This is a genomic window from Achromobacter sp. (assembly GCF_032102605.1).
GTDB lineage: Bacteria > Pseudomonadota > Gammaproteobacteria > Burkholderiales > Burkholderiaceae_B > Achromobacter.
Map to the genome: position 1 here is coordinate 453806 of NZ_DAMDGT010000003.1, position 100983 is coordinate 554788.

The following is a 100983-nucleotide window of genomic DNA, read 5'->3' on the forward strand; positions in this document are numbered from 1 at the left end:
TTCCCGCCACCGAACTTGCCAGCGCCAACCGCTGGCTGGAACTGGCGCGCAGCGCAGCGTTTTCCGCCGGTCCGGCGGCGGGCGGCGCGCTGGTGGGCTGGATGGGCGCTCCCGCTGCCTATGTGCTGGCCACCACGCTGTCGTTGCTGGCGGCAGTCCTGCTGTCCGGCCTGCCGCAAGATGCGCCCAGGCCGGCGCAGCGCCGCCATCCGCTTGCCGAGCTGCGCGAAGGCGCGGCCTTCGTCGCCACGCACCCCTTGCTGCGGCCGGTGCTCGTGACCGCCCTGTTCTTCAACACCGCATGGTTCGTGCTGCTGGCGATCTACGTCGCCTACGCCGTCGAACGGCTGGGCCTGTCGGCAGCGGGCGTCGGCATCACGCTTGGCGTGTATGGCGCCGGCATGCTGGCGGGCGCGCTCGCCGCGCCGTGGCTGGCCCGCCGCCTGTCCTTCGGCGCAATGATCGGGGCTGGACCGCTTTCCGCCCTGATGGCCAGCGTCATCCTACTGTCCACGCTGGTCTTCCCCTCCGGCGCATGGGCCGCGGTGGGCTTCTTCCTGTTCGGCGCGGGCCCCATCTTGTGGACCATCACCACCACCACGCTGCGCCAGTCGGTGACGCCCAATGCGCTGCTTGGCCGCGTGTCGTCCGTCATCGTGACGGCAAACTTCGGCGCCCGTCCCATCGGCGCGCTGATCGGCGCCGCGCTCGCGGCCCGGTTCGGCGTGGCGGCCTGTCTGTGGGTGTCGACCATCGGCTTCTTCATCCAATTCGCCGTCCTCTTTACATCGCCGGTGCTGCGATTGCGAAGCCAGCCGGAGGCGGTGGCGTCCTGAACCGGCCTTTCAATGCGAACGGGCAGATCCCCGTAAAGGAAATCTACCCGTAACCCCGTGCAGGCGGTGGACGATACCTGCCGTTATCGCTTGAGAATGCCGTCGGCAAGCAGATCCGTATTCCGGCCATTCACGGTCGCGATCGCGTATTTGATCTTGAAGTCCGGCCGAAACTCGCAGAATTCCTTGGTGGTCATCGGCACCAGGGTGCTGGAGCTGAACGAGTCGCCCTCCCGGCCGTCCAGGTCCTCGTTCATCGTGTTCAAGCCAAATGGGCTGAAGGCCAGCGGGCGCCGCGTCGTCGCCCCTTTGTCGTTCGTCAGTTCCACCACGACGCGCAAATTGGCGATTTCGCCCAGTTTGTCGGTGGTGACGACGAAATGGGGTTCGCACGCCAGCGCCCCGCCATTGCCGCCATGAAACGTGGATTTGTGTTGCAGGCGCAGGGACGGAATCTGCGCATCAGCATGCACGCGGTTTTTCTGATCGCGCATGCATTGCGCCAGGAACCTGGAATCGCCCGCCTCATCCGGCCGCTGGCTGCGCTGCGTCTGACGATATTCCAGCGCCCTGTCGCAGTTGGTTTCGACCGCCTGACCGTTGTAGTACATCCAGCTCAGGAATCGCGCTGCCCTGGACGAGTCTTTCCCGGCTGCCTGCTGGAACAGGGAAAGCGCCCGGTCGTAGTCGGCAGGCACGATCTCGCCAAGATAGAAAATCTCGCCCAGGTTGACGAGGGCGTCCTTGTCGGCCTGTTTGGCCGCGCGTTCAAACCAGGACACGGCGAGTTTGGGATCGACCGCCATCCCGCCCCTCCCTTGCGCGTACGCAAGGCCAAGCAGGTTCTGCGACTGCGGCTCGCCGGCTTCCGCCGCGCGAGCCCACCACTTGTACGCCTCGGCATTTTTATTCTCGATGTGCGAATAGCCGAAGTTGTAGAAGCTTCCGACTTGAAAAAGCATCGTCGGGTCATTGTCCCGTTCCGCCCACACCCGAGCCAGCCGCAGCGTGTCCACCTTGCTGAACCCGATGCGCTCCATCAGCGCCCTGTCATCGGAAGACGCCGAGCCCACGCGTCGTTCCAGATATTCGATCACCGGCAGCCGCATTTCAATGTCGGTTTCGGCTTCGGCCTTGCCCTTGTAGACAATACGGCGCTGGCGTTCGATTTCAGCCTGGTCAACGCCTTCTTTGTTCAGCAGCCCGACATAGTGTTCAGCCTTGTTGCGGTCTTGGGCGACGCCGATGCCGTATTCATAGAAGTAGGCCGCGTTGGCGCAACCATACTGGCCCCCGAGTGCGCACGCCTGGCCGTAATGTTGGATGGCCTGATTGACGTCGCGCGGCACGGTTACGCCGTGCTCATAAATGAAGCCCAGGCTGACAAGCGCTTGAGGATCGCCCGTTTTTGCCAATTTCGCCAAGGCGTCCAAAGCCCCGGCGTCCTGCTGGACGACGCGGTCATAGAGTTGTTCGGCTTGGGGGGATTCCTGCGCGGATGCAAGAAAGGAGGAACTCACTGCCACCGCGAAAGCGGCGAATTTCACGTATTTGGACATCTACTTAATACAGTTATGGCGCAGCTTGATACTGGAATTCAACAGCAACGCGGCATGAATGGAAACGCCAAATAACGATCGTCGCATTGCTGAAATCGACCCGGGCTATTGTAACCAAGCACTTCAGGCTAAAGTCGCTTGTTCATGCGAATCGACTAAGGATCAAGTATGGCCGACGAAAGCACGCTTCTTCATGACAGCGCGGTTTACAGAACGCTGCTGGAATCCACCAAGGCAATCCCTTGGAAGATCGACTGGGCCACGATGAAGTTCGCCTATATCGGCCCGCAGATCGAAGCATTGCTGGGCTGGAGCGTCGACAGCTGGGTCAGCGTCGAAGATTGGGCCATGCGCATGCATCCCGAAGACCGCGAATATGTCGTGAATTTCTGCGTCACCCAGTCCCAGGCCGGCGTCGACCACGAAGCGGACTATCGGGCGCTGACCAAGGACAACGGCTACGTGTGGATTCGCGACGTCGTGCACGTGGTGCGTAATGAAAAGGGCGAAGCCGAAGCGCTGATCGGATTCATGTTCGACATTACCGAACGCAAGAAAACCGAGGAACAGTTGCTGCGTCTGCAGAAAGAGCTGGAAGTGCTGTCCTTCAAGGATGGCTTGACGAATATCGCCAACCGGCGCCGCTTCGATACGTGTTTTGAACTGGAGTGGGATCGGGCGCGCAACGAAGCCCGGCCGCTGTCGATATTGTTGTTCGACGTGGATTTTTTCAAGCAATACAACGACTTGTATGGCCACACCCAGGGCGACAAATGCCTGGTGGATATTGCCCAGACGCTCAGCCTGGCGCTGGATGGCCCTCGCGATCTGGTGGCGCGCTACGGCGGTGAGGAGTTTGTCGTGCTGCTTCCGGATGCGGACGCCGAGGTGGCCCGGAAAGTCGCCGAGCGCTGCCAGCGACTCCTCGAGAAGAAATCCATCGTGCATGCCCTGTCGCCACATGGCCGGCGCGTCACAGCCAGCATCGGCGCGGGCACGGTGATTCCCGATGGTGACCGGGCCGGCTTCATCAAAGCCGTGGACGAACAGCTTTACGTCGCCAAGAACAACGGGCGCAACCGCATCGAACATGTGCAATTGCGGGCGTAAGCCGGGCCGGCATTCCGTTTGCACGCCTGGATCGCCACATCCCCGGAACGGGCGCAAGGCACTTTCCCGCGCGCCTGTCCCGCATATGGGAACGGCATGCCATGCAAAGGGACCAACCCGGCTTTTTGCCCCCCAGTTCTCCTTATTGCAGCGCAACATTATGTGATGTAGTGCACGGGTAGCGGGCGCATTCCGCGCCCCCGTCGCGTGCCCATCATGTTCAAACTCAGAAATCTCTCTCTCCGGAGCAGCCTGACCGCGCTGGTGCTCTTCTTCATCGCGATGCTGGTGGCGGTTGGCGCCATCGCGATGCAACAGCTCTGGAGCATCAGCCAGAAACAGCGCGCCATGTACACCGAAACCGTCATGCCGCTGCGCGTCGTCGTGGACGCCGCCCGGCAAGGCGCCACGCACTTTCGGCGCATGTACGTCTATATCTGGAATACCGATCCTCAAGGCCGGCAGAACGAACTGCGCCTGAATGAAGAATCCGAAAAGTCAGTCCTGCAAGCCCGAGACCGCCTGCAGCAGGAGCAGGATCCCGATCTGCGCGCCCTGGGCGGCAAGCTGGCCGATACCTGGACCCGTTACAAGGCGGCCGTGAACGACGTGAAGGGTCTGGCGGATCGGAATGACCCCACCGCGATGACCGTGCTGCACAAGGACTCGGCCGAGCTGCACGTCGCCGCGCGCAACATTCTGCTGGAAGCCGCGAAGCGCCAGGAAGAACTGGCCCGCCTGGACACCGAAGACGCCGCCGCGGCGGTCGAACGCACGTTCTGGACGCTGACCGCGCTGATCGTGCTGTGCGCGCTGATCGGCGCCGTCCTCGGGCTGACCCTCGTTCGGTCCGTCATGCGCCGGCTGGGCGGCGAGCCCGCCTACGCCGCGCAGGTCGCCCAGGAAGTCGCGAAGGGCAACCTGGCCGTGCGCGTGCAGCGGCGCGATGGCGACGAAACCAGCGTGCTGGCCAACATGGACGCCATGCGCGCCAACCTGGCGCGACTGGTCAGCCAGGTGCGCCAGTCCAGCGAATCCATCGCCACGGGCGCCACCCAGATTTCCTCCGGCAACACCGATCTCAGCCAGCGCACCGAGGAACAGGCCGCCAACGTTGAAGAAACCGCGGCCTCGATGGAAGAGATGAACTCGGCGGTGAAACAGAACCTGGAGTCCGTGCAGATGGCGGCCAGCCTGGCCGGATCCGCCCGCGACGCCGCCGCGCGTGGCGGCGAAGTCGTGGGCAATGTCGTCAACACGATGGAGGCGATCTCCGCCAGCTCGCGCAAGATCGTCGACATCATCGCCGTCATCGATTCCATCGCATTCCAGACCAACATCCTTGCCCTGAATGCGGCCGTGGAAGCGGCACGCGCGGGCGAACAGGGCCGAGGCTTTGCGGTCGTGGCCAGCGAAGTGCGCGCGCTGGCGCAGCGCAGCGCCGGCGCCGCCAAGGAAATCAAGCAACTGATCAGCGACAGCGTCGGCAACGTCGAAGCCGGCTCCAGCCTGGTCATCGATGCCGGCAGCACGATGAACGACATCGTGACGCAGGTGCGTCGCGTCGCCGACCTGATTGCCGAAATCGGCGCCGCCGCGCACGAGCAGGGACAAGGCATCTCGCAAGTCGGCGACGCCATCAACCAGCTTGACCAGACCACGCAGCAGAACGCCGCGCTGGTGGAAGAGTCCGCGGCCGCCGCCCACAGTCTCAACGCGCAGGCCGCGACGCTGGTGCAGCTGGTCAGCGTGTTCCGCCTGGCCGAAGACGGCGCGTCCCGCCCCGTGGCGCAGGCGCAGATCGCGCCGGCGCGCGCCGCCATCCCGTCCGCGAATGCGCAGCGGGTTGTGGCCCGGCCGGCGCCGTCGCGCTCGGCCGCCGTCGACAAGACCGCCAAAGCTCACCGCGCCGACGCCAGGCCCGCTAGGCCGGCACCGACCGCGCTGCGCGTCCCGGGCGACCACAAGCCCGCGCAATCGAACGACGACTGGGAGAGCTTCTGATCGACGCACCCGGGCGTCTCGCAACCGTGCGGCGCCCGCGACGCGCCAGTTCCACCTCGACGTCGGGCCTGCCACCTTACGGGTGGCAGGCCCGGATCACTTCAGGAACTGCAAATTCAAGCCCATGAATATCTGCCAGTCCGGCTGACCCGGACCCTTGCTTGCCACGGAGAACTGCGGTTCGATGAAAAAGTTGTAGACCGTCTTTTCACGCTTGATCACCTGCCCAATGCCTATGCCCAACGGCACGCTGTACCCGTTATTCTTCAGGTTGTATTCCCAGATAGGCGCCGCGCGCAGATACGTACCCTTGCCAAGCTGATGCATCCCGAACGGCTGGAAGGCGACGACGTTGTCATCCTCGCGATGGCCTGACCCCGCGAAACTGCTTTGCCAGGACAGCAGGTAGCCATACTGAAACCGTCGCGAGCTGGCGTCGAAAAGCACATTGACCAGGCCGGCTGACCACTTCTCGCTGCCTACGTCCTTGTTTGTCGCAGTCGGCGCCGTGAGCTGCGGACCGAAGCCGAAGCTCACGGCAGGATTGCCGACATCGATCAAATAGGCGGTGAAAATGTTCAGGTCGCCCATGCCCGTTTCGTGGTGGTTCCCCACCGGAAACGTATTGACCGGCAGCGACGCCCGCAGCAGCCAATTGGTGCGTGAAATTGAAAAGGGTTGCGCGTAACGCAGCCAGAACTCGTTTGCGTCCTGGCTCGTCCCTGTCTGCCTGCCGATGTAGTAGTTCTGCATGTTGAAGGCGGTCATGTTCGCCAGGGGATTGTTGGCTTGTGCAGCCGCATCATCAGCGTCGTCTGCCGACCGTGCGTTTGAGATTATCGTCATCGCGGCCATGACCGACACTGCGAGCTTCGAGACTGTCTTCATGCCGTTCACTCCAAACGATTCGGCCGATGGCCGAGATGACTGGAATACACGCCAGCGCCTGCGTTGCAGCCCTGCCCGACAAGCTTTTCCCTAAATCAAGGCTGCCCCCCTGCAACGATGACAATCTCCACGCGCCGATTCTTGGACCTGCCCTCCGGCGTCGCGTTGCTGGCCACCGGTCGCGCTTCGCCAAACCCCTGCGCCGAGATCGTGTTGGACGACACTCCCTTGGACACCAGGTAGCGCGCCACCTCGTCGGCGCGGGCCGAAGACAGTTCCAGATTCGAGGGAAAGCGCGACCGCAGTTCCGGGCCGATGGGCAAGTTGTCCGTGAATCCTTGGACGACAACCTGTTGAGCCTTCAGGTTGGAAAGCGTGGGCGCAATCTTGGTCAGCGTCTGATGGCCCTTTGCACTGAGCTGCCAGCCGCCTTCGGGGAACAGGATCTCGTTCACCATCGTGACTTTCAGTTCATTTTGCAGCTTCGTGATCTGCACCTGATCGGCGCTCAACTCCGCCGATAGCCTCTGGTTCAGGGCCTGGTATTCGGCGGCCAACTGCGCTTCCTTGTCGTAGGTGTTCTTCGTCACGCAACCCGAGACCACCAGCATTGCGCACAGCACCAAAGTCAATTTGTGTAGCGTCATGTCGATTCTCCGCCAGGTTGTAAACCGGCAGGACGAGGCCGTGCCTCGCCCTGCCCGTGTCGTTCTCGGGAAACGCCTTAATCAATTGCCTGATGGCAACGACAGCTTGAAGCCATCCTTGGCCAGGCTTTCGCGGATGTATTGGAACTTCTCGTATGCGGACAAGGTCATCGGACCGTCATAGCCTTCACTTTGCATCTTCCGCGGCGGATAGTCGATGTACGTTTTCATGAGCGGCGCAATGGCATCGTTGAACATGACCATGGTCCACGTTCTTTCCGTCACGTTGCTCATGAAGATGTCGTAGCGCTCTTGTGGATCCGCCCACAGATCGAACACCTGCGGAACGGTTGCGACGTATGACTCCGCGCCCTTCCAGCCCAGGTTCGTGTCCACCGCAAGCCCGCCGGTCTTCGCGCCATCGTCGCCGCGCAGGTTGAACACCGCCTTGTAGTTGGCCACGCGGACGGCCCCCGGCGACAGCTCGTTCTCGGTGAAATAGAACCACGCCTTGCGGTCGCAATTCCCGGTGCCGAACAGGACGGGCGACATGTCATAGCTGTCGAAAACGATCGGCTTGTTTTCGCGATCATTCACCGGCAGCTTCACGCCCGCCACCGCGGCAAACGTGGCCATCAGGTCCAGGCCGCCCATCAGGCTGTGGTCCTTGGCGCCCGCCGCGATCTTGCCGGGCATCCAGGCGATGGCTGGCACGCGATTGCCGCCTTCGCGCACCGTGCCCTTGGTTCCGCGCAACGGGGTATAACCCGCATCGGGATAGACGTCCTGCCAGGCGCCGTTGTCCGTCGTGTAGAACACCAGGGTGTTCTTGTCGAGGCCCAGTTCCCGGATCTTGTCCATGATGCGTCCGATGCGCGCATCCAGCTCCACGACCGAATCCGCATACTTGCTCTTGGACATGGACTTGTGGATGTAATCCGGATCCGGCATGTTGGGCTGGTGCACCTTCATGAAATTGATGCTCATGAAGAACGGTTGCTCTGACTTGGCGTTGCGATCCAGATAGTCCAGCGATGCCTTTTCCACGTAGCGGTCAAAGAACGGAATCCCCACGACGCCTTCACGGCCGTTCACCATCGGCGTGTCGACATACTGGCCATTGATCTTGAATTCCTCGCGCGGCTTTTCCCCGGCGTTGCCGGACAGCGCGCCCTTCGTGACCCGTTGGAACATCTCCCGGACACTGGCAGGCATATCCGGGAACCACGTGGGGTCCCCGTACGTGTAGGCGTTCAGGTGATACAGCCCGGCGTACTTCATCTCGTCGTAGCCCTGGGCATTGGGCAAGGCATAATCCGCCTCGCCCAAATGCCATTTCCCTGTGAAGAACGTCTTGTAGCCGGCCGTCTTCAGGACCGACCCCAGGGTCCATTCCGCGGCGGGCAAGCCACCGCCCTGGCCCTGGAAGGCCACGGTGGTCATGCCGCTGCGGTTAGGAATGCGGCCGGTCTGCATCGCGGCACGGCCTGGAGTGCAACTGGGCTGCGCATAAAACGAGAAGAAGGTCATGCCTTCCTTCGCCAGCCTGTCGATGCTGGGCGTCGGCATGCCGCGTCCCATGCCTCCGCCATACGGGCCGAGGTCGCCCAGACCGGTGTCGTCCGAAACGAGAAGGATGATGTTGGGTTTGCGTTGGTCCTGGGCAGCCGCGGGTGCGCATGTTGCCGCTCCCAGGATCAGCGCCGCGATACCGCAAGAGAGAATTCGTGTGGTCGCCATCTTCAACACTCCACTGTGAGAGAGTTAAATCAACCGCACGAAGCTGCAAACCGTGCGGTTCACATTGGCCTGCGTACTGGGAAGTCCAAGCCCGGAAGGCATGGCGCCCGAGGACTCGAACGGCATTAATTTTCATCTTCCTTTCGATCGTGTCAACGGAATTTTCCGGAACGTACGGCTTATTTCCCGCCCCTGGTTCGCAAGGACCAGCGCATCTGCACCAGGCGCCAAATCAGGCGTTCGCGGCATCACAGGTGTTGCGTTTCAGCGCCGCCTGGTGCGGCTGCACTAGCGCAATTGCGCTTTGCTCGCGTTCCGCAACCATGCTTATATTTTCGGACCCGCCGCGGCGTGACGCATGGCGAGGCGCTCTTCCAGCGCTGCGCAAAAACATCATGTGGCGCATTCCACTGCAAGGCACCCGCGACGGCGCCAGCGCTGTACCCGCTTCCTTGTCGAGACACTGCGGCTCGAATACCGCGACGGAGAATGCTCGTGAAACGACAGGCAAAAATCGCATTGGCGTTGATGGGAGTGTTGGGTGCGACAGGCGCGATAGGCGCCTATGTCGCGGTGTCGACGGCGCCAAAGGGCGCGCCAGTCATTACGCTCGGAGACGGCAAACAAGGTCCGGCGAACATGGCCTGGATACCGGGCGACGAATTCCTGATGGGCAACGACCACCAGATGTCGCAGCCCAACGAGCGACCCGCACACAAGGTACGCGTCAGCGGATTCTGGATGGACGTGAACGACGTCACGAACGCGCAGTTCCGCCGCTTCGTCGAGGCCACCGGGTATGTCACCACCGCGGAACAGAAGCCAACCTGGGAAGACCTGCAGGTCCAGTTGCCGCCCGGCACGCCGCGTCCGCACGACAGCGTCTTGCAGGCGGGAGCCATGGTGTTCGTCGGCACGGAAACCGAGGTCTCGCTGCGCGACTATTCGCGCTGGTGGCGCTTCGTGCCCGGCGCCAACTGGCGGCATCCCCAGGGCCCGGACAGCAATATCGACGGCAAGGACGATCACCCTGTCGTGCAGGTCTCGTATGCGGATGCGCAGGCCTACGCCAAATGGGCGGGCAAGCGGTTGCCCACCGAGGCAGAATGGGAATTTGCCGCGCGCGGCGGGCTGGAACAGGCCACCTATAGCTGGGGCAACGAACTGCTGCCGCAGGGCAAGCCCATGGCGAACATCTGGGACACCCGACAGGCGCAGCCCTTCCCGGTCGTCAAGGACGAAAAGGTGCAGGTTGGCACAACCCCGGTGCGCAGCTTCTCGCCCAACGGGTATGGCCTGTACGACATGGCCGGGAACGTCTGGCAGTGGACGGCCGACTGGTACCGCGCGGACGCCTTCAAGGTCCAGGCGCAGTACCGGCAGCCGCCCCGGGACCCCGCCGGCCCGGCCGACAGCTTCGACCCGGATGACGGAGGCACGCCCGTGTCGGCTCCCAAGCGCGTGACCCGGGGCGGGTCCTTTCTGTGCAGCGACACCTATTGCATCAGCTACCGCGCCAGCGCAAGACGCGGCACCGATCCTCTCAATCCAATGTCGCACATCGGGTTCAGAACCGTCATGACGCCGCAGCAATGGAAGGCAGCGCAGGCCGCGCAGGAAAGCGTCGTCAGCCGCTGAGTGTTCGCAACACTTGCACGGGGCGGAAAGTTGCTGCTGGACTGATATGAATGTCGCGCCATCGGCGCATCCGGGAGAACGTCTTGCAGCCTTCCATCGACAATCAACTTTTGCCGCGGCTGGCATGGATATGGCTGTTCCTTCTGTTCCTCTTGGCCGGATGCGCCGGGCCGGACCACCAGAAGCAGGCCGAACTGGCGTCCTGGACCGACGGACCGTCCCGCACCGCCATCGTCGCCTTCGTGAAAGCAGTCACCGAGCCCGGCAGCCCGGACTTCGTGCCGGTCCACGACCGAATCGCCGTGTTCGACAACGACGGCACGCTGTGGAGCGAGCAGCCCATGTACTTCCAGGTCATGTTCTCACTGGACGAAGTGCATGCGCTGGCGCAATCCCATCCGGATTGGTACACCCGGCAGCCGTTCATGGCTGTTTTGCAGGGCGACCACGCCGCCATCGCCAAGTCCGGCGAACGCGGACTGATGGAAATCGTGCTTGCCACCAACACCGGTACGTCCATCGAACAGTACCAACAGCGCGTTGACCAGTGGCTGCAGACCGCGCGCCACCCCCGCACCAAATTGCCCTACACCAGCATGACGTATGCGCCAATGCGGGAATTGCTTGATTACCTGCGCGCGTATGACTTCAAGACCTACATCGTGTCGGGCGGCGAGACCGAATTCATGCGGCCTTGGACGCAAAAGGCCTATGGCATCCCGCGGGACCAGGTGATAGGCAGCGGTTTCGAGACCCAGTTCCAGGCCGACGGCAGCGGCTTCGAACTCATGCGCCTGCCCAAGCTGTCGTTCAACGACGACGGTCCCGGCAAACCCGTCGCCATCCAGCGCTATATCGGACAACGCCCGATCCTGGCCTTCGGCAACTCCGACGGCGACCTGCAGATGCTGCAATGGACCACCGCTGGCCCGGGCAAGCGTTTTGCCGGCATAGTCCACCACACCGACGCCAAGCGCGAGTGGGCGTACGACAGGGACTCCCACGTCGGCCGACTGGACAAGGCCCTGGACGAGGCCCGCGCCAAGGGCTGGACCGTGGTGGACATGGAAAAGGAATGGAAGCGCATCTATGCAGAGCAATGGCAATGACCGTTGCGGCAGGCCAGCGCCCGCGTGCGGCAGTCCGGACATGAATCCCAGGATGCCTCGCCGGGGTCACTCGTCAAGCGACATGGGCTTCTGCCCACCCGGCGGCAGGCCGAAAAGGCGTCTGACCGCGTTGAGGAACGCGCCATACGGCCGCCCCAGAAACAGCATCATCGCGGCAGCGCCCAACACGCCGCGCAACAAACCGCTGCCGGAGGCGCCGCTGAACGCGATGATGGCCGCGTAAATCGGCACCTGGAAGCTCATCAGCGCCAGGCTGTCCCACAGCAGCCTGGACAAGCGCGTTGGCGCCGCATGACGCATCACCCAGTCGCGCCACATCCCGTAGGGCCTGCCGACCGGAATCATCAACGCACCGCCGATCAGGCGCGCATGAAGCACCTGTTCCCAGGTCATTCCGGCTATCCAGCGCTCGTTGATGACGCCGGTGGTAGTAAAGAACAGGATCAAGGCCAACGTGTCGGCGAGGTAGGAACGCGTGGACACTGGCAATCGCGTGCTGGCTTTCACAAGGAATTTTCCTGGAATCTGTTCCGCACCCGCACCCTCCGATCTGTATCTGGCGGCCAGTTCACGGGCTGGCTAGACTGCTGCAATCCTGACCTGAAGGCCCGGCCGGCCGTGAACATCATGTTGAAAATATTGGGAAAAGCCTCGTCCATCAACGTGCGCAAGGTGTTGTGGACCTGCGCCGAACTGAGCCTGCCCTTTGACCGCGAGGATTGGGGCGGCGGCTTCCAGCCGACCAGTGATCCGGCCTTTCTGGCGCTCAATCCCAACGCGATGGTTCCGGTGCTGGTGGACGGCGACTTCGTTCTGTGGGAGTCGAACAGCATCATCCGTTACCTGGCGAACCAACGCGGCGGCGAGTGCGGCGGCCAGCATCTTTACCCGGCCGAACCGAAACTGCGTGCCCGCGTGGATCAATGGATGGACTGGCAGGCGACGGACCTGAACCGGTCGTGGAGCTACGCGTTCATGGCGCTGGCCCGCCAGTCGCCCGCGCACCGCGACGCATCCGCCATAAAAGCATCGTGCGAGGACTGGGCGCGGTTCATGGGCATCCTGGATCAGCGCCTGGCGTCCACCGGCGCCTACGTTGCAGGCAATGCTTTCACGCTTGCCGACATTCCCATCGGCCTGTCGGTGAACCGATGGTTCGAAACGCCTTTCGACAAACCGGCGCTGCCTGCCGTGGCCGCCTATTACGACAGGCTGGCCGCCCGCGACGGCTATCGGACGTATGGCCGCAACGGCACGGCTTGACCGGTCTGCGCCAGCGGCACGTTAGTCTGGCAAGGAACCCCGCGTTGCGCGGGGCGCTGCGCCGGCCAGTCCGGCGCACGCGCCTGCGTCTGCGCTACTTCACCACGCCGCAGACCAGTCGTCCGCCCCCGCCGCCAAGCGGTTCGGGTTTGTCGCTGTAGTTGTCGCCACCCGCGTGGATCATCAGGGCGCGGCCCTTGACGTCGGCCAGTTTCAGGTGCGGCGCAACGACCGCCTTGGTGGCGGAGCCGTCGGCGCCTACAGTGATGAACGGCAGATCGCCCTGGTGGCCGTCCGTGGCCTTCGGCCCCTTGTGCGCCTTGGTGCCCTTGGGATCCAGGTGCTCGCCCGCGCCGCCGCCCGGCGCCGTCTTGCCGTTCACCATGCCGGGCTCGCAGGAGCCCTTTTCGTGGACATGAAAGCCACGCTCGCCCGGAGGCAGCCCCTTCAGGTGGGGGGTAAGCTGCAGTCCTTCTTTGGTGTCTTTCAGGGTGATGGTGCCGGCGCTCTTGCCGACGCCTTCGGGTGTCAGGAACGACATCGAGACGTCCTCGGCCATCGCGGCGCCGGACGCGCCTGCCAATGCCATAGCCGTGACAAGCATCGAGATTTTCTTCATGGATTGCCTCCTGGAAAGATGCCCGCGGGCTGCGGGCGGCCGGCGGCGCAAGGCCCGCCCTGCTCCGCCGACGGCGCAAATGACAATAGCACCCACGCGGGACGCCCCGCCAGCAAACTTCGTTCCTGATACAAGATCGCGGGCCCTTACCCGTTCACCATCAGCACGACCGCGTGCAGCAGCACGCCGATCAGCCCGCCGACCAGCGTACCGTTGAAGCGGATGTATTGCAGGTCGCGGCCAACACTGAGTTCCAGTTCATCGACCAAATGACGCTCGTCCCAATTCTTGACGGTGCGCGAGATATGTTCGGTCACGCCCACGCGCAGGCGGCCGGTCAGTCGCCGCGCGGCGCCCAGCACGTGGCTGTTGATCGCCTCGCGCAGGCCCGGGTCATCGCCCAGCTTGCGAGCCAGCGCCAGCAGCGCGCTTTCCAGGTGCGCGGCCAGCGCGGAATGCTCGTCGGAAAGGTCGCGCCGCAACGCGGCGTGGATGTCGTCCCACAGCCCCTGCACGTACTCCTGCACCTTGGGATGGTCGATGGCGCGCTGCTTCAGCGATTCGACCTGGGCGGCAAGCGCGGGATCGCTCTTGAGCCGGTCGATGTAGTCCATCACCCAGGCCTCGTAATCGCGGCGCACGGGATGTTCTGGCTGGGACAGCACGTCGCGCAGCTCTTCCACCAATGCCCGCGCCAACCGGTCGGCCAGGTTGTCGGCGATGTTGTCCACCGACTTGACCACATCCACCGCCGCGATGATGCGCGGCCATTCCTTGCGGGCGAACTTCACCAGCAACGTTGACGCGCGTTCTTTCACGTCTTCTTCGGCCAGGTAGCCGCCCAGGCGCTCCATGGCGGCATCCAGCAGTTCCTGGTGGCGGCCGTCGCGGGTCAGGAGGCCCAGCACCTCGCCGGCGGTGCCCGCCGCATCCCAGCGCCGCAGGTTGCTCACGACGAATTCCTGGATCACGCCGCGCACCGCGCGGTCATCCAGCAGGTCCAGCGTCTGCAGCGCCACCCTGCGCGCGCCGTCGCTCAGCGCATGCGCCTGCGCGGGGCGCGAAAGCCAGCGGCTCAATCGGGCAGCCGGATCGAAGACGCGCAGTTTCTCCATCAAGGTATCCGGATCCAGAAAGTGATCGCGCACGAACACCGCAAGGCTGTCGCCGATGCGATCCTTGTTGCTGGGGATGATGGCGGTATGCGGGATGGGCAGCCCCATCGGGCGCCGAAACAGCGCAACGACGGCAAACCAGTCTGCCAGCGCGCCCACCGTGGCGGCCTCGCAAAAGGCGCGCACCCAGGCCCATGCGCCCTGCCCGCCCATGACGTGGCTGGTGATGAAGCCGCTGACCATGGCGACCAGCAAGGCCAGCGCCGCGATCTTCATCCGGCGCAATTGGGCGCGGCGCGCGTCGGAAGCCAGCGCGGAGCTCGTGGCGGCGAAACGGGCGGAACGGGACGTATCGGTCATGAAGAATCCGGTGTATGGATGCGCCAGCATACCAAGCGCACGCAGCGTCTTTGTTGCGCCGCGGCACGTGGATCACGGGCGTTCGCGCTGGCTGCGGTAATACCGCTTGAGCACCGGCGACGCCGTGACGCCATGCGCCAGCACCGAGCCCACGATGGCGGCAAGGAGCAGCGGCGCCAAACCTTTGGCCACGCTCCAGGGCGCCTGCTCCACCGCCAGCATCAGGTAGTAGAAGGTGCCGACGCCGCGGATGCCCAGCCAGCCTGCCATCCAGCGCTGGCGGTTGTCCAGCGAGGATCCGGCCAACGCCAGCATCACGCTGGCTGGCCGCACCGCCAGAAAAAGCCCAGCCACCGCCAATACGGGAGTCCACGCCACCATGTCGCGCCAGTACGCAGACACCACGCAGCCGATGACCAGCATCAATCCCAGCTCGACGAAACGCTCCAGGCCGACCGATATCGCCATCATGGATTCCGCCAGATGGGCATGCGCCAGCTTCGGATTCTGCGCGCTCTTTTCTTCCTGGGCGGGCGTCACGTCCGCCAGGGCCTTGCGCGGACTGCGGCCGCGGCCCGTGGCGCGCAGTTCCTGCTGGCGCAGCGCCACGCCCGCACAGAACACCGCCAGGAAACCGTAGCCGTGGGCCAGCAGCGTTGCGCCGTAGCACAGCGCGATGAGGCCAAGCGCCAGGAATTCGTCCAGCCCCAGCGCATTGCCGTAGCGGATACGCAGCATGGCGATCAGGCGCTCGCAGACCGTGCCCATCAGCCAACCGATGGCGACGGCGACCACGACACCCCAGGTCATCGCCGCCGCCAGCATCCAGGGATGCTCCAATCCTCCAGGCCCCGCGTTGCACAAGGCGATCCCCAGCACCACGAACGGGAACGCCGCCCCGTCGTTGGCCCCGCCCTCGCCGGACAGCGCAAAGCGCAGCGGCTCGTCGTCGCCGGCTTCCAGCGGGCGCAGCTCGTTGGCCAGCACCGGATCGGTGGGCGACAGCGCCGCGCCCAGCAACAGTGCGGGCCCCCACGCCAGCTCCAGCCCGACGTGCCCCAGCAACGTCATCAGGCCAATCGTCAGCAACATGGCCGGCGCCGCCAGCCGCAACGGCAATCGCCACAATCGATCGCCACAGGGCGCCCGCAGGTGCATGCCGATGGCGAACAGCGATACCGGCAAGGCCGCTTCGGTGATCAGCCGCAGGACATGGCGGTCACCGTGCAGGTCCAGCACCAAGAGGCCAAGGCCCGCCGGCCCGATCGCGAATCCCACCGCCAGGTACACCATGGCGCCGGTCATGGGCAGGACGTCGATGAAGCGCTTGGCCAGGGCCATCAGGACCAGCAGCGCCCCGATCAGCAGGAACCAGACCGCCACGATGTTCACGATCACGCTCCATCCACAGCGCGGGCGCTATTCGCCCAGGAACTCCGACACGGCTTCCAGGCCTTCGATGTGATCTGCCACCACCTTCACGATGAAGGCGATGGGCACGGACAGCAGCGTGCCCCACACGCCCCACAGCCAGGTGAACAGAAGCAGCAGGATGAACACGGCGACGGCGTTCATCCGCGCGATCCGGCCGGACATCCAGGTGGTGACGACCACGCCCATCAGCAACGCGATCGCGACCGAGCTCATGGACACCGCCAGCGCCGGGCCCAATTCGCCGAACTGCACCAGCCCCGCCACGCCGGTGCCCATCGCCGTCATCAAGGGGCCGAAGTACGGGATGATGTGCAGCGCACCGGCGACGATGGCCCATGTGGCCGCGTTTTCAAGTCCCAGCATGCGGAAGGCCACCCACGACAGCAGCGCCAGCACCACGTTGGTGACCAGCATCATCGCCATGTACATGTGGATCGAGCTGTTGATCTGGTCCAGCATGTGCACGCTGATCTTCTTCTGGGACAGCGTCTTGCCGGCCATCTTCACGAACTTGCGCTTGAACGCGTTGCCCGACGACAGCAGGAAAAAGACCAGGAACACGCACATGGTGGCCTGACCGACGAAGGCGGCGACGTTTTTAGACCCCCACAGCAGGATCTCATTGAAGCCCGCGTCGGGCTTGGCCACGACGACGCCGCGAGCCGGCTTGGCGGCGCCGGACTCCTGCAGGATGCTGGCGGCGCCGCGCAGCTTTTCCAGGAACGACCCGTCTCCGCTCAGCAGCCCGCCCAGCGTGCGGGACAGTTTGCTGGAAATCTCGGGCAACGCATTGACGATGTCGGCGACCTGGTCCTGCGTGGCGTAGACCACGCCCACGATCGCCACCGCGATCGCAGACATCACCACGATGGTGCCCAAGACCCGAGGCATCCGGGCGCGTGCCAGCAGGGTTACGGCCGGATCCAGCGTATAGGCCACCACAATCGCCATCACGACAGGGACGATGAACTCCTGGCCCGCCTTCAGGCCGAAAAGCACGGCCAGCACCGTGAGCGTGACCAGGCAGAAACCGCTGACCCGCACGAGCGGCGTCGGCGCGGGCGGCTCGATCAAGCCGGCGTCCTGCGCCGTGACTTTTTCTTCGGCAGGCTCGGCCGCCGGCGTTCCCGGGCCTTCCCTCTGCGGCGAAGTGTCCACTGGTGTCACGCTGTCCATCATTCCCCTCGCATCCGCTTTTCGGATGCCCCAGCAAGTGGCGTGCCCGGCGGGCTCAGCCGGCCCCCACGCCCAGCAGTCCGGGTTGGCCGTCGTGCCCCTGCTGCGCCCGCTCCAGGATGAATTCGATCATCATCGCAAGCGCCCTGGGATGGTGGCGGTTGGGCATGTAGAGCATGTACATGCCGCGCCCGAAGATGCTCAGCCGCCATTCCGTCAACGCCGGCAACAGGTCGCCGCGCGCGATGTCGTCGTGCACCACGTAGTCGGGCACGACGCCGACGCCCAGGCCTGCGCGGATCGCATCGCGCAGGAATGCGTAGTTGCGGGAAATGACGGTGGGCTCCAGCACCACGTGCTGGCGGGGCTGGCCGCCGTAGTAGGCCGACAGCCGCAACGGGCGGCCTATCACCGCGGCGCTGATGACCGGCGTCACCGCCAGGTCTTCGGGCCGCTGCGGCAGACCCCGGCTCTGGGCGTAGTCCTTGGACGCGCAGGCCACGTAGCGCACCTGCCCCAGTTCGCGCGCGACCAGATGCTGCGGCGGTTCGGACATGATGCGCACGGCGATGTCGACCTCGTCGCGCAGCAGGTCTTCGACGCTGTTCTCGAACAGCACGTCCAACACGATGTCGGGATAGGCCTGCTTGAATTCCAGCAGCCAGGGCGTCATCACGAATTGCCCGTAGCCGCTGGGAACGCTGAGGCGCACCTTGCCCTGCGGCGTCTTGCCCAGGGTCTCGACCGATTCGCGCGCGGCCGCCAGTTCGTCCTGGATGCTGCGCCCGTGTTTGTAGAGCTTCAGGCCGATCTCGGTGGGCTCCACGCGCCGCGTCGTGCGCCGAACGAGCTGCATGCCCACCGAACGCTCCAGCTGGTTCAGGTGGTAGCTGACATTGGCGCGGGTCATTTTCAATCGGCGCGCGGCCTCGCTCAGGTTGCCCGCGTCCAGGATTTCAACCAGCAGCGTCAGGGATTTGGTGTCCATGTCGGATCTCCTCGCCCAGATTGTCAAATTTTATTATCTGGAGTGTCAATTATGGATGCCATTGTCAAGACATCTTTACTGGGAAAGAATAAAGCCAGACAAGACGGGCCGACTTGGCCCGCCCGGCTCCGCATACGCAGCCGCCTGGAAAATCCGGCCAACCGGTCCAGCGAGCGCCGCGCATTCAGGAAGCCTCCTAGGAGACACTGTCCATGACAGACAGCGCAAGCCCCGGCGCGGCCCAGACGCGCCGCTACGAAGACATACTGGTCATCGTCATCGACCATCCCCCCGTGAATGCCCTGAGCGTCGCCGTGCGCCGCGACCTGTCGGACGCGATCTCGCAGGCACAAAGCGACACGCGGGTGCGCGCCATCCTGATTCTGGGCGCCGGCAAGAACTTTATCGCGGGCGCGGACATACGCGAATTCGGCAAGCCTGCGCAGCCGCCCCTGCTGCCCGACCTTTGCAACCAGATCGAAGCCAGCGCCAAACCCGTGATTGCCGCGCTGCACGGCGCGGCGCTGGGCGGCGGGCTGGAGATCGCCCTGGCCGCGCACTACCGCGTCGCCCTCTCCACTGCAAAGCTCGGTCTGCCGGAGGTGAACCTTGGCCTGTTGCCAGGTGCGGGCGGCACGCAACGCGCGCCCCGCCTGATGGGCGCGCAGGCCGCGCTGGAATTGATGCTGTCGGGCAAACACCTGTCCGCCGACGCCGCCCTGGCCTGCGGACTGGTCGATACATTGGCCGCGGACGAGGACCCGCTGGACGCGGGACTGGCCTACACCCGCCAGCTGCTGGCGCTGAACGCCGGGCCGCGCCGCACGCGTGACGCGGCCGATGCCCTGGCCGACCGTGAAGCTCAATTGGCCGCCGTGGACGCCGCCGCCCAGCGCGTGGCGGCCTCCGCGCATGGCCTGTTCTCGCCGGCCCGGATCGTGCAGGCCGTGCGCGCCGCCATCGAACAGCCATTTGACGAAGGCCTGCGCACCGAGCGGGCGCTGTTCCTGGAATGCCTGGACAGCCCGCAGCGCGCGGCGCTGGTGCACGCATTCTTCGCGGAACGCGAAACGACCACGATCCCCGAATTGAAGGAAGCGCGGTCCCGCCGGCTGGAGCGCGTGGGCGTCGCCGGCGGCGGCACCATGGGCGCGGGCATTGCCGTGGCCGTGCTCGACGCGGGACTGCCTGTCGTGATGGTGGAACAGGACGACGCCGCGCTGGCCCGCGGCCGCGCCCGCGTCGAACAGGTGTACGACCTGCTCGTCAAGAAAGGCAGGATCAGCGCCGAGGAACGCGCGGCGCGGCTGGCGCGCTTTACCGGCGCCACCGACTACGACGCGCTGGGCGAGGCCGATCTCATCATCGAAGCCGTGTTCGAGGACATGGCCGTCAAGCAGGCCGTCTTCGCACATCTGGACCGCGTCGCCAAGCCGGGCGCCGTGCTGGCCACCAATACGTCGTACCTGGACGTGGACCAGATCGCCGAAGCGACGCGCGGTCCGGCCGACGTGCTTGGCCTGCACTTCTTTTCGCCCGCCAACATCATGAAGCTGCTGGAAGTCGTGGTGGGCCGGCACACCGCGGCCGACACCGTGGCCACCGGCTTCGAACTGGCGCGCCGCCTGCGCAAGACGCCGGTGCGCGCGGGCGTGTGCGACGGGTTCATTGGCAACCGCATCCTGGCCGTGCATCGCCAGGCCGCCGACATGATGATGGAAGACGGCGCATCGCCCTACGACATCGACGCCGCCGTGCGCGCCTTCGGCTATCCCATGGGCCCTTACCAGATGGCCGACCTGGCGGGCGGCGACATCGGCTGGGCCACGCGCAAGCGCCGCGCGGCCACCCGCGACCCCGCGCTGCGCTACGTGCAGATTCCGGACCGCCTGTGCGAACGCGGCTGGTTCGGCCAGAAGACGGGACGCGGCTTTTATCTGTACCCCGATGGCGCGCGCCAGGGCACCCCCGACCCCGAAGTGCTCGCCATCATCGACGAAGAGCGCCGCCGCGCCGGCGTCACACCCCGCGCCTTCACGCAGGACGACATCCTGCGGCGCTACCTGGCCGCGATGGTTAACGAAGCGGCCAACGTGCTGCGCCAGGGTATCGCGCTGCGCCCGTCGGACATCGACGTCGTTTTCCTGTCCGGCTACGGTTTTCCGCGTCACCGCGGCGGACCGATGCACTACGCCGACAGCGTAGGCTTGCCGCGCATCCTGGCCGACATCCGCAGCTACGCGGCCGAAGACCCGGCCTTCTGGAAGCCTTCGCCGCTGCTGGTCGAACTGGCCGAGTCAGGCCGCGGCTTCGGCAGCCTTAACGCGGCGTGATCCCGCGCCTGATCCCAATATTCCAAGGAAGCACAATGCGCGAAGCCGTCATCGTCTCAACCGCCCGCACCCCCATCACGAAGGCGGGACGCGGAGAATTCAACCTGATCGCCGGCCCCACGCTGGCCGCGCACGCGGTGCGCGCCGCCGTCGAACGCGCGGGCATCGCCCCGGACCTGATCGAAGACGCCTTCATCGGCTGCGGCTATCCGGAAGGCGCCACCGGCCGCAACATCGGCCGCCAGGCGGTGATCCGCGCCGGCCTGCCCGTGAGCGTCGGCGGAGCGACCATCAACCGGTATTGCGCTTCCGGCCTGCAGGCCATCGCCTCTGCTGCCAGCCGCATCGTGATGGACGGCGCTCCCGCCGTGATCGCGGGCGGCGTCGAACTGGTATCGCAGATCCGCACGCGCGACGACGGCGTCAGCGGCATGGATCCGTGGATCGTGGCCAACAAGCCCGAACTCTACCTGCCGATGATCGAAACCGCCGACATTGTGGCCGCCCGCTACGGCATCAGCCGTGAAGCCCAGGACCGCTTTGCCGCGCAAAGCCAGGCGCGCACCGAGGCCGCGCAGGCCGAGGGCCGCCTGCGCGAAGAAATCGTGCCCGTCACCACCACCATGTCCGTCACGGACCGCGCCACGGGCGCCGTCACCGAACGCGAAGTGACGGTCGACAAAGACTCGTGCAACCGCCCCGGCACCACCTATGAAGCCCTGGCCGGACTGGCGCCCGTGCGCGGCGAAGGCCAGTTCGTGACGGCCGGCAACGCGTCGCAGCTTTCCGACGGCGCGGCCGCCCTCGTGCTGATGGAAGCGTCCGAGGCCCAGCGCGCCGGCATCCGCCCGCTGGGCGCGTTCCGCGGCCTGGCCATCGCCGGCTGCGAACCGGACGAAATGGGCATCGGCCCGGTCTACGCCGTGCCCAAGCTGCTGGCGCGCCATGGCCTGAAGGTCGACGACATCGATCTTTGGGAATTGAACGAGGCGTTTGCCTCGCAGGCGCTGTACTGCCAGGAAAAGCTGGGCATCCCGATGGACCGGCTGAACGTGGACGGCGGATCCATTGCGCTGGGCCATCCGTTTGGCGTCACCGGAGCGCGGCTTGCCGGCCACGTGCTGATCGAAGGCCGCCGCCGTGGCGCCCGCTATGCCGTCGTCACGATGTGCATTGGCGGCGGCATGGGCGCGGCCGGCTTGTTTGAAATCTATTGAGGATCCCCATGGACCTGGAATTCACCCCCGAGGAACTTGCCTTCCGCGACGACGTCCGCGCCTTCCTGGCCGCCAGGCTGCCACAGCGCCTGGCCGACAAGGTCAGCGACGGCAAACTGCTTACGCGTGCCGACATGGTCGAATGGCACGCCATCCTGAACCAGCAGGGTTGGCTGGCCAGCCACTGGCCCGTGGAATACGGCGGCACCGGCTGGACCACGACGCAGAAATACATTTTCGACAACGAATGCGCGTTGGCCAGCGCGCCGCGCATCGTGCCGTTCGGCCTGAGCATGCTGGGGCCCGTGCTGATCAAGTACGGCACCGAGGCGCAACGGCGCCATTGGCTGCCGCGCATCCTGGACGGCTCCGACTGGTGGTGCCAGGGCTATTCCGAACCCGGCGCGGGTTCGGACCTGGCGTCCGTCAAGACCACGGCCGTGCGCGACGGCGACAGCTACATCGTCAACGGCCAGAAGACCTGGACCACGCTGGGCCAGTACGCCAACATGATCTTCTGCCTGGTGCGCACGTCGCAGGAAGGCCGGCGCCAGGAAGGCATCAGCTTTTTGCTGATCGATATGAACAGCCCCGGCGTCGAAGTGCGCCCCATCATCACGCTGGACGGCGAACACGAAGTCAATGAAGTGTTTTTCTCGGACGTGCGCGTGCCGGCGGAAAACCTGGTGGGCGAAGAGAACCGCGGGTGGACCTGCGCCAAGTACCTGCTGACCTACGAACGCACCAACATCGCGGGCGTGGGCCAGTCCACGGCCGCGCTGGAACGCCTGAAGACGGTGGCCGCGCGCCAGCGCAAGCATGGCCGGCCGCTGGCCCAGGACCCCGACTTCGCCGCCCGGCTGGCGCGCGTGGAGATCGAACTGGCCAACATGCGCACCACCAACCTGCGCGTGGTGGCGGCGGTGGCGGGCGGCGGCGCTCCCGGCGCCGAAAGCTCCATGTTGAAGATCCGCGGCACGCAGATCCGCCAGGAAATCAGCGCGCTGAACCGCCGCGCCATGGGGCCCTATGCCCGCCCCTTCGTGCCCGAGGCCCTGCACGACGGCCATGGCGCGCCGCCCATCGGCCCCGAGGGCGCCGCCAGCGCCGCCGCGCAGTACTTCAACAACCGCAAGCTGTCGATCTTCGGCGGCTCCAATGAAATCCAGAAGAACATCATCACGAAGATGATCCTTGGACTGTAAGGGCTGGCCATGAATTTCGAACACACCGAAGACCGGCGCATGCTTTCCGACATGCTGCGCCGCTTTGTCGCCGAGCAATACGACTTCGCCACGCGCATGCGGCACGCCGAATCCCCGCAAGGCTACAGTCCTGAATTCTGGCGCCGCTACGCCGAACTGGGCGCCATCGGCGCGCTCTTCGCGGAGGCCGACGGCGGCCTGGGCGGCGCGGGCTTCGATATCTCCGTGGTCTTCGAAGCGCTGGGGCGCGGCCTGGTGGTCGAACCCTTCCTGGACGCCGTCATGGTCGGCAGCGCGATCGCAGCGGCCGGAACGCCGGCCCAACGCGAGGCGCTGGAAGGCCTGATTGCGGGCGGCATCACCGCCGCCCTCGCCCATGCCGAACCGGAATCCGGCTACGACCTGAACCAGATGGCCACGCGCGCGCAGCGCACCGCGGACGGCTGGGTGCTGGACGGGGCCAAGGCCGTCGTCAACGCGGGTGAACATGCGGACATTTTCCTGGTGTCCGCGCGCACGTCGGGCGCGCAGGACGACGAGACGGGCATCAGCCTGTTCCTAGTCAGCGCCGGCACGCCTGGCCTGGGCACGCAAGGCTACGGCCTGATCGACGGCGGACGCGCGGCGGAACTGACTTTGGACAAGGTGCAGCTCTCCGCCGACGCGCTGCTGGGCGAGGAAGGCGCCGGCCACGCGCTGCTGGAACGCGCCACCGGCCGCGGCATCCTGGCGCTGTGCGCCGAAGCCGTGGGCGCGATGGACTGCGCGCGCGACGCGACCCTGGAGTATCTGCGCACGCGTCGCCAGTTCGGCACGCCCATCGGCAGCTTCCAGGCCTTGCAGCACCGCATGGCCGACGTGCTGCTGGAAATCGAGCAGGCCCGGTCGGCCGTCATCAACGCGGCAGCCGCCGTGGACCACCCCGACCGCACTACGCGCGAACGCGCGCTGTCCGCGGCCAAATACACCATCGGCCGCATCGGCACTCTCGTGGCCGAGGAATGCATCCAGCTGCATGGCGGCATCGGCATGACGTGGGAGCTGCCGCTGGCGCACTATGCCAAGCGGCTGGTCATGATCGACCACCAACTCGGCGACGAAGACCACCACCTGCGCCGCTACATCGCGCTGGGACAGGCATGAGCACGGAAGCACGCCGATGAGCCCGTCCCGCACCATCCAGATCTCCCGCCCCTTCGCGGCGCCCTTTCCCGTGCGCACCGCGCAGGACGTCCAGCGGCTGCAAGCACGGCCGCTGGAAGACACCCTGACGGTGCAGAGCACCTACGAGATCTTCTGCAATTCCGCCGCCGCCTTCGGCGATAGAACCGCCCTGACGTTCCTGCGCAGCGCGGACCCGGCCGACGAGGCCATCAGCTGGACCTACCGCGAACTGCTGGCTGGCATCCACCAGACCGCCAACCTGCTGCACAGCCTGGGCATCCGCGAAGGCGACGCCGTGGGTGTGCTCCTGCCCGGCTGCCTGGAATACCATCTGGCGCTATGGGGCGGCGAGGCGGCGGGCATCGTCCAGCCGCTCAATCCCCTCCTGACCGACGACAAGCTCGCTTCGCTGATGACGACGGCGCGCGCCAAGGCGCTGATCGTCTATGGATCGGACGTGGAGTGCGGGTCCTGGTCGAAGGCGCTGCGCCTGCTGGATCGCGTGCCGACCCTGCAGACCCTGCTGCGCGTGGCGCCGTGGAACGAACCGCTGTCCGACCGCCCGTCATTGCCCGACCGCGCGCTGGACTTCAACGCCATGCGCGCCGCCCAGCCATCCGACCGGCTGGTCAGCGAACGGGTCATCCAGGCAAGTGACGTGGCCGCGTACTTCCATACCGGCGGCACCACCGGCGCCCCGAAGCTGGCCATCCACACGCACGCCAACCAGGTCTTTTCCGCCTGGGCCGCCGTACAGCTTCAAAATGCCGGCCCGGGCGACGTGGTCATCAACGGCTATCCGCTATTCCACGTGGCCGGCGTGCTGCCGGCCTCGCTGGCCGCGCTGTCCGCAGGCGTGGAAACCGTCATCCCCACCACCCTGCTGCTGCGCAACCGAGACGTGCTGCGCAACTACTGGCGCCTGGTGGAAAAGCACCGCGCCACGTCGCTGCAAGGCGTGCCCACCATTCTTGCCGCATTGGCCGACGTGCCGCTGGCGGGCGCCGACATCTCGTCGCTGCGCTACTGCCGCACCGGCGCCGCGCCGCTGCCGGCGGAACTGGCCGCGCGCTTCAAGCGCCTGTTCGGTCTGCACGTCAGCGAAAGCCTGGGCATGACCGAAATGGCAGGCATCACGTCGATCTCGCCGCCCGGCTGCGAGTTTCCGGTGAATTGCGTGGGTTTTCCGCTGCCGTACGTGCAGGTGCGCATCGTCGGCCTGGACATGCCGGCCGGTCAGCCCGCGCGCGACCTGCCTGCCGGCACGCCGGGCATGGTGCTGATCAAGGCGCCCAACGTCATCCCGGGTTTCCTGGATCCCGAGGACACCGCGCGCGCCTTCACGGAAGACGGGTGGCTCATCAGCGGCGACGTCGGCTTCATGGACGGCGAGGGGCGCCTGCACCTGCAAGGCCGCGCCAAGGACCTGATCATCCGGGGCGGCCACAACATCGATCCCAAGACCATCGAGGACGCGCTGGCCACCCACCCCGCGGTGCAGCTGTGCGCCGCCGTCGGCGCCCCGGACGCCTACGCCGGCGAGCTGCCGATCGCCTTCGTCACGCTGGCCGAAGGCAGCGGGACGTCCGAAGCGGAACTCATCGCCTACGCCGCCGAGCACGTGGACGAAGGCCCGGCGCGCCCCAAGCGCGTCATCGTGCTGGACAGCATGCCCATGACCAATGTGGGCAAGATCTACAAACCGGATTTGCGCCGCCTGGCCACCGCCGTATCGGTGGAGGCCGTGGTGGCGCGCACCCTGCAAGAGGCTGGCATGGCGCAAGACGATCCCGTCTTTCGCGTGCTGGCCGATGCGCAACCGGATGTCGCCGTAGAAGCCGGCGCCGGTGCGCCCGCGCCGCTGAAGGAACGGCTGCGCGAGGCGCTGTCCCGGCTGCCCGTCAAAGTCGACGTGCGCGACTGACCCGCAGCCCATAACAACACCCACCAGGAGACAAACCCCATGCCCCAACTGCCCCTGCGACGCGCTTGCCTGAGCGTCCTCATGCTGACGCTGGCAACTGCCGCCTTGCCCATTTCCGCCCATGCCCAGGGCGATTTCCCCACTAAACCCATCACCTTGATCGTGCCCTTCCCGGCCGGCGGCTCCACCGACCGCCACCTGCGGATCGTGGCGCAGGACGCATCCAAATACCTGGGCCAGCCCGTCATCGTGGAAAACCGTCCCGGGGCCGGCGGCACATTGGGCACGGCCACCATGGCCAAGACCGCCAAGCCCGACGGCTACACGATCAGCCTGTACACGCTGGCGATGCTGCGCATGCCCTACATGCAGAAGAGCAGCTGGGACCCCATCAACGACTTCACCTTCATCCTGGGCCTGTCGGGCTACACGTTCGGCTTCACCGTGCGCTCGGATTCGCCGTACAAGACCTTCAACGAATACATCGAGGCGGCGCGGCAGGCGCCCGGCAAGATCGACTACGGCTCGACCGGCATCGGCTCGTCGCCGCACCTGCTGATCGAGGAAATCGCCATCAACGCCAAGGTCAAGCTGAACCACGTGCCCTTCAAGGGCAACGCCGACATGCAGCAGGCGCTGCTGGGCGGCCACGTGATGGCGCAAAGCGACGCCACCGGCTGGGACCAGTTCGTGGACTCGGGCAAGATGCGGCTGCTGGTCACCTTCGGGGAAAAGCGCACGACCCGCTGGCCGGACGTGCCCACCGCGAAGGAGCTCGGCTACAAGGTCGTGTCCACATCGCCGTATGGTTTGGCCGGCCCCAAGGGCATGGACCCGGCGGTGGTGAAGATCCTGCACGACGCCTTCAAGAAGGCGCTGTTCGACCAGGCCAGCATGGACGTGATGAAACAGCTGAACCAGGAACCCGCCTACCGCAATAGCGAAGACTACAAGGCGTGGGCGCAGGCCACCTACGTCAAGGAAAAGGATCTGATCGAATACCTGGGGCTGATGGCCAAGTAACAACTTGGCGACCGGCGCCCGGGTGTGCCCGCGGCGCCGTCCCCAGACAAAACCTGTATGCAAAAAATGTCCGCCGGCCCGCGGCCATTTGTTAGACTGGCTGCCCGATGCATCGCCCCCGGCGCCCCGCGCCGCGTCCCATGAGCCAGGAAGTCCAGCCCGATCCCAGCGCCGACCATATCGCCAAAGAGGTGGCCGGCGCCATCGTGGCGCACAAGCTTCCGCCGGGCACCCGGCTGCGCGAAGAAGCCCTGGCAAGAGTCTACAAGGTCAGCCGCACCAAGATCCGCGCCGCCCTGCTGATGCTGTCCAAGGACAAGCTCATCAATATCATTCCGGACAAAGGCGCGTTCGTCAGCAAGCCGGACGCAAACGAGGCGCGCGAGGTCTACGCGGTGCGCCGGATCCTGGAGGCCGCGCTGGCCCGTGAGTTCGTGGCGCGCGCCACGGCGGCCGACTACCGGCGCATCGACGACCACCTTGCCGAAGAACGCCGCGCCGTCGAAAGCGGCGACGTGCAGGCGCGCAACCATCTGCTAAGCCACTTCCACATCCTGCTTGCCGAAATCGTGGGCAATACCGTGCTGACGGGCATGCTGCGCGAGTTGTCCGCGCGCAGCGCCGTGATCACCGTGCTGTTCCAGAGCTCTCACGACGCCAGTTGCTCGTCGCGCGAACATCACGCCTTCGTCGAAGCCGCGCGTGCCGGGGATGCCGAGCGCGCGTGCGCCCTGATGGACGAGCACCTGGAGCACGTCCTGGCCGCGCTGGACTTCGACGGCAACCGCCAGGACGGCAGCGACCTGGTTGCCGCGTTGCTGAGCTGATACAACACCCTGCCGCGCGCGATGGCGGCCCCTTTCCTCTACCCTGCCTGCAGCAGCTGTTCCATGCGCCGTTGAAGCCATAGCTCCGTCTCGCCCAGCACGGCGCCCTGCAGCCATAGGGTGCGCACCGACAGCATCGGCAAGGCCAGCCCGGCGCAGGGCACCGGCGTGAGCGTCGTGCGAAAGCTCTCGTACTCGGCGATGTTCAGGGGCAGGATCGCCCACCCCAACCCGTCCGCCACCATGCCGGCGATGCTGTAGAAGCTGTCGGTGCGCCACACCGTGGGGCTCAGCACCATGTCTTCCACCCCTTCCATCTGCATGACAAGCTGCCGGTGCCGCGCCAGATCCGTGCGCGTCACCTCGGGCAAGGCGGCAAGCGGGTGCCCGGACGCCACGAAAACCCCTTGCGCCACATTGCCCAGGTAGCGGTGGGCAAAGTCGCTGCCCGGATCGCCGCGGTCGAAGTGGAACGCGATGCTGGCCCGGCCCTGCCGCACATAGTCGGCCACTTCCGTCGCGGTGCCGTTCAGTTGCGTCAGCTCCAGCGCGGGAAACCGGTCGGCCAGTTCGACCACCAGCGCGCCCAGCACCAGATACGGCAGGGCTTCGTCCAGCGCGATGGACAGCCGGGCCTCCTGCCCGTTTGCAAACGACAGCGCGCGCTGCGCCAGACCGCCAGCCTGCCGCAGCAGCTCTTTGGCTTCCAGCAGCATCACTTCGCCAGCCGGCGTCAGCACGGCGTTGCGACGAGACCGGTCGAACAGTTCCACCCCGAGGTCCGCCTCCAGCAGGCCCACCGACGTGCTGACCGCCGACTGCGCGCGGCCGATGCGTCGGGCGGCGGCCGAAAAAGATCCCGCGTCTGCCGCCGCCACGAATTGGCGCAATTGATCCAGCGTCCATTGCATCGCTCACTCCCGTAATCCATCCATTTTATAGATGGATTCCAACTTTTTATTCAAATTATCCAGATGGATAATCCCGAACCCGGATCCGACGCAGGCTTTACCGCGCCACCTCCGGGAAGTCACAGGAGTAGAACCATGCAGCGGATTCCTTCGAACGCTGTCGCCGCGCCCGCCCCGGGCCGCTGGCTGGTGCTGGCCATCGTGTCCAGCGCCTTGCTGTTGATCGTCGTCGACATGACGGTGCTGTACACCGCCTTGCCCCGCCTCACGCATGAACTCGGCGTCACCGCGTCCGCCAAGCTCTGGATCGTGAACGTCTACGCGTTGGTCGTGTCCGGCCTGCTGCTGGGCATGGGCACACTGGGCGACCGGCTGGGACACAAGCGCCTGTTCATGATGGGGCTGGCCGTGTTCGGCGCGGCTTCGCTTGCCGCCGCCTTTTCGCCCGGCCCCATCGTCCTGATCGCGGCGCGCGCGCTGCTGGGCGTTGGCGCGGCCATGATGATGCCCGCCACCTTGTCCATCCTGCGTCTGGCCTTCACGGACGAGCGCGAGCGGGCCGTGGCCATCGGCGTCTGGGCGTCGGTCGCCTCGGGCGGCGCCGCGTTGGGGCCCGTGGTGGGCGGCGTGCTGTTGGAGCATTTCTGGTGGGGCTCGGTCTTCCTCATCAACGTCCCCATCGTCCTGCTGGCGTTGCCGCTGGCGTGGCGCTACATCCCCGCCGGCCGGCCCGACGCGTCGCGCCCGTGGGACCTGGTGGGGTCCCTGCAGGTGATGGCCGGCATGATCCTGTGCGCCTATGCGCTCAAGGAACTGGGCCGGGCGGCCCCCTCCTGGCTGCACGCCGCGCTGGCCTGCGCGGCCGGCGCCGCCATGCTCGCCATCTTCGTGCGGCGCCAGCGGCGGCGGCCCTACCCGCTGATCGACTTCGCCATCTTCCGCAACGCCTCGTTCAGCTCGGCCGTGGCCGCGGCATTGTTCGCCGCCGCTGCCCTGTTGGGCATGGAACTGGTGTTCAGCCAGCGTTTGCAGCTAGTGCTGGGCATGTCGCCGATCCAATCGGCCCTGTTCATCCTTCCGCTGCCCCTGGCCGCATTCGTGGCCGGCCCCCTGGCCGGCCTGCTGCTGGGCCGCGTGGGCAGCCGGCGCCTGCTCTTTTTCGCGCTCTTGGTCTCGGGCGCGGGCATGGGCGGCTACCTGCTGACCTACGACGCCGCGGTCATGCCGCAGCTGATCAGCCTCTGCGTACTGGGCCTGGGCATCGGCGCCACCATGACGGCCGCGTCCAGCACCATCATGCAAAGCGCCACGCCGGAGCGCGCGGGCATGGCCGCGTCCATCGAGGAAGTGTCCTACGAACTGGGCGGCGCATTGGGCGTCACCCTGATGGGGTCGATCCTGTCGGGCGTCTATGCGCAATCGCTGTCGGTGCCCGACGGCGTGGCCGCGACGGGCGCCGCGCGAGACAGCCTGGACGAGGCGCTGGCCGTCGCCGAAACCCTGCCGGCGGATTTGGCCGCCACGCTGACGCAACTGGCCCGATCGGCATTCGAAACCGGCTACGCAGCGGTCATCGCCACCGCGACGGCGATGCTGCTGGCCACGGCCTTCTTCGTGCTGCTGAACCGCGCGCGCCGGCCGGCGCAGTCGGCCTGACCTCTCGCGACGGGACCTTGCGCCCCGTGCCGCAGAGCCGGGCCGCGGGCGGCGCCCCCAGCCGCCCGGCCGCCGCGTTCAGCCGTTTCGAAACGCGTGGTCCAAGTCGGCGATCAGGTCTTCCTCGTGTTCCAGCCCGATGGACACACGGATCAGCCCTTCGGACACCCCCGCCGCATCGCGCTCGGCCGCCGGCACGCCGGAATGGGTGGTCGACGCCGGATGGCACACCAGCGTTTCAGTGCCCCCCAGGCTGACCGCCGACCGGAACAGATGCAGCGCGTTGATGAACCGGAATGCGCGTTCGCGGCCGCCGTCCAGCACGAAGGCAAACGTCGAGCCCGGGCCGGTGCACTGGCGCTTGTACACCTCCTGGTAGGTCCGGTCCGTGATCAGCTCCGGATGGAAGATCCGCACCTTCTCGTGCGGGTTGCCTGCCAGCCACTGCGCCACCTTGGTCGCCGTGCGCGCCGCCTGCTTCATGCGCAGCACCACCGTTTCCATCGAGCGCGTAATCATCCAGCAGGAATGCGGATCCAGCTGCGAACCGAACGCGCTGCGGATGGCCCGCACTTTCTTGATCAGGTCCTTGCTGCCGGTGACCGCCCCGGCCACCAGATCGCTATGACCGCCCACGTACTTCGTCAGCGAGTACACCGACAGGTCCACGCCGTGCTCCGCCGGCTTCTGGAAAATTGGCCCCAGCAGCGTGTTGTCGCACACGGAGATCGGCCGATAGCCGTGGCGCGTCTCGAACGCGTCCAGCTCGTTCTTCATGGCCTCGAAATCGAACAGCGCATTGGTGGGATTCGCGGGCGTCTCGACATAGAACAGCTTGACCGGCCCTTTGGCCGCCGCCTCTTCCAGCGCGGCGCGCATGTTCTTGGGCGACAGCCCGTCCGCCACCACGTGCGAGCCAATGCCCCATTCCGGGAAGATCTTGCCGATCAGCGTCTCGGTGCCGCCATACAGCGGCACCGATTGCACCAGCTGGTCGCCCGGCCGCAAAAAGGCCATCAGCACCGCGCTGATGGCCGACATGCCGCTGGAGGTCACCGCCGAATCCTGCGATCCATCCAGCAGCGACAGCCGGTCCTCCACGATCTCCAGGTTCGGATGATTGAAGCGGCTGTACACCAGCCCCGCCGTCTCGCCCTGCGGCAGGGGTTTGCGGCCCGACACCAGATCAAAGAACGCCGCGCCGTCCTCGGCGGTGCGGAACGCGAATGTGGACGTCAGAAACACCGGCGGCTTGACCGCCCCTTCCGAAAGATAAGGGTCGTAGCCATAGGACATCATCTGCGTCTCGGCATGCAGGGGACGGCCGAAGATGTCCTTCTTGTGATAGCTCGAGTAAGTCATGGTGTCACTCCTTCTCTGGTGTTCCTGCCAGCCCGGCGGGCTCGTCCTGCTTCCGACAGACGATAGCGCCGAGCCGGCCACGATGCATTGCGGTATGTGACCCACGGCTGCCGCCCCCGGGCGTGAACGACGAAAGTCGCTGTGACTATCGCCATAACATCGCGCCTATTGTTTTTTTTATGTACCCGAATAGACTAAATCTACGGGTAAACACCACCTTTTCGCCGACATATCCGCGATCTATAAACACGTATTGTTTTTTTTATGTGTTTTTAAAATGAAAATCGCATTGATTGGTTGCGGCGAGGTCGGGCACTGCTACGCCCGAGCATGGACCGCCGCCGGACACACCCTCGTCGGCATCTGCGAACTGCGCGCGGACGCCGAAATGGACGCCCGCGCGCAAGCTGCGGGCGCGGCGCTGCATACCGAACCGGGCGCCTGGATGGCCGAAGCGGACGTCGTCGTCTCGGCCGTCTACGGCTACAACGCGGCCGAAGTCGCCCAGCAGGCATTCCCGCACATGCGCGACGGCGCGGTCTACGCGGACTTCACCACCGCCAGCGCGGCGAACATGCAGGCCGCGGCAAGCGCCGCGAAGCAGTGGCCCGTCGCATTCATGGACGTGGCGATCATGGGCGCCATCGCCCTGCTGGCCGAGAAGACGCCGCTCCTGTGCGCAGGCGACGGCGCTCAGGTCGTGACCACGCTGGGAGAAAGCGCCGGTGCGCCCGTGCGAATCATCGACGGCAAGCCGGGTGACGCCGTGCGCCTGAAGCTGCTGCGCAGCGTGATGACCAAGGGCATGGAAAGCCTGGCCGTCGAGTGCATGGTGGCCGCCGAGCGCATGAGCCTGCGCGCCTCCCTGTACGAAGTCCTGGCCGATATCGATCGCACGCCGCTTACGGCGTTCATGGATTCCTTCGTGCGCTCGCACGTGCTGCACGCCCCGCGCCGTCTGGCCGAAGTGCGCGAGGCCCGCGACCAGCTCCATGAAGCCGGATTGGAGCCGCTGGTGCTGAACGGGGTCGAACAGCTGTTCGACCGGACGACCCGAGGCATCCAGGCCGCGCGAGCCAACGGCCAGGCCGACATTCCCGATTCCGTCGAAGCCCGACTGGCCTGGCTGACCACGCTGGCGGGCCAACCCTGATCACCTCCACCGCGCCAAAGAGCGCGGTCTGGACCCTGAAAAAAACCTTGTGAGGACGACAATGAAAGTATTCAAGAAACTGCTGGCCGCGACGCTGGTGCTGGGCTGCGCCGCCGCGCATGCCGCCGACCTGGGCAAGGGCCCAATCACCCTGATTTCGCCTTTTCCCCCGGGCGGCGGCACCGATACCCTGACGCGCATGATCGGCTCCGCGATCAGCCAGGACGCCGGCTGGAACATCGTAGTGGAAAACAAGCCGGGCGCGGGCGGCAACCTGGCGCTGGACGCCACGGCGCGCGCCAATCCCGACGGCCACACGCTCGTCATGGCGCAGACCGACAACATCGTCCTGAACCCGTGGCTGTACAGCAAACTCAGCTACGACACGTTCAAGGACTTCAAGCCGGTCGGCCCGGTGGCGTCTTCGCCCAGCGTCTTCGTCGTGCTGCCCGATTCCCCCTTCAAGACCGTGAACGACGTGGTGAAGGCCGCCCAGGCGCGCCCCAACCAGGTTTCGCTGGGGATTCCCGGCATCGGCGGCACCGGCGACCTGACCGGCTATCTGTGGCGCAAGGCGGCCAACATGGAACTGATGCACGTGCCCTACCGCGGCTGGAGCCAGGCGTTCCCCGACCTGGCCAGCGGCCGGATCGACATGTACGTCGGATCCGTCGCGTCGCTGCTGCCGCAGATCCGCGGCGGCAAGGTGCGCGCGCTGGCGGTGGTCGCCGACGAGCGGTCCCCGGCCCTGCCCGACGTGCCCACCTTCCCCGAAAGCGGCTTCAAGACCATCAACCAGTCCATCTGGTGGGGGCTGATGGCGCCGGGCAAGACGCCTGACGACGTGATCGCCACGTTGAACAGCGAACTGCAGAAGGTGCAGTCGAATCCGGAACTGATCAAGAAACTCGAAGACGCCGGCTACAGCGTCATGAAGGGCTCGCCGCAGGATCTGGCCCGCCAGCATCGCGCCGACCACGACGCTTTCGGCAAGGTCGTGCAGGAAGCCGGCATTCCCAAACAGTAAGCAGAAACGCACATCCCAGCGATCAGGAGCAATGATGATTGGCTTTGAAATTCACGCCCGCCAGCGCGCGGTCAGCAAGGAAATCGTGGAAAAGTTCCGCAAGGTCCCGGTTGCGAACGTCAGCGACTGCATGTCGCGCATGACGGCCGGCGGCGCCCGGCTGCGCCCCATGCACGACGGCCATCCGCTGGCCGGTCCCGCCTTGACCGTGCGCACCCGCCCCGGCGACAACCTGCTGGTGCACAAGGCCCTGAGCCTGGCGCAGCCCGGCGACGTCATCGTGGTGGACGCGGGCGGCGACCTGACCAACGCCATCATCGGCGAGATCATGACGACCTACGCCGAGTCGCGCGGCATCGCCGGCATCATCATCAATGGCGCCATCCGCGACTGCGGCACGATCCGCCGCAGCGCCTTCCCCGTCTACGCGGCCGGCGTCACCCACCGCGGCCCGTACAAGGATGGGCCGGGCGAGATCAACTGCGTCGTCGCGCTGGACGGCATGACCATTGCGCCGGGCGACCTGATCCTGGGCGACGACGACGGGCTGCTCGCCGTTCCGTACGACCAGGCCGAAGCCATCTACCAGGCGGCGGCGGCCAAGCACGACGTGGAAACCAAGATGCTGGCGGACATCGCTGCCGGAACCCTGGATACCTCGTGGGTCGACGCCCGGCTCAAGGCCCTGGGCTGCTCGGGCGTGCAGGCATGAACGCCCCGACGGCCCTCGCGCAACGGTTGCGCGTCGCGCGCCTGGATCTGTGGATCGATCCGGCGTTCGACGACGCGATCGGGCAGGATGCGTCGCTGGATCTCCAGGTGCTTCCCGCCAACGGCGACGCCGTGACGGCGGCCGGCTTGGCGGGCGCGCATGCCTATCACGTCAGCGCGGCCAAGGACGAGGTCCCTGCCCGCTGGCAGGTATCGGCTGACCTGCTGGCGCAGTGCCCGCAGCTGCTGTGCGTGTCGTCGGGCGGCGCCGGGTACGACACGGTCGATGTCGCGGCCTGCACCCGGGCCGGCGTGGCGGTCGTGAACCAGGCGGGCGCGAACGCCGCCTCGGTCGCGGAAATGACGTTCGCCCTGCTGCTGTCGCTGGTCAAGCGGCTGGGCGAGTCGGACGCTGCGCTTCGGGCCGGCACGGCCGTCAGCCGCGAGGCCCTGATGGGACACGAAATCGAAGGCCGCGTGTTCGGTATCGTCGGCATCGGCGAGATCGGACGCCGGGCGGCCCGCATCGCAGCGGGGTTCGGCCTTCGCGTCATCGCCTACGACCCGCTGGTCCCGCCGGCGCAGATCGTGGAGCGCGGCGCGGAACCCGTGTCGTTCGACACCCTGCTCGAACAGGCCGACATCGTCAGCCTGCACTGCCCGCTGGACGCCGTCACCCGGGGCATGTTCGATGCGTCCGCCTTCCAGCGCATGAAGCGCGGCGCGCTGTTCATTTCCACGGCGCGCGGCGGCATCCATGACGAGGACGCGCTGCTTGCCGCGCTGGAAAGCGGCCATCTGGCCGGCGCGGGACTGGATGTCTGGAAGGTGGAACCGCCGCCCCCGCGCAGCGGCCTGCTGCAGCGTCCCGACGTGATCGCCGCCTACCATACGGGCGGCGTCACGCACGAAGGCCGGCGCAAGGTGGCGCGGGGTTCGGCCACGCAGATCATGGACATGCTGGCCGGCCGCCAGCCGGCCCGCCTTCTCAATCCCGAAGTCTGGCCTCGCTTTCTGCAACGCCTGGCCGAATGCGGCGTCAACCCGCAGCAAGGGTAGGCGTCCGCCGTTGGTATAGTCCTGTGTTTGAAATCCGGAATGGCAAGCCCTCATGTCGAGCGCCACTGATTACGTATACGGAGAATTGCGACGCCGCCTGATGGCAGGATCTTTCCTGCCGGGCGAGCCCCTGCGCGAAGAGCACATCGCCACCCAGCTCTCCGTCAGCCGCACGCCGGTCCGCAACGCGATCGAACGCCTGATCGCCGACGGCCTGGTCACCCGTGAAGGCAGGCGCGGCGCCGTCGTGCTGGGCTGGCAGGACCGCGACATCGACGAAGCCTTCGAGCTGCGCATGCTGCTCGAACCCTATTCCGCCAAGGCGGCGGCCGAACGCGCGACCCCGGAACAGATAGAAGAACTCGAGCGCATCAACCAATGCATGCTCGACGCCGTGAATTCCAACGCTGCCGACCACGTCTCCCAGGTCCAGCACTACAACAACCTGTTTCACCACACGCTGCTCGAGGCCGCGCAATCGGCGCGGGTGCGTTCCCTGGTCGAAAACCTGCTGGACATGCCCATCATCATCGGGTCGTTCTACTTCTACGGCCGCGAAGACATGCTGCGCAGCGTGGAACACCATCGCCAAATCATCGCCGCGCTGCGCGCCCGCGATGCCGAATGCGCGCAGATCGCCATGCGCTTCCACCTGGCCGCCACGCATCTGCTCTTCCGTACGCATCGGAAGGACAAGAAGACCGGCGGGTAATCCCTATCCCGTCCTGCTGCTTCTGATCCAGAAGCCCGGCACGCGGCGCCTGCATGTCGCGGATCGCTATCACAGAATTCGTGATTCCGTATTGGACGCGCGCAAAGCGCGGCCCCAGACTTTGCGCATGGCACGTAGCGGCAAGCGCCGGCACTCGACCGACCGCCCCCGCACAACAATCCCCATGCCAAACGGAGACCGCGCACATGCAGCGTTATGGCTTGTTCATCAATGGGCAAAGCGTTCCGCCCGTCCAGGGGCGCATGCTCGCCTCGCACAACCCCTACACGGGCGAAGCGTGGGCTGAAATCCCCGACGGCTGCGAAGAGGATGTCGACCGCGCCGTCAAGGCGGCCGAACGGGCCTTCGAGCAGACGTGGCGCCACACCCCCGGCATCAAGCGCGCCCAGTGCATGCTGCGCCTGGCCGAACTCGTCGAGCAGAACGCCGACCGGATGGCGCGCATCGAATCCACCGACAACGGCAAGATCATCCGCGAGACGCGCCCGCAGATGGTGTGGGTCGGCCGGCAGCTGCGCTATTACGCCGGCTACGCCGACAAACTCTATGGCCAGCAGATCCCGCTGGACCAGCCCGATACGCTGGATTACCTCAGCATGGAGCCCTATGGCGTCGCGGCGCTGATCACAGCCTGGAACTCTCCGCTGGCGCTGCTGGCGAACAAACTGGCCCCGGCGTTGGCCGCAGGCAACTGCGTGGTGGTCAAGCCCAGCGAGCACGCCTCGGCGTCGACCCTGGAATTCGCCAGCCTGGTCCAGGCGGCGGGGTTTCCGGATGGCGTGTTCAACGTGGTCACGGGCGGCGCCGATACCGGACGTGCGCTGGTCGAACATCCCGGCGTGGCGCTGATCAGCTTTACCGGCAGTCCCGGCGTGGGCGCGGAGATCGCGGCCATGGCCGGAAGGCGCCTGACCCCGGTGAAGCTGGAGCTGGGCGGCAAATCCCCCAACATCATTTTCGAGGACGCGGATCTGGACAAGGCCATCGTGGGCGCGCTGGCCGGGATCTTCGGCGCGACGGGCCAGACGTGCGTGGCCGGCTCGCGGCTGCTGGTGCAGCGCAGCGTCATGGATCGCGTGCTGGCGCCATTGGCCGAGCGGGCGCGCCAGATCCGCATGGGCAATCCGCTGGACACCGCCACCGAGATGGGCACGGTCGCCAACAAGCCGCAGTTCGACCGCATCCTGTCCACGATCGACCGGGCGCAAACCGCCGGCGCCAAGCTCGTATGCGGGGGACGGCGTGCCGAAGGTGGGGGTCTGGAACGCGGATACTTCATCGAGCCGACCATCTTCGCCGACGTCGACAACTACAGCGACCTGGCGCAGGAAGAGACATTCGGCCCGGTGCTGGCCGTGATTCCGTTCGACACCGAGGAAGACGCCGTCCGCATGGCCAACGGCACCCGATACGGCCTGGCCGCCGGCCTCTGGACCCGGGACCTGAACCGAGCCATGCGCGTGTCGCGGGCAATGCGGGCGGGCTCCGTCTGGGTCAACACCTATCGCGCCATCGCCGCGCAGGCGCCTTTCGGCGGCTTCAAGCAGTCGGGCATCGGGCGGGAACGCGGCGAAGCCGGCCTGCGCGAATACCTGACGACGCGCAACGTGATGATCGATTTTTCCGAAGGGGTCCGCGACCCCTTCGCCATCCGGACCTGAGCCGATCGAGCCAGGCCAAACTGCCAAAGGAAGAGACATGAACGCACGAAAGAAGGAGGCCGGTCCGGCAAGGACGGGCCGGCGCCACGTCCTGCGCGCCGGCCTTGCGGCGGTGGCGCTGACCGCCGCCCTGCCACTCTGGACGGCGGCGCACGCCGCCACGACCTGGCCCACGCAGCCCATCCGCATGGTGGTGCCCTTCCCGCCCGGCGGCTCGGTGGACACGGTCGCGCGCACGCTGGGCCAGGCGCTGCAGGAAGCGCTGGGCCAACCCGTCATCATCGAGAACAAGCCGGGCGCCAGCAGCGTCCTTGGCGCGCGTTACGTCAAACAGGCGGAGCCCGACGGCTACACCCTGCTGCTCAACGCGTCGCTACAGGTCGCCAACCCCCTGTTGCTGGACACGGTGACCTACGACGCGCTCAAGGACTTCGCGCCTATCACCGAGATCGGCGCGCAGCCGCAGCTGGTGCTGGTGCGCAAGGACAGCCCGTACCAGACCCTGAAGGACCTGGTGGCGGGCGCGAAGGCCAAGCCGGGCGAACTGACCTGGGCCATCGCCGCTTATGGCGCGGCCGGGCACCTGGCGTGCGAACTGGTCAACGAGCAGGCCGGCGTGAAGATGGAGGTCATCCCCTATCGCGGCGGCGGCCCGGCGCTGGTCGACCTGATGGGCGGCCAAGTCACGGCGATGACCGAGCCCATGGCGTCCGCCTATCCGCACGTCAAGGACGGCAAGCTGCGGGCGCTGGCCGTCACCAGCAGCCAGCGCGTGTCGGCGATCCCCGACGTGCCCACGGTGGCCGAGGCCGGCTACGCAGGCTTCGACATGCCAAGCTGGTATGGCATATGGGCCCCGGCCGGCACGCCGCAGCCGGTCATCGACAAGGTTTACGCGGCCACGCGGGAGGCGCTGAAGAATCCGGCCGTCAAGGCGAAGTTCGAAGCCCTGTCCTTCATCCCGGTCGGCTCCAGCCCCCAGGAATTCGCCGCCTTCCAGGCCAATGAATACCAGACCTACGAGAAGGTCATCAAGGTCATCAAGTCGCGTGGCGCGAACGCCGCGCCGCGCACCTGAACATCAAGGAGACATCGCATGAAGCAGAACGAAGAGGTGCTGGGATTCATCGGCCTGGGCGTCATGGGTGGCCCGATGTGCGCCAACCTGCTGAAGAAGTCGGGCCGCCAGGTCGTGGCTTATGACTCGGTGCAAGCCGCCGCGGACGAAGCCGCGACCCACGGCGCCGAACTGGCCGCCAGCGTGGCGCAGGTGGCCGGCAAGGCGGACATCGTGTTCCTGTCGCTGCCGTCGATCGACCAGGTCGAATCGGTATGCCAGGCCATCCTGGAGTCGCCCCGCCGTCCTTCCCTGATCGTCGACATGAGCACCAGCAACGTGTCGCGCACGCGGGCGCTGGCCGAGCGCCTGGCGGCTGAAGGCATCGATTTCGTCGACGCTCCCGTGGCCCGCACCAAGCAGGCCGCCGTCGACGGCAAGCTGTTCATCAGCGTGGGCGGATCGGCGCGGGATTTCGAACGGGTGTCGCCCTACCTGAACTGCATGGGCAGCGACGTGTTGCACTGCGGCGACGTCGGCAGCGGCCAGATCGTCAAGATCCTCAACAACTACGTGGTGTTCATGACGGTCAGCGCGTTGGCCGAGGCCATCACCATCGGCCGCCAGGCGGGCATGGAGGCCGAAAAGCTGTTGACCCTGCTGTCGCAGGGATCGGCCGACAGTTTCGTGCTGCGCAACCACGGGCTCAAGTCGCTGGCGAAGGATGACTTCCCGGAAAAGACCTTTCCCATGACCTACGCCATCAAGGACTGCGCGCTGGCGCTGGACCTGGCCAAAGAGGGAGGCTTTCGCCCGCGCATCGGCGCCTATGCCCACGACATGATGTGCAAGGCGCGCGACGCCGGCTATGCGCAGAACTACCACCCGGCGGTCATCAAGCTGATCGACGGACGGGTCAAGACCGACCTGCCCGAACGCGTCTAAAGCAGGCCCCATGCATCCCGCCCAGCCAGCCCTGCCCGCGGGCGCGACGCGGACGCTGGCCGCCTTTGCCAGCGGCCTGCGCTACGCGTCGATTCCCGATGCCGTCATCGGCAAGATGAAAACCAGCCTGATCGACAGCATCGGCTGCTGCCTGTATGGCATCTCGCACCCTGGACGCGGCACGTGCTGGCCATGGCGTGCGAGGACGGCTGCCAGCCAAAGGCTGCCGTCTTCGGCGCCGGTGTAGCCACCAGCCCGGGCAATGCGGCGCTGGTCAACGCCACGGCGGGACATGCCTTCGAGCTGGACGACATCCACAAGGAATCCATCGTCCACCCGGGCTCGCTGGCGTTGCCGGCCATTGCCGCGCTGACGAGCCAGGCCGGTACTCGGTCCGGCCGTGACTGGCTGGCGGCGCTGGCTGCGGGGTATGAAATCGGAACACGCGTCGGCAACGCCGCGACCATGCAGTTGTTCTTTCGCGGCTTTCATCCCCAGGGCACATCGGGCTGTTTCGTAGCGGCTGCGGCCGCCGCCCGCATGCTGGGACTGAACGAAAACCAGACTCTCCATACTTACGGCATCGCTGGCTCGCAGGCCGCCGGCCTGATGGCCGCGCAGGAAGGCGCGATGGTCAAACGCCTGCACGCCGGCCGCGCAGCCCAGAGCGGCGTAATGTCCGCGCTGCTGTCCCGCCGCGGCTTCACCGGCATCACCAATGTGCTGGAGGCGGACTACGGCGGGTTTCTAAGTACGTATTCAGGCGCCCCCGACGCCGCGCGCCTGACGGACGGCCTGGGCCAGGATTGGGAAGCCGGCAAGATCGGCTACAAGCCGTATGCCTCCGTCACCAGCATCCACGCCGCCCAGGATGCGCTGCGGGCGATCTGCCGCGAAGCCGCGCTGTCGGCCGACGACATCGCGCATATCCGGGTTGGCGTCAGCACCATGACGCACGTGCACTGCGCGTGGCCCTACCTTGCGCAGGGCGTCACGGCGGCGCAGATGAATCTGTTCTACGGACTGGCGGCCATCGCCGTGGACGGGGAAGCCTTCGTGGCGCAGTATCGCGAAGACCGCCTGAGCGATCCCCGCCTGCTGTCGCTGATCGGGCGCATCCAGGCCTGTCCCGATCCGGACATCGACGCCATGGGCCCCGCCTTTCGCCACGCAGCCCGCGTGGAAGTGCGCACACGGGCGGGCGCCGTCTTGCATCGCGAGATCCTGCACCGGCGGGGCAGCCCCGAGAATCCCCTGTCGCATCGTGACGTGACGGACAAGTTCCGAGCGATCGCGGAAGCCGTCATCCCCGCCGCTCGGGCGCGCGCCATCGTCGACATGGTCGAGGACCTGGACGGACTGCGCGACGCCGCGCCGCTTCTGGCGCTGCTGGCCGAACCGATACGCGTGGACTGACCGCCGCGTCCTCAGGCGTCCAGCGCCATGCGCTTTGCCAGGTGCCCCACGACGCGCCGGGTCAGGTCGCTGGCGTGCTTGTCGCTCCAGATCATTTCCATGCAGACCTGGCCCGCGCTTTGCGGCAGCTCGCGGAACACGACGCCCGCGAAGCCGGTGGTCGCATAGGACGCCGGGGCGATCGACACGCCCAGGCCCAAGCGCACCATCTGGAAAATCGTCAACGGACTGCGCGCCATGTGCCGGATGTCCGGGCTGAAACCGGCCTCGTGGCAGCAGGCGACGATGGCGTCGTAGATCGCCGGTCCGTGCTCGCGATGCAGCGCCACCATCGGCTCTTCCGACAGCATCGATAGCTGGAAGCCTTCTTTCTGGGCCAGCGGATGCCGGCTGGGCAGCACCGCCACCAGCGGTTCGCGGTGGATGAGCTGGCGGCGCACCTCGGTGCGCTCCGGCCGCGCATGGACGATGCCCACGTCCAGCAGGCCCAGCGACACCGCCTTCACCTGCTCGGCCGACACCATGTCTACCAGCGACAGTGCGACCCCGGGGAATTCCGCGGCCACCAGCCGTTGGATATGGGACACCAGATGGAACAGCGCGGACGTCGCGACCCCGACGCGCAACACGCCCGTGTCGTCATTGCCGGCGCGCACCGCCGCGTTGACCGCGGTGCGCATCTGGTCCAGCAGGATGCGTGTTTCGCGCAGAAAGGCCTGGCCGGCCGGGGTGAGCTTGACTTCGCGGCGGGTGCGCTGGAAAAGCTGCACCCCCATTTCCTCTTCCAGCGACTTGACGTGCTGCGACAGGGGCGGCTGCGAGATATTCAGCCTTTCGGCGGCCCGCCGGAAACTGAGTTCATCGGCAACCGTCACAAAGTAGCGCAATTGGCGCATGTCCATGGCATGACATCTTCTTGTTGGGCCAGCGTGGCAAGCCGCCCGGCGGCGGACGGCTGGCTAGCATACTCCCGGCCGCCGCCCTTGCCCATCCTGCCGATGGTCCCCGCAAGAGGCTCAACCCAGCAGCTTCGTCAGGTCGCGCACCGGCGTGGACGGCTCCGCCGACAGGAAGGCGTCCAGGATCAACGCCGTGCGCACCGGCGGCATGGTCAAACCGGCGTTGGCCTTGAACTTCTCGACGATATCGCCCTGCCCCAACGCGCGTTCGCCGCTGCCCAGATTGATGGGGATGTCCTCGCGAATCTCGGTGCCGTCGTGCAGCGTCACCGTCACCGCGCCCGAAAAATACCGGGGGAATTCCGTGACTTCCTGGGCGCGGCACGTGGTTCGACCGGCCAGCGACAGCAGCGCGGGATCCGCCAGCCTGCCAGGCGCCAATTCCTGCAGCGTGAAGCACCCCAGCGCCAGGCAGGCCGCCACGACGAATTGCACGCTGAACTTGGCGTCGTAGTCGCTGCGCGGACGGGTCTTGATGTGCGCCGGTTCGGCCACGATGGGCAGCGTCGCGGCGGGCAGCTCGCAATCCACCGAGCGGATGCGTCCGGCGTCCTGGATGCGCGCCTGGATGCGCAGCGCCGCTTCGGCGCAGCCGTGGATGAAGTGGCACACCGGATAGGGCTTGATGGAGGTCTCCATCAGCGACCATTCGTGGCCCAGCGCATTGATGACCGAATCGGCGTCCACCTGGTCGGCCCGCGCCTGCATGTGGGTCTCGTACAGGCCGAACTGCCCTTCATAGGGACGCCGCGGCCCGAAGAACCCGGCCTGGGCCATCTGCGCGGCGGTGATGCCGGCAAAGGCGCCCCAGCCGGGATGCAGCCGCTTGGTCCAGGCCCCGTCTTCCAGGAATACCTGCACGCCCGAGGCCGTGCTGGCCGCGATGCCCTGCGCGGCCACCAGCTGCTCTTCGGTCAAGCCCAACAGCTTGCCGGCGACCAGCGCCGAGCTGAAGTGCGACACCACGCCCGTGGCATGGTAGCCGCCCTGGTGAAAACCGCCCTTGACGGACCGGCCCAGGCGGATGGCCGTCTCCATGCCGATCGCGTAGGCGGTCAGCAGTTCCCCCCAGCGCAGGTCCCGGGTCTCGCCCAGCGCCAGCGCCGCGGGCAGGCACGCTACCGACGGATGCACGATGGCGCCGGGGTGCGTGTCGTCGAAGTCCAGGCCGTGCATCAGGTAGCCGTTGGCCATGGCCGCATCGCGCGCCTGCAGCGCCGGCCCGCCGCCGATGACCGTGGCGTCGCCCGGCGCGCCCGCGGCGCGGATGCCGGCCAGGCCCGGCCCGGAAAAGTCGAACTGGTGCGCGGCGATGCCCAGCCCGATGGCGTCGATGATGTGGAGCAGCGATTTCTCGCGCACTGCCGCCGGCATCGATTCCAGCGTCAGGCCGCGCGCAAAGCGCGCCAGGCCCAGCGCAAGACTGGAAGACGGAGCGCGCAGATTGGAAGTTGCATGCATGGTGACCAGGGTTCCAAAGTAGGAGTCGCCGCGCCCGGCGGGCGCGTCGTATGAAATGTCAGACCTCGGGGCTTTCGTGAAGCATGGCGACGGCAACCGGCAGATCCCCCGGCAGCCTGGGATAGCGCTTCAGCACCTGGGGATCGTGTCCGGGCACAAAATGGCTGACCGATCCGGCCAGCTTGAGCAGGCGCTTGTGCCCGGCCAGCATCTGTTCCACGTCCACCACCACCGGAAACGGAATCTTCAGCGTCGCGTTGTCGTAATAGTGCGCCGCATCGGACGCCAGCACCACCCAGCCGCGCGCGGTATGCACCCGCACGGCCTGCAACCCTTTGGTATGGCCCCCGATCCGCAGTAGTTCGATGCCGGGCTGCAGCACGGCGTCGCCGTCATGGAATTCCACGCGATCCTCGTACAGCCGATGCACGAACTCGCACACGTCCTCCACTGCGAACGCCCTGCGCAGCACGGGCTGGCACATGCACGGGCCGGTCGCGAACGCCGCTTCGGTCTCCTGCAGGTGGAACCGGGCATTGGGCAGCTTGTCCAGGTTGCCGGCATGGTCCCAATGCAGGTGCGTGAGGATGACGTCGCGTATGTGTTCGGGCCGCACGCCCAGGTGGCGCAAGGCCTCGATCGGGCAGCACTCCAGCGGACGCCCGCGTTGCGACGCGCCGCGCTCGCCAAAGCCCGTATCCACCAGGATGGCGGTATCGCCCAGCTTGATCAGCCACACGTAGAAGTCCATGTCCACGGTGCCGTCGTGCGCATCGTGCAGGATGAAATTGTGCGAGGCCGGGCGCGTCATGCGCGCGTAGCGCAGCGCGTAGACCTCATAGCAGGGTAAGTTGTCGGTCATGGCCGGGCGCCTCCTACGCCCCTATACGCCAAGATAGGCTTGCCTTACGAAATCGTCTTCCAGCAGTTCCTGGCCCGTGCCGGTGCGCACGACTTCGCCTCGCTCGAGCACATAGGCCCGATGCGACAGCCGCATGGCCAGCCGGGCGTTCTGCTCCACCAGCACGATGGAAAGCCCGGTATCGCGATTCAGCCGCTCGACGGCCTGCGCGATCTCCGCAATGATCTTGGGCGCCAGGCCCAGCGAAGGCTCGTCCAGCAACAGCAGCCGGGGCTGGGCCATCAGGGCACGGCCGATCGCCACCATCTGCTGCTCGCCGCCCGACAGCGAGCCCGCCATCTGCGCGCGTCGCTCGTGCACACGCGGAAACAGGCCGTAGACCAGCTCCAGCGTGCGCCGGCGCGTGGCCGCGCTGCGCGACGTGTAGGCGCCCAGTTCCAGGTTGTCCATGACTGTCATGCGCGGAAACAGCCGCCTGCCCTCGGGCGACAAGGCGATGCCGCGCGCCACGCGCCCGGCCGCCGACATGGCGGCGATCGACTGGCCGTCCCAGCGCAGATCGCCCCGCGCCAACGTTTTCAGGCCCATCATCGCCTTCAGGGTCGTGGACTTGCCGGCGCCGTTCGATCCCACCAGCGCCACGATCTCGCCCTCGTCGACCCGCAGCGTCACATCGTGCACCGCCTCCAGCTGGCCATAGCAGACCGCGATGGACTGCGCTTCAAGCGTGGGCATAGTCAGGCGCTCCCAGATAGGCTTCGATGACGGCGGGGTTGGACTGGATCTGCTGCGGCGTGCCCTCGGCGATCTTGCGGCCCTGGACCAGCACGTAGATGCGATGGCACAGTTCCATGACCACGGCCATGTGATGCTCCACGAACAGCACCGAGATGCCGCGATGCGCGCGCAGCCGCTGAAGCAGCCGGCCGAGTTCGGCGCATTCCTCGCCGTTCAGCCCCGCCGCGGGCTCGTCGAGCAGCAGGATCTTCGGCCGGGTCGCAAAGCCGATGGCCACGCCCAGCAGCTTCTGGTGTCCATAAGCCAGGCCGCCAGCCGCCACGTGGCGGTACGCGCCCAGGCCCGACAGTTCCAGGATCTCGTCCACTTCCCTGGCCACGCGCACCAGCGCCGCCCGGCGGTCCCGCGTGGTCACGGTATGCGTCCAGACGGAACCCGGAAGAGTCGAGAGCGCGCCGCGTAACAGGTTCTGTTCGACCGTGGCGCTTTGGTAGACCGAGGTCGACTGGAACGTGCGAGCCAGCCCCCGCCGGACCACGGCGCTGGGCGCCTTGCCCGTGATGTCTTCGCCTTCCAGGACTACACGTCCGGCGGTGGGCATCAGCGTGCCGCTGATCAGATTGAAGGCGGTGCTCTTGCCCGCGCCATTCGGGCCGATCAGGCCCACCACTTCGTCGCGCGCCACGTGCAGGTCCAGCTCGCTGACCGCCTGCAGGCCGCCGAAGCGCTTGGACAGGCCGCGCACCTCTAGCAGCGGCCGGGATGTCGTTGGGTTCGTCATGGCGATTTCCTTTGCTTGCCCGGCAGCCGCATGCCGGCCAGTCCTTGCGGCAGGAAGCGCAGCATGAGGATCAGCGCCACCCCGTACAGAATGTCCTGCGATTCGACCGCGCCCCGGAACAGTTCCGGCAGCGGCGTCATGACCAGCGCGCCGACCAGCCCGCCCAGCAGATACCTGCGCCCGCCCACCACCATCATGATGATCAGCGCCACCGACAGGTGCATGTTGAAGGACTCGGGCGAGATGTAGCCCACGTAGTGCGCCAGCAGCGCTCCGCCCAGGCCGGCAAACACGCTGGCCAGCGTAAAGGCGAACAGCTGGGTGCGCCGCACGCCGATGCCGCTGGATTCCGCGAGCGCCGGGTTCTCGCCCACCGCGTCCACGGCCTCGCCGGCCGGCGAGGCATAGAACCACCGGAAGAAGGCCAGCACCCCGATGACCACGACTGCCGCCAGCGCGTAAAAGGCCGCCTTGTCGGTGAACACGTAGCCTGCGATGGCGGCGGCCGGGATATTGGTGATTCCATTCGCGCCACCGGTCACGTCGCCAAACTCCAGCAGCACCAGCCGCAGCAGTTCGCCGAACGCGAAGGTCACCAGCACGAAGTACACGCCCTGCAACCGCAGCACGATGCGGCCCAGCAGATAGGCCACGCACCCGGCCGCAACCATGGCCGCGGCGACCCCCACGACGAACGGCAGTCCCAGCCCCTTGACGCAGAACACCGATGCATACGCCCCGACGCCGGCCAGCGCGCCATGGCATAGCGACACCTGACCCGCCCGCGCCAGCACCGACAGCGAGGTCACGACGACGGTATTGACGCAGATGAAAATGGCCAGGTGATAGGTGAAGGCCTCGTTCAGGAAGAACGGCACGCAGGCCAGAAGTCCCAGGCCCAGCACGCTGGGCAGGCCGAGCGGTTGCGGCGCGGCGGCGCCGCGGATCAGCGCCCGTTCCGGAACCGCAGTCATTGAAGGCAACACGGCTTTGCTCATATCCATCTCATGCCTCCGCCTTGCCCAGCAACCCCGAAGGCCGCAACACCAGGATGCCCATGACCAGCGCGAAGATCAGGATCTCGGCCAGGCTGTTGCTCATGAAGGAACTCGCCAGGCTTTCGGCCACGCCCAGCAGCAGGCTGGCCGCCGCGGCGCCCGGCACGCTGCCCAAGCCGCCCAGGATGACCACGATGAACGCCTTGAGCAGCGGCGTGCTGCCGATGAATGGCGACACCGAGAACAGCGGCGCCATCAGCGCCCCCGCGATGGCCGCCAGCCCCACGCCGATGCTGAATCCCAACGGATACATGAGCTTGGCCCGCACGCCCTGCGCCGTGGCGATCTCCATGTCCTGCACCGACGCGCGCAGCGCCTTGCCCTGCCGCGTATGGATCAGGAACACGTATAGGACCGCCAGCACGATGACCGAGCACACGGCCACGTAAAGGCGCGACGCCGGGATGATCACCGTGCCCAGCTGGAACACGCCCTCGGCCACCTGGGGCATGATCTGCGAATCGGGGCCGAAAACCACCAGCGCCACCGATTGCAGGATCATGGCCACGCCGATGGTCGCGATCATGCCGTTCAGCTCGTCGTGGCGAAAGGGCTTGAGCACCACCCATTCCACCAGCCAGCCCAGCGCCGCCGTCACGACGAAAGCGCCCAGAAGCGCCACCAGGAATGGCGCTTCCCAGTGGCTCATCAGCACGTAGGTGGCGAACGCCCCCACCATGTAGAACTGGCCGTGCGCGAAGTTGACGACGCGCATCACGCCGAACACCAGCGTGAACCCCACCGCCATCAGCAGGTAGAGCAGCCCGATGATGACGCCGTTCACCAGCGCCTGGGATAACAAGTTGGACATGGGAATCCCTCCGCCGGCTTATTTCTGGATATCGACGCACTTGTCGATATCGCAGCGCGCCACCGTGACTTCCTGGCCGTTGCGGACCTCGGAAATGAAGAACGGCGACGCCACCTGGTGGTCGATGCCGTAGCGCGCCTTGCCGCTCCAGTTCACGACGCCCTGGATGCCCTTGTAATCCTTCAGCTTCGCCAGTTCGTCGCGCACCTTGGTGCTGTCGGCCACCGTGCCCGCGTTCTGGATCGCCTTGAACAACATGTGCGTGCCGTCGTAGAAGGCGGGGCTGAACCCGTTCATCTTCTTGTTGTACTTGTCCTGGTAGCGCTGGGCGTATTGCGCCACTTCCTTGTTGTCCGGGTCCTGCAGCGACGTGACCATCATCCCTTCGGTCGCGGCCTTGCCGGCCACGGCCACGATCTCGGGCGTGGCGGGTCCGCCGTTGCGCACGATCGGGCCCTTGAAGCCCAGCTCGCGGGCCTGGCGCACGATCATCCCCGCCGTGGCCGGTGAATTCCCGTCCAGCTCGATGGCGTCGATGCCGGCGCTGAGCATGCGGGTCAGCAAGGGCACCATGTCCACCCGCTGGCGCTCGAAGAATTCCTTGCTGGACAACGCGGCCCCCGCCTTCTCGTAGGCCTTGGCCAGGTCTCCCGAGATCTGCTGACCGGATTCGTCGTTCGGGAATAGCCCCCCGACCTTCTTCAGGTTGAAGCGCTTGACCAGCCACGCGATGATGGGCGGCGCCGTCTCTTCAGTCGTCAGGTTGGGGCGGAAGGAATACGGCTTCTCCGGGCTCAACGCCTTGTTGGTGAAGCCCAGCGTCATGATGATGACCTTCTCGCGCTCGGTCACCGGCTGCACGGCCAGCGCCGGCGCCGACCCCATCGGCCCGATGATGTACTTCACCTTGTCGTCGCTGACCAGCCGGTTCGCGGCGGTCACCGCGTCGGCGGACTGGTACTTGTCGTCATAGGGGATGACGCTGATCTTGTACTTCTTGCCGTTCACCTCCAGACCGCCTTGGGCATTGACGTCGTCGGCTGCCAGTTCGGCGCCGTACAGCAGCGCCTGTCCCCAGGCCGCGCCGGCGCCCGACAGGGTCACCAGCGCGCCGATCTTCAGTGTGTCCTGGGCGGCGGCCACAGCGGGCAGCGCCAGCGCGACGGGCAGCATCGCCTTGAGTATCCGATTCATGTCTCTCTCCTGTGCTTTTTTGTGTGGGCAGTGCTTGAACAACAGGGGTCCTGCGCGCGGAGCGGCCGCCATCGGCCGCGCCGCGTCACAGGGGAATTTCAATATCCAGCAAGGGCGCATGCTGCTGCGCGCCGTAGACGTCCACGTCGCCGACCGCGCCCGATGCCACGGGCCGCGGCAGCGTGGCCTTCCACGCCAGCGCCGGCGGATACTCGGTGAACAGCACATCTTCCTCCTGCACGCCGTACAGGCGGGCGATCAGCGCGGCGCTGATCACGCCCGTGGCGCGCACGCGCTGGAACAGCGCGGCGTCGTCGAACATGATGTCCAGCGTGATGGAAAACGGGCCCGCGTTCTTGCTCTTGCAGGCCTTGGCAATGTCTTTCAGCTTGGCCACGTCGGCTCTCCCCGCTCAGACGGTTTCGTATTCGATGGGAAACAGGCTGAGCGGATCAGCCACCCGGATCACGTGCTGCAAGAAGAACTCGTAGATCGGACCGCGCTCGATGTCCGACGGCGAGAACGGGAACGCCATGTTGCCTTCGCGGCACATGCGCCCCGGAAAATCGGAATGCAGCAGCGTCACGCGCGCCAGCGACAGCGCGGCGTTGGCGATTTCCTGCGTCTTGCCCACCACCTCCGCCACGATGGCCAGTTCCTGCGGGCGAAAACCGGGATTCGGTTCCCAGTCGCCCATCACGCCGTTCGCGCCGTAGACCCTCAGCACCAGTTGCCAGTCCTCGGGCGCCAGTCCCAGGGCCGCGACCTTGGTGGCCGTCGAGGCGCGCACGAATTCCAGGAAGCTGTCCGCCTGGCCGATCAGGCCGGGATCGCGCGTGGCCGCGAACGCGACCGCGCTGAACCCCGCCCGTCGCACGCCCTCCAGCTTGATGCTGTACGGCTCGGGCAGCCACTTCATGCCGGTGATCCGCACGCGGCGATCGGTCACCGCGCGGATCTCGCAATCGCGCGTGTCCACGCAGCCGCCCGGCTCGTAGCGCAGCACCGGGCTGGCGTTTTCGTGCAGCGCCTGCACCGCCACCGACAAGGGCGTGCACCGCAGCTCGGGATTCAGCGGCTCGGCTTCGACGTAGTCCTCGCCCACCGTCACCATCAGGCAGTCATGCTTCTTGGGAATGGCGGCGTTGCAGGCGCATTCCAGCATCTTGCCGGCGTACCAGGCCGGCGCTTCCGGAACGCCATGGTGCATGGCCAGCGCCACCCACGGCGCCGGGTCCGTGCCCCGCCCGCCCAGGATGACCTGCGCGCCCTGCTCCAGCGCCTGGCGATAGGGCTCGGGGCCCATCATTCCGACGATGCGCACGGCCTGGTCGACGTCCTCCGGCGTCAACGCGTCCGCGTTGCCCAGCGCGCGGATCCGCTCTTGCGCCAGCGCCTGCCGGATGACCGCCGGCTCCTGCTCGGCATGGATCAGCGCCATCTTGAAATGCAGATCGTGTTCGCGGGCGATCTCCCGCACGATGTCGGCGCAGGCCTGCAGGTGCGGCTCGCCCCCGGCGCCGCCGCAGGTCCCGACCATCATGGGAATCCCGTTGGCGATCGCCGCGCGCAGCAGCAGCGACAGGTCGCGCTTCATGGCCAGCCGCGAATTCAGCGTCTTGCCGGATCCGAGGTAATGCGGACCGGGGTCGCTGGATCCCCCGTCCACGCCCACCATGTGGGGCTTGAGTTCCATCGCCGCCCTGATGGAGGCTTCCGGAAAACCGTAGCCCAGGATGCCGCTGGCGGACATCATCCGCACGCTTGCTTTGCTCATGTCGGCGGTCCTCAGCGGCTGTTGGCCTTCCAGTCACCCGCGCGCGGCCGGCGCAGACCCAGGTTGCCGCGCAGCGTGCCGCCGTCATACTCCTTGCGCACCAGCCCCCGCTTCTGCAGATGCGGGATGACCAAACGGACGATGTCCTCGTACGTGCCCGGCACGGCCGTGGCCGACAGCACGAAGCCATCGCAGCCCTTGCTGAACCACTCCTCCATCATGTCCGCCACCTGCTCGCCGGTGCCGCAGAACACGGGACCGTCGTTGAGCGTGCCCCGGCCCGACGCCTCCACGAAATCGCGCACCGACGGATTCTTCTTGCCGCTGACCTGCACCACCTTGTCGCGCAGGCTCTGCCAGGACATCGCGGCCAGTTCCGCGTCGGTGAAGGGCTGGTCGTAGGGGCGGCCAGAGAAATCGATGTTGGCGGTCTCGCCGATCATGGTCAGGCCGTCGATGGGGCGCGACAGGCCGGCGATCATCTCGCGCTTTTCCTTGGCCAGGCTTTCCGTTTCGGCGGCAATGATCTTCACCTCGGCGGCAACCTTCAGGTCGTCGGGATGGCGGCCGGCCTTGGCGACGCCTTCCTTCAGCGCCTGGTATTGCTTGATGCCGCCTTCCAGCGTCGGATATTTGGCGAACACCACTTCCGCCCAGCGCGCCGCGAAGGCCAGCCCGCGGCCGCTTTGCCCGGCCTGCAGGATCACGGGGTTGCCCTGCGGCGAACGCGGCACCGTCAACGGCCCGCGCGACCGGAAGAACCGTCCTTCATGGTCCAGCCGGCGCACCTTGTCGGGGTCGGCAAAGAAGCCCTCGGCCTTGTCGGCGACGATGATGTCGTCCTCCCAGGTGTCCCAATGCCCCATCACCACTTCCATGAACTCGTCGGCGCGGTCATAGCGCAGGTCGTGCTCCAGGTGTTCGGTGTGACCGAAATTCGCGGCCTCGGAATCGTTCATCGACGTGACCACGTTCCAGGCCACGCGGCCCTTGGTCATCAGGTCCAGCGTCGCGAACAGGCGCGCCACGTGGAAGGGTTCGTAGTAGGTGGTGGAATACGTGGCGCCCAGCCCGAGGTTGCGCGAGGCCATGGCCATCGCCATCAGCACCGCGGTGGGCTCCAGCTTCACGGCGCGCACGCCATGGCGCACGGTCTCGCGGTGGTTGCCGCCATAGATGTCCGGCATCGCCAGGCGATCGTCGAAGAACGCCATGTCGAACCTGCCGTCCTCCAGGGTGCGCGCAATGCGCTGGTAGTACTCCGGCGTGAGGTAGTCGGTCATGCTGGAGGGGTTTCTCCACGAGCCGACGTAGTTGGAACAATTCTGCGCTTGCAGGAAGGCCACCAGGGCCATTTGACGGGCGTTTGTGCTCATGCTTTTCCGATTTCCGGTGGGTTCATGGAGATGGCGAAGTGGCGTCAGTATTGGTGTCGACTCGGATATGCACAATTTCCGCGGCGTGATACATCTATAACCACGATGAATCAATCAACCGACCGCCCCGCCCTAACCCGGCTCGAACTTTCCGAGCTGGAAACCTTTCTGTGGGTCGTGCGCGAAGGCAGCTTCAGCGACGCCGCGCGCAAGCTGCATCTGTCCCAGCCCGCCGTCACCAATCGGGTGAAGCGCCTGGAAGACAAGCTGCGCACGAAGCTGCTGCACCGGACGACGCGCCAGGTCTCCGCCACGCCCGAGGGCATCCGGCTGCGCGACGCGGCCGAGGAAGCGCTGGCCGGCCTGCGCGACGTCATGCGCCAGTTCGAGAAGAACGCCGAGACCGGCCGCGGCCGGATCGTGGTGGCCTGCACGCCGATGCTGGCGGCGACCGTGCTGCCGCGCCTGATCCACGACTACCAGCAGCGCTATCCGGATATCCAGGTCGTGCTGCGCGACCTGCCTTACACGCAGGTCGTGCAGGCGGTCACGCAAGACGCCGCCGACTTCGCCGTGGCGGCGCTGGACACCAAGCAGCGCGGGCTGCAGTTCCAGTCACTGGCCGAAGAAAAAGTGCTGCTCGTGGTGCCCGCCGGCCACCCGCTGGCCGCGCACGCCAGCGTCACCCTGTCCATGATCGCGCCCTACCGCATCATGTTCCTGGACCGCTATCTGTCGCTGCGCAAGCATCTGACCGAAGAATTCGCCAAGCAGGGCTTGTCCTTCGAACACACCACGGCCTCCACCCTGCCCACGCTGCTGGGCATGATCGACGCGGGCAACTGCGTCACCTTCCTGCCGCGCACCATGGTTCAGCGCAACGCGCAGTCCTCACGCGTCCTCATTGAAATCCAGGACCTGGACGCCACCCGCCACTGGGGCTGCATCCTGTCGCGCCGCGCCGAACTGTCAGCCGCCGCGCAGGCGTTCAAGGAATACCTGCGCAAGCACTTCCGTGAACAGCTCGCGGAACCGGTCTGACACCGTCGCATTCATAACGGTGCGTAATAGGCGCATACCGGTTCACAATTTGTGGACGCTTTGCCGCCGCTCCTAGACTGGGCGCCATGCCAGGCTGGAGGCAGGCGGCACATGCATCGCCCTGCCAGGCCCTGGCGCCCACGAAACAGGATGCGAGCATGACACCCTTCGACAGCCGGGAATTCCGCCGCGCGCTTGGCGCATTTCCCACCGGCGTTACCGTAATCACCACCTGCGATGCCGGGGGCAAACCCTTTGGCGTCACCGCAAACTCCTTCAGTTCGGTATCGCTGGATCCCCCGCTGATCCTGTGGAGCCAGTCCACCACCTCCAGCAGCTACCCCGCCTTCCGCGACTGCGGCCGCTTCGTCGTCAATATCCTGGCGGACCACCAGGTTCACGTGTCAAACCAGTTTGCGAAGTCGGGCGCCGACAAGTTCCGAGAGGTTCCCGTCACGGCCGGACTGGGCGGTGTCCCCATCATCGACGACTGCGCCGCGCACCTTGAATGCGTGAAGGTGGCCGCGTACCCCGGCGGAGACCATGTGGTCTACCTGGGCCAGGTCGAAAAAATCTTCCGCAGCGGCCACCATTCGCTGGCTTTCGGCGACGGCAGGTATCTGCGGACCTTCGCGCACGACCTGGGCGAAGTCGGCAGCCAGACCGGCACGGCCAGCCTCGCGAGCCTGAAGGCGCAACGCATCGCCATGGCCTCGCTGCCGTCGATCTGTGAACGCATCGGCCAACGCACCGTCGGCATTGCTGTGTGGGGCAACCAGGGCGCCACCATCATCGGGTGGGAGCCGTCGGCGCATCCGGTCAGCCCTTTCCTGCAGGCGGGTGTGGTGGTCAGCTTGACGCAATCGGCCACAGGCAATGCGTTCGCCGCCTTCATGCCAATCGAGCAGACGCAAGCGGCCATCGACGACGAGCTGCAGGCGCGCGCGCGCAGCGGCCAGCCCGACAACGGGCAGTTCGCGCAACGCGTGGCCGAGACCCGGCAGCACGGCATGGCGCGGGCCGTGGGCGCTGCCGCGTCGCCTCGGCACAAGGTCAAGGTCAACGCGTTCAGCGCGCCCGTGTACGACGCAAGCGGCCACATGGTGCTGGCGCTTTCGACCACCTGCGAGGCGGACAGGCTGTCTTCGGATTGGGATGGCGAGGTGCCGGCCGCGCTGCGCGATGCGGCGCGGGAATTGTCTCAACGGCTGGGGCATGTCATCGACGTGTAGCAACCCGCCCCTGGCGCGTCGCTAAAGCTGCCCCGGCACCACCCGGTTGCGCCCCTGCCGCTTGGCCTCGTACAGGCCTCGATCCGCCGCCTGGATCAGCTCCGTGCAGGGCTGGCCGTCCTGCGGCGCGGCCGTGGCCAGGCCCACGCTGACCGTCAGCCAAGGGCCGAAGCCCGCGTCGCGCTGCGGGATCTGCATGCCCTCGACGGCGCGGCGCAGCTTTTCGGCGGCCAGGCGCGCGCTGCCCGCGGGCGTGCCGGGCAGCACCAGCGCAAACTCTTCGCCGCCGAAGCGCGCCGCCAGGTCGGTGGAGCGGTCGCAGCTTGAAAAAATGGTGTTGGCCACGCGCTTGAGCGCTTCGTCGCCCGCGATGTGGCCGTAGGTGTCGTTGTAGGACTTGAAATGGTCCACATCGATCATCAGCATGCTGATCTCGCGGCTGTCGCGGCGCGCGCGCAGCCATTCGGCATTCAGGTATTCATCGAAATACCGGCGGTTGCCCAGCCCGGTCAATCCGTCGGAATTGGTCAGCCGCCGCAATTCCATATTGCTTTCCAGCAGCTGTTGCTGGCTCTGGCGCAGCGCCTGGTAGGCCTCGTCTCGCTGCACCAGCGCCATGTAGGAGCGCGAGTGATAGCGGATGCGCGCCACCAGTTCGATGGAATCCGGCAGCTTGACCAGGTAATCGTTGGCGCCGGCGGCGAAGGCGGCGCTCTTGATCGCGGGATCTTCCTTGGTGGACAGCACGATGATGGGAATGTCGCGCGTCACGGGATGGCTGCGGTATTCGCGCACCAGGCTCAGGCCGTCGACGCCGGGCAGCACCAGGTCCTGAAGAATCACCGTGGGCCGCGTCTGGATCGCCACGCTCAACGCTTTGTAGGGGTCCGAGCAATAGTGGAAGTCGATGTTGCCTTCCGGCACAAGGGCGCGGCGGATCGCTTCTCCAACCATGACCTGGTCGTCGATGAGCAACACCATCGCCCCGTGCGAATTCAGGTCCGCGCTGACCGTGCCTTCAATGGAGGGAAGCATAGTAAATCCTTGATTTCCGCCCGCGTCAGGCGAACGCCTGGATGACGCGGGATGCAATTTGTTCAAGTGGCCGGATCTCGACGGCGGCCTGCATGGCCGCAGCGGCCTTCGGCATGCCATAGACGGCGCTGGTGGCCTGGTCCTGTGCGATGGTCAGGCAACCGCGGTCGCGCAGCGCCTTCAGGCCGCGCGCGCCGTCCTGGCCCATGCCGGTCAGCAGTACGCCAACCGCCACGCCGCGCCAATGCTGCGCGACGCTGTGGAAGAAGACGTCGATGGAAGGCCGGTACAGGCTTTCCTTGGGGCAGTCGGTGTAGCGCAGCGTACCATCCTCGCGCAGCACGAGATGGTCATCCGTGCCGGCCAGCAGGACCTGCCCCGGCAGAGGCCGCTCGCCCTCGCGCGCCAGACTGACCGGCAGCGACACCTGGTCGTTGAGCCAATCCGCCATGCCGGCTGCGAACGACGCGTCCACATGCTGCACCAGCACGATGCCCGCCGGGAAGTCCAGCGGCAAGTCGCGCAGCAACTGCGCCAGCGTGGCCGGCCCGCCCGCCGACGCGCCGATCGCAAGCAGGCGCCGCGCGCCCGCCTGCGGCGCCGGCGCAGGCGCAGGATTCATGGCCGGGCGGCTGCCGTAGCGGCCGATCAGCCAGCCGATGTTGCGGATCTTGCGCAGCAGTTGCGCCGCCGCGGTGCGCATGTCGGCGTCGCCGACCACGGGCGTGTCCACGGCGTCCAGCGCGCCGTGGCCCATCGCATCGAAGACCCGAGACGTATGGCGCGCAACGTCCGACGTCACGACGACGATGGCGCAAGGCGTTTCGGCCATGATGCGGCGCGTGGCTTCGACGCCGTCCATGACCGGCATGATGAGGTCCATCAGCACGACGTCGGGTCGATCCCGGGCGCACTGCTGCACGGCCTCCAGGCCGTTGGATGCCGTCCAGGCGATTTCCAGGCCCGGCTCCAGTGCGATGGCCCGCCGCAGGGTCTCGATAGTGAGCGGCATGTCGTTGACGATCCCGATTCTCACGTTCGCGCCTTTCCGATGAGATCTTCGACGGCGTCGAGCAGCGCATCGTCATGGAAGCTGCCCTTCGCCAGGAAATAGTCTGCGCCGGCATCCAGGCCGCGCTGCCTGTCCTCTTCGCGATCCTTGTACGACACGACCATGACGGGCAGGTTCTGCAGCTTCGGATCGGTCTTGATCCGCGACACCAGTTCAATACCGTCCATACGAGGCATGTCCACGTCGGTCACGATCAGGTCGAAGTCGTCGCTGCGCAGCATGTTCCAGCCGTCCATGCCGTCCACCGCCACCGCCACGTCGAAGCCGCGGTTCACCAGCAGCTTGCGCTCCAGTTCGCGAACCGTCAATGAATCATCCACGACCAGCACGCGCTTGCTGCGACGGGCGGCCGTGGCGCCGCCACGGCTGTCCACCCGCGACAGGCGTCCGCCGTCGATGAGCTTCTGCACGGACACGAGCATGTCTTCGACGTCCAGGATCAAGAGCGGCGTCCCGTCGTCCATCAGCGAACCAGCCATGATGTCCTGCACCTTGCCCAGCCGCGGGTCCAGCGGCTGAACCACCAGCGTGCGCTGGCCCACGAAGCGGTCCACGGCGATGCCGTAAAGCCGGTCGTGGTCGCCCACCACCACCACGGACAGCGATTCGGCGGCGGGCGCCGGTTCGCCGGCGCGCAAAATCTGGCGCGCGGAAACCAGGCCGATCTGGCGGTCCATGAAGCGGAAATGCTGCTGCCCCTGCAACTGCTCGACATCCTGCGCGTCCACTTGCAGGGCATGGTTGACGTAGGCCAGCGGAAACGCGTAGATCTCGCCCTGCACCTCGACAAGCAGGCTGCGCACCACCGACAGGGACAACGGCATCTCGAGCACGAAGCGCGTGCCCTGCCCGGCCTGCTGGTGGACACGCACGGCGCCGCGCAATTGCCGCACCATGTTCTGCACGACGTCCAGCCCCACGCCGCGGCCGGAAATCTCGGTGACTTCGTCGCGGGTGCTGAAGCCCGACAGGAACAGGAATTCAAGCAGTTCGGCTTCGGTCAGCCGGGCGGCGGTCTCGGTGTTCGTGAGCTTGCGCTCCACGACTTCGTCGCGCAGCCGGTCCAGCGAAATGCCGCAGCCGTCGTCGGCCAGTTCCACCAGCAGCATGCCGGCGGAATGGCGCGCCGACAGCGTGATCGTGCCTTCCGGCGGCTTGCCCGCCAGCGCGCGGGCCGCAGGCATTTCAATGCCGTGGTCCACGGCGTTGCGCAGCAGGTGCATCAGCGGCGCATCCAGCTTTTCGAGGATGTCGCGATCCACCTGCGTGTTCTCGCCCTCGATCTCCAGCCGCACCTGCTTGCCCAGCGACCGTCCCAGGTCGCGCACCATGCGCGCCATGCCGCCCACGCCGTCGCCGAAGGGCCGCATGCGGCAGGCCAGCGCGGTGTCGTACAAACGCCGGGTCAGATGGCTCATGCGCCAGCCGAACTCGTCGACTTCGCTCGTGCGCTCGGTCAGTTCGCGCTGGCATTGTTCAAGGACGCGCTGCGCGTCGTCCAGCGCGGCCTGGCCGCGCGCATCCAGCTGCTGGTCGGCAAGTACCGCGCGCACGCCATCCAGCGCGTGCGCGGCGCCTGCCTGCAGGCGCCGCAGGCGCAGCATGGCGGTGCTGAATGGCCCTACCCATTGCGACTCGACCAGGGTTTCGCTGGACAGCCCCAGCAATTTGTTGAGCGTATCGGCCGTGACGCGCAGCACGCGTTCGCCTTCGCCCAGCCCGTGGTCCGAGCTGCGGCGCGACGGCGCAGCGGACCGCGGCGGGACGGCCGGCGCCGGCTGCTGGACGGGGGGCTCGTCTTCGATCCGCACGATCGGCGGCAGGAAGTCGGACGGTCGAGGCTCGCGCGGCGCCGCGGGCGGCGGCATATTGGGCGCGCTGCTCAGGCGCGCCACCAGATCGCCGATCTCCGCGTCCAGTTCGACGCCGGGCATCGCCACACGCTGAAGAAGGTCGGCGCCCAGCAGCAAGGCATCGATATCGCCGGCCTGAAGGCGCAGTCGCCCTTCCTGGGCCGCCACCAGGCAATCCTCCATCGCGTGCGCGATGCGCACGGCGGGGTGCAGGTCCACGATGCGCGCCGCGCCCTTCAGCGAATGCGCGGCGCGCATGCAGGCCTCGAGTTGCGGTGCGGACGTGGGGTTCTTTTCCAGCGCCAGCAGGCCGTTGTTCAGCACCTGCACCTGAGTGCGGGTCTCGAGCTGGAAGAGCTCAAGCAGCGAGGCGTCGCGCATTTGATCCGGGTTCACGCCAGGCTCCGTTCCAAGGCCTGCATCAGCAGGGTTTCATCCAGCACGCCCACGCTGCGCGCGCCGCAGCGGGCCACGCCACGCGCGTACTTCAGGTTGGCTCCCTGCACTGTCGACGGCAACGGTTCCAGCGCATCCAGATCAACGGCGTGCATGCCTTCGACCTCGTCCACGGGCAGCACCACCGCCCGGCCCGCGACGCCGAAGATCAGCATGCGCGCGGCAGCCGGCCGCTCCCGCGCCAGCGGCGCCGCCGTGTCCAGCCCCAGCAGCCGCGCCAGCGACACGCAGACCGTCAGCGTGCCGCGCACATTGGTCACGCCCAGCACGGCAGGATCGCGGCGATGCGGCAGGCTGATGATGCCGCGCATGCCGGCCACTTCGTCCAGCGTCCGGGTCGGCAGGCCCAGCCACTCCCGATGCAGCCGGAACACCAGCAACGAAGACAGGTTCCCCGATTGATGCTCGACGGCGGTTTCGGTCTCGTCTTCCATTCCCGGCGCAAGCCTGTCCAGGATGCGCTTGGCGGCCGCCGAATACACCGGGCAGTTTCGGCAATGCACATGGTCAGGCAACTGCGCGCAGCTCTTGTCGCCGCGGATGCCTATGCGGTTCCAGCAATCGTCCACATCGGAGAGCACGCCTATGGGTTCAGCCACGTCGCGCCTCCTCGCGCGCCGCGCGCGCTTGCAGGCGGCGAGCGCTCTCGTGGTCGCCGTCGGACGCCACCAGCGCGGCCAGGTGCAGCAGCGCCTCGCGATGGTTCGGATCCAGGTACAGCGCCTTGCGGTACTCCGACCGAGCCTGCTGCGCCTGGCCGTCCGCGTCCAGCAGCAGGCCATGCAGGTGCAGCGCGTCGGCGCTGGCCCCGTGGATCTCGATATGCGCCTGGCACTGCGCCATGGCGTCCCGCACCCTGCCCTGATCGGCCAGTGCCGCGATCTCGCGTAGCGACGCCTGCGCAGCCTGTCCCGGTGCGTTGCTTCCCGGCAAGGAGGGCGCATCGGCGATGGCTGCGTGCGGCAATGGCAATCGAGGCGCAGGCGCCTGCGCCACCGGACGCCGCGGCGGCGTCCAGGCATGCACGATGGGACGCGCCGAGGTTGGCGGCTGGCCCCACGGCGCCGCGGGTTCAACCGGCGCGGGCGCCGGTGTGGCGCGGAAAGCGAACGAACGGGCCATCGGCACCGAAGGCAGGCGGCGCCCCGTCAGCAGGCTTGTTTCGGCCGGCCCCACGAAGATCACGCCGTCCTCGCGCGCAAATCGCCTCAGCACCTGGACAGCACGCTCCTGCGTGGCCAGGTCGAAGTAGATCAACAAGTTGCGGCAGAACACGAAGTCATAGGGCGCGGCGCCCGCCAGCAGGTTCGGATCGAACAGATTGCCCGACTGGAACCTGACCTGCGCCATCACCCGGGCGGCCAGTTGATGGCCGTCGGCCACCTCGGAAAAATGCCGGGCGCGGAACGCCAGGTCGTCGCCGCGGAAGGAGTTGCGTCCATACACCGCGCGCTGGGCAAATTCGACCATGCGCACGCTGATATCCACGGCGTCCACCTGGAAGCGATGCGGCGGCACGCCCGCATCCAGCAAGGCCATGGCGATGGAATAAGGCTCTTCGCCGCTGGAACAGGGCATGCTCAATACACGCAGCACGCGGCTTTCGCACCCCGGCGCGAACAGGCGCTCGCGCGCAAGCGCCGACATGGCGGCCTGCGACTCCGGATACCGGAAAAACCAGGTTTCCGGAACGATCACGGCCTCGATCAACTGCTGCATTTCGTCCGGCCAGGCCTGCACCCGCATCAGGTAGTCCTGCTCGTCTTCCACGCCGGCCGCATGCATGCGGTGCCGCACGGCCCGTTCGACGGCGGCGCGTCCGATGGAGCCGCTGTCCAGGCCCATCCGCCGCTTGAGCAGGCCGCTGAATTCTTCAACCAGGCTCATTGCCGCACCTCGTCCGCCGACTCGCCCTGCGATGCCGGAAACAGAAGCGCCCGCACGTGCGCGGGCAGCAGGTCGTCAACCTTTACCGCCTGGACCATTCCGTGCGCATCGCTCAGCACCGGCCCCAGGTAACGGGCTTCGGAATTATCCAGCGCGTGCGGCTGGAAATCGGCGGGGTCATAGTGCACGGTTTCGGTCGCATGCTCGAGGATCAGGCCAAGCAAGCGCTCTTGTGTATCCGGGCCGCCCCGGTAGCGCACCATGGCCAGCCGCGTGCTGGTCACGGGGGCATGGGCGCCGGCGCCAGCCAGCGCGCTCATGTCGATGACGGGCACGGCCGCGCCCCGGCGCTCGATCATGCCGGCCACCCAATGCGGCGCGCCAGGCACCTGCTTCCACGCGCGCAAACCCAGGACTTCGGCGATATCGCCAGCATCCAGCGCGTAGCGATCGGCCGCGATGCGGAAAAGCAGGTGTAGCCGGCGTGCGGGGCCGGCTGCACCCGCGGCGGCCGATGCGCGAACGGCGGGGGCAGTCATGGCGACCGTCACACCTTGAACCGCGAAACGCCGCTGCGCAGGTCGTTGGCCACCAGCGTCAGCTCTTCAATCGCCAGGCTGGATTGCCGCAGCGATTCCACCGTCTGCTGGGCGGCGTCGCTCAGCTGCTGCAGGGCCTGGTTGATCTGTTCGGCGCCAGTCGCCTGCGCCTGCATGCCTTCGTTCACCATCTGCACCCGCGGGGCCAGCGTCTGCACTTGCTGGATGATCTGGGAAAGCTGGTCGCCCACCTGCTGCATGTCCGCCATGCCCCGGCGCACTTCCTCGGAGAACTTGTCCATGCCCATCACGCCGGCGGACACCGACGACTGGATCTCGCGCACCATCTGTTCGATGTCGTAGGTGGCGACGGCCGTCTGGTCGGCAAGCCGTCGGATCTCGGTGGCCACCACCACGAAGCCGCGGCCGTATTCGCCCGCCTTCTCGGCCTCGATCGCGGCGTTCAGCGACAGCAGATTGGTCTGGTCGGCCACCTTGGTGATCGTGGTCACGACCTGGGTGATGTTGCCGGCCTTTTCGTTCAGCACCGCCAGTTTCGCGTTGACCGAACCGGCCGCGCCCACCACGTTGCGCATCGTGTCTTCCATGCGCGCCAGGCCGACCTGGCCGCTGCCCGCCAGCGTGGCGGTCTGCTCGGCGGCGCTGGACACCTCGGTCATGGTGCGAACCAGCTCGCGCGACGTGGCGGAGATTTCGCGCGAGGTGGCGCCGATTTCCGTGGTCGTGGCAGCCACTTCGGACGCGGTGGCCTGCTGCTGTTTGGAGGTGGCTGCGATTTCCGTCACCGACGTGGCCACCTGTACCGCGGACCGCTGCGTCTTCCCGACCAGGCCGGTCAGCTCGTCCACCATGCCGTTGAAACCCGTTTCAATGGCGTTGAACTCGTCCTGGCGCGCCAGCCGGAGCCGGCGGGTCAAGTCCCCGCCGCCCGTGACTTCCAGGGTCCTGACGATGTTGGCCATGGGATTGGCGATGGCGCGCATCAGCAGATAGCCACACACGATGGCCGCGGCGATAGCCATGGCCAGCGAGACCAGCATGCCGGTTTCGGCGGATTCCACCGCCTGCCGTATGCTCACCGCCGCTTCGTCGGCCTGCCTCTTGTTTTCAACCACCATCCTGGCCAGAACGTCGCGTCCGCGGTAGAACGACGGCCGCAGTTCGGACACGATGCGCGCCTGGGCGCGGGCCGGGTCCGCCTGCATGGCGGGCGACAGGATCTCGGCGCGGATGCGCTTGTATTCCTGCAGCTCTTTCTCGAAGGCCTCGAACATCTGCCGGTCGTCCCGCCGCGCGATCGTGCGCTGGTAGAACCCGATGTATTCCTCTAGCTGCTGGTCGTTCCGGGGCAGCACCTCAAGCGCGGTGCGTCGCTCCTGCTCGCTGGCGGCGTTGAAGGCGTCCTGCACCACAACGAACCCGGCGAACCAGGACGCCCGGATCGACGTGCTGTAGTAGATGCCCGGCACGGCGTCGTCGTTGATCATTTCGACCTCCGACTCGATGTGCAGCAGCCGCCGGTAGTCCACCACCACCATCAACGTCATGATGGCAAGAATGACCAGGAAACTGGCCATGATGCGCTGGCGGAGCGTCACATTTTTCATACCGGGAGACCTTTGTGCTGTATCGACTTGCGACGCCCTGCCCGGGACGCCCCTGGGTTATTCCCGCGCCGGCCCGGTTTCGGCCAGCGGATTTCGAGGAATGTGGGAAAGTCCGACAATTATTACAAAGGTGCAGCCCCGCAGCCATGAAAAATCCGGGAAAACCCAAAAGAAGCGTGGCTGCGTCGGAAAAATGCAAAGCTCTATTACAGTTAATCAGCTGGTTTTGTTAGCGCAAGTAGCGCCGTGCTTTCACGCCGGCTTTGACCAGAGCGCGGCGGGCGGTGCGTCCTGCACCCAGTCACGCGCCTTCTCGTAAGCGTGGGCCAGCTGCAGCACCGCCAGGTCGCCCCGAGGCGGACCAATGAGCTGCACGCCCATCGGCAGGCCGGCGGCGTTGAACCCCACCGGCACGCTGATGACCGGGCAGCCCGCCAGCGTCCAGGGCGTCACGGTTTCCATCCATCGGTGATAGGTATCCATGGGCCGGCCGGCGATTTCCTTGGGCCAGTCCAGGTTGACGTCGAAGGGAAACACCTGCGCGGAAGGCACGGCAAGATAATCCACGTCCTCGAACATGCGCAGCACGGTCTGGTACCACGCACTGCGCTCCTCGCTGGCCTGGTAGACCTGCCGCCCCGTCACGCCTTCCAGTCCTTCGACCTCCCAGATCACGGCTGGCTTGAGCAGCTTGCGGGTCTCGGGGTTCTGCACAAGCGCTTCGAGCTGCCCACCCACCATCAAGTGCCGGTGCGTCAACCAGATGCGCCATAGCCGATCGCCAGCGAACGGCACCTGGTAGTCGTCAACCCGGCAGCCTGCCGTCTTCAAGTCGTTCAGCGCCTGGACGCAGAGATCCAGCACACCGGCCTCCATGGGCAGATAGCCGTCCCAGTCGCCCAGCCAACCGATTCGCTTGCCCGAGAGATCCGCATCCAGCGGCTGGGCGTACTGCGCCGGGTCGTCGGTCAATGACAAGGGCGCGCGCTTGTCATGGCCAGCCATCACCGACAGCATCAGCGCGACGTCGCGTGGCGTGCGGCCCATGGGGCCTTCGTAGGACAACTGCTTGAGGAACACTTCCGGCCCCGGGCCGGACGGCACCCGTCCCGCCGACGGGCGCAAGCCGTAGACGTTGCAGAACGCCGCAGGATTGCGCAAAGAGCCGCCAAAGTCGCTGCCGTCGGCCACGGGCAGCATGCGAGCCGCCAGGGCGGCCGCCGCGCCGCCGCTGCTGCCGCCGGCGGTCTTGGAGGAATCATAGGGATTGCCGGTGGCGCCGTAGACCTCGTTGTAGGTGTGCGATCCCAGGCCGAATTCCGGCACATTGGTGCGCCCGATGAAGATGGCGCCGGATGCCCGCATGCGTTCGACCATGATCGAATCGTGCTGCGTCACCACGTCCTTGTAGACCGGCGAGCCCATCGACGTCACCATGCCGCGCACCGCGGTCAGGTCTTTGGGCGCCTGCGGGATGCCATGCAACCAGCCCAGCCATTGCCCAGCCGCCAATTGCGCGTCGCGCTCGCCGGCCTCGCGCAACAGCTCATCGCTGTCCCGGCGCGCCACGATGGCGTTCAACTTGGGATTGACCTGGTCGATATGCGCCAGATAGGCCTGCATCACCTCGCGGCACGACACGCGACGGGTTCGAATCGCCTCGGACAGCGCGTGCGCAGGCATGGCCACGATGTCATTCAGCGGGGCGGGGGTAGGCATGGGTACTGGTCTCCTGGGTGCGCGCCCGGAACCGCCGGGCGCGCGTATTGTCGTTGCGCGCGACGCGGCGGCCGAAGCCGCCCGCGCGTGCCGACAATACTACGCAAAAATGCCCGGCTAGCGGCTGGCTTGTTGCTGCGTGCCGATCAATTCCAGCAACCCATCGGACAGCGTGCCCCGCCAGCTCAGGTAGTCGTGGCCGCCCGCGACCTCGCGGTGCGTGACCAGATAGCCTTTGGCAAGCAGCACGTCGCGCAAATGGCGGTTGGTTTCCAGGATGCCCGGCTGGCCGCCGCGCCCGGATTCGAACAGCCCCGCCCCAAGGAAAAAGCGCACGGGCAACTTGCGCACGGCCACGAACTGCCGCGTCAGCCACTGGTCTTCTTCCCCGGGCGGCGCCCACCAGTAAGAACCCGACTGGCTGAGCACATTGCCGAAGACCTCCGGATGGCGCAGCGCCGCATACGACGAGGCCAGCCCACCGTAGCTCGATCCGCCGATCACCGTGCGCGCCGCCGGCGCGACTATGCCCTGCTTGCGCGCCCAAGGCATCAGTTCGCGCGCCAGGAAATCGGCGAAGTCCGGGTTGGGCGGCAGTTCGCGCCCGCGGGAGTCCGCCGTGGGGTTGTCGATCAGCAACGCAGCCGTTGGCGGTATCGCGCCCGCCGCGATCATGTTGTCCAGGATGGTCGGGGTGGGCACCCGGCCCAGGTACGCGCCGGCGTCGAACAGCACCAGCACATGATTGTCCGGACCGTCGGGCCGCCAGCCGGCCGGCCGGTACAGATGGACCTTGCGCGTGTTGCCCAGGATATCGCTGCGCAGGTCCAGCGCCTCTACCGTCCCCGCAGGCACGCCCGCGCGCGGTTCAACCCAAGGTTGCGGCGGCGCATCGGCCAGTTCCAGCACCGAATACGTCTGGAAGGCATCCATGCCGCGTTCGGGATAGACCTTGGGGTTGTGCGGATCGGCCTGCGCGGTGGCCAGGATTGCGCGGCGCCGCGCCATGCCGGCGCCCGGCAGTTCGGGCACGTCGGGCGCCAGCCGATACGACAGGCGCGCCGACCTGGGCACCACGAAGCTCACGTACCAGACGTCGGAATTGCCCAGCCGGGACAACTGCGCGTGATCCGTCGAGGGCCCGCCGAAAAGGCGGACATTGCGCTCTGCGCCACGCCACAGGAACGTGACGCGGTCATTCGCGGCGTCCACGCGCTCCACCAGCGGCGTCCCCTTCTGCGCCACTTCCTCCCAGAACGCGGCGGTCGTGCCGCCCTGTGCCAATGTCTGCGCCAGCGCGGCCAGTCGCGGACTGTCGATGACGGGCGCGGGCGCGTGCTGCGCCGACAGCGGCAGGCGCTCGGTCACCGTCCACCGGTACGCGCCCTGCCCTTGGGCCCGCACCGTGTAGACGCCGTCCGCGGGCCCCACCAGCATCAGCACACCCGCCGACTTTTCGCGGTCGCTCAGCCGGCGCACGTGGCGGCCGCTCGCATCCAGCAGATCCAGGGTCACACCGCTATCGGCGGTCCACGCGCCTGCCAGGAATTCCCCCTTCTGCATCGAAATCGGCTGGTCCGCGGGAGCCTGCGGCGTTACCGCGCCTTGCGCCGACTGCGCCGCTGACCAGCCGGGCGCCATGACAGCCAATGCAAAGGCCAGCGCCGCCGGCGTCAGGCCATCCCGCCATCCTTTCGTTTGTCGCATAGATATCCTCCTTAATAAGAATGGATATCATTATTACCTAAAAGCGACGCCTTCCTGTCTTGCCTTCCATCAGGCCGGAGTCCGCATAAATTCCCGGCTCGCGCTTGAGCCATATCAAATCGCCCGTGTCCAAGCGCGCCCTAAGATCGCCTCCTGCCCCGCCCGGAGACCATCTTGACCACCACCACCGACCTTTGCACCGAAGCCGAAATCCAGGACATGGTGCACACCTTCTATGGCAAGGCCCGCGCCGACGAAGCACTGGGCCCGATCTTCAACGGCATGATCCACGACTGGGACGACCACCTGGCCACCCTGTCCGACTTCTGGTCCGCGGTGCTGCTGGGCACGCGTCGCTTTTCCGGCATGCCCATGCCCAAGCACGTCGCCATGCCCAACCTGAGCGCCGACCTGTTTGAACGCTGGCTGGTGCTGTTCACGGAAACCACCGACGCCCTGCCCAACCGCGCGCTGGCCGACGCCGCGCAGGAAATGGCCAAGCGCATGGCGCGCAGCCTTTGGTACGGTTACCAGCTTTCGCGCGATCCCAGCCAGCCGCTGACCGAACTGCGCCCCGCTTAAGCGACTCTCAGCCCAGTTCCCACCAACCGGGCAGCAGCCCGCGCACCTTGGCGCGGCGGTAGCGGTCGTCGATCAGGTGCACCGTGCCGACGTCGTGTTCAGTGCGGATCACACGGCCTGCCGCCTGCACCACCTTCTGCATTCCGGGATACAGGTAGGTGTAGTCGTAGCCGTTCTCTTCGCCATAGCGCAGATCCATGGCGCGCTTCATGTTTTCGTTTACCGGGTTGACCTGCGGCAGCCCCAGCGTGGCGATGAACGCACCGATGAGCCGCTTGCCAGGCAGGTCCACCCCTTCCGAAAACGTGCCCCCCAGCACGGCGAACCCGACGCCCTGTCCGGTTTCCGTGAAGCGCGCCAGGAACGCCGCGCGGCCGGGCTCGTCCATGCCGGGCGTCTGCAACCAGATCGGCACCTGCGGATGGCGCTGCCGCATCAGGTCAGCCACCCGCTGCAGGTAATCGAAGCTGCTCAGGAAGCCCAGGTAATTGCCTGGCCGTTCCGCGTACTGGCGGGCGATCAAGTCGGCGATGGGCGCCAGCGACCGTTCGCGGTCGCGATACCGGGTGGACACGTTGCCCACCACCCGCACCGCCAACTGCGCAGCCTGAAACGGGGCGGCCACGTCGATCCATGGCGAGTCCTTGGGCAGGCCCAGCGTGTCGCGGTAGTACTGCTGGGGGCTCAGCGTGCCGGAGAACAGAACGGTCGCATGCGCCGCCGCATAGCGCGCCGCCAGGTAAGGCGCGGGGATCACGTTGCGCACGCACAGGGTGGACGGCGGCGTCTTGGCGCTGGCGACGGCCGCGCTGCTCAGTGTTGCATCGAACAGCGCGTGCGATGCGAATTGCTCGGCCAGCCGCATGAAATGCAGCGCTTCAAAATAGAAACCCAGCACAGGATCATCCTGCGGCAGCGGCGTCTGGCCGATGTGCTCGTTGATGGCCGCGACGGCCTTCTGCACGGCCGCCAACACGCCGGCCGGGACGGCGTCGTAGGCCTGATAGCGCTGGTCCTGCTTTTTGTTGAACGCATTCCATGACCGATGCAGCCCGTCCAGCGGCTTTTTCAGCGCCTTGGGCGCCGCATGTCGCGCCGCCGTCAGCCGGTTCTGGTCGAGCTCGCCCGTGTACATGCGGCGTGCGCGGTCCACCAGATTGTGGGCCTCGTCGACCAGCACCGCCACCTTCCATTGATGCGCCTGCGTCAGCGCATACAGCATCGCGGTGGAATCGTAGTAATAGTTGTAGTCCCCCACCACCACATCGCTCCAGCGGATCAGCTCTTGCGACAGGTAATACGGACAGACATCGTGTTCCAGCGCGGCGGCGCGCACGGTGGGCGCGTCCAGCCGGGTCTGAGCAAGCGCCGCGACGCGAGCCTGCGGCAGGCGGTCGTAGAACCCGCGCGCCAGCGGGCAGGAATCGCCATGGCAGGCCAGGTCGGGATGCACGCAACTTTTGTCGCGCGCCTGCAGGTCCAGCACCCGCAGCCCGGGCGCCGCCGGCTGTGCGTTGACCGTGTCCAGCGCCTGCACGGCCAAGCCCCGGCCGGAGCCCTTGGCCGCCAGGAAGAAAACCTTGTCCAGGCCCGTGCCCGGACTGGCCTTGAGCAGCGGAAAGATCGTGCCCAGCGTCTTGCCGATGCCGGTGGGCGCCTGCGCCATCAGGCAGCGGCCGTCGCGCGCCGTGCGGTAGACGGCCACGGCCAGTTCGCGCTGGCCCGACCGGAACTCGCCGTGGGGAAACGCCAGCTTTTCCAGCGCCGCATCGCGCGACTGGCGATGCGCCAGTTCCGTCTTGGCCCAGGCAAGGAAGCGTTCGCACTGCGTCTGGAAAAAGGCGGCCAGATCGTCGGCCTGGTGCGTTTCCACCAGCACGGTCTCTTCTTCGGTCGCCACGTTGAAGTACACCAGCGCCACGCGCACGCTGGCCAGGCCGCGCGACTGGCACAACAGGTGGCCGTAGACGCGCGCCTGCGCCCAGTGCACGACGCGGTGGTTCTCGCGCACGCCGTCGAATTGCCCGCGGTAGGTCTTGATCTCTTCAAGCTGGTTGGCGACGGGGTCGTAGCCGTCGGCGCGGCCTCGCACCAGCAGGGTTTCAAAGCTGCCCGACAGCGGAACCTCGGTTTCGTAGTCCGGACCGCGCCGCCCCGTCACCACCGCATGGCCCGCCATGCCTTCCAGCCCGCTGGGCGCGGGTGTAAAGCGCAGGTCCAGGTCGCCCGCCCGGGCCGTGAATTCGCACAGCGCGCGCACCGCCACCGCGTAGCTCATGCCGCGTCCTCCAGCCAGCTGACGTGGCACACGCGCACCGGCATGCCGTGCGACACGCAATACTGCAGCCAGCGCATCTGGTTGTCCTGCAGCTTGTCGCCCGGCCCTTTCACCTCGATCAATTCATAGCGGCGCTCGGCGGGCCAGAAGCGCACCAGGTCCGGAAAACCGGTGCGATTGCCCTTGACGTCGCGCAGCAGCCGCGTGAAGAACAGCTTCAGGTGCGCGGCAGGCACGCAATCCAGCGCCTGCGTCAGCAGGGGTTCGGACAAGGCGCCCCAGAACACGAACGGCGACTGAACGTTCGACTTGTCGGCATAGCGTTGCAGGATGACGTCGCGATACGCCGACGTATCCAGTTGCGCCAGGCATTCGGCGAACTGCGCCTGGCGCCGCGCGTGAAAATCCGGCGCGTCCAGATCGGCCGGCCCGCGCTGGAACGGATGAAAGAAGGCCCCTGGCAACGGCTCGAACACGGCGGGCCAGCACAGCAAGCCGAACAGCGAATTGATCAGCGCGTTTTCCACGTAATGCACCGGAGCGTCGTCGTGATGCAGGTGATCCCGCGTCACGTATTCCACCGCCGACGGCCGGGCCGGGCGCGCCAGGGCAAGGTCCGTTCGCGGCAACGCCGGCGCGGCGGTGCGCACTGCCGCGCCCTGCCCCAGCCCGCGCCGCAGCCGCGGCATCATGCGCGCGACGCGCTGGCTTTCCTCTTCGCTTTCCGGCGCATCGCCCGCCTGCAGCGCCAGCGCCATCGCGTCCTGGAACCGCTGCATCCGTTCATACACGCGGATGCGGCGGTGGCGGGCGCCGGGGTAGGCGCAGCAGGCATATACGCGCTGTGCGGCTTCCCAGTCCTGCGCGCGCTCGCAGGCCTGGCCAATGCGCAGCAACACCTTGGCGCGGCGCTTTTCCAGCCAGGCGTTGCCGCTGGCGCAGTCTTGCGCGGCGCGCAGCAGCACGTCGATGTCGGCGCCTTCGTCCAGCGCCTGCCGGCAGGCATGCAGCGCCAGATAGCAGTCGACGTCCGCGCGCGTCTGGAACGCGCGCGACGCCGTGTCGAACGGCACGGTTTCGTACTGGAACACTCCCAGGTCGGCCAGCACGAACTCAGACCAGTCCTGGTGCAGGTTGCCGAAGAACATCAGGCGCAGGCGTTCGCAGCGTTCCGTCACGGTCACTCGCCAGACGCCTTCGGCGCAATCCGGATGCCAGCCGCCATAGGGCCGCGCATCGGGAAACTCGGCGCGCAGCGCCTCCCGCATATCAGCCTTGCGAGCGGCGGCCTTCACTGCGCTGTTAGCGAAAATGCGCGCAAGTTCCGGCTTGGTCAGCAGGCCAAAAAGCTCGTCCAGCGTCATCGGGGCGGACGCGTCCAGCCAGCCCAGCGCCTGGAGCGGCGCTGCCGCGTCTTCGATGCCCGGGATCTCGTCGTAGACCAGCCGGCTGGCGCGGAACCACGGGCCGCGGCGCATCAGCATGCGCACCATCAGCGCCTGCGACGCCTGCGGCAAGGCGGCAAAATCTTCCAGGAACTGGCGATCGCCGGCGTCCAGCAGGTCGGCGTAGCGATCGGAGATCCACGCCAGCGCGCGCTGGAAATTGTGCAGGTAGTAGTAACGGTGCGGGGGCAACATCGGCGGCGGCCGAGAAACTGTTTATTTATCCAGTAATCATAGCAGGCCGGCCGCCTCCGGCCCCGCCCAGGGGTGGCGGAGGATGGCCAGCCCTTCGTGCTCGTCGGGTTCGACAAAATATGCCGTGATCGCGTCGTACGCCTCGTCGCTGGTCGTGAAGGCATGCGTGCCCGACGCGTTGCGCGCGCGCAGCCGTGCCTTGCACTCCGCATCCGGCACATCCAGGTAATGCAGCGTGTGCGCGCATCCCGCCTCGTCCGCCACCGCGAGCAGCCATTCGCGGCTGCGCCGCGTGTTGGCGGGAAAATCCAGCACCACCGACAGCCCCGCCCCCACCAACGCCGCGACGTGGCTGCCCATGGCGTTGCGCAGGCGGCTGGCGCAGCGCCCGTAGTCCGTCACGTCCACGATCTCACCGGGATACAGCGCCGCCAGCCAATGATCTTCGCTGAGCAGCAGCGTCCGGGGCTGCGCGGCAAGCCGGGCGGCCAGCGTGGATTTGCCCGCGGCGATCTTGCCGCACAGGAAATGCAGCACGGGCGCGGCGCTGCCGCAGGCAAGGGATTCGGGGGACGACATGGGAGGCTCCTGTAAGGCAAAAAAACCAGGAGGCGGAAACAAAAAACCCGCCTCGTGGCGGGTTTGTGTAGCGTAGTCCGGATGCGCGCTAACCCACCATCAGTGCGATGGTGGAAATAATCAAAGCGAACGGGGCGCGGGTCGGGAACATGAAGCGCAGCTTGCGCCCTCGGCCGGCGCTTGTCAATTTGGCACACGAAAAACGCGGCGCATGAAAAACGCGGCGCATGAAAAACGCGGCGCATGAAAAACGGCGCCGGAAAGCCTGGGCTTTCCGGCGCCGCCTGTCGACGCCTATGTTGCGCGCCGATAGGGTCAGCGCATGCGCTTACTGCGCGCGCACCGGCTGCGGCGCCGCGCCGATGTCCTTGCGGACCTTGGCCACGTCCGAGGCCGTCACTTCCGCCCCCTTGTTGCCCCAGCTCGACCGCACGAAGGTCACCACGTCGGCGACTTCCTTGTCGGTCATGCGCCAGTCGAAGCCCGGCATCGCGTACGCCGTCGGCGCCGCCGCCGTGCCCGGCATCTGCGCGCCCTTGAGCACGATGTGGATCAACGAGGCCGGATCGGCCGAGTTCACCGTCGAGCTCAGCGCCAGCTGCGGGAAGGTCTCGGCATAGCCCTTGCCCGTGCTGCGGTGGCAGGCCGCGCAGTTGTTCAGGAAGGCCATGGCGCCGTCGCCCTTGTCCTTGCCGGTACGCAGCGCTTGCGCCACGGTCTCGTCATAGGCCAGGGGCTTGGTGGCGTCCTTGTTCACCGGAGGCAGGCTCTTCAGGTACACCGCGATGGCGTTCAGGTCGTCGTCGGTCAGGTGCTGCGTGCTTTCCTCGACCACCTGAGCCATGCCGCCGAATGCCGCCGAGTGGCCGTTGCGACCGGACTTCAGGAAGGTCGTGATGTCTTCCTTGCTCCAGTTGCCCAGGCCGTCGGTGGCGTCGCCACGCAGGTTCTTGGCCAGCCAGCCTTCCACCACGCCGCCCGACAGGAATGCCGAGCCGTCCGCGTCGGTCAGGGCCTTTTCCTGCAACGCCACGCCGCGCGGCGTGTGGCAGGTGCTGCAATGGCCCAGGCCTTCGACGAGGTATTGACCGCGCAGCAGCGCCTGCCTGTCGGCGCCGTTGGCGTTCACCGTGACGGGAGCCGTCGCGACGTCGGGCGCGAACATCCAGCGCCACACCGTCAACGGCCAGCGCATGGACATCGGCCAGACGATGTCGGTGTCCTTGTTTTCCTGCTTCACGGGCTCGACGCCGTTCATGAAGTAGGCGTACAAGGCCTTCACGTCTTCGGGCGTGACCTTGGCGTACGCCGTGTACGGCATGGCCGGATACAGCGAATGCCCGTCCTTGGCCACGCCATGGCGCACGGCCTGGTCGAAGTCCTCGAACGTGTAGTTGCCGATGCCCGTTTCCTTGTCCGGCGTGATGTTCGTGGAATAGATCATGCCCAGCGGCGAATCGATCCCCAGGCCGCCGGCAAAGGGCTTGCCGCCCTTGGCCGTGTGGCAGGCGATACAGTCGCCGGCGCGCGACAGGTACTCGCCCTGCTTGATCATCTGCGCATCGGTGGATGCCGGCGTGCCGTCCGCGGCGAACGCGGCGGTGGCAACCAGGGCCGAGAAGGCCGCAACAATGGTCTGCTTAATCATTGTTCCGTCTCCTTAAGCCTGGACCAGCGGGCCGGGGTTCTTCAGGTACTGGTCGCGGATCGCTTGCGCGGCCCAATACGCCAGAGCGCCCACCAGCCCGGTCGGGTTGTAGCCCATGTTCTGCGGGAACACGCAGGCGCCCATCACGAACACGTTGGGCACATCCCAGCTTTGCAGGTACTTGTTGACCACGCTTTCCTTGGGATTGGAGCCCATGATGGCGCCGCCCGTGTTGTGCGTGCTCTGATAGACGCGCGTGTCGTAGCGCGCGCCCTTCTTGCGCACGGCCACGAAGTGCTTCTCGGGATTCATGGCCTTGGCCACGGTCTCCATGCGCTTGCCCATGTAGCCCAGCATGTCGAACTCGTTGTCGTGCCAGTCGAACGTCATGCGCAGCAACGGCTGGCCATAGGCGTCCTTGTACGTCGGGTCGAGCGACAGGTAGGCGTCGCGGTACGACATCACCGAACCGGAAATGCCGATCGTCATGAAGCGCTGGTAGGCGTCCTGCACGCCCGCCTTCCAGGCCGTGCCCCAGGAGGGCGTCCCCGGCGTCGTGGGCGTCTGCTTGATGGGACGGCCGCCGTAGCGCACGTGGCGGATGCTGGCGCCGCCCACGAAGCCCAGCGGGCCGTGGTCGAACTGGTCCCCGTTCAGGTCGTCCATGCCCACGCCGCCCGCGCCGGTGCCGACGAAGGGGTTGAGCTGGGTGCCCTTGGGCAGCAGCACGTTGACCGCGCCGTTCATCTGGTACGCGTAGTTCTTGCCGACCACGCCTTCGTTGGTCTTGGGATCATAGGGCTTGCCGATGCCCGACAGCAGCAGCAGACGCACGTTGTGCATCTGGTAGGCCGACAGGATCACCAGGTCGGCGGGCTGATCGATCTCGCGGCCTTCCGCGTCGATGTAGGTCACGCCAACGGCCTTCTTGCCCGTCGAATCCAGGTTGACCTTGATCACTTGCGAATGCGTGCGCAGCTCGAAATTGGGCTTCTTCAGCAGCACCGGCAGGATGGTGGTCTGCGGCGAAGCCTTGGAATACATGTAGCAGCCGTAGTTTTCGCAGAAGCCGCAGAAATTGCAGGGCCCCAAACGCACGCCGTACGGGTTCGTGTACGGGCCCGACGCGTTGGCGGCGGGCGTGGGATACGGATTGAAGCCGACTTCGCGCGCGGCCTTGTCGAACAGCGATGCGCCGTAGGTGGTGGCCAGCGGCGGCAGCGGGAACTCCTTGCTGCGCTTGCCTTCCAGCTTGTTGCCGCCTTCGACGATCTGGCCGTTCAGGTTGCCGGCCTTGCCCGACGTGCCGCAAACGTATTCGAACTTGCTGAAGTACGGTTCCAGCTCGTCGTAGGTCACGCCGAAGTCCTGGATCGTCATGCCTTCAGGAATGAACTTCTTGCCGTAGCGCGTTTCATAGCGCGTGCGCAGTTCCAGTTCTTCGGGCAGCACGCGGTAGTGCATGCCGTTCCAGTGGAAGCCCGCGCCGCCCACGCCGGTGCCCAGCAGGAACGAACCGTTCTGGCGATACGGCACTGCAACGTCGTCCACGCCATGGCGGATCGTCACGGTTTCCTTGGACAGGTCCTGGAACAGATAGCCGCGCACCGAGTACTTCAGTTCATCGATCACCTTCGGGTATTCGGCGTCCTTGGGCGTGTCCTGCATGCCGCCGCGCTCCAGCGCCAGCACTTGCAGGCCCGCTTCAGTCAGCTCCTGGCCCAGGATCGCGCCGGTCCAGCCGAAACCGACCAGCACTGCATCAACTTTGTCTTTCTTGATCGCCATGATTTAACCCTTCTCCCCAGAGATCGACACGGGGCCATAGGGGTACTTCACATTGGGTTGGTCGACCCAATCCATGAAATCGGCGCGCGCGCCGGGAAAGCCCACCATCTTCCAACCCACCATGTTCTTGTTGCCGCCATAGATCGGATCGGCAAAGAAACCTTCCTTGGTGTTGGAAAGCAGGAAGTTGAAGAACGTCTTGGACGGCACGGACTCGAACTCGATCTTGCCGGCCTGCAGATCCTTCAGGATCTGTTCCTGCAAGCCCTTGTCCAGTTCGGCGTACACCTTGCCGTGCGTCTTCACGCACCAGGCGTCACAGGCCTCGATACCGTGGCGATAGACCTGGCGCGGATTCTGGTCCAGCTGATAGCCCAGTTCAGGCACCCGGTCGGTATGGAACGGACCTTGCATGTACCAGAGCTTGCCGTGGCCGAAGGGCGTTTCCATCTGACGGTCGATGAACTCGGGCACGCCGGCGGCGATCGCGCCAGGGCCGTACTCGTCAGCGGGGATCAGGTGATCCACTGCGGCAGCGATGAAGGCCCATTCGGCCTTGGTGAAATACGTGGGTTCGTAGGGCTTGGCCGCCTGTGCGGCCTTGCCGTCGGCGGCGTTGGTACAGCCGGCGGTCAGGCCGCCAACCACCAACGTGGACGCCGGCACAATAGCCAGCGTCTGCAGAAACCGCCGGCGCGGTTGTGCGTCATCAGTCATGGACATCTCCGTGATTACTCCAAGTTGTCCTAGCGCGCTACCGAACATGAAAACTTGGAAACACGAACTGCCGAGCTAGAGACAACACGCTCTTTTCTTGCTGAAGATCAAACCTGGTCTTGGAAAAGGGACGTAAGAGCGGGTGCCGGAATTATGCGCTTTTAAACGCGTCTGATCTGCTCGAACGACCGTATCAGATCGAAATTGTTGACATGGAAAAGTCTTTTGCATTAAGGACAACGTAAGAAGCCCGCAAAAGCGGGCTTTTCTGACAGGAAGGTGAACAGATTCTATTGATTTGCGCGGCGCGACGGCCGCCTGCGAATCAGGCCGTGGTCTGGACGTGCAATCGGCTGGACTTGCAGCGGTGCAGCGCGCGATAGTGTTCCAGGGGACGCCCGTTGGCGCCGTAGGCGATCGACTCGATGCGCAGCAGCGGCTCCGCGCTTGCAGCGCCGACCTGCTCCAGCGGCGCCCCGGGCGCGACAGGCCCGCGCTGGTGACGCGCCTGGCACACCCGCCTGCCTCGGCGGCTGCGCGCTGCGGATCTAAAACTTCGTCAGGATTGTCCAGATGGCGCCGATATATGCCACCACCACCAGTGTCTTGAGCCACTCGCTAATATCGAGTCGGAAAATTATCCACCCCCCCAAAACCAGAAGTGCCGCGATCACCAGCCAGATGATCGGAGCACAAGCTGCGCCAGCCGCAACCCACCACGCGTGCTTGCGTTGCACCGGCATGTTGGGTGAAGGGTTGAAATTCCCGTCGAGTATGAATTCGGCTATTGAATCCCAGCTGTTTTCGTCCAGCGCAGCGCTGTGCCCTCCGGAAACATAACGATTCGGCGGTGGCAACTGGAATAGACCGGGTTCTTGCTTGCTGAACCCATAGTGGCCCGCACCGCCCACATCCTGCCACTGTATCCGCTGCATCGCATTCGGAAAAAACGCCACCACCCAATCCGCGCTGGCCGCAAAACTGAGAACTTTTTCGACTCTTGAGCTGCGGATCAGCGCCGGCCAGTCTTGATCAGTCCGCAGAACGCTCCCCGCGAGAACAACATGCTTGAAGGACACCGCCGGGTAGTCCCTCATGGCCTTCGCCAGCAGATAGGTGCCATGGCTATGGCCGACATAGGAGAGATGCGCGTTCGGAAATCGCGCCTTGGCCTCGGTAACTCGGTCCATCAACCATTCGACCTTTGCCTGTCGGGCTCCGGGCCGCAAGAACGACAGAAGCGGAAAGTATCCATAAGACGACGTTTGCAGCGCGATTTTCCTGGTCCCCTTGGATCTCGCCGCATGGGCAGCCACCCGTTGACCAATTTTCTCCGTCCAATAGCCCAAATCCCGTATGCCGTGCATCACGAACACGACATCACTAACTTCAGGATTCAGAGGTGGAGTCTCTGCAATCGCCAGCGGCACCATCGCGGTTTTGCCCGGTTGGTCCGACAGCGCGCTCTGAAACACCCTCTTGCGCTCCTCTCCCGGCGCGCCATGCTCGGCGCCCATGAACACAACCGAGGCATGGCCCGAACGAGGCACCTCCAAGTAGCTGAAATCATTCCCGGTCACGGGATCGATATTCGCGCTTGGCGGCACCAAGTCATCCTGAGTTCCCAACAGCTGGACTACGTGTGCAAGCTGCCCGCCTTGCTCTCGCGTGCGCTTTCGCAGCGCCAGCCACTGCAACCGCAACTGAGTGATGAAAGGCGCGCCACGATGCGCGGACATGACAATGAAGGGACGCCCCCCAAACGCCTGAATCAGCCTTCCCGCGAACAGCCCAACGCTCATCGCGACACCCCGGCTTAGCGACATGTGATGCGAAACGCTCCACCCCCGGTTCATACCTGCCAATAGAACAATCATGTGGATCGCCGTCCCCCAGGGCCTGGCAAATGCCAACGACCCCTCCGCGTCGCGACCCAAGGCCTGAGCCAACCCGGCCTCGAACGGGGCCTCGCGTGCTTCGCCCATGGCGACCACATACAGTTTGCGCGCGTACAGGCTGCCCATGCTGTGGCCCACCAACAAAACTCTTTCGTACTGTCGCCCTTCGGATGCCTTCGACCGCCAGATGGCGTCCATCTGCAGCACGACTTTTGCAAGCACCGCTGTAGGATCCTCCCGCGACAAGATCCGGAAAGGTAAGTCGGGGACGAAGACATCGGTATCGGCTCCTTCGGGCGTATCCCGCAATGCCGCTATCAGCGAACCCATGGTGGCGGAGGTCTCACTTAGACCGTGAAAAACAACGGCGAGATAGCGACTTTCTCCTGACCGGTCAATGAATACCTCATCACTCGTCGTCATATTGACTCCGCTTTTGGTGCCGTCGCCAAACTGCGCTTTTGTCGCAGCGCCGTACCGACTTCCCGATGCCGAGCAGGAGCATGAACTTTTCTGCCATCAGGATCCCTCGGCCCTACGCGATATCGACAAAGATGATAGGCCTGCCTCTCGGGAGCCGCATCCTCCAATTCGAGTATGCGGTTAACGCGTCTTCGCCCCCCAACCCTGTCCATGCAAGAATCTGCGTATCCAAAACCAGAGACGAGCGCCATGCAACACCCGACCTGCGCTGCGGAGCACCTGCCCGCCAAATGGCGCCACGAATTCATCAGCGCGGATATCCAGCAGCAATCCATCGGCGAATCGCGTGCGGATGTATTCCTGATACGCAGCGCAAACCGCCCCGACCGTTACCTGAAGTCCGAGCGCATCGACGCGTTCTCCGAGCTACCGGACGAGACCGAACGCCTGCGCTGGATGGCTGCACAAGGCCTGCCCTGTCCGGCCGTGCTGGACACCGCCCAGGAAAATGATCGCCAATGGCTGCTCATGAGCGCGATGCCCGGGCAGGATCTGGCCAGCGCCAACCTTGCCCCTGAACGCGTCGTCAGCATCCTGGCGACGGCGCTGCAAGCCTTGCATCGGCTGCCGATCGCCCAATGTCTCTTCGACCATCGGCTGGAACAGCGTATCGCCGCCGCCCGGCGCACCCTGGATGCCGGCTTGGTGGACGAGTCGGATTTCGACGATGAACGGATGGGACGGACCGCCCAGGACGCCTTTGCCGAACTGCTGGCGACGCAACCGCGCGCGCAAGACCTGGTCGTCGCGCATGGCGACGCGTGCCTGCCCAATTTCATGGCGAAGGATGGCGTCTTCACCGGCTACATCGACTGCGGACGCCTCGGCATCAGCGACCGTCACCAGGACCTTGCCCTGGCCGCCCGCAGCATCGAACACAATCTGGGGCGCGAATGGATCGCCCCCTTCTATCGTGCCTACGGCATGCAGCCCGACGACCAGCGCATCGCGTTCTACTGCTTGCTGGATGAGTTCTTCTGATCGCCGGTCTGGCGTGCGGCGCTGGGATTTCTTCTGATCGCCGGTCTGGCGTGCGGCGCCGCGATTCATTCGCCCTGCGCGTAATAACCCAGGAACATTCCAACAGCCGAATCGGCCACGCGCTCCCGCTCCGCCTTCTTCAAGGGCGGCTGCCCCAGCGTCACCTGCGGCCAGAACGCAAAGCTCTTCACCAGCCCTTCAAGCTGATGGCCCGCAAAACCCGGGTCCACCTCGACAAGGCGTCCGTCGGCGATGGCCGCCTGGATCCAGGCCGTCACGCCACTGCCCTTCTCGTCCATGCGGCAAACGATGTCCTGGGCGCGGTCCGGCGCATGGATGATCTCGGCCATCGCCACGCGCGCAAGATCGATGAAGCTTGCATCGCCCAGCAGTTCCAGCTTCTGCATCAGCAATTGCCGCAACTGCTGCGCCAGCGGGAGGTCGGCTCGATACGCAAGATCGACGCTGGCCGCGCTGCTGGCCCACAACTGCTCCAGCATCAGCGCAAACAGCGCTTCCTTGCTTGGGAAATGGTTGTAGACCGTGCGCTTGGACACGCCGGCCGCCTGGGCGATGCGGTCCATGCTGGTGGCCTCGAATCCCGCCGTGCGGAACTCCTCGACGGCGGCGCGCACGATGGCCTCGCGCTTGCGGTCCGTCAGGCGCTGAGGCGGCCGGGAAGCGAGAGAGGCTGGCGCGTTGGTTGGCATGCGCGAAAGTTTACACCGTGCAGTGTACTTTTCAGAAAATGGAAACTACACTGTGCAGTGTAATTTTTGGCCGTGTCGTATCGGCCTTGTTGGTTCGACCGGCTTCGTTCGGCCGCCTTCGTTGGGCCGCCTGTGTTCGACCACCTTCGTTGGGCCGCCTGTGTTCAAGCCGCCTTCGTTTGGCCACCGCCATTTGCGGCGCCCGCCTTTTCTTCTGATCGGAATCCACCCGTGACCGCCCTCGCCGCCTGCCGCCGCCCCGCCCTGCCTCACTACCCGCATTCGCCGCAGCATCGCGACGGACGGTTTCAAAACCCACGCCCGCGCCCGGCGCTGGGGTTCTGGAAAGGATTGAAGCTGGCATGGGCCGTCCTCTTCGCCAAGCCCAGCGGAACCGTTCCGGATACCCCCATCCCGGTGCGCGCCCTCGACCGCGCCCAGCTTGAAGTGGCCCCGGACCGCAGCCTCTACCGACTGGGGCATTCCACTCTTCTCATGAAGCTGCGCGGCCGCTATTGGCTGACCGACCCCGTCTTCTCCGAGCGCGCCTCACCGGTCCAATGGGCTGGCCCGGCCCGCTTTCACGCGCCTCCCATCGACATCGAAGACTTGCCCCCGATCGCGGGTGTCATCCTGTCCCACAACCATTACGACCACCTCGACCGCGCTGCAATAGCCAGACTGGACGCCAAGACCGGTCGCTTCATCGCCCCGCTCGGCGTGGGCGACCAGTTGATCGCCTGGGGCATCGATCCCGCCAAGGTCGAGCAACTGGACTGGTGGCAATCCACCGAGGTCGACGGCCTGCGCCTGACCGCCACGCCCGCCCAGCACTTCTCCGGCCGGGGCCTGACCGACAGCGACCGCAGCCTCTGGGCATCGTGGGTCATCCAGGACGAAGACCTGCGCGTCTTCTTCAGCGGCGACAGCGGCTACTTCGACGGTTTCAAGGCCATCGGCGACGCGTATGGCCCATTCGACCTGACCTTGATTGAGACTGGCGCGTACGACCAACGATGGGCCTTCGTGCACATGCAGCCCGAAGAGACACTACAGGCGCATGTCGACCTGCGCGGCAAGTGGCTGATGCCGATACACAACGGGACATTTGATCTGGCGATGCACCCCTGGGAGCAGCCGTTTGAACGGATTCTGGAACTGGCCGCCACGCATCAGGTGCCGTTGTCCACCCCTGTGATGGGGGAAAGAGTCGACATGCGGGCGCCCGGACCGGGATCGCAGTGGTGGAGAAAGGCCGAAATCAGCTCCGCATTGCAGACTCAACCCGCTCCTGTTGAGCAACGCTGAACAGCCGCTCGTCCACGGGAAGCGTGTCGAACGCCGGAATGTCGCCCGCCAACGTGACCCACGGGTGCTTGCTGCGGACGAAGAAATGGGCGTCCGGCTTTAACCGCTCGGATTCGTCCAGAGTCCCTGCCCGCAAGAAGAGGATCCTGTCCCCAAACAACGGATGGAATCCCCAAAGCAGCACGCCGCACGCGGGACAGCGCATGCCACCTTCCTTGTCCGGAGCAGGGTCACCTTGCAGGACCGTCACCCGATCCCGCTCGATCATCGCGTTGAGCGCGAAGGCCGAGCCGGTCAGCGTCTGGCAGTCACGGCAATGACAGCAGTTGACGTAGATCGGCGGCCCGGCCATGCGATACTGCACGGCGCCGCAAAAACATCCTCCCTCCAGCATCATCACCTTCTCCCTCCACGCATCGTCCGTCATGTCCGCCATTTATAGCGCCGAAGGGAATTTCGCGCCGCCTGGCGGCAGCGACCGCCCGCGCGGCCGCCCCCGGCCGTCCAGTACAATCCGCGTTTGGCGACGTTGTGCTCGCCCACCATCTGGACCCACGTATGTTGCGACTGTCTGAAATCAAGCTGCCGTTGAACCACACGCCCGAGGAATTGCCCGCCGCGATTCTGAGCAAACTGGGCATTCCGGCCAGCGACCTGAACGGCTTCACCATCTTCCTGCGCAGCTACGACGCGCGCAAAAAACACAACATTCTGCTGATCTACACGCTGGATATCGACGTCAAGAACGAAGCCTCGCTGCTCAAGCGCTTTCACGACGACCGCAACGTCAAGCCGTCCCCCGACACCGAATACAAATTCGTCGCCCAGGCGCCGGCCAACCTCGCCAAGCGCCCCATCGTCATCGGCACGGGCCCCTGTGGCCTCTTCGCCGGGCTGGTCCTGGCGCAAATGGGCTTCAAGCCCATCATCGTGGAACGCGGCAAGGCCGTGCGCGAACGCACCAAGGACACCTGGGGCCTGTGGCGCAAACGCGTCCTGAACCCGGACTCCAACGTCCAGTTCGGCGAAGGCGGCGCGGGCACCTTCTCGGACGGCAAGCTCTACAGCCAGATCAAGGACCCCAAGCACTACGGCGAAAAAGTGCTCAAGGAATTCGTCCTGGCCGGCGCGCCCGAAGAAATCCTGTACGTCAGCAAGCCGCACATCGGCACATTCCGCCTGGTCGGCATGGTCGAAGTCATGCGCGACACCATCACCAAACTGGGCGGCGAAGTCCGCTTCTCCAGCAAGGTTGAAACGCTGCACCGCGAAAACGGCAAGGTCACCGGCGTAACGCTGGCGAGTGGCGAACACATCGAGGCCGACCACGTCGTCCTGGCCATCGGCCACAGCGCGCGCGACACCTTCCAGATGCTGCACGACCAGGGCGTCTTCATGGAAGCCAAGCCGTTCTCCATCGGCTTCCGCATCGAACACCCGCAATCGCTCATCGACAGAGCCCGCTTCGGCCCCAACGCCGGCCACCCCATCCTGGGCGCCGCCGACTACAAACTGGTCCACCACGCCAGCAACGGCCGCTCCGTGTACAGCTTCTGTATGTGCCCGGGCGGCACGGTCGTGGCGGCAACGTCCGAGCCCAACCGCGTCGTCACCAACGGCATGAGCCAGTATTCGCGGAACGAACGCAACGCCAACGCAGGCATCGTCGTAGGCATCTCGCCCGAGGTCGACTACCCCGAGCACGTCCTGGCCGGCGTCGACTTCCAGCGCAAATGGGAATCCCAGGCCTTCGAACTGGGCGGCCGCAACTACAGCGCCCCGGGCCAATTGGTCGGCGACTTCATCGGGGGCAAGGCCTCGACCGAATTCGGCTCCGTCAAACCGTCGTACACCCCGGGCGTCCACCTGACCGACCTGGCCACCGCCCTGCCCGACTTCGCCATCACCGCCATCCGCGAAGCCCTCCCGGCCTTCGACAAGACCATCAAGGGCTTCAACATGCCGGATGCCGTGCTGACGGGCGTGGAGACGCGCACTTCATCGCCGATTCGCATCAAGCGCGACAACGACACGCTGCAGAGCATCAACACGCAGGGCTTGTTCCCGGCTGGTGAGGGTGCCGGTTATGCGGGCGGGATTTTGTCGGCGGGGGTGGACGGGATCAAGATTGCGGAGGCGGTGGCGCTGAGCATCATGGCCCGCCAGGGATAAGTTCAGATCAGTCTGGCCCGGCGTCGGCGCCAGATGCGATCACAACTCCGCAGCATCCCGTAGCTCCACCCCATCCAGATTCGCGGCGCACAACGCGTCGTACAGCACACGATCACATACGGGGTCGATAGACATCTGCGTCTGCCTGAACACGTGCGCACCGCCAACGCTCGCTTCCCGGAACACAAGGCTGGCCCCGCCGAGGACGCTGTAGAACGTCTCGTCCTCGCCGGTGATGAAATTCCGGTCGTATTTCGTCTTGACGCGCGATGCTCCCACATCCAGCGCGTCAAGTCTGCGCACCACGTCGCACAGATGGTATTGCCGCCCGGGCGAGCCGTCGGCCTGCGTGTAGTCGCAGGCGGTGAACACGAAAGCCTCGGGGTCGACGGATTCGAATACCCGCTTCAACGGCTCCGAGATGATCCATATGCCGGCCAGCTCCTCGAACTCCCGAGGCAGCCCACCTTCTTCCGGCACATGGATCAAATGCGGCCTTTCGGAATACTGCGAAGGATCGCCATTGGGCGGATCCATCGTGTACATACCCGGCCGCACGAGCTTTTCCTCGTTGGCGATCACCAGGCCAGGGCCGATGCCGTCGCTCCAGTAGCTCGGCGCCAGGACGAAGTACTTTCCCTTTTGCGACTCGGGCGTAATCACGTGCGTATTCTCCAAGCCATGACTCGCGCCTCTGGAAGGCAAGGCGTTGAAAGGTCGAAGCGGGCAAGCCAGCCGTCGGGCGGCTGGCGACGCTCCATCACGGACGACGAAACGGCACGAAGCAGGCCGGCGGGCCGATGGGATCGAGGCGCACCATCGTAACGCCCTCAGCCCATCCGCGCACCGTGACGTCTATTCCGACGGACGCGTCTGGGTCAGACCGGTGGGCGGCCCGTCGATGGCTGTCCAGCCTGCATCCACCGCCAGGCTGCTGCCCGAGATGTAGCTGGCGGCGTCCGATGCCAGGAACGCGACGGCGGCGCCCACCTCCGAAGGCTGGCCCCAGCGGTTCAGCACGGTATGGCCGGCATAGGTGTTGTAGATGTCGGGACGTTCCTTCAACGGCTCGGTCAGGCGGGTCTCGATGATGCTGGGCATTACCGCGTTGACGCGCACTCCGTAGCTGCCGACCTCCGCCGCGAACGCCTTGACCATCTGCTCGATGCCCGCCTTGGTGGCCGCGTAGATGCCCAGTCCGGGCTCGATCGTCACGGCGCGCATCGACGAGCACAGGATCAGGCTGCCCGCGCCCTGCTTCATCATCGGCCGGCCAAAGTGGCGCATGAAGTGGAAGGCGCCGCGCAGGTTCAGGTTCACGACCTGGTCGAACTCTTCTTCCGTGTAGTCGACGATCAGTTTGCGGATGTTCAACGCGGGCGTCGCCACAGCGATGTCCACCCGCCCCTGTTCCTCCAGCACCTTGGCGGCCAGCGCGCCGATGGCATCGCCGCTGGCGGCATCGGTCTGCATCCAATCGGCCGAACCGCCGCCATCAATGATTTGTTGAGCGGTGGCCTCTGCGCCGCCCTCATCTCGGTCGGCGCACATCACGTAGGCGCCCATCGCGCCCAGTGCATGCGCGCAGGCTTGGCCAATGCCCGACGCGGCGCCCAGCACGACAGCGACCTTGCCCTGCAGGCTGAAAAGTTGGGGATAGTTGGTCATCAAATCTCTATGAATCCGTCTGTGGATGCGGACACGCCGCTTGCCTTTCCGCTTGTCGGGAACGCCACGAGCGCTCCCGTCCATTCGCTACATCGGGAGAATCATCGCATCCTGGCATTGCGGCAGCATGGCACCCATGCCGAGTTCGCGGCCATCGACCTGCCGAATGTGCGAACTCTTCGCTACTATCCCTGCATGACCCAAATTCTCCCTTCCCAAATCGCCCCTCAGGTTGCGGACGCCAGACGCCTCATTGATCAGTATCTTGGCGCCGACGTCATCGCCATCCATCTGTTCGGTTCCGCCGTGGCTGGAGGGCTGCAACCCTACAGCGATATCGATCTGCTCGTCACCGTCAGCCGGCCTCCCGCCGAGGCTGCCCTGCGCGCGCTGGCGACGGCGTTGTTGACGGTCTCGGCGCCTCCAGGCCAGTCGCAAAGCTTGCGCGCGCTTGAGGTCACCGTGCTGGCGCTTGAACACATCGTGCCCTGGCGCCACCCGGCCCGTCGGGAACTCCAGTTCGGTGAATGGCTGCGCGCTGATCTGTTGGCAGGCGTCGTGGAACCGCCCATGACGGACCACGACCTGGCCATCGTCCTGACCAAAGTCCGCGGCCACAGCATCCCCATCGCCGGTCCGCAGGCCGACCAGTTCTTTGATCCTGTGCCTCACAGCGACCTCACGCGTGCACTGCTCGATACCGTCGCCCAGTGGAACCAACCCGAGGACTGGGCCGAAGAAGAATCGAACATCATTCTTGCGCTGGCGCGTATCTGGTACACGGCGGTCTCGGGCGACATCGCGTCCAAGGTAATGGCGGCAACATGGCTGCTTGAACGGATCGACCCGCCCTATCGAGCAGTCCTGGACAAGGCACGGGCGATCTATCTGGGTCAAGCGCAGGACGATCTGGCGCAACGATATCCGGCGGACACCGAGGCGTTCATCGTCCACGCGCGACGCGCGATTGAAGCGATCTGTTCCGAAGGCTGACCGAACCGGCGCGCTCCGCAACGTGCGGAACCCGCCGGCCTCACGCTTATTTCGCCGAACCGATCTGCAGAACGGTGGAGTCGCGCTGCATATAACGGTTCATGATCTGAGCCAGAATCGGGTTTCCAGCATTCTCGGCTTTCGGGGCCGCTATGCTGACCACGGCTGCGCACAGCTTGCCCGCCTGCACGGTGCGCCCGGCCACGTCGACTTGCACGGCGCTGGCCATGCTCTGCGTCCAAGCCGCGCCGATGCCATCCACCGCTTGCTTGGCAGTCGAACAATCGGAATACGACAGCGAGATCACAACGGCAGGCGCATTCTTGACCTGCACGTCCGCGATGATTCCGCCAAAGTAAGGCGGGATGCCGCGACTGCTGGATGCGGCAAGGGCTTGCAGCTTCTGCTTTGCGGCTTCCATATCGCCCGGCGACGAGGACAACACCTCGGCCGGATCGACGCCCTGCAGCCCGAATACCGGCGACACGATTGCCGCTTGCACGATCTGGCCGCTACCCGAAGGCACGGCTTCCTTCAATCCCGCGACAGCCGCGGCAACCATCTCGCTGTCCGCAACGGACGGCGTGGTCTGCGCCAGCGCTTTCATGCCGGCCGGCGAAGACGCCTGGACCAACGCCGCATCCAGCGGCAGAACGAATGTCGGCATGCCCATCGTGCCGCGCCACGGATCTTGCCCGGTGGCTTTGGTCATATCGGGCTTGTTGGGCTCGCCATTTGCCATCAGGCCCGCGACATCGCCATTCACCGTCGTGAAATCGCCCTGCTTCAGGCGATCCGCCAACTTGGCGGCAGCGTCTTTGTCCTTCAAGCCCCAGTAGGTGACATTGCCAGGCGACTGTCCGAAACCGGCGAAATAGGAAAGCTCATCAAAGGGGATCTTTGCGCTATCGGACCACTTGGCCAGGCCATATCCAATGGATTGAAGCGGCGTGATCGCCTGCGCGATGGACAGGCGACGCATGCCATCCGCGGTCGGCCCGGTTTTCTCCAGCGCGCGCCAGGCTTGGACGTCCAGGAAGAATATCTGTATCGCTTCAGGAGCCGTCAACACAGACTGCGGCACCTGCTTCAAGGCTTGCATTAATGTTTGAGTGCTGTCTTGTGCAGCCGCTGAAGTCCCCCATCCAGCCATCAAGCAAAGTGCAAGAGCCTTTAAGCGCATCCGATATCTCCCGTAGTGTTACTTAATTACGATCGGGCAGTATATCAATGGTCAGTCACCAATAAAAAAGCCTCGGCAGCAATGAGTTTTCACCGGATAGCCACGGACTTGACCAGACCCACGAGGCCACCGCGCGCGCCCTCGTCGGCCTATCTACTGTTCCTTCAGCCCCAACGACTTCATCAACGGGGCGAACAATTTCTTCTCATCCTGCACACGCTTTGCATAATCGGCCGCGCTCAGCGGTAGTGCCTCGGCGCCGGCGTCCAGAAAGCGCGCCTGGATCTCGGGCCGTGCCAGTACCTTGTTGATTTCGGCGTTCATGCGATTGACCACGTCATCGCGGGTGCCGGCGGCGGCATACATGCCGAACAGGCTGTCCGCAAAAACGCCGTCGATACCGACCTCGGAAAAGGTTCGTATATCGGGCGCCACGGCAGCGCGTTGCCGGCTCGCCACCGCCAGCACCTTCAGTTTGCCCGCTTGCACCATGGGAAAGACCGTGGCGGGTCCAAACGCGAAGTCGATCTGCCCTGCGGCCAGGTCTTGAATCGCCGGCGCCACGCCGCGATATGGCGCATGGGTGGCCTGCATGCCGGTAGCCTGCTTGAGCAACTCGCCCGCCAGATGCGGCGTCGTGCCATTGCCGGCCGAACCATAGTTCAGAGGATTGGACTGCTTGCGCGCGTATTCGACGAACGCCTCGAGCGTATCGACGCCCAGCGAGGACCGGACGAACAGGAACAACTGGCTGTTGGCCAACAAGGCGACCGGCCGCAGGTCCTTCTGCGGATCGAACGGCATGCTGACGAACATCAGCGGGTTCACCGATTCGGTCGTGGACGGATTGAACAAGAAGGTATGGTTGTCGCCCCCGTTGCGCGCGACCTCGGCCCCCGCCAAGTTGCCGCCTGCGCCGCCCCGATTCTCAACGATGACGGTCTGCTTCAAGGCCTCGGACAAATGCGGCTGCACGGTGCGCGCCAGCACGTCGACCAGCCCGCCAGGGGCCAGCCCCACCACCAGGCGCACCGGCTTGGTTGGCCACGCCTGAGACGCCGTTTGCGCATGGCTGCCCGTCGCCCAGCCAGTCAACGCCAGCATCATCATGGCCAGACAACGTCTACGCAGCAGCATGCGATTCTCCTATGGGGCGCCACCGCGCGATCTTGCGTACGGTGCGTCAGGTGCCGCACCCCGGTGAACCGCCTTGATTCCCCATCGCGGCGGCAGCCCTGCATCTGCCGCTCATTCTTCACAAAACTTTAAGCATAAAGAATCCCTGATAACCCTAGTTTTCCGGCAACGACAGGCGCGGCTTATCGAGACCGCTTTGATCTGAACAAATCGGGCTCAACGCGTACCGCTTCCATGCCATAGAAACGGGGCGCTTGGCGATGGGAAAATTTGCCCCCAAGTGCCAAGCCCTAAATAAAGAAGCCCGCGATTAAGCGGGCTTCCGGGGCATTTCTTGAAACTCGGTGCCGGTCTACACCGGACGCGGGATTACTCCCACTCGATCATCAACAGGCCGTCCAAACCCGCATGATTAAAGGGATTGGCTGTGATCGACATCAGGCCTTATCGTCGCTTCTACCGTCAAGAACGCACCTCTTTTGCTGGCGCGGGAGATGGAGCGACTTGCGAGGAAGCGACATTTTCGAAGCCATCATCAATCAGAAGCTAGAGTAACGGAAACGTCCGTTGTCGAAAACAAAACGCAACTAGACCTCGACGAAACGCTCACAGATGCAGGCGGAAAATGACCAGTGATGCCATCAATTCTCCTTGGTTGCCAGTGGCTGCTAAGTGTCACCGCGCAACCAGCTGAGTATAGCGGGCTCGCCAACAACCGAAAGATGCACCCGCGCTCGCGAAAGCGCCACATAGGCGAGCTCGACAACGTCGGCTAGCTCCTTTGTGGCTGCGACGACCACAACCTTCCGCTCAAGTCCTTTGAAATTCCGGATAGGCGATAGCATGACTCCATAGACGGACTGCTTTCGAAGCCGCTGGCCTACTTCGTTCAGGACCTCCTGCTCGGAAGCAAGTACGACTATGTCGTGCGGCGCGACCGCTTCCGAATTGCACAACGTTCTCACGAGGTCCGACACTCTCGCTCCAACATCAACATCTGTGCATTCGAGCCATTGGACGTTCACGCCAAGCGGTCCGTCCGCTGTGATCGGTAGCCCTGAATAAAAGCGCGTCGCCTCGTTGTGAATCATCTGTGTATTGCGAAGGTTTCGGGTCAGACGGATCGGGATAAGCTGGAAGCTCGCGAGTTGCCCGATCAGTTCACCGTAGACCCGCTGATTGGTGTCGTAAAAGGCGTGCAGGATCGAAACCGCCGAGTCTTTCAGCAGCGACTCAAGGGCAATCCACCAGTGCGATCTGAAATCCTGACCTTCGTCCACAACGATCGCATCGAACGCGAGTCCTGGGTCGAGGGCAACAGCATCGAGCAACAATTCGGGGCTTCGATCTGATGAAAAAGGTGCAGACGCATCCGCCAGCCCAGCACTTGCACCCAGACTGGCGCAGAGAGCCGGAAAACTGATGACTTCAACGGGCTTGCCGCGCAGCTTGACCTGGAGTTCGGCCGCGAGATCCTGGCTCAGGCACGTCAGCAGAGTCCGTGCCCCCGACTCGGCAAGCCGCAATGCGTCCTCCGTAGCAAGAATCGTCTTGCCGGTTCCTGCTCCTCCGCCCACAGCCACGCGATTCAAATGCGCAATGGAGTCCAGGATATGGAACTGCTGCGGCGTCAGGCTCTGGATCTCTTGCTCGTCGTCGGCCAGCACATGACCCAGTGGCACACGCAGCATGAAGGGCGCCGCCAGGAGGCGCTCGAACGCCTGCACGCCGCCTGCGCCCATCTCGTCCTCGTCACCTCCGCCAAGGCGAGCCAGCACCCATGTGCGAAGATCAGGGAGGTCCGGACGACAGCAGAACAGATCACTGGGCCGATCGGCTCCAAGATTTCCGGGAGGGCTTGCGGCATCCGGAAAGATAACACCGTGCCTGGCGCGGACGAAACGGGCCGCGGGCCACGTCCGCTGTTGCTTAGCGCGTTCGAGGAGTTCGTGCTTCGCACGCCGCGCCTGTTCAACAGGATTTTTGATGGAGTGTCGGATGCCGTTGCGATCAGTGCTGACCCAGGCATCGGTTGCGGGGTCGTAGACGATCCCTCCGCCCTTTACCTCGATCGCAAGAAATCCGTGCCGGGGGTGAACGATGACGAAGTCGCATTCGCCGTCCTTTTCCCCGCCGGTGTGGGTCAGCCCCAGCCAAGGGCGACTGTAGAACACCGTCCAGCCGGAGTCCAGTTGCTCCCGCAGAAGGTCGTAGATCCGAACTTCGGCCTTGCGGTAGATGTCGCTGCGGACCTGGGGCGGCAGCGTCGCCGGCCACATCTGCGGACCAGCCATCACGCACCAACGCCGTCGTCGAGGAGGCGGCGAAAAAACCCTAACCCGGGATCGCTCGGAGTTCCGACCAACGTGGCCCGATCGAGGAAGCGGTTGAATTCCTCGCATGATGTCTCTGGCGCAAGAACGCAGGAATGGCATGCGGCCAGGGAAAGTCCGTCGTCAGGTGCCATCATGTCCTCGATACACAGGGGGTCCGAAGAGCACCAGGCCTGCGCATGGAGCGCGGCGATGATCGTGCGTTGAATCCGTTCAGGATCTCCCTGGCGTTGCAGTCCGCCCAGCGTTCCATCGTCATCCGTTGTCGCTGTGTAAACCAGTACCCCCGCCATCGAGCTGTCGAGCTGATTCACATACAGGCGCTCGCGCAGCGCAGTGGACGAATAGCCACACTCGAGGGTCAACTGCCGCATCAGGGCGTGCGCGAACGTATGCAGCAGCAGAAACCGTGGCGTGATCGGGCGCGCAGTGGAGCCGTCCGCGCCGTGCCGCTCGCGCCACTCCGTCTGCCATCGCGCATCTATGCGTGCTGCCCGGTCTCGGATGGCGTCTTGAGACTCCCACGCCGAGATGGCGCGCAAGTCGAATTCGAGGAAAATGCCTTCCCCGCGGACCTCAATAGCAGGTAGCCAGTCCAGATCCGTGCGGACGGAGAGGCGTGCCACTGCGGGCGACTCGGGGTCTCCTGGCGGCTGAATCCGCGTGAATCCCTTGACTGCGCGCACCTCGCGCAGACGCACCGCTTTCACCAGTCGCGAGAACACCGATGCAATTGATGGAGGAACGGCCTGCGGACGGATCTCGAACTCACGATCAAGCCCTTCAGCAGCGACGCCTCCGGTGAACTGCCGATACTCCTCCTGACGCAGATCGACGGTCTCGATAGCTTGCTCCGCATCAAGACGCCTAGCAATTTCTGCTGCAAGCGTCTCCGGGGTAAGTCCAAGCTCGGCGAGGACGGGGGCTAACGCGCCACGCGCCAGCATTCCTATGAACATGGAGCGATCCTCGGGCAGCGTGTCTGCGATCGGATCCCAGTGAACGCCAAGTGCTTCCTGCAGGCGATCCGACCACGGCGGGATGCTCAGGGCCGATTCGATCACCGGAAAGTAGAGATTTGAAGCGCCACGTTGAACCGCCCTGGCCTTGTGTGTGCAGCATTCGTCAGGGCCAGCCAGCCAAGGTCTCTTCCCACGGCAGTCGGGAAACCGTCTCCACGTGGCTGCCGAGAAGATACCGTCCATAGAACGTCGGCTCCCGCAGGCGGCGTCTAGGCAACTCAATATCAATCCTGCGAGACCGGGACGCTCCGATGTGAGCTTCAGGAAGCCTCGTTGATTCTTGCAACTTTCAGTGTGACTGACCCATGCATGCCAAGGAAATTCGTCTAGATGCCCGCCTTCGCAAGCCATTACGAACCGGACCGGTACGACGAAAACTCTGTTTTGCCCCGGTGCCCTTGCTGTACACGGAGGACACCAGCGCCCGGCATGACCCGGTGCGTCTGCCCAGTTCCCCTCGGGAGCGATGCGATCACACTGCGGGCATTGCAGCCAGCTCGGAAATCTCACTGCGACGAGCGAACGCTCCGCGTCTCTGTCGTTAGAAGGATCGCGCACCGGAGGTAGTCGGAAGCCCTTGACTCCGAGCTTCTTCTGCAGGCGCTCCTCGCGGATTGCCTGAGGATGCCGCATACCTCCTGGCGGGAAGTTCGAGTCCCACTCCTCAAGACCCGCCGCAACCGCGGAGATAGACGCGCCCCCCGCCCTGAAGTCGACAATAGCACCAGGCCCGAAGGTAGCCGCTGCAGCGCTGCGGCGCAGCTCGCCGAGATCGTTTCTTGACATTTAAGTGGACCTCCTCAGGCGTTCGGCGAGTCTGTACGGCGTCGCAGGTTCTACGCCGCGCATCGTGTTGGGCGTGGGCCAGGCCTGCCCGATCGGTCGGCCCGCAGCCCGACGGGCTGCTGCAGCCTCCGCACCTTGAAGCAACGACGTGGTTGGAGTGAAATGCCAATAGTGCAGCGGGGCGCGCCGGATCCAGCGCCTGAGCCGTTCCCGGAGCTCATCCCGCACGTCGATCTCCAGTGCATCGATGCGGTCGGCGCGCGCGCCGATCCTCTCGATCAGGTCCTCGACCGCCGCGATTGCAGTCGCATCCAGTGCCGGCGCGACAAGCATTCCGGGCACGAGATGGCGAACCGCCGCAACAAGCACGGCGTGCAGGGCCCGATCGCGGGCGCGCGAGGCAAAGGGCGTGACGCTGGTGGCTTCCACGTCCCTGTATAGCGTGTTGTGCCAAGTCCTGAAGGTCTCAAAATGCGACCGGTCCCGGGGCTTAGCGTTGTTCAGTACCGAAACGACCAGTCCCGACACCCCCCCTCGCCCGACCCGGCTCGTCGCCTGGATGTACTCTGCCATCGTCTTCGGCTGGCCGTTGACAAGCATCAGGCCGAGGCGCGGGATGTCGACACCCACACTGAGCATGCTGGTCGCGAGGACGACATCCAGCGAGCCGTCGGTGCCTGCGGGCGTCGCCAGGAGATCCAGCATCTGCCTGACCTCTTGCTGGGACCTGCGGGACGTGAGCTCCTCGACCGCAGCGGGATCGCGCGGAGCCTCGCCTCTTGCCCGAGCCAGAAGGCGAAGGGTGTCGTTAACGTCGTCCTGCATCAGTACCAGCGCGCCGCCCAGCTCGCGCAGCGAGTTGAAATACGCCACCAATGTCCAGTAAGGGTCCTGGTCGTGTGCCGCGAGCCCGGCCGACGCCGCTTGCAACAACGAAGCGGCAACGGCCTGTAGCGTGAACTTGGCCGATCGTCCTGCCGTAGTTACACCAACGTAGCGGCGGCCGGGGGCGTCCATGTCGACGACTGCAAAACCCGAGTCGGATGCGTCAAGCCCGGGAGGCGGAAACTGGCAGGTGCGGCGGTCGAAGAGTGCCATGACCTGATCTGCCGCTCGCCGGATAGTGGCGGTGGAGCCAATGATCTTTGGGCGTGTTCCGTTCGCAGACAGAATAAGGTCAAGCGCGGCCTCGTAGAGTCCGGAGAGAGTTCCGAGTGGACCGGCTATAAGATGCAGCTCATCCTGCAGGATGAGCTGGGGCTGGGCCGGAGTGCCGACGCCGAACAGCGCGGCAGTCTGGCGCTTGCGGACGATCTGCGCAAACTTATCGACGGTGCCGATAAGCATCGTCGGCCGGAACGCGTAGACATCCTCGTCGACAGTCCACACTGGCAACGGATCTGCGTCAGCCAGAACGCAAGCTTGACCGGTACAGAAGATGCTGACAGCTTCAGTCGGTCCGCCTTGCCTGTAGTCCAGCGTACTGTGGCAACAGGGGCACTGCATCAGTTGGCGGGGAGAGGCCTTGGAGCTGTCGGTACGGCTTGCGAACGCATCCTTGCGGGTGTTCGGGGTCGCTCCATCGCCAACCCAGAGGCCAATCGAGAACGGCGTTTCGCCAAGGGTGCGCGCATCGGAAGAAGGTATGCGCCCTCGCCGGATTGCTTCGCAGGCACACACCATCGCAGAAGCGCGGATGAACTGCTGAGTCGTCAGTAACCGCAGCGTGTATCGCATGATGCACGCAACCCCAGCGCCGTCATCTGGCGCCGCGAGTGAAAGACGACGATGAAAGGCCACCATGGCTACAAGCGCGAGATATGCCTCCGTCTTGCCACCACCCGTCGGAAACCACAGCAGGTCCATCGTCTCCCGATCCTCGTGGCGGCCATCGATCGCTGACTCGAGCGTTAAGAGCAGGAAGCCTAGCTGGAAGGGTCGCCACGAAAGCCCGCCGCCCCCGCCCCAGACGCGCTGATTGTCCATGGCCAGATTCGCCAGACGGAAAGCGCTGGCGGCCGTCTCGTCGACTCCCAAGCGCGCGGCGCCGGAGCGCATGCGCTGGAGCACGGTACGCGCGTCCTCCAGGTGACGGGCCGCCGTCTGCGATTGAATTCCGGCGATCGCGGTCATCTCGAGCGACTGGCCCTGAATCCATTGACCATAAGCGTCACAAAACCGCGCAAGCGCCGTTGTCAGCTCAGCACTCGCCGCGGTGGCGAGCCAAGCCGCCGAGAACATGTCCTGGCTGACCGAACGAAGGCTTGTGAACACGGGATGCCCTTCGGCGCTGACGGCCGGAACAAGCGCCTCGGGCATCCACGTCGTCCGCACCTCTTCGACGCGCATCGCATCGCCGTTACCGCGCACCGTCCAGTCGGCGGAACAGGTATGCCCCGCCGCGTATTCACGCGCGTTTCTGTAAAGGAGTGAGGCGCTACGGTCATCGTCGTCGACCGTCGCGCGTCGGCTCGGCCTCGCAATCAGCTCGGTACCACGCACGGGACCGACGGAAAGACCAACCTGAAAGATTGTCATCCTCTCAATATCGTCGCGCCCGGCTTCTTCTGGCGAGCAGCCATTCACCAGAGTGACAGTGGCCACCACTCCGTCGCCGTAGGGAGCTGACCTGACGTGGAGGCGGAGCCCTGGCAGCTCGGGTATCGCAAGCGCACCCTCCTGCGCGCCCGGGGTCAAGACGAGGTTCACCGGCGGCGGCGCCACATCAACCCGACGCCATCTGACTGCGCCGTCGATCTCAACGGAAGCGTATCGCCCCAGCGTCACCAGGACTTCTATCTCCGGGTAGCTGCCCGCAACAGAACGCGCGGCGAAGGACAAACCCGCAGTGGATGGACGGCGCATAGGAACGGATGCAGGCTGACTCTGGTCGTCAGCGTCATCGCCCTCCTCTCCCTCACCTGGCGCGACCGCGAGACGCTCATCTTCTTCTGGCGCAATCTTCGTATTCCCGGGCCAGAGAATCCCAGTGAGATAAATGTCCGAAGGCCTGGCAGAAAGAGTCTCGTTCACGCTGCCAGGGCCTATCAAGTCCTCACGCAGCCGCTCTATCAAATGCTCCCTGGCGGGGCCAGGCGTCGGGTCAACTGTCATTCGCTACTTCCTCGGGAATCTGACGGTAGAAAAACCAAGCAGCAAAGGCGCAAGCATGAAGCCGCTCGAACGCCACGGCTCGTGAAGCAACTCGGCTACAGGGTCATCGGGGCCAACAGCAATCGTGCGGACGCCGATGGATCGCAAATGCGGCAGGAAACTGGGTGGAGGCCATTGCTCGCAGTGATTGGCGATCTGGCGAACGTCCTGTACGAAGTGCCTGCTAAGAACAGCGAGGCGCTCATCTTCCGCCTGCAAGGCGAAGCCCCAGTCAATGCCCGGATCAGCACGTGCGATCAGTCCTTTGCGCAGAGGGCCAACACGCCAGGCGTCCTGTGCGTGGCGAGCTGCATCTGCGCTCGCGAACGCGCGCACTCCAACAAGTCCGTCCGCCGTCAGATCCCGTGACAGACCGATCTCCAGTTGAACACCGCCTTTGACCCGTCGCCACGCGCGGCCACGCTCGGCGCCTGTCTTCCGTGAGGGCGACTTGCCGACCTTCAACTGATGGCGCGCGCGCGTCGCACCGACAAACATGACCCGGATTTCCTCTTCGGCATCTCCGTCGTTCGCCCCCTCGCCAGCTGAAGACAAATAGAGAAATACCTCCGACGCTTCGCGCCCCTTGCTCGCATGGATAGTTCCTAGCACTGGTCCGTCGAGGCCGAACTCGGGTGAACAGAAAAGCATAGGAGGCGAGGCGCGTCCCAACACCGTGCGCAGTCGAGGCAGATCGATAGAGCCTGGAGCATTTCCAGCGGCCTCATAGACAAGTCTCCAAGCCTCGTCAGGCCTTGGCGTCCCCGGAACTGCAGACAGACCGCGCGTAGTCCAACGTTCGTCGAACGCCGTCCTGGTTATCCGCTGTTCCGTCCAGTCCCAGAGCAGGAGCGCGATCCATGCTCCCAGACATGCTGGAAGCCCCGACATCCGGATCCGGTGAGGGGCTTTCGCATAGCTGGACGTCAGAATCACATCAATCCTGCGGCGCAGGAGAATGAGTGACCCCCTCGATAGCTGCGAAATGTCGAGCTCGTGGCTGGCCGGCGCGACTCCATCGGCCAGTCGCTCAATCTCTGCCTGGATGTGCTGCCGCCTGCTCTCTGTCGACCCTCTCTTGCCGATCACCAGGCGACGAACTGATGTGAATATCTCCCTCAGGTTCCGACGGTCAGTTCTGTGCACATCAAGAAGCCGTCGAGGCAGGAAGCCACGAGCGCGCAGCCCGCTGAGAAGCGAACCTCCATCATTCTCCCCGGGGGGCGTGTCTTCAGTGAATCCGTAGATGGCTTGCGCTTCGTCCGCAAATACAGTTACGCCGCACTCTGGTCCCAAGGCATCGACGATTGCCAACGTGAGCTCTGCTCGCACGCCGACAATGTCCTGTGCCTCATCAATAACCAGATGGCCAAGGCGCAACAGATACTCCGCAACGTCTTCGTCTTCACGAATGCGTTGAAGCGTCTGAGCGATGCCTTGGTCGTAGCTGCCGGACAAGACCGCCTCACTGACGAAACCGGACTGCAATGCCCAAGCATGGGAATCAAGTGTCGCGATACGGACCGCGCATGCGTCAGAAGGATCATCGAGAGCGCCAGCAATGCGATTGCGCAGTTCAACTACGGCGGTTCTGGTAAAGCTGATAATCCAGATGCGCGCGGCGGGAATACCGTCACGAATCATTGATGAGACGCGTGCGCAAGCGACGTGGGTTTTCCCTGTACCCGGTCCGGCATCCACAAGCATTCGAGCTTCGGGTGGCTCGTTCAGGACTGCATCCTGACCTTCGGGGGCATCACCCGACGCGTCCTCCGCTGAGGCTGGCCCAGGAGTCTCGATGTCGTCCAGATCGATGCCGCCGTCAGTTACACGCCAAAGCCTCCGTCGATAGGTAATCGCCGGGGCGCCAGCAAGCTCCCTTAAGGGTCGCACGATCCGGTCGATCTCCACACCGGACCTCCGCACCGAAATCTCCAGACTACTCACAGCTTGCTCTTCGTAATGTCAGAAGATATGCATCCCATCTTCTCTTGATGGGAGCGCTTGCAGGTAGGGCGAGGCCGGAGAACCGGAGTGATCTTCCCTCCAGTCGGCGATAGCTTTCATCTCTTATCCTCGGATGAAATCTCAATGTGAGCTCTTCGGGATCGATACCCATCAGATTCAGATCAAACAGAGTATGAAGATCGGCTCGCAGGAGAAGGCCGTTCTCGGGATGATGGTCGTTCTCCCCGCGGAAAGGATCAATGTGAGCCGCTTCTATGATGTCCATCAGGTCGCATCCTGACGCTACGCATCTGGCACCATAGCGCCGGATGAGTTTGTCTCGAAAGGACTTCTGGCCGCGCCTGACCCTGATCGACCGCAGAACCTTCTCGCGGGTATCGGTCATCGTCGCGATGAATGGTAGGGCTCTCTCCGCCCAAACATCAGCATCTAATGGATCCAGCGCAATGCCCTGAAGGAAACGCTCGATCAGGCTTCGAGTCTGAGGGCATTTTCTAAGCAGCGCATCTTCAATCCTGCCTAGATCAACCTCTTCGATGGAGAGCTGATCATTCGGACGCAGAGCTGCTTGTTTTAGCACTTCCACCGGCACAGCGTCAGGCGTACGCAGAAAGCCCTGTTCATATCGGGCCTCATAACCGGTTACGGCAATACTTTCGGCCAAAGGAACATCAAACTCATGTCCGCTAGTGCATCGCCATGGAATCGATTTTGATTTTCTAAACTTAATGCTAACTTGGCCACACACAGGACAACGCTGACGCACTTTATTAGCAGGGAAAACAGAGATCTTCTCAATCAACGCCATCCCGATAACGCGCGCCGCATCTCTGACAAATATCAGGTCACCCTGCGCAAGTTGCTTATGGTTGGGGACACTGCTGTCATATCTATATATCCGCTCTACATCATCGTTGTAGCCAGTGTTTCCTCCGTACTGGCGCTCGTCCGGCGGCAAGGCGATCAGCGACCAAGCTCTAAAGCCAGACATCGTGGGTTCCTCGTTCGATGAAGTTTCAAGGACAAGTATTTTTGCTGCAAAACTCAGAAAATCAGGCCACACAGACATGCAATTCAGGTCTGCCTCAGACGGTCACAAACCCAAGCGCTTCAGCGTTTACCCCATTACGGTAGATGGATGCGCCTTACGTCGCTCATCTCTTCGACTAAGCTAATGATCTCATGAAATAGGCATACGTAACAAAATTCGCCGAAAGATAACGAATGATAACTTAAACGAATTGAATAATACTCCTTTAGCGCTCTTTACATCAACCAACCAAATGCCAATTCCTCACTCGAAGCCCTAGTCATCAATGGAGGATTCCGCGTGATACAACGACAGGAGCCGGCGCTCGTTCAGGCATTCATCGCGAAATCCATACATAGAAACTCTCGATATAGACGTTTTTCACAGCGTTGCACTGCCGGACTATGTATAGGTACACCACCCTAATCTGATCGATAGAAATGCCTAATGGTCTACTGGCACACCCCGGAATGCCCTCAGCGATCGACCGTGGTAATTCACATAGTGCCGCAGGCTGTCGCAGCTCCTGTACGTCAATAAACGCAGCTCGGCCTAGAGCGCCGGCGTCCGGACTACGCCGACATGCGACGGCTCAGAAGAGCCCGAGGGATGATTGTTCACCGGCCCGACGGACGAGCTTCTCACCTACAGAAGATTAGTCCCCGTTTCGGTATATACATCGACGTATGCGGAATGGTCTTGCGGAACATCGGGAAATAGTCGAGCACCTGACGGGCCTTTTACGTCGAACGAGCGCATCCACAGTGCCAGCTGGCGATGCCCAGCCACAAACACCTCATCTGCATCAGCCGGCCGGTAGTCAGGCCCCATACCGTAGGCCATCAGGGCCACGCCGGCAGCCGGGGTGGAAACGAAGGAATTAAGGGAAGAGAACATGGCGGGCATACATGGCGAACTCCAGTGGTTAAGCAAAATTTCCCGCGCCCGAACCATCACGCCGCAGCGCAGCGGTCAAAGCCCACCACGGCCGCTCCGAGCCGAAGCGTACAAGGCGGTACATACAAGTGGACTTCGAGCACGGTATGCCCGGATGGGGGAGCAACAACCGCGATCTCCGCACACCCAAGCCCCTCTCCGGCAATTTCAGCGCAATAGTATTGTCCGGGTCATCAGCGATGGGAGCCGATGGGTCGAGATGCTCATCGCGGCGCATGCGCAGTACGAGGTAGGGTCCAACATCTGCGAAGATGCGCGGCCGCGATCGGTCGACCGCTGGCCTGATATTCAGTGACGATCGACCCTCAGGAACGAACTCACCTTCCGAGTCAGCGCGGGCAGATCGGAAACCTCGCATTCCCAAACGATCAAAACCTGCCAGCCTAGGGCGTCCAGAGCCATCACTACCTGACCATCGCGTCGAATATTGCCCTCTAGCTTATTCAGCCAGAACTGCGCGTTTGACTTTGGCGTATAGGCAAATCTGCATCCGGTATGCCGATGCCAGAAACAGCCATGGACAAAAATCACCTTCTTCAGACGCGGAAAAACCAAATCCGGAGAACCCGGCAGATCCTTGCGGTGCAGTCGATAACGGAAGCCCATTCCGTGGACAAGCTTGCGGACGACCAGTTCCGGCTTGGTGTTCTTTCCCTTGATACCTGCCATCATTCGGGAGCGCTTTTCAGGTGTAACGATATCCATTAGCGTTTCTACCGGGCCACATATTCGCGGATGTCGGGGCGAGGGTGCTTGCCAGCCGAATAGCCGTCTCGTCATCAATCTCCTCATCGGCACAATCCTCGCTTGATTCGATCGAGCTTGCAAACGCCTGCCCGTAAGCTCCCCCTTCAGGTAGACACCAACCGGTAGAATTTCGGAGCCTCCCTGA

At 65.2% G+C, this 100983-nt stretch carries 83 protein-coding genes and 1 pseudogene (1 of these 84 running past the window's edge); 31 read left to right on the forward strand and 53 right to left on the reverse strand.

Features of this window, described 5'->3' with window-relative positions; genetic code table 11:
• Nucleotides 1-836 carry the 3' portion of an MFS transporter gene (locus tag RT614_RS10050; RefSeq protein ID WP_313621958.1) on the forward strand. 385 nt of this gene lie to the left of the window's left edge, so only the last 836 of its 1221 coding nucleotides appear in the window; its start codon lies beyond the left edge, outside the window; it ends in the stop codon at nucleotides 834-836.
• 83 nt (nucleotides 837-919) lie between these two features.
• Here RT614_RS10050 and RT614_RS10055 read toward each other — a convergent pair whose 3' ends face one another.
• The gene (locus RT614_RS10055; RefSeq protein WP_313621959.1) at nucleotides 920-2395 is read right to left on the reverse strand and encodes an SEL1-like repeat protein; all 1476 of its coding nucleotides are present in this window, start codon (nucleotides 2393-2395) and stop codon (nucleotides 920-922) included.
• A 168-nt stretch (nucleotides 2396-2563) separates the two neighbouring features.
• Between RT614_RS10055 and RT614_RS10060 the strand changes: the two genes are divergently transcribed.
• Nucleotides 2564-3505: a sensor domain-containing diguanylate cyclase gene (locus RT614_RS10060; protein WP_313621960.1), complete on the forward strand. Its 942-nt coding sequence runs from the start codon at nucleotides 2564-2566 to the stop codon at nucleotides 3503-3505.
• A 216-nt stretch (nucleotides 3506-3721) separates the two neighbouring features.
• A complete protein-coding gene (locus tag RT614_RS10065) occupies nucleotides 3722-5509 on the forward strand; it encodes a methyl-accepting chemotaxis protein (RefSeq protein ID WP_313621961.1) in 1788 nt (595 codons plus the stop codon).
• Nucleotides 5510-5605: 96 nt separating this feature from the next.
• On the opposite strand, the gene RT614_RS10070 is transcribed toward RT614_RS10065, so the two are convergent.
• The 3 genes from RT614_RS10070 to RT614_RS10080 all read right to left on the reverse strand — a co-directional run bounded on the left by RT614_RS10070 (nucleotide 5606) and on the right by RT614_RS10080 (nucleotide 8784).
• A complete protein-coding gene (locus RT614_RS10070; protein ID WP_313621962.1) occupies nucleotides 5606-6397 on the reverse strand; it encodes a hypothetical protein in 792 nt (263 codons plus the stop codon).
• 95 nt (nucleotides 6398-6492) lie between these two features.
• Nucleotides 6493-7044 (reverse strand): OmpA family protein, encoded by a 552-nt coding sequence (locus RT614_RS10075; RefSeq protein ID WP_313621963.1) that lies wholly within the window; start codon nucleotides 7042-7044, stop codon nucleotides 6493-6495.
• 81 nt (nucleotides 7045-7125) lie between these two features.
• Nucleotides 7126-8784 (reverse strand): arylsulfatase, encoded by a 1659-nt coding sequence (locus RT614_RS10080; RefSeq protein WP_313621964.1) that lies wholly within the window; start codon nucleotides 8782-8784, stop codon nucleotides 7126-7128.
• 495 nt (nucleotides 8785-9279) lie between these two features.
• Between RT614_RS10080 and RT614_RS10085 the strand changes: the two genes are divergently transcribed.
• Complete coding sequence (locus tag RT614_RS10085; RefSeq protein ID WP_313621965.1) at nucleotides 9280-10422, forward strand: formylglycine-generating enzyme family protein; 1143 nt, start codon at nucleotides 9280-9282, stop codon at nucleotides 10420-10422.
• 83 nt (nucleotides 10423-10505) lie between these two features.
• Nucleotides 10506-11531 (forward strand): HAD family hydrolase, encoded by a 1026-nt coding sequence (locus RT614_RS10090; protein WP_409558443.1) that lies wholly within the window; start codon nucleotides 10506-10508, stop codon nucleotides 11529-11531.
• Between the two features lie 66 nt (nucleotides 11532-11597).
• On the opposite strand, the gene alaE is transcribed toward RT614_RS10090, so the two are convergent.
• Nucleotides 11598-12059: an L-alanine exporter AlaE gene (gene alaE, locus RT614_RS10095; RefSeq protein ID WP_313621966.1), complete on the reverse strand. Its 462-nt coding sequence runs from the start codon at nucleotides 12057-12059 to the stop codon at nucleotides 11598-11600.
• A gap of 120 nt (nucleotides 12060-12179) precedes the next feature.
• On the opposite strand from alaE, the gene RT614_RS10100 reads away from it, so the two are divergent.
• Nucleotides 12180-12815 carry a glutathione S-transferase gene (locus tag RT614_RS10100; RefSeq protein WP_313621967.1) on the forward strand — a complete coding sequence of 212 codons (636 nt, stop codon included), beginning with the start codon at nucleotides 12180-12182 and terminating at the stop codon, nucleotides 12813-12815.
• A 94-nt stretch (nucleotides 12816-12909) separates the two neighbouring features.
• Here the strand turns inward: RT614_RS10100 and sodC are convergent, their stop codons facing one another.
• The 5 genes from sodC to RT614_RS10125 all read right to left on the reverse strand — a co-directional run bounded on the left by sodC (nucleotide 12910) and on the right by RT614_RS10125 (nucleotide 18507).
• Entirely contained in the window at nucleotides 12910-13434 is a 525-nt protein-coding gene (gene sodC / locus RT614_RS10105; protein WP_313621968.1) for a superoxide dismutase [Cu-Zn] SodC, read from the reverse strand.
• A 146-nt stretch (nucleotides 13435-13580) separates the two neighbouring features.
• On the reverse strand, nucleotides 13581-14909 hold the full coding sequence (locus RT614_RS10110; protein ID WP_313621969.1) for a DUF445 domain-containing protein: 1329 nt from the start codon (nucleotides 14907-14909) through the stop codon (nucleotides 13581-13583).
• 72 nt (nucleotides 14910-14981) lie between these two features.
• Nucleotides 14982-16307, reverse strand: coding sequence for a cation:proton antiporter (locus RT614_RS10115; RefSeq protein ID WP_313621970.1), 1326 nt, complete (start codon nucleotides 16305-16307; stop codon nucleotides 14982-14984).
• A 21-nt stretch (nucleotides 16308-16328) separates the two neighbouring features.
• Nucleotides 16329-17522, reverse strand: a complete 1194-nt coding sequence (locus RT614_RS10120) for an AI-2E family transporter (RefSeq protein ID WP_313621971.1) — start codon at nucleotides 17520-17522, stop codon at nucleotides 16329-16331.
• A gap of 52 nt (nucleotides 17523-17574) precedes the next feature.
• The gene (locus RT614_RS10125; protein ID WP_313621972.1) at nucleotides 17575-18507 is read right to left on the reverse strand and encodes a LysR family transcriptional regulator; all 933 of its coding nucleotides are present in this window, start codon (nucleotides 18505-18507) and stop codon (nucleotides 17575-17577) included.
• Nucleotides 18508-18719: 212 nt separating this feature from the next.
• Between RT614_RS10125 and RT614_RS10130 the strand changes: the two genes are divergently transcribed.
• The 7 genes from RT614_RS10130 to RT614_RS10160 all read left to right on the forward strand — a co-directional run bounded on the left by RT614_RS10130 (nucleotide 18720) and on the right by RT614_RS10160 (nucleotide 28200).
• Nucleotides 18720-20840, forward strand: coding sequence for a 3-hydroxyacyl-CoA dehydrogenase NAD-binding domain-containing protein (locus RT614_RS10130; protein ID WP_313621973.1), 2121 nt, complete (start codon nucleotides 18720-18722; stop codon nucleotides 20838-20840).
• A 35-nt stretch (nucleotides 20841-20875) separates the two neighbouring features.
• Nucleotides 20876-22057, forward strand: a complete 1182-nt coding sequence (locus RT614_RS10135; RefSeq protein ID WP_313621974.1) for an acetyl-CoA C-acyltransferase — start codon at nucleotides 20876-20878, stop codon at nucleotides 22055-22057.
• 8 nt (nucleotides 22058-22065) lie between these two features.
• A complete protein-coding gene (locus RT614_RS10140) occupies nucleotides 22066-23262 on the forward strand; it encodes an acyl-CoA dehydrogenase family protein (protein WP_313621975.1) in 1197 nt (398 codons plus the stop codon).
• A 9-nt stretch (nucleotides 23263-23271) separates the two neighbouring features.
• Nucleotides 23272-24405: an acyl-CoA dehydrogenase gene (locus RT614_RS10145; RefSeq protein ID WP_313621976.1), complete on the forward strand. Its 1134-nt coding sequence runs from the start codon at nucleotides 23272-23274 to the stop codon at nucleotides 24403-24405.
• 16 nt (nucleotides 24406-24421) lie between these two features.
• Nucleotides 24422-26350, forward strand: a complete 1929-nt coding sequence (locus tag RT614_RS10150) for an acyl-CoA synthetase (protein WP_313621977.1) — start codon at nucleotides 24422-24424, stop codon at nucleotides 26348-26350.
• A gap of 39 nt (nucleotides 26351-26389) precedes the next feature.
• Nucleotides 26390-27373, forward strand: coding sequence for a tripartite tricarboxylate transporter substrate binding protein (locus RT614_RS10155; protein ID WP_313621978.1), 984 nt, complete (start codon nucleotides 26390-26392; stop codon nucleotides 27371-27373).
• Between the two features lie 140 nt (nucleotides 27374-27513).
• Complete coding sequence (locus RT614_RS10160; protein ID WP_313621979.1) at nucleotides 27514-28200, forward strand: GntR family transcriptional regulator; 687 nt, start codon at nucleotides 27514-27516, stop codon at nucleotides 28198-28200.
• Between the two features lie 38 nt (nucleotides 28201-28238).
• Here RT614_RS10160 and RT614_RS10165 read toward each other — a convergent pair whose 3' ends face one another.
• Entirely contained in the window at nucleotides 28239-29111 is an 873-nt protein-coding gene (locus RT614_RS10165) for a LysR family transcriptional regulator (RefSeq protein WP_313621980.1), read from the reverse strand.
• A 135-nt stretch (nucleotides 29112-29246) separates the two neighbouring features.
• Here RT614_RS10165 and RT614_RS10170 point away from each other — a divergent pair, with 135 nt between their 5' ends.
• Entirely contained in the window at nucleotides 29247-30767 is a 1521-nt protein-coding gene (locus tag RT614_RS10170) for an MFS transporter (RefSeq protein WP_313621981.1), read from the forward strand.
• Nucleotides 30768-30845: 78 nt separating this feature from the next.
• Here RT614_RS10170 and RT614_RS10175 read toward each other — a convergent pair whose 3' ends face one another.
• On the reverse strand, nucleotides 30846-32129 hold the full coding sequence (locus RT614_RS10175) for a cystathionine gamma-synthase family protein (protein ID WP_313621982.1): 1284 nt from the start codon (nucleotides 32127-32129) through the stop codon (nucleotides 30846-30848).
• 277 nt (nucleotides 32130-32406) lie between these two features.
• Between RT614_RS10175 and RT614_RS10180 the strand changes: the two genes are divergently transcribed.
• The 10 genes from RT614_RS10180 to RT614_RS10225 all read left to right on the forward strand — a co-directional run bounded on the left by RT614_RS10180 (nucleotide 32407) and on the right by RT614_RS10225 (nucleotide 41891).
• Complete coding sequence (locus RT614_RS10180) at nucleotides 32407-33282, forward strand: NAD(P)-binding domain-containing protein (RefSeq protein ID WP_313621983.1); 876 nt, start codon at nucleotides 32407-32409, stop codon at nucleotides 33280-33282.
• 61 nt (nucleotides 33283-33343) lie between these two features.
• Entirely contained in the window at nucleotides 33344-34309 is a 966-nt protein-coding gene (locus RT614_RS10185) for a tripartite tricarboxylate transporter substrate binding protein (protein WP_313621984.1), read from the forward strand.
• Nucleotides 34310-34343: 34 nt separating this feature from the next.
• Nucleotides 34344-35021, forward strand: a complete 678-nt coding sequence (locus tag RT614_RS10190; protein WP_313622054.1) for an RraA family protein — start codon at nucleotides 34344-34346, stop codon at nucleotides 35019-35021.
• Nucleotides 35018-36079, forward strand: a complete 1062-nt coding sequence (locus RT614_RS10195; protein ID WP_313621985.1) for a hydroxyacid dehydrogenase — start codon at nucleotides 35018-35020, stop codon at nucleotides 36077-36079. The genes RT614_RS10190 and RT614_RS10195 overlap by 4 nt, the downstream gene beginning before the upstream one ends.
• Before the next feature lie 52 nt (nucleotides 36080-36131).
• Nucleotides 36132-36791 (forward strand): GntR family transcriptional regulator, encoded by a 660-nt coding sequence (locus RT614_RS10200; protein WP_313621986.1) that lies wholly within the window; start codon nucleotides 36132-36134, stop codon nucleotides 36789-36791.
• Nucleotides 36792-36997: 206 nt separating this feature from the next.
• A complete protein-coding gene (locus RT614_RS10205; protein ID WP_313621987.1) occupies nucleotides 36998-38473 on the forward strand; it encodes an aldehyde dehydrogenase in 1476 nt (491 codons plus the stop codon).
• A 37-nt stretch (nucleotides 38474-38510) separates the two neighbouring features.
• Nucleotides 38511-39551 (forward strand): tripartite tricarboxylate transporter substrate binding protein, encoded by a 1041-nt coding sequence (locus RT614_RS10210; RefSeq protein ID WP_313621988.1) that lies wholly within the window; start codon nucleotides 38511-38513, stop codon nucleotides 39549-39551.
• Nucleotides 39552-39569: 18 nt separating this feature from the next.
• A complete protein-coding gene (locus RT614_RS10215; protein WP_313621989.1) occupies nucleotides 39570-40475 on the forward strand; it encodes an NAD(P)-dependent oxidoreductase in 906 nt (301 codons plus the stop codon).
• A gap of 10 nt (nucleotides 40476-40485) precedes the next feature.
• Complete coding sequence (locus RT614_RS10220; RefSeq protein WP_313621990.1) at nucleotides 40486-40722, forward strand: hypothetical protein; 237 nt, start codon at nucleotides 40486-40488, stop codon at nucleotides 40720-40722.
• A complete protein-coding gene (locus RT614_RS10225) occupies nucleotides 40668-41891 on the forward strand; it encodes an MmgE/PrpD family protein (protein ID WP_313621991.1) in 1224 nt (407 codons plus the stop codon). The genes RT614_RS10220 and RT614_RS10225 overlap by 55 nt, the downstream gene beginning before the upstream one ends.
• 11 nt (nucleotides 41892-41902) lie before the next feature.
• Here the strand turns inward: RT614_RS10225 and RT614_RS10230 are convergent, their stop codons facing one another.
• The 11 genes from RT614_RS10230 to RT614_RS10280 all read right to left on the reverse strand — a co-directional run bounded on the left by RT614_RS10230 (nucleotide 41903) and on the right by RT614_RS10280 (nucleotide 52908).
• Nucleotides 41903-42793 carry a LysR family transcriptional regulator gene (locus RT614_RS10230; RefSeq protein ID WP_313621992.1) on the reverse strand — a complete coding sequence of 297 codons (891 nt, stop codon included), beginning with the start codon at nucleotides 42791-42793 and terminating at the stop codon, nucleotides 41903-41905.
• Nucleotides 42794-42907: 114 nt separating this feature from the next.
• Nucleotides 42908-44311 carry an MmgE/PrpD family protein gene (locus RT614_RS10235; protein WP_313621993.1) on the reverse strand — a complete coding sequence of 468 codons (1404 nt, stop codon included), beginning with the start codon at nucleotides 44309-44311 and terminating at the stop codon, nucleotides 42908-42910.
• Between the two features lie 58 nt (nucleotides 44312-44369).
• Nucleotides 44370-45173, reverse strand: coding sequence for an N-acyl homoserine lactonase family protein (locus tag RT614_RS10240; RefSeq protein WP_313621994.1), 804 nt, complete (start codon nucleotides 45171-45173; stop codon nucleotides 44370-44372).
• 21 nt (nucleotides 45174-45194) lie between these two features.
• Nucleotides 45195-45908, reverse strand: a complete 714-nt coding sequence (locus RT614_RS10245) for an ABC transporter ATP-binding protein (RefSeq protein ID WP_313621995.1) — start codon at nucleotides 45906-45908, stop codon at nucleotides 45195-45197.
• The gene (locus RT614_RS10250) at nucleotides 45895-46692 is read right to left on the reverse strand and encodes an ABC transporter ATP-binding protein (protein ID WP_313621996.1); all 798 of its coding nucleotides are present in this window, start codon (nucleotides 46690-46692) and stop codon (nucleotides 45895-45897) included. The genes RT614_RS10245 and RT614_RS10250 overlap by 14 nt, the downstream gene beginning before the upstream one ends.
• On the reverse strand, nucleotides 46689-47690 hold the full coding sequence (locus RT614_RS10255) for a branched-chain amino acid ABC transporter permease (protein ID WP_313621997.1): 1002 nt from the start codon (nucleotides 47688-47690) through the stop codon (nucleotides 46689-46691). The genes RT614_RS10250 and RT614_RS10255 overlap by 4 nt, the downstream gene beginning before the upstream one ends.
• A gap of 7 nt (nucleotides 47691-47697) precedes the next feature.
• Nucleotides 47698-48561, reverse strand: a complete 864-nt coding sequence (locus RT614_RS10260) for a branched-chain amino acid ABC transporter permease (protein WP_313621998.1) — start codon at nucleotides 48559-48561, stop codon at nucleotides 47698-47700.
• Between the two features lie 18 nt (nucleotides 48562-48579).
• Complete coding sequence (locus RT614_RS10265) at nucleotides 48580-49755, reverse strand: ABC transporter substrate-binding protein (protein ID WP_313621999.1); 1176 nt, start codon at nucleotides 49753-49755, stop codon at nucleotides 48580-48582.
• A gap of 85 nt (nucleotides 49756-49840) precedes the next feature.
• The gene (locus RT614_RS10270) at nucleotides 49841-50152 is read right to left on the reverse strand and encodes a DUF4387 domain-containing protein (RefSeq protein ID WP_313622000.1); all 312 of its coding nucleotides are present in this window, start codon (nucleotides 50150-50152) and stop codon (nucleotides 49841-49843) included.
• Between the two features lie 15 nt (nucleotides 50153-50167).
• The gene (locus RT614_RS10275) at nucleotides 50168-51532 is read right to left on the reverse strand and encodes an acyclic terpene utilization AtuA family protein (RefSeq protein WP_313622001.1); all 1365 of its coding nucleotides are present in this window, start codon (nucleotides 51530-51532) and stop codon (nucleotides 50168-50170) included.
• Nucleotides 51533-51543: 11 nt separating this feature from the next.
• Nucleotides 51544-52908, reverse strand: a complete 1365-nt coding sequence (locus RT614_RS10280; RefSeq protein ID WP_313622002.1) for an LLM class flavin-dependent oxidoreductase — start codon at nucleotides 52906-52908, stop codon at nucleotides 51544-51546.
• 105 nt (nucleotides 52909-53013) lie between these two features.
• On the opposite strand from RT614_RS10280, the gene RT614_RS10285 reads away from it, so the two are divergent.
• Nucleotides 53014-53949: a LysR family transcriptional regulator gene (locus tag RT614_RS10285; RefSeq protein ID WP_313622003.1), complete on the forward strand. Its 936-nt coding sequence runs from the start codon at nucleotides 53014-53016 to the stop codon at nucleotides 53947-53949.
• A 158-nt stretch (nucleotides 53950-54107) separates the two neighbouring features.
• Nucleotides 54108-55181, forward strand: coding sequence for a flavin reductase (locus RT614_RS10290; protein WP_313622004.1), 1074 nt, complete (start codon nucleotides 54108-54110; stop codon nucleotides 55179-55181).
• Between the two features lie 21 nt (nucleotides 55182-55202).
• On the opposite strand, the gene RT614_RS10295 is transcribed toward RT614_RS10290, so the two are convergent.
• The 9 genes from RT614_RS10295 to fes all read right to left on the reverse strand — a co-directional run bounded on the left by RT614_RS10295 (nucleotide 55203) and on the right by fes (nucleotide 67077).
• On the reverse strand, nucleotides 55203-56216 hold the full coding sequence (locus RT614_RS10295; RefSeq protein WP_313622005.1) for a PleD family two-component system response regulator: 1014 nt from the start codon (nucleotides 56214-56216) through the stop codon (nucleotides 55203-55205).
• 25 nt (nucleotides 56217-56241) lie between these two features.
• On the reverse strand, nucleotides 56242-57252 hold the full coding sequence (locus RT614_RS10300) for a chemotaxis response regulator protein-glutamate methylesterase (protein ID WP_313622006.1): 1011 nt from the start codon (nucleotides 57250-57252) through the stop codon (nucleotides 56242-56244).
• Complete coding sequence (locus RT614_RS10305; RefSeq protein ID WP_313622007.1) at nucleotides 57249-59537, reverse strand: hybrid sensor histidine kinase/response regulator; 2289 nt, start codon at nucleotides 59535-59537, stop codon at nucleotides 57249-57251. Before RT614_RS10305 ends, RT614_RS10300 begins: the two co-directional genes overlap by 4 nt.
• Nucleotides 59534-60196 carry a chemotaxis protein CheW gene (locus tag RT614_RS10310; RefSeq protein ID WP_313622008.1) on the reverse strand — a complete coding sequence of 221 codons (663 nt, stop codon included), beginning with the start codon at nucleotides 60194-60196 and terminating at the stop codon, nucleotides 59534-59536. The genes RT614_RS10305 and RT614_RS10310 overlap by 4 nt, the downstream gene beginning before the upstream one ends.
• On the reverse strand, nucleotides 60189-61484 hold the full coding sequence (locus tag RT614_RS10315) for a CheR family methyltransferase (protein ID WP_313622009.1): 1296 nt from the start codon (nucleotides 61482-61484) through the stop codon (nucleotides 60189-60191). Before RT614_RS10315 ends, RT614_RS10310 begins: the two co-directional genes overlap by 8 nt.
• A complete protein-coding gene (locus tag RT614_RS10320; RefSeq protein WP_313622010.1) occupies nucleotides 61481-62023 on the reverse strand; it encodes a chemotaxis protein CheW in 543 nt (180 codons plus the stop codon). Before RT614_RS10320 ends, RT614_RS10315 begins: the two co-directional genes overlap by 4 nt.
• An 8-nt stretch (nucleotides 62024-62031) precedes the next feature.
• Nucleotides 62032-63651, reverse strand: a complete 1620-nt coding sequence (locus RT614_RS10325) for a methyl-accepting chemotaxis protein (protein WP_313622011.1) — start codon at nucleotides 63649-63651, stop codon at nucleotides 62032-62034.
• A 252-nt stretch (nucleotides 63652-63903) separates the two neighbouring features.
• Nucleotides 63904-65370 (reverse strand): amidase, encoded by a 1467-nt coding sequence (locus RT614_RS10330; RefSeq protein ID WP_313622012.1) that lies wholly within the window; start codon nucleotides 65368-65370, stop codon nucleotides 63904-63906.
• Nucleotides 65371-65487: 117 nt separating this feature from the next.
• Nucleotides 65488-67077, reverse strand: a complete 1590-nt coding sequence (gene fes, locus RT614_RS10335; protein ID WP_313622013.1) for an enterochelin esterase — start codon at nucleotides 67075-67077, stop codon at nucleotides 65488-65490.
• Between the two features lie 219 nt (nucleotides 67078-67296).
• Between fes and RT614_RS10340 the strand changes: the two genes are divergently transcribed.
• Nucleotides 67297-67659 carry a group III truncated hemoglobin gene (locus RT614_RS10340; protein ID WP_313622055.1) on the forward strand — a complete coding sequence of 121 codons (363 nt, stop codon included), beginning with the start codon at nucleotides 67297-67299 and terminating at the stop codon, nucleotides 67657-67659.
• Nucleotides 67660-67666: 7 nt separating this feature from the next.
• Here RT614_RS10340 and RT614_RS10345 read toward each other — a convergent pair whose 3' ends face one another.
• The 8 genes and pseudogenes from RT614_RS10345 to RT614_RS10380 form a co-directional block, all read right to left on the reverse strand.
• Nucleotides 67667-69937, reverse strand: coding sequence for an ATP-dependent DNA helicase (locus RT614_RS10345; protein WP_313622014.1), 2271 nt, complete (start codon nucleotides 69935-69937; stop codon nucleotides 67667-67669).
• Nucleotides 69934-71577: a VRR-NUC domain-containing protein gene (locus RT614_RS10350; RefSeq protein WP_313622015.1), complete on the reverse strand. Its 1644-nt coding sequence runs from the start codon at nucleotides 71575-71577 to the stop codon at nucleotides 69934-69936. Before RT614_RS10350 ends, RT614_RS10345 begins: the two co-directional genes overlap by 4 nt.
• Nucleotides 71578-71613: 36 nt before the next feature.
• Nucleotides 71614-72156, reverse strand: a complete 543-nt coding sequence (locus RT614_RS10355; RefSeq protein WP_313622016.1) for an ATP-binding protein — start codon at nucleotides 72154-72156, stop codon at nucleotides 71614-71616.
• Nucleotides 72157-72484: 328 nt separating this feature from the next.
• The gene (locus tag RT614_RS10360; protein WP_313622017.1) at nucleotides 72485-73804 is read right to left on the reverse strand and encodes a cytochrome c; all 1320 of its coding nucleotides are present in this window, start codon (nucleotides 73802-73804) and stop codon (nucleotides 72485-72487) included.
• A gap of 12 nt (nucleotides 73805-73816) precedes the next feature.
• Nucleotides 73817-75592, reverse strand: a complete 1776-nt coding sequence (locus RT614_RS10365; RefSeq protein WP_313622018.1) for a GMC family oxidoreductase — start codon at nucleotides 75590-75592, stop codon at nucleotides 73817-73819.
• 3 nt (nucleotides 75593-75595) lie between these two features.
• Complete coding sequence (locus RT614_RS10370; RefSeq protein ID WP_313622019.1) at nucleotides 75596-76309, reverse strand: gluconate 2-dehydrogenase subunit 3 family protein; 714 nt, start codon at nucleotides 76307-76309, stop codon at nucleotides 75596-75598.
• A 325-nt stretch (nucleotides 76310-76634) separates the two neighbouring features.
• Nucleotides 76635-76754, reverse strand: a pseudogene (locus RT614_RS10375) (GntR family transcriptional regulator); the annotation flags it as partial.
• A gap of 103 nt (nucleotides 76755-76857) precedes the next feature.
• Nucleotides 76858-78630, reverse strand: a complete 1773-nt coding sequence (locus RT614_RS10380) for a hypothetical protein (RefSeq protein WP_313622020.1) — start codon at nucleotides 78628-78630, stop codon at nucleotides 76858-76860.
• Between the two features lie 249 nt (nucleotides 78631-78879).
• On the opposite strand from RT614_RS10380, the gene RT614_RS10385 reads away from it, so the two are divergent.
• Nucleotides 78880-79671: an APH(3')-II family aminoglycoside O-phosphotransferase gene (locus tag RT614_RS10385; RefSeq protein ID WP_313622021.1), complete on the forward strand. Its 792-nt coding sequence runs from the start codon at nucleotides 78880-78882 to the stop codon at nucleotides 79669-79671.
• Nucleotides 79672-79736: 65 nt separating this feature from the next.
• Here RT614_RS10385 and RT614_RS10390 read toward each other — a convergent pair whose 3' ends face one another.
• Nucleotides 79737-80381 carry a TetR/AcrR family transcriptional regulator gene (locus tag RT614_RS10390; protein WP_313622022.1) on the reverse strand — a complete coding sequence of 215 codons (645 nt, stop codon included), beginning with the start codon at nucleotides 80379-80381 and terminating at the stop codon, nucleotides 79737-79739.
• A 231-nt stretch (nucleotides 80382-80612) separates the two neighbouring features.
• On the opposite strand from RT614_RS10390, the gene RT614_RS10395 reads away from it, so the two are divergent.
• Nucleotides 80613-81689, forward strand: a complete 1077-nt coding sequence (locus RT614_RS10395; protein WP_313622023.1) for an MBL fold metallo-hydrolase — start codon at nucleotides 80613-80615, stop codon at nucleotides 81687-81689.
• Here RT614_RS10395 and RT614_RS10400 read toward each other — a convergent pair.
• Nucleotides 81643-82125: a GFA family protein gene (locus RT614_RS10400; RefSeq protein WP_313622024.1), complete on the reverse strand. Its 483-nt coding sequence runs from the start codon at nucleotides 82123-82125 to the stop codon at nucleotides 81643-81645. The two genes, RT614_RS10395 and RT614_RS10400, sit on opposite strands and share 47 nt — an antisense overlap.
• A 122-nt stretch (nucleotides 82126-82247) precedes the next feature.
• Here RT614_RS10400 and RT614_RS10405 point away from each other — a divergent pair, with 122 nt between their 5' ends.
• A complete protein-coding gene (locus RT614_RS10405; RefSeq protein ID WP_313622025.1) occupies nucleotides 82248-83861 on the forward strand; it encodes an NAD(P)/FAD-dependent oxidoreductase in 1614 nt (537 codons plus the stop codon).
• 39 nt (nucleotides 83862-83900) lie between these two features.
• On the opposite strand, the gene RT614_RS10410 is transcribed toward RT614_RS10405, so the two are convergent.
• Together RT614_RS10410 and RT614_RS10415 are read right to left on the reverse strand one after the other, a co-directional pair.
• Nucleotides 83901-84524 carry an imm11 family protein gene (locus tag RT614_RS10410; protein WP_313622026.1) on the reverse strand — a complete coding sequence of 208 codons (624 nt, stop codon included), beginning with the start codon at nucleotides 84522-84524 and terminating at the stop codon, nucleotides 83901-83903.
• Between the two features lie 192 nt (nucleotides 84525-84716).
• A complete protein-coding gene (locus tag RT614_RS10415) occupies nucleotides 84717-85529 on the reverse strand; it encodes an SDR family NAD(P)-dependent oxidoreductase (RefSeq protein ID WP_313622027.1) in 813 nt (270 codons plus the stop codon).
• A gap of 195 nt (nucleotides 85530-85724) precedes the next feature.
• Between RT614_RS10415 and RT614_RS10420 the strand changes: the two genes are divergently transcribed.
• The gene (locus RT614_RS10420) at nucleotides 85725-86522 is read left to right on the forward strand and encodes an aminoglycoside adenylyltransferase family protein (protein ID WP_313622056.1); all 798 of its coding nucleotides are present in this window, start codon (nucleotides 85725-85727) and stop codon (nucleotides 86520-86522) included.
• Nucleotides 86523-86568: 46 nt separating this feature from the next.
• Here RT614_RS10420 and RT614_RS10425 read toward each other — a convergent pair whose 3' ends face one another.
• The 9 genes from RT614_RS10425 to RT614_RS10465 form a co-directional block, all read right to left on the reverse strand.
• A complete protein-coding gene (locus RT614_RS10425; RefSeq protein WP_313622028.1) occupies nucleotides 86569-87705 on the reverse strand; it encodes a hypothetical protein in 1137 nt (378 codons plus the stop codon).
• A gap of 153 nt (nucleotides 87706-87858) precedes the next feature.
• On the reverse strand, nucleotides 87859-88842 hold the full coding sequence (locus RT614_RS10430; protein WP_313622029.1) for a tripartite tricarboxylate transporter substrate binding protein: 984 nt from the start codon (nucleotides 88840-88842) through the stop codon (nucleotides 87859-87861).
• A gap of 668 nt (nucleotides 88843-89510) precedes the next feature.
• Entirely contained in the window at nucleotides 89511-91136 is a 1626-nt protein-coding gene (locus tag RT614_RS10435) for an NERD domain-containing protein (protein ID WP_313622030.1), read from the reverse strand.
• Nucleotides 91136-92983 carry a DrmB family protein gene (gene drmB, locus RT614_RS10440; RefSeq protein ID WP_313622031.1) on the reverse strand — a complete coding sequence of 616 codons (1848 nt, stop codon included), beginning with the start codon at nucleotides 92981-92983 and terminating at the stop codon, nucleotides 91136-91138. The genes RT614_RS10435 and drmB overlap by 1 nt, the downstream gene beginning before the upstream one ends.
• Nucleotides 92984-96016 carry a helicase-related protein gene (locus RT614_RS10445; protein WP_313622032.1) on the reverse strand — a complete coding sequence of 1011 codons (3033 nt, stop codon included), beginning with the start codon at nucleotides 96014-96016 and terminating at the stop codon, nucleotides 92984-92986.
• 84 nt (nucleotides 96017-96100) lie between these two features.
• Complete coding sequence (locus RT614_RS10450; protein WP_313622033.1) at nucleotides 96101-98083, reverse strand: UvrD-helicase domain-containing protein; 1983 nt, start codon at nucleotides 98081-98083, stop codon at nucleotides 96101-96103.
• Entirely contained in the window at nucleotides 98076-99095 is a 1020-nt protein-coding gene (locus RT614_RS10455; protein ID WP_313622034.1) for an HNH endonuclease signature motif containing protein, read from the reverse strand. The genes RT614_RS10450 and RT614_RS10455 overlap by 8 nt, the downstream gene beginning before the upstream one ends.
• Nucleotides 99096-99779: 684 nt before the next feature.
• Entirely contained in the window at nucleotides 99780-100040 is a 261-nt protein-coding gene (locus tag RT614_RS10460) for a hypothetical protein (RefSeq protein WP_313622035.1), read from the reverse strand.
• A gap of 339 nt (nucleotides 100041-100379) precedes the next feature.
• Nucleotides 100380-100796 (reverse strand): very short patch repair endonuclease, encoded by a 417-nt coding sequence (locus tag RT614_RS10465; RefSeq protein WP_313622036.1) that lies wholly within the window; start codon nucleotides 100794-100796, stop codon nucleotides 100380-100382.
• Nucleotides 100797-100983: the final 187 nt, after the last annotated feature.

Coding starts and splice junctions, on each gene's coding strand:
- RT614_RS10400 (WP_313622024.1), bottom strand. CDS start 82,125: ATGGCGGACATGACGGACGATGCGTGGAGGGAGAAGGTGATGATGCTG.
- RT614_RS10280 (WP_313622002.1), bottom strand. CDS start 52,908: ATGAGCACAAACGCCCGTCAAATGGCCCTGGTGGCCTTCCTGCAAGCG.
- RT614_RS10225 (WP_313621991.1), top strand. CDS start 40,668: ATGGCGTGCGAGGACGGCTGCCAGCCAAAGGCTGCCGTCTTCGGCGCC.
- RT614_RS10455 (WP_313622034.1), bottom strand. CDS start 99,095: ATGTCTGGCTTTAGAGCTTGGTCGCTGATCGCCTTGCCGCCGGACGAG.
- RT614_RS10330 (WP_313622012.1), bottom strand. CDS start 65,370: ATGCCTACCCCCGCCCCGCTGAATGACATCGTGGCCATGCCTGCGCAC.
- RT614_RS10220 (WP_313621990.1), top strand. CDS start 40,486: ATGCATCCCGCCCAGCCAGCCCTGCCCGCGGGCGCGACGCGGACGCTG.
- RT614_RS10365 (WP_313622018.1), bottom strand. CDS start 75,592: ATGGCGATCAAGAAAGACAAAGTTGATGCAGTGCTGGTCGGTTTCGGC.
- RT614_RS10170 (WP_313621981.1), top strand. CDS start 29,247: ATGCAGCGGATTCCTTCGAACGCTGTCGCCGCGCCCGCCCCGGGCCGC.
- RT614_RS10350 (WP_313622015.1), bottom strand. CDS start 71,577: ATGTTGCCCCCGCACCGTTACTACTACCTGCACAATTTCCAGCGCGCG.
- RT614_RS10150 (WP_313621977.1), top strand. CDS start 24,422: ATGAGCCCGTCCCGCACCATCCAGATCTCCCGCCCCTTCGCGGCGCCC.
- RT614_RS10320 (WP_313622010.1), bottom strand. CDS start 62,023: ATGACTGCCCCCGCCGTTCGCGCATCGGCCGCCGCGGGTGCAGCCGGC.
- RT614_RS10135 (WP_313621974.1), top strand. CDS start 20,876: ATGCGCGAAGCCGTCATCGTCTCAACCGCCCGCACCCCCATCACGAAG.
- RT614_RS10325 (WP_313622011.1), bottom strand. CDS start 63,651: ATGAAAAATGTGACGCTCCGCCAGCGCATCATGGCCAGTTTCCTGGTC.
- RT614_RS10355 (WP_313622016.1), bottom strand. CDS start 72,156: ATGTCGTCCCCCGAATCCCTTGCCTGCGGCAGCGCCGCGCCCGTGCTG.
- RT614_RS10055 (WP_313621959.1), bottom strand. CDS start 2,395: ATGTCCAAATACGTGAAATTCGCCGCTTTCGCGGTGGCAGTGAGTTCC.
- RT614_RS10080 (WP_313621964.1), bottom strand. CDS start 8,784: ATGGCGACCACACGAATTCTCTCTTGCGGTATCGCGGCGCTGATCCTG.
- RT614_RS10275 (WP_313622001.1), bottom strand. CDS start 51,532: ATGAGCAAAGCAAGCGTGCGGATGATGTCCGCCAGCGGCATCCTGGGC.
- RT614_RS10205 (WP_313621987.1), top strand. CDS start 36,998: ATGCAGCGTTATGGCTTGTTCATCAATGGGCAAAGCGTTCCGCCCGTC.
- RT614_RS10295 (WP_313622005.1), bottom strand. CDS start 56,216: ATGCTTCCCTCCATTGAAGGCACGGTCAGCGCGGACCTGAATTCGCAC.
- RT614_RS10255 (WP_313621997.1), bottom strand. CDS start 47,690: ATGAGCAAAGCCGTGTTGCCTTCAATGACTGCGGTTCCGGAACGGGCG.
- RT614_RS10140 (WP_313621975.1), top strand. CDS start 22,066: ATGGACCTGGAATTCACCCCCGAGGAACTTGCCTTCCGCGACGACGTC.
- RT614_RS10215 (WP_313621989.1), top strand. CDS start 39,570: ATGAAGCAGAACGAAGAGGTGCTGGGATTCATCGGCCTGGGCGTCATG.
- RT614_RS10430 (WP_313622029.1), bottom strand. CDS start 88,842: ATGCTGCTGCGTAGACGTTGTCTGGCCATGATGATGCTGGCGTTGACT.
- RT614_RS10435 (WP_313622030.1), bottom strand. CDS start 91,136: ATGGCTGGTCCGCAGATGTGGCCGGCGACGCTGCCGCCCCAGGTCCGC.
- RT614_RS10240 (WP_313621994.1), bottom strand. CDS start 45,173: ATGACCGACAACTTACCCTGCTATGAGGTCTACGCGCTGCGCTACGCG.
- RT614_RS10250 (WP_313621996.1), bottom strand. CDS start 46,692: ATGACGAACCCAACGACATCCCGGCCGCTGCTAGAGGTGCGCGGCCTG.
- RT614_RS10260 (WP_313621998.1), bottom strand. CDS start 48,561: ATGTCCAACTTGTTATCCCAGGCGCTGGTGAACGGCGTCATCATCGGG.
- RT614_RS10340 (WP_313622055.1), top strand. CDS start 67,297: ATGGTGCACACCTTCTATGGCAAGGCCCGCGCCGACGAAGCACTGGGC.
- RT614_RS10110 (WP_313621969.1), bottom strand. CDS start 14,909: ATGACCGATACGTCCCGTTCCGCCCGTTTCGCCGCCACGAGCTCCGCG.
- RT614_RS10235 (WP_313621993.1), bottom strand. CDS start 44,311: ATGCATGCAACTTCCAATCTGCGCGCTCCGTCTTCCAGTCTTGCGCTG.
- RT614_RS10265 (WP_313621999.1), bottom strand. CDS start 49,755: ATGAATCGGATACTCAAGGCGATGCTGCCCGTCGCGCTGGCGCTGCCC.
- RT614_RS10195 (WP_313621985.1), top strand. CDS start 35,018: ATGAACGCCCCGACGGCCCTCGCGCAACGGTTGCGCGTCGCGCGCCTG.
- RT614_RS10180 (WP_313621983.1), top strand. CDS start 32,407: ATGAAAATCGCATTGATTGGTTGCGGCGAGGTCGGGCACTGCTACGCC.
- RT614_RS10175 (WP_313621982.1), bottom strand. CDS start 32,129: ATGACTTACTCGAGCTATCACAAGAAGGACATCTTCGGCCGTCCCCTG.
- RT614_RS10345 (WP_313622014.1), bottom strand. CDS start 69,937: ATGAGCTACGCGGTGGCGGTGCGCGCGCTGTGCGAATTCACGGCCCGG.
- RT614_RS10075 (WP_313621963.1), bottom strand. CDS start 7,044: ATGACGCTACACAAATTGACTTTGGTGCTGTGCGCAATGCTGGTGGTC.
- sodC (WP_313621968.1), bottom strand. CDS start 13,434: ATGAAGAAAATCTCGATGCTTGTCACGGCTATGGCATTGGCAGGCGCG.
- RT614_RS10130 (WP_313621973.1), top strand. CDS start 18,720: ATGACAGACAGCGCAAGCCCCGGCGCGGCCCAGACGCGCCGCTACGAA.
- RT614_RS10070 (WP_313621962.1), bottom strand. CDS start 6,397: ATGAAGACAGTCTCGAAGCTCGCAGTGTCGGTCATGGCCGCGATGACG.
- RT614_RS10065 (WP_313621961.1), top strand. CDS start 3,722: ATGTTCAAACTCAGAAATCTCTCTCTCCGGAGCAGCCTGACCGCGCTG.
- drmB (WP_313622031.1), bottom strand. CDS start 92,983: ATGTCAAGAAACGATCTCGGCGAGCTGCGCCGCAGCGCTGCAGCGGCT.
- RT614_RS10465 (WP_313622036.1), bottom strand. CDS start 100,796: ATGGATATCGTTACACCTGAAAAGCGCTCCCGAATGATGGCAGGTATC.
- RT614_RS10285 (WP_313622003.1), top strand. CDS start 53,014: ATGAATCAATCAACCGACCGCCCCGCCCTAACCCGGCTCGAACTTTCC.
- RT614_RS10425 (WP_313622028.1), bottom strand. CDS start 87,705: ATGCGCTTAAAGGCTCTTGCACTTTGCTTGATGGCTGGATGGGGGACT.
- RT614_RS10120 (WP_313621971.1), bottom strand. CDS start 17,522: ATGATGGACAGCGTGACACCAGTGGACACTTCGCCGCAGAGGGAAGGC.
- RT614_RS10370 (WP_313622019.1), bottom strand. CDS start 76,309: ATGACTGATGACGCACAACCGCGCCGGCGGTTTCTGCAGACGCTGGCT.
- RT614_RS10210 (WP_313621988.1), top strand. CDS start 38,511: ATGAACGCACGAAAGAAGGAGGCCGGTCCGGCAAGGACGGGCCGGCGC.
- RT614_RS10160 (WP_313621979.1), top strand. CDS start 27,514: ATGAGCCAGGAAGTCCAGCCCGATCCCAGCGCCGACCATATCGCCAAA.
- RT614_RS10415 (WP_313622027.1), bottom strand. CDS start 85,529: ATGACCAACTATCCCCAACTTTTCAGCCTGCAGGGCAAGGTCGCTGTC.
- RT614_RS10315 (WP_313622009.1), bottom strand. CDS start 61,484: ATGAGCCTGGTTGAAGAATTCAGCGGCCTGCTCAAGCGGCGGATGGGC.
- RT614_RS10230 (WP_313621992.1), bottom strand. CDS start 42,793: ATGGACATGCGCCAATTGCGCTACTTTGTGACGGTTGCCGATGAACTC.
- RT614_RS10290 (WP_313622004.1), top strand. CDS start 54,108: ATGACACCCTTCGACAGCCGGGAATTCCGCCGCGCGCTTGGCGCATTT.
- RT614_RS10165 (WP_313621980.1), bottom strand. CDS start 29,111: ATGCAATGGACGCTGGATCAATTGCGCCAATTCGTGGCGGCGGCAGAC.
- RT614_RS10420 (WP_313622056.1), top strand. CDS start 85,725: ATGACCCAAATTCTCCCTTCCCAAATCGCCCCTCAGGTTGCGGACGCC.
- fes (WP_313622013.1), bottom strand. CDS start 67,077: ATGCGACAAACGAAAGGATGGCGGGATGGCCTGACGCCGGCGGCGCTG.
- RT614_RS10100 (WP_313621967.1), top strand. CDS start 12,180: ATGTTGAAAATATTGGGAAAAGCCTCGTCCATCAACGTGCGCAAGGTG.
- RT614_RS10460 (WP_313622035.1), bottom strand. CDS start 100,040: ATGCCCGCCATGTTCTCTTCCCTTAATTCCTTCGTTTCCACCCCGGCT.
- RT614_RS10145 (WP_313621976.1), top strand. CDS start 23,272: ATGAATTTCGAACACACCGAAGACCGGCGCATGCTTTCCGACATGCTG.
- RT614_RS10200 (WP_313621986.1), top strand. CDS start 36,132: ATGTCGAGCGCCACTGATTACGTATACGGAGAATTGCGACGCCGCCTG.
- RT614_RS10245 (WP_313621995.1), bottom strand. CDS start 45,908: ATGCCCACGCTTGAAGCGCAGTCCATCGCGGTCTGCTATGGCCAGCTG.
- RT614_RS10185 (WP_313621984.1), top strand. CDS start 33,344: ATGAAAGTATTCAAGAAACTGCTGGCCGCGACGCTGGTGCTGGGCTGC.
- RT614_RS10390 (WP_313622022.1), bottom strand. CDS start 80,381: ATGCCAACCAACGCGCCAGCCTCTCTCGCTTCCCGGCCGCCTCAGCGC.
- RT614_RS10405 (WP_313622025.1), top strand. CDS start 82,248: ATGTTGCGACTGTCTGAAATCAAGCTGCCGTTGAACCACACGCCCGAG.
- RT614_RS10155 (WP_313621978.1), top strand. CDS start 26,390: ATGCCCCAACTGCCCCTGCGACGCGCTTGCCTGAGCGTCCTCATGCTG.
- RT614_RS10360 (WP_313622017.1), bottom strand. CDS start 73,804: ATGATTAAGCAGACCATTGTTGCGGCCTTCTCGGCCCTGGTTGCCACC.
- RT614_RS10060 (WP_313621960.1), top strand. CDS start 2,564: ATGGCCGACGAAAGCACGCTTCTTCATGACAGCGCGGTTTACAGAACG.
- RT614_RS10380 (WP_313622020.1), bottom strand. CDS start 78,630: ATGACGACGAGTGATGAGGTATTCATTGACCGGTCAGGAGAAAGTCGC.
- RT614_RS10190 (WP_313622054.1), top strand. CDS start 34,344: ATGATTGGCTTTGAAATTCACGCCCGCCAGCGCGCGGTCAGCAAGGAA.
- RT614_RS10125 (WP_313621972.1), bottom strand. CDS start 18,507: ATGGACACCAAATCCCTGACGCTGCTGGTTGAAATCCTGGACGCGGGC.
- RT614_RS10385 (WP_313622021.1), top strand. CDS start 78,880: ATGCAACACCCGACCTGCGCTGCGGAGCACCTGCCCGCCAAATGGCGC.